103 protein-coding genes, 4 tRNA genes, 2 pseudogenes and 1 riboswitch (1 of these 110 running past the window's edge) are annotated in these 115,343 nt (G+C 63.9%); of the genes and pseudogenes, 56 read left to right on the top strand and 53 right to left on the bottom strand.

The features are described from left to right. The 12 genes from proB to AB0O58_RS16490 form a co-directional block, all read right to left on the bottom strand. Positions 1-855, bottom strand: partial view of a glutamate 5-kinase gene (proB, locus tag AB0O58_RS16545; RefSeq protein ID WP_045841369.1) — the 5' portion only. Its footprint begins 276 nt before the window's first position; the window shows 855 of its 1,131 coding nt (coding positions 1-855); its start codon is at positions 853-855; the stop codon falls past the left edge of the window. A gap of 11 nt (positions 856-866) precedes the next feature. Continuing rightward, entirely contained in the window at positions 867-2,318 is a 1,452-nt protein-coding gene (gene obgE / locus AB0O58_RS16540) for a GTPase ObgE (RefSeq protein ID WP_032368196.1), read from the bottom strand. A 171-nt stretch (positions 2,319-2,489) separates the two neighbouring features. Beyond that, the gene (rpmA, locus tag AB0O58_RS16535; protein WP_027497554.1) at positions 2,490-2,753 is read right to left on the bottom strand and encodes a 50S ribosomal protein L27; all 264 of its coding nucleotides are present in this window, start codon (positions 2,751-2,753) and stop codon (positions 2,490-2,492) included. A gap of 59 nt (positions 2,754-2,812) precedes the next feature. Further along, the gene (gene rplU / locus AB0O58_RS16530) at positions 2,813-3,124 is read right to left on the bottom strand and encodes a 50S ribosomal protein L21 (protein WP_027497555.1); all 312 of its coding nucleotides are present in this window, start codon (positions 3,122-3,124) and stop codon (positions 2,813-2,815) included. Between the two features lie 233 nt (positions 3,125-3,357). Next, positions 3,358-6,957 (bottom strand): translation initiation factor IF-2 N-terminal domain-containing protein, encoded by a 3,600-nt coding sequence (locus AB0O58_RS16525; protein WP_206498212.1) that lies wholly within the window; start codon positions 6,955-6,957, stop codon positions 3,358-3,360. A gap of 487 nt (positions 6,958-7,444) precedes the next feature. After that, positions 7,445-7,864, bottom strand: a complete 420-nt coding sequence (gene ndk / locus AB0O58_RS16520; protein ID WP_027497557.1) for a nucleoside-diphosphate kinase — start codon at positions 7,862-7,864, stop codon at positions 7,445-7,447. Positions 7,865-7,931: 67 nt separating this feature from the next. Further along, complete coding sequence (locus tag AB0O58_RS16515) at positions 7,932-8,321, bottom strand: DUF4233 domain-containing protein (RefSeq protein WP_027497558.1); 390 nt, start codon at positions 8,319-8,321, stop codon at positions 7,932-7,934. Further along, positions 8,318-9,748 carry a folylpolyglutamate synthase/dihydrofolate synthase family protein gene (locus AB0O58_RS16510; protein ID WP_206498213.1) on the bottom strand — a complete coding sequence of 477 codons (1,431 nt, stop codon included), beginning with the start codon at positions 9,746-9,748 and terminating at the stop codon, positions 8,318-8,320. Before AB0O58_RS16510 ends, AB0O58_RS16515 begins: the two co-directional genes overlap by 4 nt. Beyond that, positions 9,749-12,418, bottom strand: a complete 2,670-nt coding sequence (locus tag AB0O58_RS16505) for a valine--tRNA ligase (RefSeq protein ID WP_032384532.1) — start codon at positions 12,416-12,418, stop codon at positions 9,749-9,751. Positions 12,419-12,427: 9 nt separating this feature from the next. Next, positions 12,428-14,428 carry an alpha/beta fold hydrolase gene (locus AB0O58_RS16500; protein ID WP_032370219.1) on the bottom strand — a complete coding sequence of 667 codons (2,001 nt, stop codon included), beginning with the start codon at positions 14,426-14,428 and terminating at the stop codon, positions 12,428-12,430. Positions 14,429-14,477: 49 nt separating this feature from the next. After that, a complete protein-coding gene (locus AB0O58_RS16495) occupies positions 14,478-15,263 on the bottom strand; it encodes a SigB/SigF/SigG family RNA polymerase sigma factor (protein ID WP_032368200.1) in 786 nt (261 codons plus the stop codon). After that, positions 15,263-15,694 (bottom strand): anti-sigma factor, encoded by a 432-nt coding sequence (locus AB0O58_RS16490; RefSeq protein ID WP_027497563.1) that lies wholly within the window; start codon positions 15,692-15,694, stop codon positions 15,263-15,265. The genes AB0O58_RS16495 and AB0O58_RS16490 overlap by 1 nt, the downstream gene beginning before the upstream one ends. Positions 15,695-15,878: 184 nt before the next feature. Here AB0O58_RS16490 and malQ point away from each other — a divergent pair, with 184 nt between their 5' ends. Beyond that, positions 15,879-18,038, top strand: a complete 2,160-nt coding sequence (gene malQ, locus AB0O58_RS16485) for a 4-alpha-glucanotransferase (RefSeq protein WP_032374575.1) — start codon at positions 15,879-15,881, stop codon at positions 18,036-18,038. 60 nt (positions 18,039-18,098) lie between these two features. Then, entirely contained in the window at positions 18,099-18,938 is an 840-nt protein-coding gene (gene fdhD / locus AB0O58_RS16480; protein WP_032399923.1) for a formate dehydrogenase accessory sulfurtransferase FdhD, read from the top strand. On the opposite strand, the gene AB0O58_RS16475 is transcribed toward fdhD, so the two are convergent. Continuing rightward, the gene (locus tag AB0O58_RS16475) at positions 18,921-19,604 is read right to left on the bottom strand and encodes a CoA transferase subunit B (RefSeq protein WP_045841272.1); all 684 of its coding nucleotides are present in this window, start codon (positions 19,602-19,604) and stop codon (positions 18,921-18,923) included. The genes fdhD and AB0O58_RS16475 overlap by 18 nt on opposite strands. Beyond that, the gene (locus AB0O58_RS16470; protein WP_196249563.1) at positions 19,601-20,350 is read right to left on the bottom strand and encodes a CoA transferase subunit A; all 750 of its coding nucleotides are present in this window, start codon (positions 20,348-20,350) and stop codon (positions 19,601-19,603) included. The genes AB0O58_RS16475 and AB0O58_RS16470 overlap by 4 nt, the downstream gene beginning before the upstream one ends. 109 nt (positions 20,351-20,459) lie before the next feature. On the opposite strand from AB0O58_RS16470, the gene pcaH reads away from it, so the two are divergent. From pcaH to AB0O58_RS16440, 6 genes are read left to right on the top strand one after another with little or no spacing between them, the layout of a single operon-like run. Then, positions 20,460-21,176: a protocatechuate 3,4-dioxygenase subunit beta gene (gene pcaH, locus AB0O58_RS16465; protein ID WP_032374444.1), complete on the top strand. Its 717-nt coding sequence runs from the start codon at positions 20,460-20,462 to the stop codon at positions 21,174-21,176. Further along, positions 21,169-21,807 (top strand): protocatechuate 3,4-dioxygenase subunit alpha, encoded by a 639-nt coding sequence (pcaG, locus tag AB0O58_RS16460; protein ID WP_032389268.1) that lies wholly within the window; start codon positions 21,169-21,171, stop codon positions 21,805-21,807. Before pcaH ends, pcaG begins: the two co-directional genes overlap by 8 nt. 42 nt (positions 21,808-21,849) lie before the next feature. Further along, entirely contained in the window at positions 21,850-23,196 is a 1,347-nt protein-coding gene (gene pcaB / locus AB0O58_RS16455; protein ID WP_032399921.1) for a 3-carboxy-cis,cis-muconate cycloisomerase, read from the top strand. Further along, complete coding sequence (gene pcaD / locus AB0O58_RS16450; RefSeq protein WP_032399920.1) at positions 23,196-24,359, top strand: 3-oxoadipate enol-lactonase; 1,164 nt, start codon at positions 23,196-23,198, stop codon at positions 24,357-24,359. Before pcaB ends, pcaD begins: the two co-directional genes overlap by 1 nt. Next, positions 24,356-25,174 (top strand): IclR family transcriptional regulator C-terminal domain-containing protein, encoded by an 819-nt coding sequence (locus AB0O58_RS16445; RefSeq protein ID WP_027497571.1) that lies wholly within the window; start codon positions 24,356-24,358, stop codon positions 25,172-25,174. Before pcaD ends, AB0O58_RS16445 begins: the two co-directional genes overlap by 4 nt. Next, a complete protein-coding gene (locus tag AB0O58_RS16440; protein ID WP_027497572.1) occupies positions 25,167-26,378 on the top strand; it encodes an acetyl-CoA C-acetyltransferase in 1,212 nt (403 codons plus the stop codon). Before AB0O58_RS16445 ends, AB0O58_RS16440 begins: the two co-directional genes overlap by 8 nt. A 7-nt stretch (positions 26,379-26,385) precedes the next feature. Here AB0O58_RS16440 and AB0O58_RS16435 read toward each other — a convergent pair whose 3' ends face one another. Both AB0O58_RS16435 and AB0O58_RS16430 read right to left on the bottom strand, forming a co-directional pair. After that, the gene (locus tag AB0O58_RS16435) at positions 26,386-28,278 is read right to left on the bottom strand and encodes a sugar phosphate isomerase/epimerase and 4-hydroxyphenylpyruvate domain-containing protein (RefSeq protein WP_032399918.1); all 1,893 of its coding nucleotides are present in this window, start codon (positions 28,276-28,278) and stop codon (positions 26,386-26,388) included. Further along, on the bottom strand, positions 28,275-29,165 hold the full coding sequence (locus AB0O58_RS16430) for a shikimate dehydrogenase (protein ID WP_032399917.1): 891 nt from the start codon (positions 29,163-29,165) through the stop codon (positions 28,275-28,277). Before AB0O58_RS16430 ends, AB0O58_RS16435 begins: the two co-directional genes overlap by 4 nt. Before the next feature lie 109 nt (positions 29,166-29,274). Between AB0O58_RS16430 and AB0O58_RS16425 the strand changes: the two genes are divergently transcribed. The 3 genes from AB0O58_RS16425 (at position 29,275) to AB0O58_RS16415 (ending at position 32,289) form a co-directional block, all read left to right on the top strand. Beyond that, positions 29,275-29,949, top strand: coding sequence for a TetR/AcrR family transcriptional regulator (locus AB0O58_RS16425; RefSeq protein WP_032399916.1), 675 nt, complete (start codon positions 29,275-29,277; stop codon positions 29,947-29,949). A gap of 168 nt (positions 29,950-30,117) precedes the next feature. After that, positions 30,118-31,479 carry an MFS transporter gene (locus AB0O58_RS16420; protein WP_032374578.1) on the top strand — a complete coding sequence of 454 codons (1,362 nt, stop codon included), beginning with the start codon at positions 30,118-30,120 and terminating at the stop codon, positions 31,477-31,479. 6 nt (positions 31,480-31,485) lie between these two features. Next, complete coding sequence (locus AB0O58_RS16415; protein WP_052061414.1) at positions 31,486-32,289, top strand: N-acyl homoserine lactonase family protein; 804 nt, start codon at positions 31,486-31,488, stop codon at positions 32,287-32,289. 77 nt (positions 32,290-32,366) lie between these two features. Here AB0O58_RS16415 and clpX read toward each other — a convergent pair whose 3' ends face one another. From clpX to AB0O58_RS16390, 5 genes are all read right to left on the bottom strand, one after another. After that, entirely contained in the window at positions 32,367-33,647 is a 1,281-nt protein-coding gene (gene clpX, locus AB0O58_RS16410; RefSeq protein ID WP_027497577.1) for an ATP-dependent Clp protease ATP-binding subunit ClpX, read from the bottom strand. A 296-nt stretch (positions 33,648-33,943) separates the two neighbouring features. Next, entirely contained in the window at positions 33,944-34,585 is a 642-nt protein-coding gene (locus AB0O58_RS16405) for an ATP-dependent Clp protease proteolytic subunit (RefSeq protein WP_008715342.1), read from the bottom strand. 47 nt (positions 34,586-34,632) lie between these two features. Then, the gene (locus tag AB0O58_RS16400) at positions 34,633-35,283 is read right to left on the bottom strand and encodes an ATP-dependent Clp protease proteolytic subunit (protein WP_072692168.1); all 651 of its coding nucleotides are present in this window, start codon (positions 35,281-35,283) and stop codon (positions 34,633-34,635) included. An 83-nt stretch (positions 35,284-35,366) separates the two neighbouring features. Further along, positions 35,367-36,746 (bottom strand): trigger factor, encoded by a 1,380-nt coding sequence (gene tig, locus AB0O58_RS16395; protein WP_032368208.1) that lies wholly within the window; start codon positions 36,744-36,746, stop codon positions 35,367-35,369. Between the two features lie 101 nt (positions 36,747-36,847). After that, positions 36,848-36,921: transfer RNA gene (locus AB0O58_RS16390), tRNA-Pro, on the bottom strand. A 170-nt stretch (positions 36,922-37,091) separates the two neighbouring features. Between AB0O58_RS16390 and AB0O58_RS16385 the strand changes: the two genes are divergently transcribed. Both AB0O58_RS16385 and AB0O58_RS16380 read left to right on the top strand, forming a co-directional pair. Further along, a tRNA-Gly gene (locus tag AB0O58_RS16385) sits at positions 37,092-37,165 on the top strand. Positions 37,166-37,276: 111 nt separating this feature from the next. Continuing rightward, the gene (locus tag AB0O58_RS16380; protein ID WP_032400027.1) at positions 37,277-38,071 is read left to right on the top strand and encodes a hypothetical protein; all 795 of its coding nucleotides are present in this window, start codon (positions 37,277-37,279) and stop codon (positions 38,069-38,071) included. Between the two features lie 10 nt (positions 38,072-38,081). Here AB0O58_RS16380 and AB0O58_RS16375 read toward each other — a convergent pair whose 3' ends face one another. After that, positions 38,082-38,876, bottom strand: a complete 795-nt coding sequence (locus AB0O58_RS16375) for an Fpg/Nei family DNA glycosylase (RefSeq protein WP_206498214.1) — start codon at positions 38,874-38,876, stop codon at positions 38,082-38,084. Continuing rightward, a complete protein-coding gene (locus tag AB0O58_RS16370; RefSeq protein WP_032374451.1) occupies positions 38,877-39,356 on the bottom strand; it encodes a ribose-5-phosphate isomerase in 480 nt (159 codons plus the stop codon). It abuts the gene before it with no gap. A gap of 19 nt (positions 39,357-39,375) precedes the next feature. Here AB0O58_RS16370 and AB0O58_RS16365 point away from each other — a divergent pair, with 19 nt between their 5' ends. Then, positions 39,376-40,035, top strand: a complete 660-nt coding sequence (locus AB0O58_RS16365; RefSeq protein ID WP_366238510.1) for a DUF429 domain-containing protein — start codon at positions 39,376-39,378, stop codon at positions 40,033-40,035. 78 nt (positions 40,036-40,113) lie between these two features. Here the strand turns inward: AB0O58_RS16365 and AB0O58_RS16360 are convergent, their stop codons facing one another. Continuing rightward, a complete protein-coding gene (locus AB0O58_RS16360) occupies positions 40,114-40,731 on the bottom strand; it encodes a DsbA family protein (RefSeq protein ID WP_032370209.1) in 618 nt (205 codons plus the stop codon). 157 nt (positions 40,732-40,888) lie between these two features. On the opposite strand from AB0O58_RS16360, the gene pepN reads away from it, so the two are divergent. Then, positions 40,889-43,462, top strand: a complete 2,574-nt coding sequence (pepN, locus tag AB0O58_RS16355; protein WP_222058567.1) for an aminopeptidase N — start codon at positions 40,889-40,891, stop codon at positions 43,460-43,462. Between the two features lie 117 nt (positions 43,463-43,579). On the opposite strand, the gene AB0O58_RS16350 is transcribed toward pepN, so the two are convergent. The 3 genes from AB0O58_RS16350 to AB0O58_RS16340 all read right to left on the bottom strand — a co-directional run bounded on the left by AB0O58_RS16350 (position 43,580) and on the right by AB0O58_RS16340 (position 45,041). Then, positions 43,580-44,059, bottom strand: coding sequence for a DUF5130 family protein (locus tag AB0O58_RS16350; RefSeq protein WP_032368213.1), 480 nt, complete (start codon positions 44,057-44,059; stop codon positions 43,580-43,582). Beyond that, on the bottom strand, positions 44,046-44,297 hold the full coding sequence (locus tag AB0O58_RS16345) for a hypothetical protein (RefSeq protein ID WP_027497587.1): 252 nt from the start codon (positions 44,295-44,297) through the stop codon (positions 44,046-44,048). Before AB0O58_RS16345 ends, AB0O58_RS16350 begins: the two co-directional genes overlap by 14 nt. An 81-nt stretch (positions 44,298-44,378) precedes the next feature. After that, a complete protein-coding gene (locus AB0O58_RS16340; protein ID WP_174557300.1) occupies positions 44,379-45,041 on the bottom strand; it encodes an HNH endonuclease in 663 nt (220 codons plus the stop codon). Positions 45,042-45,272: 231 nt separating this feature from the next. On the opposite strand from AB0O58_RS16340, the gene AB0O58_RS16335 reads away from it, so the two are divergent. Continuing rightward, on the top strand, positions 45,273-46,232 hold the full coding sequence (locus AB0O58_RS16335) for a mechanosensitive ion channel family protein (protein WP_045841372.1): 960 nt from the start codon (positions 45,273-45,275) through the stop codon (positions 46,230-46,232). A gap of 50 nt (positions 46,233-46,282) precedes the next feature. After that, on the top strand, positions 46,283-46,678 hold the full coding sequence (locus AB0O58_RS16330; protein WP_027497590.1) for a globin: 396 nt from the start codon (positions 46,283-46,285) through the stop codon (positions 46,676-46,678). A gap of 33 nt (positions 46,679-46,711) precedes the next feature. On the opposite strand, the gene AB0O58_RS16325 is transcribed toward AB0O58_RS16330, so the two are convergent. Beyond that, entirely contained in the window at positions 46,712-47,170 is a 459-nt protein-coding gene (locus AB0O58_RS16325; protein ID WP_032399526.1) for a cupin domain-containing protein, read from the bottom strand. A gap of 213 nt (positions 47,171-47,383) precedes the next feature. On the opposite strand from AB0O58_RS16325, the gene AB0O58_RS16320 reads away from it, so the two are divergent. Continuing rightward, a complete protein-coding gene (locus tag AB0O58_RS16320) occupies positions 47,384-48,967 on the top strand; it encodes a glycoside hydrolase family 13 protein (RefSeq protein ID WP_283541621.1) in 1,584 nt (527 codons plus the stop codon). A gap of 40 nt (positions 48,968-49,007) precedes the next feature. On the opposite strand, the gene AB0O58_RS16315 is transcribed toward AB0O58_RS16320, so the two are convergent. From AB0O58_RS16315 to AB0O58_RS16280, 8 genes are all read right to left on the bottom strand, one after another. Further along, the gene (locus AB0O58_RS16315; protein ID WP_032374457.1) at positions 49,008-49,697 is read right to left on the bottom strand and encodes a hypothetical protein; all 690 of its coding nucleotides are present in this window, start codon (positions 49,695-49,697) and stop codon (positions 49,008-49,010) included. After that, positions 49,690-50,154, bottom strand: coding sequence for a thioesterase family protein (locus tag AB0O58_RS16310; protein WP_045841282.1), 465 nt, complete (start codon positions 50,152-50,154; stop codon positions 49,690-49,692). The genes AB0O58_RS16315 and AB0O58_RS16310 overlap by 8 nt, the downstream gene beginning before the upstream one ends. A 42-nt stretch (positions 50,155-50,196) precedes the next feature. Then, positions 50,197-55,032 (bottom strand): NAD-glutamate dehydrogenase, encoded by a 4,836-nt coding sequence (locus AB0O58_RS16305; protein WP_206498216.1) that lies wholly within the window; start codon positions 55,030-55,032, stop codon positions 50,197-50,199. 135 nt (positions 55,033-55,167) lie between these two features. Then, complete coding sequence (locus AB0O58_RS16300) at positions 55,168-55,584, bottom strand: thioesterase family protein (protein WP_027497596.1); 417 nt, start codon at positions 55,582-55,584, stop codon at positions 55,168-55,170. 1 nt (position 55,585) lies between these two features. Further along, entirely contained in the window at positions 55,586-57,265 is a 1,680-nt protein-coding gene (gene ettA / locus AB0O58_RS16295; RefSeq protein ID WP_027497597.1) for an energy-dependent translational throttle protein EttA, read from the bottom strand. A gap of 125 nt (positions 57,266-57,390) precedes the next feature. After that, the gene (ssb, locus tag AB0O58_RS16290; protein WP_048318588.1) at positions 57,391-57,879 is read right to left on the bottom strand and encodes a single-stranded DNA-binding protein; all 489 of its coding nucleotides are present in this window, start codon (positions 57,877-57,879) and stop codon (positions 57,391-57,393) included. Between the two features lie 165 nt (positions 57,880-58,044). Continuing rightward, entirely contained in the window at positions 58,045-58,704 is a 660-nt protein-coding gene (locus AB0O58_RS16285) for a YigZ family protein (RefSeq protein ID WP_094717959.1), read from the bottom strand. 47 nt (positions 58,705-58,751) lie between these two features. After that, positions 58,752-60,161 carry an ABC transporter ATP-binding protein gene (locus AB0O58_RS16280; protein WP_366238504.1) on the bottom strand — a complete coding sequence of 470 codons (1,410 nt, stop codon included), beginning with the start codon at positions 60,159-60,161 and terminating at the stop codon, positions 58,752-58,754. Between the two features lie 61 nt (positions 60,162-60,222). On the opposite strand from AB0O58_RS16280, the gene AB0O58_RS16275 reads away from it, so the two are divergent. From AB0O58_RS16275 to AB0O58_RS16260, 4 genes are all read left to right on the top strand, one after another. Further along, positions 60,223-61,680 (top strand): recombinase family protein, encoded by a 1,458-nt coding sequence (locus tag AB0O58_RS16275; protein ID WP_366238503.1) that lies wholly within the window; start codon positions 60,223-60,225, stop codon positions 61,678-61,680. 817 nt (positions 61,681-62,497) lie between these two features. Next, complete coding sequence (locus AB0O58_RS16270) at positions 62,498-62,680, top strand: helix-turn-helix domain-containing protein (protein ID WP_306902503.1); 183 nt, start codon at positions 62,498-62,500, stop codon at positions 62,678-62,680. Positions 62,681-62,693: 13 nt separating this feature from the next. Beyond that, entirely contained in the window at positions 62,694-62,987 is a 294-nt protein-coding gene (locus AB0O58_RS16265) for a hypothetical protein (RefSeq protein WP_306902505.1), read from the top strand. A 711-nt stretch (positions 62,988-63,698) separates the two neighbouring features. Continuing rightward, on the top strand, positions 63,699-64,310 hold the full coding sequence (locus AB0O58_RS16260) for a hypothetical protein (protein ID WP_366238502.1): 612 nt from the start codon (positions 63,699-63,701) through the stop codon (positions 64,308-64,310). A gap of 62 nt (positions 64,311-64,372) precedes the next feature. Here the strand turns inward: AB0O58_RS16260 and AB0O58_RS16255 are convergent, their stop codons facing one another. After that, positions 64,373-64,519, bottom strand: coding sequence for a hypothetical protein (locus AB0O58_RS16255; RefSeq protein ID WP_366238501.1), 147 nt, complete (start codon positions 64,517-64,519; stop codon positions 64,373-64,375). A 149-nt stretch (positions 64,520-64,668) separates the two neighbouring features. Here AB0O58_RS16255 and AB0O58_RS16250 point away from each other — a divergent pair, with 149 nt between their 5' ends. From AB0O58_RS16250 to AB0O58_RS16220, 7 genes are all read left to right on the top strand, one after another. Further along, complete coding sequence (locus AB0O58_RS16250) at positions 64,669-64,776, top strand: hypothetical protein (protein WP_366238509.1); 108 nt, start codon at positions 64,669-64,671, stop codon at positions 64,774-64,776. Further along, positions 64,773-64,991, top strand: coding sequence for a hypothetical protein (locus AB0O58_RS16245; RefSeq protein ID WP_306902513.1), 219 nt, complete (start codon positions 64,773-64,775; stop codon positions 64,989-64,991). The genes AB0O58_RS16250 and AB0O58_RS16245 overlap by 4 nt, the downstream gene beginning before the upstream one ends. Before the next feature lie 52 nt (positions 64,992-65,043). After that, positions 65,044-65,598 carry a hypothetical protein gene (locus AB0O58_RS16240; protein ID WP_366238500.1) on the top strand — a complete coding sequence of 185 codons (555 nt, stop codon included), beginning with the start codon at positions 65,044-65,046 and terminating at the stop codon, positions 65,596-65,598. A gap of 602 nt (positions 65,599-66,200) precedes the next feature. Next, positions 66,201-66,452, top strand: a complete 252-nt coding sequence (locus tag AB0O58_RS16235; protein WP_366238499.1) for an HNH endonuclease signature motif containing protein — start codon at positions 66,201-66,203, stop codon at positions 66,450-66,452. Between the two features lie 180 nt (positions 66,453-66,632). Continuing rightward, positions 66,633-67,250 (top strand): HK97 family phage prohead protease, encoded by a 618-nt coding sequence (locus AB0O58_RS16230; protein ID WP_219519411.1) that lies wholly within the window; start codon positions 66,633-66,635, stop codon positions 67,248-67,250. After that, positions 67,250-68,686: a phage major capsid protein gene (locus tag AB0O58_RS16225; protein ID WP_366238498.1), complete on the top strand. Its 1,437-nt coding sequence runs from the start codon at positions 67,250-67,252 to the stop codon at positions 68,684-68,686. The genes AB0O58_RS16230 and AB0O58_RS16225 overlap by 1 nt, the downstream gene beginning before the upstream one ends. A 374-nt stretch (positions 68,687-69,060) precedes the next feature. Further along, positions 69,061-69,543 (top strand): HNH endonuclease, encoded by a 483-nt coding sequence (locus tag AB0O58_RS16220; RefSeq protein WP_366238497.1) that lies wholly within the window; start codon positions 69,061-69,063, stop codon positions 69,541-69,543. Positions 69,544-70,017: 474 nt separating this feature from the next. Here the strand turns inward: AB0O58_RS16220 and AB0O58_RS16215 are convergent, their stop codons facing one another. After that, a complete protein-coding gene (locus AB0O58_RS16215; protein ID WP_366238496.1) occupies positions 70,018-70,431 on the bottom strand; it encodes an ABC transporter transmembrane domain-containing protein in 414 nt (137 codons plus the stop codon). Positions 70,432-70,513: 82 nt separating this feature from the next. Between AB0O58_RS16215 and AB0O58_RS16210 the strand changes: the two genes are divergently transcribed. Beyond that, positions 70,514-70,939 (top strand): MarR family transcriptional regulator, encoded by a 426-nt coding sequence (locus tag AB0O58_RS16210; RefSeq protein ID WP_239535212.1) that lies wholly within the window; start codon positions 70,514-70,516, stop codon positions 70,937-70,939. Positions 70,940-70,946: 7 nt separating this feature from the next. Here the strand turns inward: AB0O58_RS16210 and AB0O58_RS16205 are convergent, their stop codons facing one another. Continuing rightward, positions 70,947-73,025: a cytochrome c oxidase assembly protein gene (locus AB0O58_RS16205; protein WP_206498218.1), complete on the bottom strand. Its 2,079-nt coding sequence runs from the start codon at positions 73,023-73,025 to the stop codon at positions 70,947-70,949. A 44-nt stretch (positions 73,026-73,069) separates the two neighbouring features. Further along, complete coding sequence (locus AB0O58_RS16200) at positions 73,070-74,227, bottom strand: XdhC/CoxI family protein (RefSeq protein ID WP_045841288.1); 1,158 nt, start codon at positions 74,225-74,227, stop codon at positions 73,070-73,072. Positions 74,228-74,373: 146 nt separating this feature from the next. Between AB0O58_RS16200 and AB0O58_RS16195 the strand changes: the two genes are divergently transcribed. The 3 genes from AB0O58_RS16195 (at position 74,374) to AB0O58_RS16185 (ending at position 76,765) form a co-directional block, all read left to right on the top strand. Then, a tRNA-Arg gene (locus AB0O58_RS16195) sits at positions 74,374-74,446 on the top strand. A 70-nt stretch (positions 74,447-74,516) separates the two neighbouring features. Further along, a complete protein-coding gene (locus tag AB0O58_RS16190) occupies positions 74,517-75,659 on the top strand; it encodes a N(5)-(carboxyethyl)ornithine synthase (RefSeq protein WP_032406772.1) in 1,143 nt (380 codons plus the stop codon). Then, positions 75,656-76,765, top strand: coding sequence for a class I SAM-dependent methyltransferase (locus AB0O58_RS16185; protein ID WP_206498219.1), 1,110 nt, complete (start codon positions 75,656-75,658; stop codon positions 76,763-76,765). The genes AB0O58_RS16190 and AB0O58_RS16185 overlap by 4 nt, the downstream gene beginning before the upstream one ends. Before the next feature lie 69 nt (positions 76,766-76,834). Here AB0O58_RS16185 and AB0O58_RS16180 read toward each other — a convergent pair whose 3' ends face one another. Genes AB0O58_RS16180 through AB0O58_RS16170 form a run of 3 tightly spaced genes read right to left on the bottom strand, consistent with a single transcriptional unit; the run spans position 76,835 to position 79,437 of the window. After that, positions 76,835-77,071, bottom strand: a complete 237-nt coding sequence (locus tag AB0O58_RS16180; RefSeq protein WP_027497606.1) for a hypothetical protein — start codon at positions 77,069-77,071, stop codon at positions 76,835-76,837. Positions 77,072-77,094: 23 nt separating this feature from the next. Beyond that, the gene (locus tag AB0O58_RS16175; RefSeq protein ID WP_032368223.1) at positions 77,095-78,279 is read right to left on the bottom strand and encodes an acyl-CoA desaturase; all 1,185 of its coding nucleotides are present in this window, start codon (positions 78,277-78,279) and stop codon (positions 77,095-77,097) included. A gap of 45 nt (positions 78,280-78,324) precedes the next feature. Then, positions 78,325-79,437, bottom strand: a complete 1,113-nt coding sequence (locus tag AB0O58_RS16170; RefSeq protein ID WP_032368224.1) for an FAD-binding oxidoreductase — start codon at positions 79,435-79,437, stop codon at positions 78,325-78,327. A 195-nt stretch (positions 79,438-79,632) separates the two neighbouring features. On the opposite strand from AB0O58_RS16170, the gene AB0O58_RS16165 reads away from it, so the two are divergent. Both AB0O58_RS16165 and AB0O58_RS16160 read left to right on the top strand, forming a co-directional pair. Continuing rightward, positions 79,633-80,259, top strand: coding sequence for a TetR family transcriptional regulator (locus AB0O58_RS16165; protein ID WP_032368471.1), 627 nt, complete (start codon positions 79,633-79,635; stop codon positions 80,257-80,259). A gap of 35 nt (positions 80,260-80,294) precedes the next feature. Then, positions 80,295-81,116, top strand: coding sequence for an alpha/beta hydrolase (locus tag AB0O58_RS16160; protein WP_206498220.1), 822 nt, complete (start codon positions 80,295-80,297; stop codon positions 81,114-81,116). On the opposite strand, the gene AB0O58_RS16155 is transcribed toward AB0O58_RS16160, so the two are convergent. Further along, positions 81,113-82,435 (bottom strand): MFS transporter, encoded by a 1,323-nt coding sequence (locus AB0O58_RS16155; RefSeq protein ID WP_206498221.1) that lies wholly within the window; start codon positions 82,433-82,435, stop codon positions 81,113-81,115. The two genes, AB0O58_RS16160 and AB0O58_RS16155, sit on opposite strands and share 4 nt — an antisense overlap. An 83-nt stretch (positions 82,436-82,518) precedes the next feature. Between AB0O58_RS16155 and AB0O58_RS16150 the strand changes: the two genes are divergently transcribed. The 3 genes from AB0O58_RS16150 to cmrA are packed head-to-tail and all read left to right on the top strand — an operon-like array spanning position 82,519 to position 85,915. Continuing rightward, positions 82,519-83,046, top strand: coding sequence for a PadR family transcriptional regulator (locus AB0O58_RS16150; RefSeq protein WP_045194555.1), 528 nt, complete (start codon positions 82,519-82,521; stop codon positions 83,044-83,046). After that, positions 83,043-85,088 carry an NADPH-dependent 2,4-dienoyl-CoA reductase gene (locus AB0O58_RS16145; RefSeq protein WP_366238495.1) on the top strand — a complete coding sequence of 682 codons (2,046 nt, stop codon included), beginning with the start codon at positions 83,043-83,045 and terminating at the stop codon, positions 85,086-85,088. The genes AB0O58_RS16150 and AB0O58_RS16145 overlap by 4 nt, the downstream gene beginning before the upstream one ends. 23 nt (positions 85,089-85,111) lie before the next feature. Next, positions 85,112-85,915 (top strand): mycolate reductase, encoded by an 804-nt coding sequence (gene cmrA, locus AB0O58_RS16140; protein ID WP_032370197.1) that lies wholly within the window; start codon positions 85,112-85,114, stop codon positions 85,913-85,915. 48 nt (positions 85,916-85,963) lie between these two features. Here the strand turns inward: cmrA and AB0O58_RS16135 are convergent, their stop codons facing one another. Next, positions 85,964-87,688, bottom strand: a complete 1,725-nt coding sequence (locus AB0O58_RS16135) for a helicase HerA-like domain-containing protein (protein ID WP_206498223.1) — start codon at positions 87,686-87,688, stop codon at positions 85,964-85,966. Between the two features lie 94 nt (positions 87,689-87,782). Here AB0O58_RS16135 and orn point away from each other — a divergent pair, with 94 nt between their 5' ends. The 3 genes from orn (at position 87,783) to AB0O58_RS16120 (ending at position 89,619) form a co-directional block, all read left to right on the top strand. Continuing rightward, positions 87,783-88,394 carry an oligoribonuclease gene (gene orn / locus AB0O58_RS16130; RefSeq protein ID WP_204878852.1) on the top strand — a complete coding sequence of 204 codons (612 nt, stop codon included), beginning with the start codon at positions 87,783-87,785 and terminating at the stop codon, positions 88,392-88,394. Between the two features lie 78 nt (positions 88,395-88,472). Continuing rightward, positions 88,473-88,548 (top strand) — tRNA-His (locus AB0O58_RS16125). A gap of 330 nt (positions 88,549-88,878) precedes the next feature. Then, entirely contained in the window at positions 88,879-89,619 is a 741-nt protein-coding gene (locus AB0O58_RS16120; protein ID WP_241258044.1) for a M23 family metallopeptidase, read from the top strand. A 10-nt stretch (positions 89,620-89,629) separates the two neighbouring features. Here the strand turns inward: AB0O58_RS16120 and AB0O58_RS16115 are convergent, their stop codons facing one another. After that, a complete protein-coding gene (locus tag AB0O58_RS16115) occupies positions 89,630-90,823 on the bottom strand; it encodes an Ig-like domain-containing protein (RefSeq protein WP_032370364.1) in 1,194 nt (397 codons plus the stop codon). Between the two features lie 223 nt (positions 90,824-91,046). On the opposite strand from AB0O58_RS16115, the gene AB0O58_RS16110 reads away from it, so the two are divergent. Further along, complete coding sequence (locus AB0O58_RS16110; protein WP_241258046.1) at positions 91,047-95,228, top strand: bifunctional nitrate reductase/sulfite reductase flavoprotein subunit alpha; 4,182 nt, start codon at positions 91,047-91,049, stop codon at positions 95,226-95,228. Here AB0O58_RS16110 and AB0O58_RS16105 read toward each other — a convergent pair. After that, positions 95,222-96,154: an alpha/beta hydrolase gene (locus tag AB0O58_RS16105; RefSeq protein ID WP_032389275.1), complete on the bottom strand. Its 933-nt coding sequence runs from the start codon at positions 96,152-96,154 to the stop codon at positions 95,222-95,224. The two genes, AB0O58_RS16110 and AB0O58_RS16105, sit on opposite strands and share 7 nt — an antisense overlap. 202 nt (positions 96,155-96,356) lie before the next feature. Here AB0O58_RS16105 and AB0O58_RS16100 point away from each other — a divergent pair, with 202 nt between their 5' ends. From AB0O58_RS16100 to AB0O58_RS16065, 8 genes and pseudogenes are all read left to right on the top strand, one after another. Further along, on the top strand, positions 96,357-97,064 hold the full coding sequence (locus AB0O58_RS16100; protein ID WP_206498224.1) for a GAF domain-containing protein: 708 nt from the start codon (positions 96,357-96,359) through the stop codon (positions 97,062-97,064). Between the two features lie 407 nt (positions 97,065-97,471). Beyond that, positions 97,472-98,434 (top strand): annotated as a pseudogene (locus AB0O58_RS16095) (sugar transferase); the annotation flags it as partial. Positions 98,435-98,495: 61 nt separating this feature from the next. Beyond that, a complete protein-coding gene (locus tag AB0O58_RS16090; RefSeq protein WP_353806414.1) occupies positions 98,496-98,699 on the top strand; it encodes a sugar transferase in 204 nt (67 codons plus the stop codon). Positions 98,700-98,766: 67 nt separating this feature from the next. After that, positions 98,767-99,852, top strand: coding sequence for a glycosyltransferase family 4 protein (locus AB0O58_RS16085; RefSeq protein WP_366238494.1), 1,086 nt, complete (start codon positions 98,767-98,769; stop codon positions 99,850-99,852). A 94-nt stretch (positions 99,853-99,946) separates the two neighbouring features. Continuing rightward, entirely contained in the window at positions 99,947-100,531 is a 585-nt protein-coding gene (locus AB0O58_RS16080) for a hypothetical protein (protein ID WP_027497630.1), read from the top strand. Positions 100,532-100,625: 94 nt separating this feature from the next. After that, a complete protein-coding gene (locus AB0O58_RS16075) occupies positions 100,626-101,555 on the top strand; it encodes an aldo/keto reductase family oxidoreductase (RefSeq protein WP_032399503.1) in 930 nt (309 codons plus the stop codon). Between the two features lie 185 nt (positions 101,556-101,740). Beyond that, a complete protein-coding gene (locus AB0O58_RS16070; RefSeq protein ID WP_027497637.1) occupies positions 101,741-102,094 on the top strand; it encodes an STAS domain-containing protein in 354 nt (117 codons plus the stop codon). A gap of 144 nt (positions 102,095-102,238) precedes the next feature. Then, positions 102,239-103,135 carry a glucose 1-dehydrogenase gene (locus AB0O58_RS16065; protein ID WP_045841308.1) on the top strand — a complete coding sequence of 299 codons (897 nt, stop codon included), beginning with the start codon at positions 102,239-102,241 and terminating at the stop codon, positions 103,133-103,135. On the opposite strand, the pseudogene AB0O58_RS16060 reads toward AB0O58_RS16065, so the two are convergent. Further along, positions 103,128-104,748, bottom strand: a pseudogene (locus AB0O58_RS16060) (MFS transporter). The gene AB0O58_RS16065 and the pseudogene AB0O58_RS16060 sit on opposite strands and share 8 nt — an antisense overlap. Before the next feature lie 78 nt (positions 104,749-104,826). Further along, positions 104,827-105,423 carry a TetR/AcrR family transcriptional regulator gene (locus tag AB0O58_RS16055; RefSeq protein ID WP_241258050.1) on the bottom strand — a complete coding sequence of 199 codons (597 nt, stop codon included), beginning with the start codon at positions 105,421-105,423 and terminating at the stop codon, positions 104,827-104,829. A gap of 113 nt (positions 105,424-105,536) precedes the next feature. Between AB0O58_RS16055 and AB0O58_RS16050 the strand changes: the two genes are divergently transcribed. Beyond that, positions 105,537-107,225, top strand: a complete 1,689-nt coding sequence (locus tag AB0O58_RS16050; protein ID WP_206498232.1) for a nitroreductase/quinone reductase family protein — start codon at positions 105,537-105,539, stop codon at positions 107,223-107,225. Positions 107,226-107,273: 48 nt separating this feature from the next. After that, positions 107,274-107,762 carry an SRPBCC family protein gene (locus tag AB0O58_RS16045; RefSeq protein ID WP_206498233.1) on the top strand — a complete coding sequence of 163 codons (489 nt, stop codon included), beginning with the start codon at positions 107,274-107,276 and terminating at the stop codon, positions 107,760-107,762. Between the two features lie 2 nt (positions 107,763-107,764). On the opposite strand, the gene AB0O58_RS16040 is transcribed toward AB0O58_RS16045, so the two are convergent. Beyond that, entirely contained in the window at positions 107,765-108,034 is a 270-nt protein-coding gene (locus AB0O58_RS16040) for a Rho termination factor N-terminal domain-containing protein (RefSeq protein WP_027497643.1), read from the bottom strand. Positions 108,035-108,150: 116 nt separating this feature from the next. On the opposite strand from AB0O58_RS16040, the gene AB0O58_RS16035 reads away from it, so the two are divergent. Next, a complete protein-coding gene (locus tag AB0O58_RS16035) occupies positions 108,151-108,858 on the top strand; it encodes an enoyl-CoA hydratase-related protein (protein WP_032368246.1) in 708 nt (235 codons plus the stop codon). Between the two features lie 17 nt (positions 108,859-108,875). On the opposite strand, the gene AB0O58_RS16030 is transcribed toward AB0O58_RS16035, so the two are convergent. Beyond that, the gene (locus tag AB0O58_RS16030) at positions 108,876-109,904 is read right to left on the bottom strand and encodes an LLM class flavin-dependent oxidoreductase (RefSeq protein ID WP_032370179.1); all 1,029 of its coding nucleotides are present in this window, start codon (positions 109,902-109,904) and stop codon (positions 108,876-108,878) included. A 175-nt stretch (positions 109,905-110,079) separates the two neighbouring features. Then, a riboswitch (cobalamin riboswitch) is annotated at positions 110,080-110,304 on the top strand. A gap of 125 nt (positions 110,305-110,429) precedes the next feature. On the opposite strand from AB0O58_RS16030, the gene AB0O58_RS16025 reads away from it, so the two are divergent. Genes AB0O58_RS16025 through AB0O58_RS16015 form a run of 3 tightly spaced genes read left to right on the top strand, consistent with a single transcriptional unit; the run spans position 110,430 to position 113,255 of the window. Further along, positions 110,430-111,467: an iron ABC transporter permease gene (locus AB0O58_RS16025; protein ID WP_032399536.1), complete on the top strand. Its 1,038-nt coding sequence runs from the start codon at positions 110,430-110,432 to the stop codon at positions 111,465-111,467. Continuing rightward, positions 111,467-112,240: an ABC transporter ATP-binding protein gene (locus tag AB0O58_RS16020; RefSeq protein WP_032399496.1), complete on the top strand. Its 774-nt coding sequence runs from the start codon at positions 111,467-111,469 to the stop codon at positions 112,238-112,240. The genes AB0O58_RS16025 and AB0O58_RS16020 overlap by 1 nt, the downstream gene beginning before the upstream one ends. Before the next feature lie 10 nt (positions 112,241-112,250). After that, positions 112,251-113,255, top strand: coding sequence for an ABC transporter substrate-binding protein (locus tag AB0O58_RS16015; RefSeq protein WP_241258052.1), 1,005 nt, complete (start codon positions 112,251-112,253; stop codon positions 113,253-113,255). 73 nt (positions 113,256-113,328) lie between these two features. Here the strand turns inward: AB0O58_RS16015 and AB0O58_RS16010 are convergent, their stop codons facing one another. Then, a complete protein-coding gene (locus AB0O58_RS16010) occupies positions 113,329-113,799 on the bottom strand; it encodes a hypothetical protein (RefSeq protein WP_032370176.1) in 471 nt (156 codons plus the stop codon). A gap of 159 nt (positions 113,800-113,958) precedes the next feature. After that, positions 113,959-114,417, bottom strand: a complete 459-nt coding sequence (locus AB0O58_RS16005; RefSeq protein ID WP_206498234.1) for an SRPBCC family protein — start codon at positions 114,415-114,417, stop codon at positions 113,959-113,961. Positions 114,418-115,343: the final 926 nt, after the last annotated feature.

The raw sequence follows: 115,343 nt of genomic DNA, 5'->3' as shown, positions 1-115,343 counted from the left end.
GGCCGCATGCCGCACCCAGAACTTTCGTGCCGACAACCGCGTCGGGCGCGCCGCGAAGGCGGTGCCCACTACGGATGTCGTCAGAGCGTGAGCAGCATCGGATGCCGCGGCCAGCAGCACCGGAACCCCGGCGTCGGCCGCCAGGCGCGCAGCAGAGAGTTTGGAGGCCATACCGCCGGTACCGAGCGCTCCCCCGGACCCGGCGACGACGCCGTCCAGATCCTCCGGGCTGGTCACCTCGGGGATCAACGTGGCCGAGCCCTTACGCGGGTCACCGTCGTACAGCCCGTCCACATCCGAGAGCAGGAACAGCGCGTCGGCACCGACGAGGTGTGCCACGAGTGCCGCCAACCGATCGTTGTCACCGAACCGAATCTCGGCGGTGGCCACGGTGTCGTTCTCGTTGACGATCGCTACTGCGCCGAGCGACCGTAGCCGATCCAAGGTGCGCTGCGCATTACGGTGATTGGTTCGCCGCGCGATGTCCTCGGCGGTCAGCAACACCTGCCCGACCGTGCGGCCGTACCGGTGGAACGACGAACTCCAGGCGTGGACCAGAGCAAGCTGCCCTACGCTCGCCGCAGCCTGCTTCGTTGCGAGGTCACGCGGGCGTCTGGTGAGGCCGAGTGGTGCCATGCCTGCACCGATCGCGCCCGACGAGACGACGACCACGTCGGTGCCGCTACGCATCCGCGACTCGATGGCGTCGGCCAACAGGTCCAGTCGAGCCAGATCGAGACCGGCATCGAGGCTGGTGAGCGCCGAGGATCCGATCTTGACCACGATGCGCTTGGCGTCGGCGATCGTACGACGGGTATCGGTGAGAGCCTCTGCGGGCGAATCGGATTCACGCACCGACACCTCGTCTACTCCTGTTCGGTATCGAGCCCGCGGCGAACCTGACGGGCGTGCTTGCGCTCGGAGGCACCGATGCGCTCGACCTGATCGAGTCGAGCATCGGTGCCGCGACCGGTCATCGTGATCTCGACACCGGCCGGGGTCTGCGGTTCCCAATCGAAGGACACGTCGCCGATGGTGACCGACGCGCCCGGCTGAGCGCCCGCCTTGATCAGTGCATCCTCGACGCCGAGCCGCGCGAGGCGGTCCGCGAGGTAGCCGACAGCCTCGTCATTGGTGAACTGCGTCTGGCGCACCCACCGTTCCGGACGGGTACCGCGCACGATGAAGCCGTCCGGGATGTCCGGATCCTTGACGACCTTGAAGCTGTCGTCGTTTCGTGCGACGGGACGCAGCACCTGACGCCGCGGCTCCGGTGCCGGGTGCGCTGTGCGGTAATCCTCGACGAGCTTCGCCAACGCGAACGTCAGAGGCTTGAGACCGGCGCGCGTCACTGCGGAGATGGTGAACACCGGCCAGCCGCGAGACTCGAATTCCGCGGTGACCATTTCGGCGAGCTCGGCACCCTCGGGAATGTCTGCCTTGTTCAGTACGACGATGCGGGGCCGGTCGGCGAGATCACCGAGGCTGGCATCACCGGACAGGGCCGGCTTGTAGGCCGCCAGCTCCGCTTCGAGAGCGTCGACGTCGGAGATCGGGTCACGGCCCGGATCCAGTGTCGCGCAATCGACTACGTGTGCGAGCACAGCGCATCGCTCGAGGTGACGCAGAAAGTCCAGTCCGAGACCGCGGCCCTGACTCGCGCCGGGGATCAGTCCGGGGACGTCGGCGACGGTGAACGTGGTGTCTCCACTGGAGACGACACCGAGGTTGGGCACCAGTGTGGTGAACGGGTAGTCGGCGATCTTCGGCTTCGCTGCGGAAAGAACCGAAACCAACGAGGACTTACCGGCCGACGGGAATCCGACGAGGCCGACGTCGGCGACGGACTTGAGTTCGAGGACGAGTTCGCGTTCGATGCCCTCTTCGCCGAGCAGAGCGAAACCGGGCGCTCGACGAGCCTTGGACGCCAGTGCTGCGTTGCCGAGCCCGCCGCGCCCGCCGGGAGCGGCGTCGAAACGCGTTCCCTCACCGATCATGTCGGCGAGGACGTTGCCCTTCTTGTCGAGCACGACGGTGCCGTCGGGGACCTTGAGAATCAGGTCCTCTCCGTTGGCCCCTTCTCGGTTTCCGCCCATGCCCTGAGTTCCGTTGCCGGCCTTCGCATGACTGGAGAAGTGGAAGTCGAGCAATGTGTGGACGTTGCTGTCGACGACGAAGATGACTCCGCCACCCTGACCGCCGTTGCCGCCGTCCGGGCCGCCGAGAGGCTTGAACTTCTCGCGGTGAACCGAAGAGCAGCCGTTGCCACCTTTGCCGGCGCTGACGTGCAGCACCACGCGGTCGATGAATCGTGACATAGCTGTCTTCGATCCTTTCTGGAAGAAAAACGGGGTGAAAAAAGCGATAGGGGCGGACCGGTCTCGTGACCCTGGTCCGCCCCTATCGGGAGCTGTGAACGTGCGCGGTGGACGTCCGACCCGGGCAGTTGCCTGCCGTGCCGGTCATCGTGAGCGCGAGCTGCAGAAGGACTAGGCCTCTACAGTGACCGGAACGATGTTCACGGTCTTGCGTCCGCGCTTGGCACCGAATTCGACTGCGCCGGGAGCGAGTGCGAACAAGGTGTCGTCGCCGCCACGGCCGACGTTGACGCCGGGGTGGAAGTGCGTGCCGCGCTGGCGGACCAGGATCTCGCCTGCGCCGACGGTCTGGCCGCCGAAGCGCTTGACGCCGAGGCGCTGTGCGTTCGAGTCGCGACCGTTACGGGAGCTTGATGCACCCTTCTTATGTGCCATGTTGCATACCCTCCTCGGGGTGAATCAGCTGAAAAGAACTCGGGTCCGGTAAGACCTGGTTACTTGATGCCGGTGACCTTGAGGACAGTCAGCTTCTGCCTGTGTCCCTGACGCTTGTGGTATCCGGTCTTGTTCTTGAACTTGTGGATGCGGATCTTCGGGCCCTTGGTGTGCTCGACGATCTCACTGGCGACCGAGATCTTTGCCAGCTTGTCTGCATCTGTGGTCAGGTCGGATCCGTCTACGACGAGGACCGGAGCAAGCGAGACAGCAGTGCCGGGCGCTCCCTCGATCTTCTCGACCTTGACGAGGTCACCAACAGCGACCTTGTACTGCTTTCCGCCGGTCTTGACGATCGCGTACGTTGCCATCGGAGGGCTACCCCTTGCTTCTTCGAACTTGCTCGCGTTGCGCATGGCACCGCGACTGGTCTGGTAAAACGTGTTTGCTTGCTCCCATTCGGCCGATTCGGACCGAACTGCATCCGAACCACTCGAGAACTGTTTCCACTCGCAGGACCGCTAGGCACAACAAGACAGTGTCACCGGGAGCGACTTATCAAGGTTACGGCAGAGAGACGGCCAGGGTCAAACCGCCTCGACCCCTACACATCGATGTCCACCGGCGGGCCTGCCGGACGTGCCGCTGCCCGTCTCCTGCGCGGACGTGCGGTCGGCACGTCCACCTGCTCGACAGGCTGCTCCGCCGCCGCTGTCAGCGGTGCTGAATCGGCCACCGTGTCACCGCCGACCGAACCTGCGTCGGCACCATCGTCGGCGTCTGCCGTGGCCGAAACCACCATCAGCACACCGGCATCCGGCGCAGCACTGGTCGGCGCGGCGGCCTTCCGCGCCACCCGTCGACCCCGGCGTGGAGTGGCCACCACCGGCTCCGGCTGAGCGGGGGTGGCGTCGGAGGACTGCGTCGCCCCGGTATCTGCGGAACCGCCGTCGCCGGCGGATTCTGCAGCCGGCACCGGCTCGTGAGACTGCGCGCTGTCCACGGTTGCCTGCGCGACGTCCGCGTCCTCGTTCGCCGCTGCCGCGACAGCCACGTCCTCCGCCGAGACCACGGTGACCGACTCGTCCTTGTCACCGGCGGAGCCGGACGATGCCTGCGAGACCTCCGCGGGGCTGACATCGGCCACCACGTCGTCGTGATGCGCTGCCATCGCCAGAGCCACGGGGTGTGCCCGCTTGATCGACGGGTCGACCACCGGGTGGTCGGTCCCGTCCGTCGTGCCCGACTGTCCGTTGGGCGTCGACCGCTCGGTGTTGTCGGACCGATCGTTTCCGTCGGACTTGGCGTCCTTGCCGCGTCGACGCCTGCTGCCGTTGCCCGAACCGTTCGAGTCCGAACGTGACGAGCTCGGGCGTCCACCGTCGGAGTCCGGCTTGGCGTCAATGGGGAACGGATGCACGATGATTCCGCGACCCTGGCAGTGCTCGCACGTGGTGGAGAAGGCCTCGACCAATCCCGTGCCGAGCTTCTTGCGCGTCATCTGCACCAGACCGAGGGAGGTCACCTCCGACACCTGATGACGGGTCCGGTCACGGCCCAACGCCTCGGTCAGGCGGCGGAGCACCAGATCACGGTTCGATTCCAGCACCATGTCGATGAAGTCGACGACGATCATGCCGCCGATGTCGCGCAGACGCATCTGGCGGACGACTTCTTCGGCCGCCTCGATGTTGTTGCGGGTGACGGTCTCTTCCAGGTTGCCGCCGGAGCCGGTGAACTTTCCGGTGTTGACGTCGACGACCGTCATCGCCTCGGTGCGATCGATCACCAGCGTGCCGCCCGAGGGCAACCACACCTTGCGATCGAGGGCCTTGGCCAGCTGTTCGTCGATGCGGTGAGCTGCGAACACGTCCACGGAGCTGCCGTTGGCCTCGTAGCGCTGCAGGCGCTCCATCATGTCCGGAGCCACGGTCTCCACGTAGTTCGACGTGGTCGTCCACGCCTTGTCGCCCTCGATGACGAGCTTCGAGAAGTCCTCGTTGAAGAGGTCGCGGATGACCTTCACCAGCATGTCGGGCTCTTCGTACAGCGTCTGGGGCTGCACGCCCTTGCCTGTTTCGGCGTTCGCGGACCGCTCTTCGATGCTGGCCCACTGGGCCTGCAGCCGCGTCACGTCGCGCGCGAGTTCTTCCTCGCTGACGCCCTCGGCCGCGGTCCTGATGATGACGCCGGCCTCGGGGGGAACGATGTCGCGCAGAATTTCCTTGAGTCGCTTGCGCTCGGTGTCGGGCAGCTTGCGGCTGATGCCGGTGGAACTGCCACCGGGAACGTAGACGAGGAAGCGTCCGGCCAACGACAGCTGAGTCGTCAAGCGAGCGCCCTTGTGGCCCACCGGGTCCTTGCTGACCTGCACCAGAACCTGATCGCCCGGCTTGAGGGCCTGCTCGATCTTGCGCGCGCTTCCGCCGAGACCGGCGGCGTCCCAGTTGACCTCGCCTGCGTACAGCACACCGTTACGACCACGGCCGATGTCGATGAACGCTGCTTCCATACTGGGCAGGACGTTCTGCACGCGGCCCAGGTAGACGTTGCCGACCATCGAGGCGGTGGCGCTACTGGTCACGAAGTGCTCCACCAGAACGCCGTCTTCGAGCACGGCGACCTGCGTGGTCAACGGATGGTCCGGGGTGGCCTTCTCGCGAACGACCATAACGCGGTCCACGGACTCACGACGAGCGAGGAATTCCGATTCGGTCAGAATCGGCGGACGGCGTCGCCCGGCATCGCGGCCGTCACGGCGACGCTGCCGCTTCGCCTCGAGCCGAGTCGAACCGGAGATGCCCTGCACCTCGTCGCGCGCTGCGCGGCTCTTGTTGCGCGGCTCGCGTTCGTGCACGACGGTGTTGGGCGGGTCGTCCTCGGACGACGCAGCTGCTTCTGCCGCGGCCTCGGCTCCGGTCTTACGACGGCGGCGGCGCCGACGACGACGGCTCGAGCCGTCTCCGTCCGAATCGCCGTTGTCGGAATCACCGTTGTCGGAGTCGCCGAAGTTGTCCTGAGCGCCGGACTCGGACTCGTCGTCACTGTCCTCGCCCTGCTTGTCCGACCCGTCGGTGGTGGCGTCGGTCGTGGCGTTCTGCCGATCGGACCCGCGGCCGCGTGACCGCGAGCGACGCGAACGCCGTCCCGAACTCGAGGGCTGGTCGTCGCCGGAGGTCTCGTCGGCATCGGAATCGTCGGACTCGTCCGCTCCGGTGGACTCGCCGTCTGCCGAAGAGGCGGACGTGCTGCTGTCCGTCTCGGAGTCGGTGTCGTCCGAATCCTCGTCGGTCGAGTTGTCGTCGGTCGAGTTGTCGTCGGACGACTGCTCTCCGCGTCCACGCCCACGACCGCGGCGACCGCGCCGACGGCGACGGGGCTGAGACTGGTCGTCGTCGTCTCCCGAGCCGTCCGCTGCCGAGGAAGCCCCGGACTCGTCGGAGGACGCATCCGAAGCACCGGACTCGGACACGGGAGCACCGGACACAGCGGTGTCCTGCGTGGCGGTGTCGGAGGCGACCGTAGAGACGTTCTCGGCGACGGGTGACTCGCCGGTGGCGGGCTCGTCCGTGGCCTTGTCGGACGTAGCGTTGTTATCGGACGGTGCCTCGTCCTTGGGTGCGGCCTTGCGGCTACGTCGACGCCGCGCGGGGGCCTCGGACGGCGCATCCGCCGATTCTGCTGCGGGCTCTGCCGCTGCCGGCTGCAGGAACACCGGCGTCGCAAAGGTCGTGGCCGTGGGTTGGGCGGCCTCGGGCTCGGCCGTGGGCGCGCTGGTGAACAGCGTTGCCTCGGCAGCGGGGACCTCTACCGAGGGAGCCGTCTCGGCCGGCACCTCTACCGATGCGGGCTCGGGCTGCTGGTCTGTCGACGCATCCGGTGCCGGCGACTCCGCTGCGGAGGCATCGGGGGCGGGTGCGGTCGGCCCGTTCACCGAATCGCGCACCGACTCGGCAACGTCTCGGCTCAGACTCGACTGCGCGCTGCGGGCTTCGATGCCGAGCTCACCGAGAGTGACGAGCAACTGCTTGCTGGTCACACCCAGAATCTTCGCCAGTGCATGCACGCGCAGCCTGGTCGGCAATTCGATGGTGTCGGGTTGCACGGAAACCGCGTCGGATTTCGCGGACGACACCGCGTCGGTGTCCTCCGGATTTCCTGCGTTCGTGCTCTGTACATCTTCGGGCGGGCTTTGATCGGCCACGTAGTCTCCTCGGGCCCCCGGGCGCGTTCATCCGAAATCGGGTGTGACGCGGCCACGCGAGGGCAATCCTTGTGTACTCACGTCGGGTTGGACGTCAGCTGTTCGGTCTCGCTCTCCACAAATCGTGTGAGCCACCTCGTGAATCTCGGTGGCCGACGACGGCGTGTGCAGTGCCTGGCTGGATGGTGGTGTCTCGGCGATCCGAGCGCCTGATCATCAAGCATGAACGCGAACGAGCCTGTCTCTCGTTCGCGACTCTGCGATGACGGGCAGCGGGTCGACGACAGTCATCCGATCGATCCCACGAGCACTTTTTCTCTAGCGAACTTCGGTGGAGCTGAACAGAGGTGGAGCGTGTGAACGTACAAGTGCTGTGGGGTCGATCTCCGTCGAGTATCCCACACGCGATGATCCGTACGAGCCACGCCGCACCGATCGGACGTCGAGCGGGTGCGGCGTGACTGCGGAAAGGCTCTGCGACGGGCTTCTAGGAGGCGGTCAAGTCGGGGAACCACAGGGCGATCTCGCGCTCTGCGGATTCCACCGAATCGGATCCGTGTACCAGGTTCTGCTGACCGTCGAGGGCCAGGTCACCTCGGATGGTGCCGGGAACTGCTTTGGCAACCGGATCCGTGCCGCCGGCGATCTGACGGAAGGCTTCGATGGCACGGGGGCCTTCGAGAACCGCGGCCACCACGGGCCCGGAGGTGATGAACTCGAGAAGGTCGGGGAAGAACGGCTTGCTCTCGTGCTCCGCGTAGTGAGCCGAGGCCACGTCGCGAGAGACGGTCTTGAGCTCGAGGGCGACGATGCTCAGACCCTTCTTCTCCACGCGGCCGAGGATCTCTCCTACGTAACGCCGGGCAACTCCGTCTGGCTTGATCAGTACTAGGGTGCGATCGGTCACGTCGACGACAGTAATGGACACCGGCACCCGGTCGCGCGGCGCATGGCCCCAACCGACCGGTCCGGTGTCAGTCGCGTTGCCCGGGCAGCATGCCGCGTCGAATGCGTTCGGTGATGTCCCGGCGCAGATAGAGCAGATACAGCCACACGGCAAGGAAGATCAGACCCACGGCGCCGATGGACAGATGGAACACCGCCCCGGCCATCACGAAGAACTGCAACGCGAGGTTGAGCTTCATCGCCCAGGGTTCGCCCTGTTTCCCCGCGGCCAGAATCATCACCACGGCGAGCGCCACGATATAGGTGGTCGAGAACCACGTTGCGCCGCCGCCGAGAGTCGCCACGACCGGAAGAGCGAGCAGAGTCACGATCGCTTCCAGTACCAGTGTGCCCGCCGACACACCGCGAAATCCCTTCCACGGGTCGGTTGTCGGTGGTCGAAACTCTGCTTCGCTCACGCGGGATCCTTTCCGAACAACGTGCGCGCTGCGCCCACGGTCACCACCGAGCCGGTGACGACGACCCCGGCACCGGACACGGCTTCGCCGGGCTCGGCCACTTCTTCGGCCAACCCGATTGCCGTTTCGAGCGCATCGGGCAGCGTCGACGCCACCACGACCCGCTCGTCGCCGAACTTGGCCACGGCTATGTCGGCCAACGCGTCGACATCCATCGCTCGACCGGACCCGTTGTGGGTGACGACGATGTCGTCGAACACCGGTTCCAATGCTTCGAGGATCGCGCCGACGTCCTTGTCCGCCATGACACTGACGACCCCGACGAGTTTGCGGAAGTCGAATTCGTCGGTCAGGGCGGCCGCCAGTGCAGCGGCCCCGTGCGGGTTGTGCGCGGCATCGAGAAACACCGTGGGCGCGTTACGCACTCGCTCGAGACGACCGGGATTGACCACGGTCGCAAAGGCTTCGCGCACGGTGTCCTGGTCGAGTTGACGGTCCGGGCCCGCCCCGAAGAATGCCTCGACTGCTGCGAGAGCGAGAGAGGCGTTGTGCGCCTGGTGCTCTCCGTGCAACGGCAGGAAGATGTCGGTGTAGACACCGCCCAGCCCCTGCAACTCCAGCTGTTGTCCGCCCACGGCTATCTGCCGACCGAGAACGGTGAACTCCGATCCGGCACGTGCCACGGCAGCGTCTGCCTGCACCGCCGCACGAAGCAGGACCTCGGACACCTCGGGTTCCTGCTTGGCGAGGATGGCCACCGTGTCCCGTGGCACGAGTAGTTCCGGTGCCTTCTTGATGATGCCGCCCTTCTCCCCCGCGATCGTGGACAGATCGTCCCCGAGGAATTCGACGTGGTCGAGACCGATCGGGGTGATGACGGCGATCTCACCGTCGACCACGTTGGTGGCATCCCAGCGGCCGCCCAGCCCGGTTTCGATGACGGCGACCTCGACCGGTGCCTCGGCGAAGGCCGCGAACGCCATGGCGGTGACGACCTCGAACTTGCTCATCCGCGGTCCACCGGCGGCCTCGGACTGTGCATCGATCATCTCGACGAACGGTGCGATCTCGTTGTAGGTGTCCACGTAGGTGCGCGGGGACACCGGACGGCCGTCGATACTGATCCGCTCGGTGGCCATCTGCAGATGCGGGCTGGTTGTCCGGCCGGTACGCCGATGGAAAGCTGTCAGCAACGCATCGATCATGCGGGTGACGGACGTCTTGCCGTTGGTTCCGGCCACGTGGATCGACGGATACGCCTTCTGCGGGGAACCGAGCAGGTCCATCAGGGCCGAGATTCGGGCGGTAGACGGCTCGATCTTCGTTTCTGGCCAACGCTTGTCGAGCTCGGCCTCGACGAGTGCGAGCTCGGCCAGGTCGACCGGGGTCGGTGGTGGTGACGGCAGGGCGTCGTCCGGCTCGGTCACTTAGCTTCCCATCGATTCGAGGCGCGCGCCGATGCGCGCGATCTCTTCGCGAGCGATCGTCTGACGAGTTCTGATCTTGTCCACCACCGCATCCGGGGCTTTGGCCAGAAATGCCTCGTTGCCCAGTTTGCCGGTCGTCTGGGCCAACTCCTTCTCCGCAGCAGCGAGATCCTTCACCAGTCGCGCGCGTTCGGCGACCAGATCGACTGTGCCCGAGGTGTCGAGCTCGACGACGACGGTGGCCTTGCTCGTGCGCACCTCCACCGATGCCGTCGCCGCGAAGTCCGCACCCGGCTCGGTCAACCGGGCCAGCGAGGTCACTGCCGAGATCTGGCCCTCCAGGTCGGCGTCGCCCACTCCCACGATGCGAGCGGCGACCTTCTGCGAGGGCTTGAGCCCCTGATCGCTGCGGAACCGACGAATTTCGGTGATGAGGCGCTGCATGTCCTCGATGCGTTGCGCAGCAACAGGATCGACCGGATCGGCGGCAGGGGTCGGCCACGTGGCGACCACCAGGGACTCGCCCCCGGTCAGCACCTTCCACAGGGTCTCGGTCACGAACGGGACGACCGGGTGCAGCAGGCGCAGCACCGCGTCGAGAACGTTGCCCAGGACTCCACGGGTGGATTCGGCGATGCTCTCGTCGGCGAACTGCACCTTCGCAATTTCGAGGTACCAGTCGCAGACCTCGTCCCACGTGAAGTGGTAGAGCGCCTCGCACGCCTTGCTGAACTCGTAGCGATCGAACGCCGAATCCACCTCTGCTCGAACCTGATCGAGCCGGTCGAGGATCCAACGGTCGGCGTCGGTGAGTGCGGCGCGCGACGGCAGCTCGGCCGGCGCTGCGCCGTTCATCAGGGCGAACTTGGTGGCGTTGAACAGTTTGTTGGCGAAGTTGCGCGAGGATTGCGCATGATCCTCGCCGACGGACATGTCGGCACCCGGGTTGGCACCGCGGGCCAGCGTGAACCGCAGTGCATCCGCGCCGAAGCGGTCGACCCAGTCGAGCGGATCGATGCCGTTGCCCCGAGACTTGGACATCTTCTTACCGAACTGATCGCGAATCAGTCCGTGCAGGAAGACATCTCGGAACGGAACCTGTGGGCCCTGCTTTCCTGCGGTGATGGCGTCGTCGGCTCCGACGTAGGTGCCGAACATCATCATCCGGGCGACCCAGAAGAACAGAATGTCGTAGCCGGTGACGAGTACGCCGGTCGGATAGAACTTCTCCAGTTCGGGAGTGGCCTCCGGCCAGCCCATCGTCGAGAAGGGCCACAGGCCGGAAGAGAACCAGGTGTCGAGGACGTCGGGGTCCTGCTCCCACCCCTCGGGTGGGGTCTCCCCCGGTCCCAGGCACACCGTCTCGCCGTCGGGGCCGTACCAGATCGGAATTCGGTGGCCCCACCACAGCTGACGCGAGATGCACCAATCGTGCATGTTGTCGACCCAGGCGAACCAGCGTGGCTCTTGACTCTTGGGATGAATGACGGTGTCGCCGTTGCGAACTGCGTCACCGGCCGCCTTGGCCAGGGTGTCGACCTTGACCCACCACTGCAGCGACAGACGCGGCTCGATCGGCTCACCGCTGCGCTCGGAGTGTCCGACGCTGTGCAGGTACGGGCGCTTCTCGGCGACCACTCGGCCTTGCTCGGCCAGGGCCTCACGGACCTTGACACGCGCCTCGAATCGGTCCATACCGTCGAACTGCGTTCCGGTATCGGCGATGCGGCCGGCCTTGTCCATGATCGACGGCATCGGCAGTGAGTGCCGAACGCCCATCTCGAAGTCGTTGGGGTCGTGCGCCGGAGTGATTTTCACTGCGCCGGTACCGAATTCGGGATCGACGTAGTCGTCGGCGATGATCGGTATTCGTCGTCCGGTGAACGGATGTTCGAGGGTGGTGCCCACCAGAGCCCGGTAGCGCTCGTCGTCGGGGTGCACCGCCACAGCAGTGTCGCCGAGCATCGTCTCCACGCGAGTGGTGGCCACGATGACGTGCGGTTCGGAGTCGTCCAGCGACCCGTATCGCAGCGAGACGAGTTCACCCTCGACGTCCTCGAACTTCACCTCGATGTCGGAGATTGCCGTCTGCAACACCGGCGACCAGTTGACCAGCCGCTCGGCGCGGTAGATCAGACCGTCGTCGAACATGCGCTTGAACATGGTCTGCACGGCCTCGGACAGGCCGTCGTCCATGGTGAATCGCTCACGGCTCCAGTCGACACCGTCGCCGATACGACGCATCTGGCCGCCGATCGTGCCGCCCGACTCGCGCTTCCAGTCCCACACCTTGTCGATGAACAGTTCGCGACCGAACTCTTCCTTGGTCTTTCCGTCGGCGGCGAGCTGCTTCTCCACCACCGACTGCGTGGCGATGCCCGCGTGGTCCATTCCCGGGAGCCACAGCACCTCGTACCCGAGCATGCGCTTGCGCCGACTCAGCGCGTCCATCAACGTGTGGTCGAGGGCGTGGCCCATGTGCAGGCTGCCCGTGACGTTGGGCGGCGGCAGCACGATGGAGTACGGCGGCTTGTCGCTGGTGGCATCGGCCTCGAAATAACCGGCATCCACCCAACCCCGGTACAGCTCGGCCTCTACCTCGCTGGGGTCCCAGCTCTTGGGCAAACGGTCGGCTGGGTTGTCTGGGGTCTCTGGCGCTGAACTGGTCACCGGTCGATTCTAGTGGCCCAGTATTCGCGGCATCGACGCGCTCTCGCCCAGGACATGCCCCGCCAGAAATGCCAGTACCACCTCGTACCAGACCTTGGCGTGTTGAGGCGTCAGAATCCAGTGGTTCTCGCCGGGGAAGTACAGGAATCGGTGCTCGGTCTGACCGTCGTCGTCGGCGGGCAGTCCCGATTCGCTGAGCAGTTCGTACCACAACCGTAGGCCCTCGCCGATCGGCACGCGATAGTCCTTGTCACCGTGGATGACCAGCATCGGCGTCGAGATGTCCGCGACGAACAGGTGCGGAGAGTTCTCCACCGCCATCTCGGGGGACATCTCCCGCGCCCAGTACCACGGTGCGTCGGTCGTCGGTCCGAACTGATCGAGTGCCCACAGACTGGCGTGGGTGACGATGGCGTCGAATCGGTCGGTGTGCCCGGCGATCCAGTTGGCCATGTACCCGCCGAACGAGCCACCCATTGCGGCGGTGCGCGTGTCGTCGATATCGGTTCGGGCAACCGCCACATCGGTCAACGCCATCAGATCGGTGAACGGGGCACTGCCCCACGCGCCCCAACCACGCTGCACGAAATTCTGGCCGTAGCCCGTGGACAACGCCGGATCCGGGAGCAGCACCGCGTACCCTCGCGCCACCATCAGCCATGGATTCCACCGCCAGGACCACGTGTTCCACGAACCCAGTGGGCCGCCGTGCACCCACAGCAGCAGCGGCGCGGGCGAATCGTCCGACACACCGTGCGGCAACGCCAGCCATCCTCGGACTCGACTGCCGTCCTCGACGGCGGTCTCGATCTCGGTCAACGTGCCGGGCAGCGGGCCGTTGTCGATTCCGGCGTCGAGGTCGACCACGGTGCCGTCGGACAGGTCGATCGAGACCGGGTGCGGGGCGGCCAGATACGAGGCGGCCACAGCGACTACGCGCTTTCCGTCCGACGACACATGGATGTGGGTGTACGCGTCGTCGGTATGCGTCAGACGACGCGGCTCCGCACCCGCCTCGATCACGAAGATCGGCGACCGGCCGTCGTCGTCCGCGGTGACCAACACGCCGGACCCGTCCGGCAGCCAGACCGGACCGATCGGCCATCGATCCCAGCCCGGAGCGAGATCGGTGACGGAGTCCGTACCGAACTCGTACTGCTGCAACGTCATTCGTGGCGCTTGTTCGGGAGTCGAGATCGATTCACGGACGAACGCGACGGCACGGCCGTCGGGCGAGATGGCCGGTGCACCCAGATCGGCATCCGCGTCGTCGACGATCGTGGTCCGTTCTCCGGTCCCGGTGTCGATGCGCACCAGTATCGTGCGGACGGTTGCCAGCGGGCCGGGCACCGACCACGTGGAGACGACGAAAGTGCCGTCGGCGCTGATGTCGAAGGCCGCTTCCTGCAGAGCGCCTGCCGCGTCACGCGTCAGATCACGCAGTGGTGCCGACTCGAGGTCGGTTTCCGTCTCGCCTGCGAACAGATGCGGGGTTGCGGGACCGAGATCGTGATCCCAGAAACGCACCGGCACACCGGTGTGCAGAATTGCATCCACCTTGTTCGTCTTGCGCTCGGTACGCAGGCCGTCGTCGTCCTCGTCTGTCGTGGACGAGCCGAACACCGGCGAGAAGCCGGCGAACCGATCGACGGACCGAGCCGCTCGCACGTCACCGATTCCCGCCGACCGGGTCTCGACCACGTGGGCCTCCCCGCCGGCGGCGGGCAGTATCCACAACTGTGCCGGATCATCCTCGCTGGAGCGGCGCGAGAACATCAGATTCCCGGACGCGGTGAACACCGGCGCGCTCTCTCCCAGCTCGCCGTGGGTGATTCGCCGCGCCGGAGACCGTCCGTCCACGTCGATCTCCCACAGCGACGTTCGGTACTCGGTGCGCGAATCACTCAGAGCAGCAACGACAACGACCGCACGAGAACCACTGCGATCCACCGCCAACCCCGTGACACGTCGGGCCGCGATGTACTCGTCGATGTTGTCGTAGACACTCATGCGAACGACAGTAGTGGCAACAGATCGTTCCGCGTCGGCTGTGTCCGGTTCAGTCCTCGCCGAGATCCTCACGCAACTGAGCGAGCGTGCGCGCCAGAATGCGCGACACGTGCATCTGCGAAATTCCGACCTTTTCGGCGATCTGCGTCTGAGTCATCGACCCGAAGAACCGGAGCACCACGATGCGACGCTCGCGCTCGGGCAGCTTCTCCAGTGCGGGCCGCACAGCGAGGTAGCTTTCCATCTTCTCGAGTTCCGGGTCGTCGGCACCGAGCGTGTCCATCAGCGGGAGGCGATCCTCGCTCACCACCGAATCGACCGACACGGTCTGATACGCGCTGCGGGCAAGCAGTGCCTGCGATGCTTCCTTGACGTCGATCCCGAGTTCGGCGGCGATTTCGCTCGCGGTCGGGGCGCGACCGAGCTTCTGCGACAACGATCCCACCGCCTGCGAGATCATCGAGTTCAGCTCTTTCATGCGTCGCGGTACCCGTACCGACCAGCCGGCGTCGCGGAAGTAGCGACGTGCTTCGCCCATGATGGTGGGGACGGCGAACGAGACGAAATCCGACCCACGCTCGATGTCGAACCGGTCGACTGCATTGACCAGACCCAGCCTGGACACCTGCAAGAGGTCCTCGTGCGCTTCACCGCGCCCACCGAATCGGCGCGCGATGTGTTCGGCAAGGGGAAGGCAGCGCGTGATGATGCGGTCACGCAGCACGGAACGCTGCGGTGAATTCTCGTCCAGCGCCTGCATCTGCTGGATCAGCGCGACCACGTCGCTGTAATCGTCGGACTCTCGCCGTGTGCTTCGTTCCTGCGGCACCGGCACTAGACCTTGCTCCTCCGCTTGACCACGTCGATCGCGACGGTGCGGCCGGCAACGTCGTCGATCGCGTCGTCGGCGCGGAGTTCGATGGAGTCTGCGAGAGTTTGCAATACGTGCCAACCGAAGCTGTCCTGCTTCGGGACCGACGTCGGAGTCAGCGTGGACGTCACGACGATTCGGATCCCGGCATCGTTGACGGAGAACCTGCACGAGAGTTCCGCGTCGGCGACCGAACCTTTGATGAGCTGGGAGCACACCTCGTCTACGACGAGTTTCACGTCGGCGATGTCGTCGAGAGTGAAGTCACTGAGCACCACGAGAGTCTCCGCGACGGCCCGCACCACCGGCAATTGGTCGGCTTCGGCGCGCACCCTCAGCTCGACCGGTGCACCGGAATCTCGCTCCAGTTCTTCGATCTTGCTGACCCCAGCCATCCGCACTTCCCATCGTCGCCAAGCAGTTCGTTTCTCGTGTGCCGAGCAAGACTACCCAGCGGGGAAGCTTTCAACCCTCGCAGTACACGGGTGTCGCCCCCCGAACACACCGCGGAACGAACCTGCGGTGAACGGCCGACCGGTGCGGGTGACGTGCGCCCGTCGAACTGGCACGATCGACACCGTGGCACATTCGGATGAGGATTACTCGCAGGCCCTACGAACTCTCGCCCAGCGGCTCGGTACGTCGACGTCGTACCGAGGCTGGGACGACACCGAGCACGACGTGAGCGACGCGACCCTGCGGCAGGTATTGGCTGCACGCGGTTACGCGACCGAGACCACCGAGGATGTCGATCGGGCACTGGAGGACATCGAGAACGCACCGTGGCGTCGCCTGCTTCCTCCTGTGGTCGTCACGACCCAGGGCACCGAGGCGACGGTGTGGGTGCATGTGCCACACGGCAATCCGGTGGAAGTGTCGATGGTGTCCGAGGACGGCGACGCCATCGAGGTACCGCAGGCCGACGTCTGGGTCGATCCGCGCGAGGTGGACGGACGGCTGATCGGACGTGCCACGTTCGTGGTGCCCGGCGATGCCCCGCTGGGATGGCACAGCCTCACAGCGACGACGATCGGTGAGGACAACACCGTCCGAACCTCGGACACGGTCGTCGTGGTCACACCGAAGTCGTTGTCGCCCAATGCCGAACTTGCCGACAGGCAACGTACCGGTCTGCTGGCACAGCTGTACTCGGTGCGCTCGACGCGTTCGTGGGGCATCGGTGATCTCGCCGACCTGGAGGACATGGTCGACATCGCCGGCCGCGTGCATGGATTCGACTATCTGCTGGTCAATCCGCTGCACGCCGACCGGCCGACGACGCCCGTGGAGGCCTCTCCGTATCTACCGACCACGCGACGCTTCTTCAATCCGCTGTACATCCGTGTCGAGAACATTCGGGAGACGGCGCTGCTCTCGCCCAAGCAGTTCGGCAAGATCCAGGATGCCGCGGCTCGATTCGACAAGGCGAACGTTCGCACCAAGAAGCTGAACCGGGACGCGACGTTCAAGGCCAAGCTCCGCGCCCTCGAACGCGTCCACAAGGTCGAGCGCAGTCCGGCCCGCGAGTCCGCGTTCCGGGCGTTCGTCGAACGCGAGGGCACCGGGCTCCGGGATTTTGCGGTGTGGAGCGCGCTGGCGGAGAAGTTCGGCCCGAACGATCCCGCATGGACCGATCGCGCAGCGCACCCCCGCACCGACTTCGTCCTCGAACAACGCGCAAAGCTGGCCGGGCGCATCGACTTTCACATGTGGCTGCAGTGGATCTGCGACGAGCAACTGGCCGCTGCCCAGCGGGCCGCGCTCGACGCCGGGATGGAGATCGGCGTCATGCACGACCTCGCGGTGGGAGTCGCCCGCGGCGGGGCCGATGCGTGGACGCTCGGCGACGTGCTGGTGTCCGGAGTCACCGTGGGAGCGCCGCCGGACAACTTCAACCAACAGGGCCAGAACTGGAATCAGCCGCCATGGGATCCGGATCGACTGCGCGAGATGGCCTACGTCCCGTACCGAGACATGCTGCGCACGATTCTGCGTCACGCCGGGGGCATCCGCGTCGACCACATCCTGGGCCTGTTCCGGTTGTGGTGGATTCCGCAGGAGGCCGAGAACGCCGGCGGCGGAACGTATGTCGAATACGACCACGAGGCGCTGATCGGCATCCTCGCCCTCGAAGCCGAGCGCGCGGGTGCGGTAGTGGTCGGCGAGGACCTCGGGGTGTTCGAGCCGATGGTGCAGGAATACCTCACCGAGCGCGGAATCTTCGGCACCTCCATCCTCTGGTTCGAGGCCGATGATTCCGGACCCATCCCGCCCGAGGACTACCGGACTCTGTGCCTGACGTCGGTGACGACGCACGACCTGCCTCCCACCGCTGGATACCTCGAAGGCGAGCACATCGAACTGCGGTCCCGACTCGGCCTGCTCGAGCGCGACATCGATGCGGAAAAGGAAGTGGATTCCCGTGCGCGAGAGGCGGTCCTGGACCTGGCCCGCACCCGTGGTTTACTCGCTGCCGATGCCGACAACCACGAGACCGTCGAGGCCCTGCACCGGCTGGTCCAGCGCAGCCCGTCGCTGCTGATCGGCGTCGCTCTCGTCGACGCGGTCGGTGAACATCGCATTCAGAACCAACCGGGTACGGACGAGACCCAGTACGGCAACTGGAAGGTCCCGCTCGCCGACTCCGACGGCTCGGCAGTGCTGGTCGACGACCTCGCCGAACACCCGCGATTGGTGTCGCTCGTGCGGGCAATGGCAACCGAGTCGTCGGACCGATGACACGAGGGTCCACAATCGAGGTATGAGCTTTCGACGTCGCCGCGTATCGAGTCGGCACTGATGGGCCGGATCACCGCTCGCAGACCCGTCGTCCGAATACGCGGCGAACACCGAGTCGACCGTCCCGACACCTTGGTGGTGGAGGAACCGATGGAACTGCGCGTCGACGGCAGAGCCCTTGCCGTCACGATGCGTACGCCGGGCCACGACGTCGAACTGGCCCACGGTTTCCTGCTGACCGAGGGCGTCATTGCATCGCGTGCCGATATCGCTGCGGCGCGGTACTGCGACGGCGTCGACGACGAGGGCGCGAACACCTACAACGTCCTGGACGTCACGCTGGCACCGGGCGTAGCAGCCCCCGAGACCGGGGTGGAACGCAATTTCTACACGACCTCGTCGTGCGGGGTCTGCGGCAAGGGATCACTCGACGCAATCCGGTTGCGCACCAAGCATTCTCCTGCTGACGACGACGTCGTGGTGACGTCCGATACCCTCGCCGGGCTACCGGACACCCTGCGCGCAGCGCAGAAGGTCTTCGACACCACCGGCGGCTTGCACGCTGCGGCACTGTTCACTGCGGACGGCGACATGCTCGTCCTCCGCGAGGACGTCGGACGCCACAACGCGGTGGACAAGGTCGTCGGCTGGGCCACCGAGCACGATCGAGTTCCGCTGCGCGGCACGATATTGATGGTCAGTGGCCGCGCCTCGTTCGAGCTGGCACAGAAGGCGGTGATGGCCGGGATCCCCATACTTGCAGCGGTGTCCGCACCGTCGTCTCTCGCGGTCGATCTCGCGACCGAATCAGGACTGACGGTGATCGGCTTTCTCCGCGGCCGGTCGATGAACATCTATTCCCGCGCCGACCGCGTCCTTGTGTCAGACGGTATCTTCTGAGTCGTTCCGCAGGCTCCACTCCCCAGCGACATCGACGAGTAGCTCGGCTGCGGTGGCGTTCCTGACGTCGTCCACCGAGATTCCCGGCGCGGTCTCGACGAGGCGCAGTCCGTTGTCGGTGACGTCCAGAACCGCCATGTCCGAGATGATCCTGTGCACGCAGGCCTTTCCGGTCAGCGGCAGAGTGCAGGACTGCAGAATCTTCGGTTCGCCCTTCCGGGAGACGTGCTCCATCATGACGATCACGCGGCGGGCACCGTGCACCAGATCCATGGCACCACCCATCCCCTTGACCATGTGCCCGGGGATCATCCAGTTCGCGAGGTCGCCGGTGGCGCTGACCTGCATCGCACCCAGCACGGCGACGTCGACCTGACCGCCGCGGATCATTCCGAACGACTGCGACGAGTCGAAGTAGGACGAGCCGGGAAGCACCGTGATGGTTTCCTTGCCCGCGTTGATGATCTCGGGATCGAGTTCGTCCTCGGTGGGATAGGGGCCGACGCCGAGCACGCCGTTCTCGGAATGCAGAATCACCGAGACGTCGGTCGGAATGTAGTTGGGCACCAGGGTCGGCATGCCGATTCCGAGGTTGACGTACTGCCCGTCGCCGAGCTCCTGCGCCACCCGAGCGGCCATCTGTTCGCGGGTCATCTTTTCGCTCATGCTCGTACCGTCCTCTGCTCGATGCCGACCTCGACCGGGCCGACGTGCACGACCCGCTGCACATGGATGCCCGGGGTGTGCACCTCGTCCGGACCGATCTCCCCCGGCTCGACCAGGTGCTCGACCTGCGCCACGGTGATCCGACCCGATGCGGCGGCGGGTGGATTGAAGTTTCGTGCGCTGGCGTGGAACACCAGGTTGCCGTGCCTGTCGCCCTTCCAGGCGTGGACCAGGGCGTAGTCGGCGACGATGCCGCGCTCCATCACGTAGGTGATCCCGTCGAAGTTCCGGGTCTCCTTGGGCGGACTCGCCACGGCGATGCCGCCGCTGCCGTCGTAGCGCAGCGGCAAACCGCCGTCGGCCACCTGCGTCCCCACGCCCGCGGGGGTGAAGAACGCCGGAATGCCGGCACCGCCGGCTCGCAGCCGCTCGGCGAGGGTGCCCTGCGGGGTCAGCTCCACCTCCAGTTCACCACCGAGGTACTGCCGGGCGAATTCCTTGTTCGATCCGACGTACGAACTGATCGTGCGCCGAATACGGTGGTGCGCCAGTAGCACTCCCAGACCGAAGCCGTCGGTCCCACAGTTGTTGCTGATGGTCTCGAGGTCCGTTGCTCCTTGCTCGAGCACAGCGGCGATCAGGATCTCCGGCACTCCCACCAGCCCGAACCCGCCCACTGCGATCGACGACCCGTCGGGGATGTCCGCTACCGCTTCTGTGGCACTGGCCACGACTTTGTCCAACATGCCAGCGACGGTACCCGACAATGTGCGTGATGTGAACAGGTTGCCACCATGCGAACACCTGTATACGGTGATGAGTGCGCTTGATCACCACGATTGTCAGGAGCTGTCGATGCTTCATCTCCCGCCCGAGTACCGGGACCAGACGGGTGTCCATGCACCACGCGACTTCGCCGAGTACCGGACCACTGCCCTGCGGCATCCGGCGCAGCCGTTGACGCTCCTCCCCCAACGATTGACCGAAATCACCGGTCCGGTTCTGGGCGAGGGACGGGTCACGGCTTCCGACGCCGACCTGACACTTGCGCGAGGTGGTGAAGCTCAGGGTCAACGCATCATCGTTCACGGACGAGTGCTCGACAGCGACGGCAAAGCGATCCCGAACACACTCGTCGAGGTGTGGCAGGCAAACGCAGGCGGACGGTACCGACACTCGGGTGATCGCTGGCCTGCACCTCTAGACCCACATTTCGACGGCGTGGGCCGAGTACTCACCGATGCCGACGGCCGATACCGGTTCACCACGATCAAGCCGGGCGCGTACCCCTGGGGTAATCACCACAACGCATGGCGGCCTGCCCACATTCACTTCTCGCTGTTCGGTCACGCCTTCACCCAGCGGTTGGTGACGCAGATGTACTTCCCCGACGACCCCATGTTCTTCCAGGATCCCATCTACAACGCAGCTCCCGAAGACGCGCGCGCTCGCATGATCAGTACCTTCGATTACGAAGCCACACAGCAAAACTGGGCTCTCGGATTCAGGTTCGACATCGTTCTGCGCGGACGCAACGCCACCCCGTTCGAGGAGGACGACCACGATGACTGACCCCGAGTTCGCTCCCCGGTACCCGGTGGTGACCGGTGCCGATTTCACCACCGCACCGTTCGGTCAGACGCCTTCTCAGACGGTCGGGCCGTACGTCCACATCGGTCTGCTGTGGCCGGACGGACAGGACGTGGTACCTCCCGGCACCGCCGAGGCGATCATCCTGACGTTCACCCTCGTGGACGGGGCTCGTCAACCGGTGTCCGACGCGATGATCGAGACCTGGCAGGCCGACTCCGACGGACGCTTCGACCATCCGGACGATCCACGGGGTGCCGTGGCACCACGTGTCGCAGGTTTCCGCGGCTTCGGTCGAGCATTTGCCGATGCACGGGGAACGATGACGATCACGACCATCAAGCCGGGGCCGTTGCCCGCCGAGAACGACCTCGTCGAAGCACCCCACATCGACGTCGGAATCTTCGCCCGCGGAATGCTCGAGCGGGTCGTCACGCGGATGTACTTCCCGGACGAGGCCGAGGCCAACGAAATCGATCCGGTGCTGTCCGCCTTGCCCGCCGACAAGCGAGCCCGACTCGTCGCCACCACAGTGGACGGCGGCTACCACCTCGATATCGTGTTACAGAACACCGATCCGGACGGAGACGAGACCCCGTTCTTCGCGCTGTGATGCACGCTCCCGAACTGATCGACGATGCGGTGAAAGAGGACCATGGCTTCCGATAGAGGGGCACTGTTCGATCCGACATTCGGCAGCGAGATCATCGCACCGATCGTCGGCGACCGAGGCTGGGTTCGGGCGATGTTCGATGTCGAGGCAGCCCTCTCCCGGGCCGCTGCCTCTGTCGGCGTGGTCGACGCGAAGCATGCGGACATCATCACCGCGGTCGCGGCAGAGCTGGGTGAATCTCTGGACATCACAGCACTCGGAGCGGCTGCAGCGGCCGGTGGGAATCCGGTGATACCACTGGTGAAAGTACTGCGAAACGCGGTGTCCGAGCGCGGAGTTCCTGCTGCTGCAGTGCACCCCGGGGCGACCAGCCAGGACATCATGGACACCGCGTCCATGCTCGTCGCACGTGACGCACTCACGGTCGTCGAGGCGTCGCTCGGTGATGCACATACCGCGGCGCGAGGCCTGGCGCTGGCGCACCGGACCACTCCTATGGTCGCGCGCACTCTCGGCCAGCAGGCGTTACCCACTACTTTCGGGCTGGTGGCCGCAAATTGGGCTGGGGCGCTGCATCGTTCGAGTCACCGTCTCGCTGCGGTTCGGCGGTCGTGCTGTGTGCAATACGGAGGTGCCGCCGGAACGATGGCCGCCGTACATCCGCACGGTCCGGCCATTGCCGCCGCGCTCGCGGAAGCACTGGATCTGGCACCACAGACTGCGCCCTGGCACACCGACCGCGTCACCGTCGCAGATCTGGCGTGCGCGTTGGGTATTGCCGCGGGCTCCATTGCGAAGATCGCCGGGGACATCGTGTCGATGTCCGCCACCGAACTGGCCGAGGTGTCCGAGAACGCACCGGGAGGTTCGTCGGCAATGCCACACAAGCGCAACCCGATCGCCGCCGTCACCGCGCGAGCTGCGGCCCGCCGGGTGCCGGGAGCCGTTGCGACAGTGCTGGCGAACATGGACCACGAGCAGCAGCGCGCCGCTGGACCGTGGCACGCCGAATGGGAGACCGTCACCGATCTGCTACGCCTCACCGGCGGCGGTGCGCATCGTATAGCGACGAGCCTGACCGGTCTGCATGTGCATCCAGATGCCATGGTGCGCAACCTCGAAGCGACGGGTGGTGCACTTCTCGCCGAACGGGTCACGGCGGCGCTGGCACCGCACACCGAGCGCGCCCGCGACATCGTCACCGACCGATGCGCAGCAGGTGCGCCACTGGACACGGATCCCGCCATCACCGCCTTCTTGACGCCGGCGGCGGTGCGCGAGATGTTGGATCCAGCAGGCTATGTGGGTCACGCACCCGACTTGGTCGACGACATCCTCGCTGCGTGTGCACCGGACACCGAACGCCCCACGGACTCGAAGGACATCTGATGACAGTCACTCTGGCTCACCACCGCACCGAGGGGCCGCACCCCGATGCGGATACCGTCGTGCTGATCGGCTCGCTCGGCTCGGACCGATCGATGTGGGACCCGCAGGTGGGCGCACTGTCGGCTTCCGTCCACGTGTTGACGGTCGATCTACGGGGACACGGTCGATCACCGGTACCCCCCGGCCCCTATTCCGTGGCCGATCTCGCCGGTGACGTTCTTGCACTGCTGGATTCACTCGCTCTGGAACGCGTCCACGTGGTCGGACTCTCCCTCGGCGGTGCCGTCGCTCAATGGATTGCGATTCATCGCCCCGAGCGGGTGCGCACTCTGACCCTGCTGTGCACGTCCGCCAAGTTCGGTGAAGCCGTGCAGTGGATCGACCGTGCCGCGACCGTCCGCGCCTCGGGGACAGCAGCACTCGCGGACGCTGTACTCGCACGGTGGTTCACGCCCGAACTCGCCGCCCGCGACACCGATCTCGTCGCACGGTGTCGACGCATGATTGCCGAGACCTGCGACGAGGGCTACGCGGCATGCTGTGAGGCGTTGTGCGAGTGGGATTCTCGCGCGGACCTTGCCAGGATCGCCGCTCCCACCCTCGTGATCGCGGGCCGACAGGATCCGTCGACCACTCCGGACGATCTGCGCATCATCGCCGATGGCATTGCAGGATCGACGTTCCTGACACTCGACCCGGCCGCACATCTGGCCAATGTCGAACAGGCAGGCCGCGTCACGGCGGCCATTGCCGCTCACGTCGGAGCGAATGCGTACTCCGCCGGACGGTCCGCGGCGCACGACACCGGAATGGCCGTACGGCGCAGTGTGCTCGGTGACGCCCACGTCGACCGCAGCATCGCATCGAGAACCGAATTCACGTCCCCGTTCCAGGATTTCATCACCCGAACCGCATGGGGCGACGTCTGGGCTCGTCCCGGACTCGACCACCACACCCGCCGACTGCTGACTCTGGCCGTTCTGACGGCCCTGGGTAACCACCACGAACTCGACATGCACATCCGAGCGGCGTTGCGTGCCGGTATCGCACCCGACGAACTCGCCGAGGTGTTCTTGCACACCGCCGTCTACGCGGGAGTACCGAACAGCAACAACGCTTTCGCATTGGCTCAGGCCGCCATCACCGAGAGCGAAACCTCGTGAGTGCCGCGGACACACCGCCGTCCTCGGATTACGTCCAGTCTCTCGGACGCGGCTTGGCAGTGATCAGAGCCTTCGACGGCGAGCATCCGCGTCGAACGCTGGCGGACGTGGCCCGAGCGACCGACCTGACTCGCGCGACCGCCCGGCGGTTTCTGCTCACACTCGTCGAACTCGGATACGTGCGTACCGACGGCTCGATGTTCTGGCTCACCCCGCGAGTACTCGAATTGGGGTACAGCTACTTGTCGAGTCTTTCGCTCCCCGAGGTCTCGGGTCCCCATCTCGAGGCGCTCGCCGAACGAGTGCGTGAATCGTCCTCGGTGTCGATACTCGACGGTGACGATGTGGTGTACGTCGCCCGGGTTCCGGTGAGCCGCATCATGACCGTCGGCATCAACATCGGCACCAGATTTCCGGCGTTCGCGACCTCGATGGGCCGGGTGCTGTTGGCCGGTCTTCCCGAGGACGAGCTGGATGCGTACCTGGAGCGAGTGCGGTTGACGCCGTTGACGGGCAAGACGATCACCACCGCGGCCTCGCTCGCGCGGGAACTCGAACGAGTGCGGGTCGACGGCTTCTGCCTGGTGGACCAAGAACTCGAAGAGGGACTGCGTTCGATCGCCGCACCCATCCGCGACAGCGCCGGCGTGGTTGTCGCCGCAGCCAACGTCTCGACCCAAGCTGCACGTCATTCTGCGGACGCCGTGCGCGCCGAACTACTCCCGGCCTTGCTCGACGCCACCCGCGCCATCGAGACCGATCTGCTCCGGGTGAGTACCGGAGCCAACGACAAGCGAGGAAACACCCATGCCTGAAGCCGTGATCTGCGAGCCCCTGCGTACCCCCGTCGGCCGTTTCGGTGGCCAGTTCCGCGACATTTCCGCCCAGGCCCTCGCGGCCACGGTCATCACCGAACTCGTTGCGCGAACGGGCATCTCCGGAGCGGACATCGACGACGTGATCCTGGGTCAGGCGTCACCGAACGGTGATGCACCGGCCATCGGTCGAATCGCCGCCCTCGACGCCGATCTCGGCATCGACGTGCCCGGCATGCAGATCGACCGACGCTGCGGCTCCGGCCTACAAGCAGTACTGCAGGCGTGCATGCAGGTGCAGTCCGGCGGCAACGACCTGGTTCTGGCAGGCGGCGTCGAAAGTATGAGCCAGACCGAGTTCTACGCCACCGGCATGCGGTGGGGCGTCAAGGCCGAGGCGGTCGCCCTCTCCGACCGACTTGCGCGGGCCCGAGTGACGGCGGGTGGCAAGAACTTTCCGGTGCCCGGCGGCATGATCGAGACCGCCGAGAATCTTCGCCAGGAGTTCTCCATCAGCCGCGCCGATCAGGACGCGCTGGCCGTGCAGTCGCATCGGCGGGCGGTCGCCGCGCAGAACAGCGGCGTGTTCGCCGAGGAGATCGTGGGTGTGGCTGTCCCCCAGCGTAAGTCGGAACCTGTTCTGGTCTCGACCGACGAGCATCCACGGGCCGACACCACCGTGGAGTCGTTGGCGAAGCTGAAGGCAATCCGTGCATCGATCGATCCCGAATCGACGGTCACCGCGGGCAATGCCAGCGGGCAGAACGACGGTGCCGCGATCGCCATCGTCACCACCCCCGAAAAGGCTGCGGCGCTGGGACTCCGACCACTGGCGCGACTCGCGAGCTGGGGCGTTGCCGGAGTCGCTCCGCGCACCATGGGAATCGGCCCGGTGCCCGCAAGCGAGAAAGCGCTCGGACGCCTCGGGCTCACTCTCGACGACATGGGCGTCATCGAACTCAACGAGGCCTTCGCCGCCCAGGCGCTGGCCGTGACTCGGTCCTGGGGTATCGAGTCGGACGACCCGCGGTTGAATCCTCACGGTTCCGGCATCTCGCTCGGCCACCCGGTCGGGGCCACCGGTGCCCGAATCCTTGCCACCCTGCTTCGTGAAATGGACCGCCGAGAAGTCCGCTACGGACTCGAGACGATGTGCATCGGCGGCGGACAGGGCTTGGCCGCGGTGTTCGAGCGACTGTCCTGATCGCTACTCACTGCTGTAGTTGCGCAGCCAGGCGCACAGCCGAGTTGGTCTCCCCGTAGCCTTCGTACCCGCCTGCCCGCTGCACCACCTCGAAGAAGAGGTCGTCGCCCACGGTGCCGGTGAAGAAGTGGAAGAACTCGCCGCCTGCGGAGTCGGCGTCGTACAGGATGCCGAGCCGCTGCATCGCGTCGAGGGTGTCCGGACCGAGACCGAACCGTGCGTTCAGGTCGCGATAGTAGTTGGGCGAGATACGCAACGGCGTGAGACCGCGTTCGGTCATCGCCTCGGCCGCGGCGTAGATGTCCTCGCATCCGAACGCCACATGTCCGACGCCTCCGCGGCGGGCGGCGGGCAGGGGGTCGGCATCGGACGGGCGACCGGGAACCATGTTGAGCGACAGGCGAATGGTGCCGTTCGTGGTCGTCAGGGTGAGGGCCTGGCTTCGCACCAGTCCGATCGCGTCCACGACGTCCTGACCGTCCCGGGGCACCATGCCGAACACCGAGCGGAGCAACAGCATCACGCCGTCCCAGCTTTCCGCCGGGACCGCGAGGGCGATGTGGTCCACGTGCGAGACCAAGGGCTTCACCTGCGGCACAGGCACTCTGGGAGCGAGGTCGAATGCGGACTGCCAGGCACCGGCGCTGTCTCGGGTGCGTAGGTCGAGCGAGGTTGCACCGGTGACGGCAAGCCGCACCACCGCGTCGTTCGCGTCGGCCACGCCCGGCATGGTGACCGTCGCGGCGGGGACACCCAGAGCGCGGGCTCTGGTCAACCACAGATCGGGCCGTTCGCTGCGGACCCCGATCTGGGCCAGAGCGGGCAGGTGGGCGGGGACGCCCGGTGCGGTCCACAGGGTATCGACGGTCGTGTCGACCGCGACGGCGAGTGGGCCCTGGGTGAACAGCGACAGTCCGTGTTCGCTGTGCGCGGCGGTGAGGTCGAAGCCGAGGTGACGCAAGGTGGTGCCCAACTGGGCGGCCTTGGCAGGGCCCGCGGCGATACGTAGGGACACGATGTTCTCGATCGGGCCGGGCGGAGGCGGGGAGAACAGATCGGGATTCGGCACGACGGTGTCGACGCTGCGGACCTGCTCCTGCAGGTGGAGCAGCGAACGGTGCGCGTCCGACGCCGTTCGGCCGGTGTCGGAATGTCGGAAGACGTCGTTGAAGATTTCGAGCGACCACGGGCCCGTGTAGCCCGAGGCCACGACGTCGGCTCCGAAGGTTGCCAGATCGAAGTTCCCCTGACCGGGGAAGCATCGGTGATGGCGACTCCACTGCAGGACGTCCATCACCAGGTGCGGGGCGTCGGCCAGTTGCAAGAAAAAGATCTTCTCGCCGGGTATCTCGCGGATGCCGGATGGGTCGTCGCCGCGGGAGAGGATGTGAAAGCTGTCGAGACAGGTCCCGAGCGCTGGGTGGTCGACCTGCCGGACGATGTTCCAGGCATGACGGTAGGTGTCGACGTGGCTACCCCAGGCGAGCGCTTCGTAGGCCAGCCGCAGTCCGCGGCGATGTGCACGCTCGGCGAGAGTTGCCATCTGTTCGATCAACATGTCGTCCTCGCGCACTGCGCCGGCCAACGGTGACGAGCAGACCAGCAGCAGGTCGCATCCCAGCTGTTCCATCACGTCGAATTTGCGTTCGGCGCGAACGAGGTTGCGCGCGAACTGGTCCGGGTCGTCGGAGTCGGCGTCACGGAAGGGTTGGTAGAGATCGACGGTCAGTCCCAGGTCTGCAGCCTTCTTCGCAATGTCTGCAGGCAGGTCCGGTGAGCTGATCAGATCCGGCTCGAACACCTCGAACCCGTCGAACCCGGCTTCGGCGATGGCGCGCATCTTCTCGTCGAGAGACCCACTGAGCGAGACAGTGGACACCGACGTGGCAATGGCCGTCATGCGGAGGCCCCGGCAGCAGCGACGCGATCTTCGCTGTCGATGAGGGTGCCCATGTGCGCGATCATCCGATCTGCGTTCGCAATTCGGCCGGTGAATATCTCGAAGGCGTCCGCTGCCTGGAATACGGCCATGCCGGTGCCGCTCAGGGTTCGGCACCCCGCTCGCGCTGCCTGCATGAGCAATTCGGTCTCGGCCGGCCTGTACACGACCTCCGAAACCCACATCTGCGGACGCAGAAATTCCTGCGGCACAGCAGATCCCGGGTGCTCGAGCATTCCGACCGGCGTTGCGTGCACCAACCCCGACGCTGTGCTCAGCACGTCGCCGAGCCGATCGAGGCCGGTCGAGCAGATCTCGGACTCGGGGAACAGCGAGGCCAGCGAGTCTCGAAGTTGCTGCGCCCGAGAACGATCGGCATCGACGAGTGTCAGCTTGACGGCTCCCCGGCGTGCCATTGCGTACGCGACGGCCGCACCTGCTCCCCCGGCTCCGAGTTGCACCACATCACTCAGATCGGCTCCCGGTAAGCCACGTCCGAAATTTCGGTCGAACCCGGACCAGTCGGTGTTGTGACCGATCGCGCGCCCGTCGGAGAACACAACGGTGTTGACGGCACCCAGACGCGCGGCATCCTCCGAGAGATCGTCGAGGCAGTGAAGAACCCGTTGCTTGCACGGGTGGGTGATGTTGAGGCCGCGAAATCCGAGGTCGGCTGCCGTGGCCACCAGCCGCGGTAGGTCGTCCACGGTCAGCCCGCGCCGATCGAGATCGATGATCCGATAGAGGTAGGTCAGACCGTGCTCGGCACCCTCTCGCTCGTGCATCGCGGGCGTGAGCGATTTGCCGATACCCGTCCCGATCAGCCCGCAGAGCAGGGATTCCGGCATGTCGATCTCCTCGAGCTTTAATGTACTAATTGGTGAGTTAGCTCGACGGTACTACGGTGACGGCACGCACACACCCTTTCTCCGCAATTCGCGGCGATAGAGTCGACCCATGGCTCCGCGTACAACCGACACCTCCGACGACAGCGGACCGGCCGTCAAACGTCGGCGCAACAGCGATCTGACCCGACACAACATCCTCGAGGTAGCCACGGAGGAGTTTGCGGACAAGGGCTTCGCCGGCGCGCGCATCGACGAGATCGCCGAGCGAACACACACGACCAAGCGGATGCTGTACTACTACTTCACCGACAAGGAAGGCCTGTACAAGGCCGTTCTGGAGCGGTCCTACCTCCGCATCCGCGAGCGCGAACGAGCCGTGGACGTCGAAGGACTCGGTCCGGTCGAGGCGATCCGCGCCATCGCATCGCTCACGTTCGACCATCACGAGCAGAACCCGGACTTCATCCGGCTGGTATCGACCGAGAACATTCTGCGCGGCGAACATATCGGCACTTCCGAGGCACTGAACAATCTCGGCAATCCGGCCGCCGAGCTGTTGGCCGACATTCTTGCGCGCGGGCAGGCCGACGGGCTCTTTCGAACCGATGTCGACGCGTTGGACATCCATATGGCGATCAGCAGCTTCTGCGTGTTCCGGCTGTCCAACCGATACACGTTCGAGGCACTGTTCGGGCGCGACCTCACCGACCCGGCGCACCGCACACGACTGCGGGCCATGCTCGGCGACATGATCATCGCGTTCCTCACCTCCACCGACGCCTGACACCGAGATCGAGCGACCCGCATCGCATCGGGGGTTGACACGTGGCATGGATCACGTTCAATATCTAAGAGCGCCCGGAGTTAACTATTTCGTACATTAGCGGCCGATCGGGTCGTGGATGTCGAACTGTGCGCCCGGCTTCCCGTCACACGAAAAGAGACGACACCGATGGATCCCCTCACGTCCGGTCACCCGCCCCTGCGCCCCGGAGCCAACCCGCGTAAAGCCGCAACCGCGGCCTGGGTGGGCAGCGCCCTCGAGTACTACGACTTCTTCATCTACGGCACCGCCGCTGCGCTGGTCTTCGGCCGCGTGTTCTTTCCCGGCTCCAACCCCGCCACCGGAACGTTGTTGGCCCTGGCGACTTTCGGGGTCGGCTACCTGGCCCGCCCACTGGGCGCATTGGTGCTCGGTCACATCGGTGACCGTTACGGCCGCAAGAAGGTCATGGTTGCCACCGTCCTGCTGATGGGAGTCGCCACTCTCGGAGTCGGCGTCCTTCCCTCGTACGAATCCATCGGCCTCGCGGCCCCGATAATCCTGGTCGTGCTGCGCCTGGCCCAGGGCTTCTCTGCGGGCGGTGAGCAGGCGGGCGCCAACTCCATGACCCTCGAGCACGCACCCGACCACCGACGGGCGTTCTTCACCAGCTTCACCCTCAGCGGCACCCAGGGCGGTCAGATCCTTGCCACCGCAGTCTTTCTCCCGGTCGCCATGCTCCCCGAGGACCAGTTGCTCAGCTGGGGCTGGCGAATCCCGTTCTTCCTCAGCGCATTCGTCGTTGTCGCCGCATTCCTGATCCGACGCTCGCTCGACGAGACCCCCGTCTTCGAGGAAGAGGTGGCGTCCGCCGAGCCGCAGCGTCTCCCGCTGACCGAACTGCTGTCCGAGCACTGGCCCGCCGTTCTTCGAGTCATGTTTGCCGCCGTGATCGCCTCGGTCAGTACGATATTCACCGTCTATGCGCTGTCGTACGCAGTCAACACAGTCGGCTTGGAACGAACTCCGATGCTGTGGGTCGGCGTACTCGCCAACGTCGTCGCGCTGTTCGCACTCCCGTTCTTCGGGTCGCTGTCCGATCGCATCGGTCGCAAGCCGGTGTTCCTGTTCGGATCGATCGGTTGCGCAATCCTCATGTTCGGATACCTCTGGTCCATCTCGGTCGGAAACTACGCGCTCATCTTCGTCTTCGGCATCGTCATGTTCGGTTTCGTCCACAGCGCGACGGGCGGTGTCTGGCCCTCGTTCTACGGCGAGATGTTCCCGGCTCGGGTACGTCTGACCGGAACTGCGCTGGGTACCCAGATCGGTTTCGCCATAGCAGGATTCGCGCCCACCATTGCCGGTGCCATCGCCGGGGCCGAGATCGGTGCGTGGTTGCCGGTCGCCATCGTCACCGCCGTGTTCTGCGCCGTCAACGTTGCGATCGTGTCCACGTCCAAGGAGACCTATCGCACGCCCACCGACGAGCTCGGACGATCCACTCGAACGACTCGGCGCGAGTCGGTCGCTCGTACGACGTCGAACTGACCCGCGATGATCGACGGACTGCGACCGGATCGCAGCGGTGAATGGCGTGTGTACGCCGTGCGCTATGCGAGCCGAACTTCCCTGCGCAGCAAGCACTTCCACTATGCGGACGAGCGCGGTCACGAGCCGCACCCCACCGCGTACTACGTGTGGCTCGCGCTGTCGGACACCGAGACCGTCCTCGTCGACGCCGGTCTCGCACCGGCGACGGCGTCACGGATGAAGGGACTGGACTACGTCGGCTCCCCCGTGGACCTCATCGGAGAGCTGGGAATCTCCCCCGGTGACATCGACGTATGTGTGCTGACCCATCTGCACTACGACCACACCGGAGTCGTCGCAGATCTGCCGTCGGCCCGCTACATCGTCCAGCAGAAAGAGCTCGACTACTGGAACGGTCCGTGGGCGACCCGCGTCGGGCAGGAACGCTGGTTGCACTCGCGGTCCGACATCGACCACGTCACGGGAAGTCCGCGTCTCGACATCGTCGACGGCGACCGCGAACTGGCACCGGGACTCTCGGTGCATGCGGTGGGCGGACATACCGCGGGCATGCAGGTAGTCAGCGTGCACACCGAGCGCGGGACCCTGGTGCTGGCGTCGGATGCGAGTCACTTCTACGAGAACATCGAATCCGACAGTCCCTTCGCGATTCTGCACTGCCTGCCGGACATGTTCGGCGCGTTCGACCGGATCAAGGAACTCGCCGACAGCCCCGAGCATGTCGTGCCGGGCCACGACCCGTTGGTGGCGCAGCGGTGTGTTGCGGTCGACCCGGACCTGCACCCGCACATCTCGGTCCTCGGCTGACAACCTCCCTGAAACAGAACGAGCCCCGATCATCGCGTTCGATGATCGGGGCTCGTTCTGTGTCGTGCCGGAGCTGGTCAGGCCGACTTGTCGCGTCGCTCCGGGCGTTCGGGCTTGCGCGGAACGATGGTCGGCAGGACGTTGTCGTTGACCGTCTCTGCCGTGACCACGACCTTCTCCACGTCGTCCCGGCTCGGGATGTCGTACATCACCGGAAGCAGCACTTCTTCCATGATCGCGCGCAACCCACGAGCACCGGTGCCACGCAGGATCGCCTGATCGGCAATTGCCTCGAGTGCCTCGGACGTGAACTCGAGCTCGACGCCGTCCATGTCGAAGAGTCGACGGTACTGCTTGACCAACGCGTTCTTCGGTTCGGACAGGATGGTGACCAGTGATTCCTTGTCCAGGTTGGTCACCGACGCGATCATCGGGAGACGACCGATGAACTCGGGGATCAAACCGAACTTGATCAGATCCTCGGGCATCACCTCGGCGAAGTGATCCTGCGTGTCGATCTCGGCCTTGGAACGCACCTCGGCTCCGAAGCCGAGACCACGCTTGCCGACGCGATCGGACACGATCTTCTCCAGACCGGCGAAAGCACCGGCGACGATGAAGAGCACGTTGGTGGTGTCGATCTGGATGAACTCCTGGTGCGGATGCTTACGTCCGCCCTGCGGCGGGACGCTGGCCTGGGTACCTTCCAGGATCTTCAGCAGTGCCTGCTGCACGCCCTCACCGGAGACATCGCGCGTGATCGACGGGTTCTCGCTCTTGCGAGCGATCTTGTCGACCTCGTCGATGTAGATGATGCCGGTCTCGGCCCGCTTCACGTCGTAGTCCGCGGCCTGGATGAGCTTGAGCAGGATGTTCTCGACATCCTCACCCACGTACCCGGCTTCGGTCAGTGCGGTGGCGTCGGCGATCGCGAACGGCACGTTGAGCATCTTGGCGAGGGTCTGGGCCAGATACGTCTTGCCGCACCCGGTGGGACCGAGCATCAAGATGTTCGATTTGGCCAGCTCGACGGATTCGCCGCGCACATCGCGCGCCTTGTCGCCGGCCTGAATGCGCTTGTAGTGGTTGTAGACAGCGACGGCCAACGTGCGCTTCGCAGCGTCCTGGCCGATCACGTAGTTCTCGAGAAAGTCCTTGATCTCGGAAGGCTTGGGCAGGTCGTCGAGCTTGACTTCGCTCGATTCGGCCAACTCCTCCTCGATGATCTCGTTGCACAGGTCGATGCACTCGTCGCAGATGTACACCCCTGGTCCTGCAATGAGCTTCTTGACCTGCTTTTGGCTCTTGCCGCAGAACGAGCACTTCAGCAGATCGCCACCGTCACCGATGCGTGCCATTCGGAGGTTCCTACTTCCTTGTCCGCGTACGACCCGGCCGACCGCATACGCGGAAGGACGGGCTACTTCTCGATCGATGGCATGCCGAGTTCGAGATGCTTCGACCGAGTTCTTGGATGCGACGCTACCCGTGTTCGCCGAACATGGGCGGGTTGTTTCCGGTGATTCGCCGCCCGTTTTCACCAATCACGGCATTCGGGGCGTGAATCGAGACAGCCGGGCCGAGTTGTCCACTCGTGCCCGGCGTCCGATCGTCTGCCGGACCGCGAGGCGATCCGACCGGTGGTACTTGCGTGCTACTTCTGAGCCGAGAGCTTGCGGTACTCGAACACGGTGTCGATGATGCCGTAGTCCTTGGCCTGCTCGGCGGTGAGAATCTTGTCGCGATCGGTGTCCTTGCGGATCACGTCGGGATCCTTGCCGGTGTGGCGGCCGAGGGTGGTCTCCATGAGTCGACGCATACGTTCGATCTCGGCGGCCTGGATCTCGAGGTCCGAGACCTGGCCCTGGATGCCGCCGCTCGAGGGCTGGTGGATCAGCACTCGTGCGTTCGGCAGAGCCGCGCGCTTGCCGGGGGTGCCGGCTGCGAGCAGTACCGCGGCAGCCGAAGCCGCCTGGCCGAGGCACACTGTCGCCACGTCGGCGCGGACGTACTGCATCGTGTCGTAGATGGCCATCAACGAGGTGAACGAGCCACCGGGCGAGTTGATGTACATCGTGATGTCACGGTCGGGGTCGAGGCCCTCGAGCACCAGCAGCTGTGCCATGACGTCGTTGGCAGACGCATCGTCGACCTGGACGCCGAGGAAGATGATGCGCTCCTCGAACAGCTTGTTGTACGGGTTCGACTCCTTGACGCCGTAGCTCGAGTGCTCGACGAAGGACGGAAGGATGTACCGCGAGGACGGCAACTGGTTGGGATCGAACAGGTTTGTCATCGTTTCTCCAAGATGTGAGTGATCGAGGGTCGCCGGTAGCGGCCGAATTACTCGCCGACTCCGCCGGCCTGCCGCGCGCGGCTGACGACGTGATCCACGAACCCGTATTCCTTGGCCGCCTGTGCCGTGAACCACCGGTCACGGTCGGAATCCTCGGTGATCTGCTCGACGGTCTGGCCGGTGTGCTGAGCGATGAGCTCGGCCATCTCACGCTTGGTGTGCGCGAACTGCTCGGCCATGATCGCGATGTCCGAAGCACTGCCGCCGATACCGGCCGAAGGCTGATGCATCATGATGCGCGCGTGCGGCAGGGCGTACCGCTTGCCCTTCGCACCGGCCGAGAGCAGGAACTGGCCCATCGAGGCAGCCAAGCCCATCCCGTAGGTGGCGATATCGCACTCGGCGAATTCCATGGTGTCGAAGATCGCCATACCTGCGGTGACCGAGCCACCGGGCGAGTTGATGTACAGCGAGATGTCGCGGGTGGGGTCCTCGGCCGACAGGAGCAAGATCTGCGCGCACAACTTGTTGGCGATGTCGTCGTCGACCTGGGTACCGAGGAAAATGATGCGGTTTTGAAGCAGACGCTCGTACACGGAGTCGCTGAGATTCAGCCCTGCTGCGGCCGAAGTCATGACGGGACTCTGCTCGTGCGAAGCCGCCGGATTCTGAACAGTCACGGTACCTGCCTTTTCCATAACAAATCGTTGGTTCCTGACACAGACACTAACGAAAGACGGCGGCTCCGGAGTCCCGGAACCGCCGTCGTTCGCTGTGAGCGTTACTTCTCTTGTTCGCCCTCGGAAGAATCAGCTGCTTCGACCTCGTCGGGAGCATCGGCGGGGCTGCCGAACAGCTCGGCGGTGTCGACGCTGGCTCCGTTGGTGTCGGTCACGGTGACGCGCTCGACGACCGAGGCAAGCGCCTTGCCGCGCTTGACGTCGGCGAACACGGCACCGAGCTGGTTGGCCTGCTGCACCTGCTGGATGAACTGCTCGGGCGGCATGCCGTAGCGCTGGGCCTGGAAGATGATCCGCTCGGTCAGCTCGTCCTGGCCGACCTGAGTGTTCTCGGCCTCGGCGATGGCGTCGAGCAGGAGCTGGGTGCGCACCGACTTCTCAGCACCCTCCTTGACGTCCTTGTCGAACTCCTCACGGCTCGAACCCTGCGACTCGAGCAACTCGGCGAGCGCTTCCTCGTTGTGATCGAGGCCGTGGATGGCCTCGTGCACCTGGGAATCGACCTCGGCCTTGACGACGGCCTCGGGAGCCGGAATCTCGAGGGTCTCGAGCAGCGTCTCGAGCACCTTGTCGCGGATCTGACCGGCCTGCTCCACCTTCGCGACTCGCTCGACGCGCGTCTTCAGATCGGCGAGCAGCTCGTCGAACGTGTCGAACTCGCTGGCGAGCTGGGCGAACTCGTCGTCGGCCTCGGGCAGCTCGCGCTCCTTGACGGAGACGACCTTGACCGTGACGACGGCTTCCTTGCCCGCATACTCACCGGCAACGAGCGTGGAGGTGAACTCCTTCGACTCGCCGGCCGAGACGCCGATGATCGCGTCGTCGAGGCCCTCGATGAGCTGACCGGAGCCGACCTCGTGGGACAGTCCGCTGGCGGTGGCCTCTTCGACGTTCTCGCCGTCGACCGTGGCCGAGAGATCGATGGACACGAAGTCGCCGGACTGAACCGGGCGATCGACACCGGTGAGGGTTCCGAAACGCTGACGGAGCGACTGCAGCTGCTCGTCGACGGCTTCGTCCTTGATCTCGAGCGGATCGACGACGACGCTGATGGTCGAGTAATCCGGCAGCTCGATCTCGGGACGCACGTCGACCTCGGCGGTGAACGTGAGCTCGGTGCCGTCTTCGATCTTGGTGATCTCGATCTCGGGCTGGCCGATGACCTTGACCTTCTCGTTGGTCACGGCCTCGGAGTAGCGAGAGGGAAGAGCGTCGTTGACGACCTGCTCGAGTACTGCACCACGGCCGACTCGCGCCTCGAGCAACTTGGCCGGAGCCTTGCCGGGACGGAATCCGGGGAGACGGATCTGCTGAGCCAAAGCCTTGTACGCGCGGTCGAAATCAGGCTTGAGCTCCTCGAAGGGCACCTCAACGTTGATACGGACTCGCGTCGGGCTCAGCTGCTCGACGGTGCTCTTCACGGGACATGCTCCTTTGTGGTGATTCTTGCTTGCTGGCAGTTCTGGCTTGCTGTCTTCCGCTCGCCACGAGCACGGTGAGCCGTGCCCGCGGCTCTCATTTGTCGGGGTGACAGGAATTGAACCTGCGACCCTCCGCTCCCAAAGCGGATGCGCTACCAAGCTGCGCCACACCCCGTCGTACGGACACCATTGAACAGCAACCGATAGTAGCCCCTCATGGGCGCCCCACCCATGACGTTCCGTGAGACCGGGCTCGACGGGCCGGTTTGGAATCCGGCAACCACTTTGGGTACAGTCTTGAAACGCAGGCGACGGAACTGGCGATCCCACGACTGTTGTTTGCACGCCGATGTAGCTCAATGGTAGAGCCCCTGTCTTCCAAACAGGCTACGCGAGTTCGATTCTCGTCATCGGCTCCATCGAAAGCCCCGCACTTCACGAGTGCGGGGCTTTTTCGTGTCCGCGTATCGTCGACAGTGTTCGAGTGAATCGGACGAACTGGACATGTATCGCCGATGGAAGGCTCAGAAGTGGAAATCGTCCTGATCGTCATCGTCGTGGCCGTAGTGGCACTGCTGGTGCTTCGCAGCAAGAAGAAGTCCGCCGCAGCCGCGGCCACCGCACTGGCCGATGCCAAGGCCGACGCCCGCCAGTCGATCGAACGGCTCGGCGGCCAGGTCTACAACCTCGTCGGCTCCGACACCGCATCCAAGCAGGCCCTCGCCGACGCATCCGAGCGCAATATCGCAGCAGGCTCGCAGATCGACCAGGCGACAACCGTCGAGCAGGCGAGGCTGGCCAAGCAGACCGCGTTGGAAGGGCTCTATTACATTCGCGCAGCGCGCCTGGCGATGGGCATGGACCCGGGCCCCGAGGTGCAGGGCATCGACGGCCAACAGCAGGCAGGCCGTGTCACCGAGGAACGCAAGGTCGACTTCGAGGGACGAGAGATCGCGGCCTCACCGGACCCGTCGGACCGGACCCCGAACTACTACCCCGGCGGACGAGTAGCGGGCCGACCCGTCCCCGCAGGCTGGTACTCCGAACCGTGGTGGCGTCCGGCCTTGGTCGCCGGCGCATGGGGAATGGGCTCGATGTTCCTGTTCTCGGCGATGTTCTCCGGCATGGCCGGGGTTCCGGACGAGACCGCAGCGGGTGGCGACCTGGGTGCGGACGGTTCCGACGGGGGTGCTGGCGACAATTACGACGGTGGCGACGCCGGAGCAGGTAACGACGGCGGTGACGGCGGCGGCTTCTTCGACAGCGGAGACGGCGGTGGCTTCTTCGACGGCGGCGGAGGCGGAGGGGATTTCGGCGGGTTCTAGCTCGCCGGCCCTACGTCGCCTGACAGACGGGGCACCAGAACAGGTTTCGCGCCTGCATCGTCGAGTGCAGGATCTCGGCTCCGCACACGCGGCACGGGAGGCCTTCCCTGCGGTAGACGTACGAACGCGGTCGGCGGGCACCGTAGGTGTCGCCGTGATCGTCCTCGGGCCGGATGGTGATGATGCGACCGCGTCGGACACCGATGGCCATGAGGTCCACGAGATCGAGCCAGATGGCGTCCCACTCGGCTCGGTCGAGGTCCTTTCCGGGCCGCATCGGGTTGATCTCGTGCCGGAAGAGGATCTCGGCGCGGTAGACGTTGCCGACGCCGGCGAGCACCTTCTGATCCATCAGCAACGTGCCGATGGCCGTGCGTGACTTGGATATTCGTGCCCAGGCCGCATCCGGGTCGGCGTCCTTGCGGAGCGGGTCCGGCCCCAGACGCGCCAGGAGGGCGTCGACCTGCTGCTCGGTGTACATCTCGCAGGCCGTGGGGCCGCGGAGGTCGGCACCGTACTTCTCCCCCACGATGCGCAGACGCACCGCACCCACCGGATCGTCCAAAGGCACAGCGTGTTCGGTGAACTTTCCGTACAGGCCGAGGTGAATGTGCACGATCAGGTCGGATTCGTAGCGGTGCAGCAGATGCTTGCCCCACGCCTCGGCCTTCTCGAGGACGAGGCCGTCGATCAGCGCGGCACCGGAAACGAACCGTCCCTGGGGACTGCTCGCCTCCACCGGTGCCCCGCCGAACCGACGTTGATGCAACCGAGCGAGTCGGTGCAGGGTATGCCCTTCGGGCACTTACTCGGGCTTTCCCGGAACCTCGGGTGCTTCGCCGCTGCGCTCGTACTCGGACAGGATGTCGATGCGACGCTGGTGGCGCTCCTCGCCCGAGAACGGGGTGCCGAGGAACGCGTCGACGATGGCCAGTGCTTCGGGCAACGTGTGCATGCGGCCGCCGATGCCGATGAGCTGCGCATCGTTGTGTTCGCGAGCCAACTTTGCCGTCTCGACGCTCCACGCGAGGGCACAGCGTGCGCCCGGCACCTTGTTCGCGGCGATCTGCTCGCCGTTTCCGGATCCGCCGAGCACGAGGCCGCGGCTGCCCGGATCGGCGACGACGCGACGTGCTGCGTCGATGCAGAAGGCCGGGTAGTCGTCGACAGGGTCGTAGTCGAAGGCACCGCAGTCGACGGGCTCGTGCCCGGTTGCCGTCAGGTGTTCGATGATCTGATTCTTGAACTCGAGGCCGGCGTGGTCGGCACCCAGGTATACGCGCATGCCTAGAGTCTGACAGGTGATGTCACGAGCCGAGAAATTCGCCGGTGTCGACGGCGCGAAGGGTGCGTGGGTGGTCGCATTGTTCGACGGCACGAGAGTGACGTGGACGGCCTGCTCCTCCGTCTCCGACGTGTTGGAGCACACCCGAGACTGCGCGCGAGTGGGCGTCGACATGCCGCTGTCGCTACCCGTGGACGGTTATCGCGTCAGCGAACTGGAGGCGAAGAAGTTCCTGGGGACGGCGCGCAGTTCGATCTTTCACACCCCGGTCGCGGATGTTCTGGGCGCGGTGTCGTACGAACAGGCGTGCTCGATCTCGCGGTCGAAGACCGGCAAGGCGATCAGTAAACAAACGTGGCACATCTTGCCCGCGGTCCGGGCGTGGCGAGATTCGGACTTCGATCCGGAACGGTACGTCGAAGTGCATCCCGAATGCTCGTTCAGGGCGATGTCACCGACCACGGTCTACGCATCGAAGAAGACCGGCCGCGGCGTCGGGCAACGGTTGGCCGCACTGACACGATGGACCGGGGATCTCGATCTGGACGACCTGCCGAACGGGCCGCTCGTCGACGACGTCCTCGATGCCGCCGCAGCGGCGTGGTCGGCCAGGCGCTTCCATCTGGGCGAGCATCTGACGTTCGGCACCGACAACGGCTCGGATCGAATCGTCGCCTGATCCCCCGTGCGTGAACCAGCCCCTCGTGCGTGAAAGTTCGGATCCTGCTACGAGTTTCCACGCACGAGGGTCTCGCGATCAGTCGAACTGCGGGTCCTCGTTGCGGGTGCGCTTGAGCTCGAAGAAGTGCGGGTACGCCGCGAAGATCACCGACGCGTCCCACAACTTGCCTGCCTCTTCACCGCGTGGAATCCGCGAGAGCACAGGGCCGAAGAACGCCACGCCGTTGACGTGAATGGTGGGAGTGCCCACATCGGGGCCGACCTTGTCCATTCCTGCGTGGTGGCTGGTGCGTAGGTCCTCGTCGTAATCGGTGCTCTCGGCTGCCGAGGCGAGATCGGCGGGCAAGTCGAGTTCGGCCAAGGACTCTCGGATGACGACGTCGAAATCCTTGTTGCCCTCGTTGTGAATTCGCGTGCCCATGGCCGCGTACAGCGGCGCGAGGATCTCGTCGCCGTTGCTCTTCGCCGCGGCGATCGCCACCCGCACCGGACCCCACGCCTTCTTCATCATCGCGGCGTACTCCTCGGGCAGGTCGCGGCCCTCGTTAAGGACGGCCAAGCTCATGACGTGGAAGTTGACGTCGATGTCGCGCACCTGCTGGACCTCGAGAATCCAACGTGAGGTGATCCAGCACCATGGGCACAGCGGGTCGAACCAAAAATCAGCGGTGTCTTTCTGTCCTGAACCGGCCACTGTCTGCTCCTCGAAAGTCGATGTCGCTGTCTCTTCATGTCGTAACACCCGGCCACCGCGCGGACATTCCACGCGACCCGTCAGCCAGCGCGCGACACGGCGGACGTGATGGGATGGACGGCACTACCCATAACTACACGAAGAGGTGTCGACTGAAGTGGTTGCTCCCAACCTGACGCGTGACCAAGCCTCCGAGCGCTCGGCGATCATCGGGGAAACGAAGTACGCGATCGTTCTCGATCTCACCGACGGCGAGGGCAATCCCGGCGAGAAGACGTTCCGCTCGCTCACCACCATCACGTTCGCCGCGACCGCCGGAGCGTCGACTTTCGTGGACATCGTCGCAGGCACCATCCGGTCGGCGACGCTCAACGGCACAGCGCTCGACACGACGAACTACGACGAGTCGACGGGGCTGGCTCTGGTCGATCTCGCCGAACACAACGAACTCGTGGTCGATGCCGACTGCGTCTACTCGCACACCGGCGAAGGCCTGCACCGTTTCGTCGATCCGTCGGACGGTTCGGTGTACCTGTACTCGCAGTTCGAGACTGCGGACGCCAAGCGCATGTTCGCGTGCTTCGATCAACCCGATCTCAAGGCCACGTTCGACCTGAAGGTCACCGCTCCCGAGAGCTGGACCGTCATCTCCAACGCAGCGCACGGTGCCGAACCGGCCGCAGGTGAGCACGTGTTCGATACGACGCCGCTGATGAGCACGTACCTGGTTGCTCTGATCGCCGGTCCCTACGCCGAGTGGACCGATTCGTACACCGACGATCACGGCACCATCCCTCTCGGAATCTACTGCCGCGCATCGCTTGCCGAACACATGGATGCCGAGCGACTGTTCACCGAGACGAAGCAGGGTTTCGGTTTCTACCACGAGAACTTCGGCACCCCGTATGCGTTCGGCAAGTACGACCAGCTGTTCGTGCCAGAATTCAACGCCGGTGCCATGGAGAACGCCGGGGCCGTCACGTTCCTCGAGGACTACGTCTTCCGGTCCAAGGTGACGCGGTACTCCTACGAGCGACGCGCCGAGACCGTGCTGCACGAGATGGCGCACATGTGGTTCGGCGATCTGGTGACGATGACGTGGTGGGACGACCTGTGGCTCAACGAGTCGTTCGCGACGTTCGCCTCCGTGTTGTGCCAGTCCGAGGCGACCGAGTACACCAACGCGTGGACGACGTTCGCCAACGTCGAGAAGGCCTGGGCATACCGACAGGACCAGCTGCCCTCGACGCACCCCATCGCCGCGGACATCCCCGATCTGGCCGCCGTGGAGGTCAACTTCGACGGCATCACGTACGCCAAGGGTGCCAGCGTGCTCAAGCAACTGGTTGCGTACGTCGGTAAGGAAGACTTCCTGGCCGGGTTGCGGGCCTACTTCGTCGATCACGCGTTCGCCAACGCAACGTTCTCGGATCTGCTTGCGGCACTGGAGAAGTCATCGGGTCGCGATCTCTCCGATTGGGGTGCGCAGTGGCTGCGGACCACCGGCCTGAATACTCTGAGCCCCGATTTCGACGTCGACTCGGAGGGCAAGTTCACCCGGTTCGCAGTGTCGCAGACCGGCGCAGCACCGGGCGCGGGCGAGCATCGCGTACACCGCATCGCGATCGGCATCTACGACGACGTCGACGGCAAGTTGGTGCGTACCGACCGCGTCGAGCTGGACCTCGATGCTGCCGAATCGACGAATGTCGAAGCGCTCGTAGGTGTCTCGCGCGGCAAGCTCGTGCTGGTCAACGACGACGACCTGACGTACTGCGCAGTGCGGCTCGATCCGGATTCGCTCGGTGTTCTCGTCGATCGGATCGGCGACATCGCCGAGTCGCTCCCCCGCACTCTCGCCTGGTCGGCCGCATGGGAGATGACTCGGTCCGCCGAGATGAAGGCACGCGACTTCGTGGCTCTGGTCCAGCGCGGAATCGGTAGCGAGACCGAAGTGGGTGTGGTGCAACGCCTTCTGCTCCAGGCGCAGACGGCTGTCACCAGCTACGCCGATCCGGCGTGGGCGGCCGAACACGGAGTCCCCGAGTTCGCCGACGCAGTTCTCGAGCTGGCCCGCGGTGCCGAGTCGGGCTCGGATCACCAGTTGGCGTTCGTCAATGCTCTGACCGGTACCGAACTCAGCGAGCGCCATGTCGAGGTATTGCGCGCTCTCCTGGACGGTGACGCCCAGGGGCAGTCCTTGGCCGGACTCGACATCGATACGGATCTGCGGTGGCGCATCGTCACCGCTCTTGCAGCGGCTGGAGCCATCGATGCCGACGGGCTCGACTCGCCGGTCATCGATGCCGAAGCCGAGAAGGACAACACCGCCGCCGGGGCGCGGTCGGCTGCCGCTGCACGAGCTGCGCGTCCCAGTGCCGAAGTGAAGGAGCGGGCATGGACGACCGTCGTCGACGACGACGCGGTTCCGAACATCACGGCGCGATCGATCATCGGTGGTTTCGCGGGCCCCGGCCAGGGCGAACTACTCGAGCCGTACGTCGACCGCTACTTCGAGGCGATCGACGGCGTGTGGGCTCGTCGATCGAGTGAAGTCGCACAGACCGTCGTGGTTGGTCTCTACCCCTCGTGGTCGATCAGCGAGCAGTCGTTGGCCGCAGCCGACAGGTTCCTCGATGGCGACCTTCCACCTGCTCTGCGCCGACTGGTGATCGAAGGCCGGGCCGGAGTCGTTCGGGCACTCGCCGCCCGGGCATACGACGCCGCCTGATCACAGGTACACACACGACGAGGGCCGGTTGCGTCTCACCCGCGAAGGTGGGATGCAACCGGCCCTCGTCGTCGCCGGGACCGCCGGCCGAGAACTACGGGGATGGAGCGCGACGAGCTACGGCGCGAGGATGGATGCTGCCATCACGCGGACCGAGGTCACGAGACCGTCGATGAGGTTGCCGTCGCGGAACGGGCCGAGCGCAGCGGTGACGCCGAGCTGAGCAACCCGATCGGTAGCGCGGTTCGAGACTCGCTTTCCGGTGCGGATCTCGAGCGCGTGCCGGTTGGGGTCGACAGCGATCAGAACCGAACGAATCGCATCGGGGGTGCCGGGGAAGACCGAATCCGCTCCCGCAGCCGGATCGACCCCCAGGTCACCGACGTAGATGTTGAACCGAATCTTCGTCTTCCGGGTCGCCTCGCTCAGTGCGTCGTCGAGCGCGACCAGATCCTGCGTCGCGAAAGGCAGGTGCTCCGGGCTCGGCGTGCCGAACTCGTGTGCCACCGATACGCGACCACTCGCCGTCAGCGCAGCCCCGAACGGCAGGTCCTCTTCTCGGATGTCACCGCCACGTACCAGTTCACCACTTGCCACTTGCAGCACCTCCGATCGAATCGGCTGTGTCCGCGTCGTGCGATCCGTGGCCCCCGAACGGAGTCACCTCGTCCGTAGCGCTCCACAGCAATGGCTCGCGCGTCCACTCGTCCGTCAGCCGGTACGGAGCGACGTCCATCCCCGGCTGCTTGTCGGTCAAGTAGGACAGCGCGCCGACGATTCCGATCACCGCAACCGGAATCACCCCGAATATCAGCGTGGTCTCCAAAATGCTCACGGGGTGTGACGTTAGTCGACAATTGCCCGTCGGACCACGTCGGGGCCGGTGTTGTGACCGAAAAGAGCCAACGGCCGACAGTCAGGCAGCACCTTCGCCGAGGTACGCCAACCAGCTCGGGTCCAACTCCTTGGTGGTCGCCAGCAGACGCCAGTGCGGGCCCTTCGGCGGCACGAGCTGGGCTCGCAACGTCCACCCGATCTCACTGAGCAGCTTGTCCGCCTTGCGGTGATTGCAGGAGGCGCAGCACGCCACGCAGTTCTCCCACGAGTGGCCGCCGCCGCGGCTGCGAGGCACGACGTGATCGACGGTCTCGGCCTTGCTGCCGCAATAGGCGCAGCGGAATCTGTCGCGATGCATCAGTGCCGCGCGCGTCATCGGCACCCGCGCTCGATAGGGAACTCGGACGAACGTCCGCAATCGAATCACCGACGGCACCTGGACGGAGTAATCGGCCGACCGGATGAACGGCCCCTCCGGATCGTCGTGGATCACGTCGGCCTTGCCGCAAACGAGAAGAACCACCGCCCGGCGCATCGGAAGCGCGGTCAGTGGTTCGAAAGTTGCGTTGAGCAGCAGCACACGGCGCTTGACCCACGCCGGGACGGCGTCGTCGCCCGTGGCGTTGTGGGCCGTCGGCACCACGCGCAGCGGAGAAGCCCCCGAGGCCGTCTCACGCTGGTCGTGCGTGGTGCGGCCCTCAGTGGGCGGGAGTTGTCGGTGGCGGTGTTGAGAGTTCTTCATGCATTACTCCAGGGAGTGTCGGCGCCCGCGCATGGCTTGCGTGGAACACGGTTCACAGTGGAACACGAATACACCGCCCGCGCACAGCCTTTTTCTGCGCATTTTCTGTTGCCGATCGGTGAACATTCCGGTTTCCGATCAGCGAGTTCGAGGATCGATACCGCTATGCGCTGCGTGACTGGCAAGATTTCTGTGTCTCCGTAGACTTTTCGGGTGGCTGTATCAACCCTTCTGTCCGTATCGCCGTTACCCGAACCTTCGCTGCTGCGTGAGCTCGACACCCGAGCATTCGAACTGACCGACACCGGACGCGACTGGCTGGTCGACCGTCCGTTGCAGATCCTCGGCTATCTGGTTCTGGCGATCGTGCTCAGGCTCGTGTTGCACCGAATGATCGACCGCTTCACTCGACACGACGCCGGCCGATCACCTGCACTTCTCCGGCCGTTACGCGACCGGTCCTCGGGAACGGTGAAGGGCGAGATACTCAACGAACGGCGCAGACAGCGGGCCAACACGATCGGTTCGGTACTCCGATCTGCGGTGTCGGTCATGATCCTGACCTGGTTCGTGCTGTCGGTGCTCGACGTCGTGGGTGTGAACGTCGCCCCGTTCATCGCGTCGGCGGGGATCGTCGGTGTCGCCCTCGGTTTCGGTGCGCAGAACCTCGTCCGCGACTTCCTGTCCGGAATCTTCATGCTTCTCGAGGATCAGTACGGGGTCGGCGACGTCGTCGATCTCGGTGAGGCGATCGGCACGGTCGAAAGCGTGGGATTGCGCGTCACCACGATCAGAGATGTCAACGGCACCGTGTGGTACTGCCGAAACGGTGAAGTTCTGCGGGTGGGCAACATGAGCCAAGGGTTCGCGGTAGCTGTCCTCGACCTCCCCGTCTCCCACACGGCCAACATCGACGAGGCCTGCGCGGTGGCCGAGAGAACCACCAACGAGGTCGTGGACTCCGGCGACTTCGACAGTGACATCCTCGAACCCCCGGAGATGCTCGGCGTCAATGCCGTCAGCGCCGATACCGTGACCATCCGGATCACGATCAAGACCCGACCCGGCCGCCAATGGGCAGTGCAGCGTCGCCTCCACCGCGACATCCTGCAGTCGTTCGACGATGCCGGTATCAAAGCCCCGTATGCGCTGGGCCGTCCGGGTGGGGTTGCAGTCGAGAGCAGCAGCTGAGGGACAATGAGCGTGACCGACGCCGACGAGGAACGAACAGAGAGAGTGTGATGACCGAACCGCAGCAGACGTTCTACGACGCGGTCGGCGGTGCGGAGACGTTCCGGTTGCTCACGGCGAAGTTCTACGAGGAAGTGGCCAAGGACGAGATCGTGCGGCCCCTGTATCCCGAGGAGGACCTGGCTCCGGCCGAACGGCGGATGCGAATGTTCCTCGAGCAGTACTGGGGCGGGCCTCGTACGTACTCCGACGAACGTGGTCATCCACGATTGCGGATGCGGCACAACCCGTTTCGGATCGGGCCGCTCGAACGTGACGCCTGGCTTCGATGCATGCACATCGCGATCGCCTCGATCGACCCGGCGGTCCTGGATTCTGCGCACCGAACGCAACTCGTCGACTACATGGAGATGGCCGCCAATTCGATGATGAACTCGGCAATCTGAGAGCTACGGCGTCACGTTCTACGGCGTCACGAACTACAGCGATGCGCCTCGCCGCAGGCCCGCTGCGCCACCTCGGAGGCGGCCGAGCCGGCGGCGGAGCGAGCCGGCTACCCCGAGCACGAAGCTCAGCGGCGCGGGCAGGTGCTGCCGCAAGATGGCGTGCTTGCGCACGTAGTTCTCGACGTGCCACTCCGACCAGGTGCCGGCCCGGAACAACGCTGCGTCGCCGGCGACCAGAGTCCGGGGCGCGTGGTCTTCGCTGGACACCACGACCGACCCGTCCATGATGTGGACGATCTCGTCGACTGCGAAGTACCACCGAAAGCGACCGGCCGTGCAATCCCACACATTGGTGGTCGTGGTGCCGTCGGTGCTTCTGGACCACTCCGCGACGCGCGCCCGCGGGTTTCCCTCGAGGATCCACGTGGGTTCGATGGGACTGTCGGAGAGCGAAACATCTTCCAGCCGCACAGCAATGGTCGAGGTTCTCATGGTGTCGTCGCGTCCTCACCGTCGGGCGCGGCACCGGCCGCTGCACATTTTACGTTGCAGAACATACAACACTTTCCAAACGTGGGGATACGTGTCGGTCATGTGAATGAGCACAATCCTTTACCTTCCGATCGACCGCCAGTGCAGGGTGCCGGGTGCACCCCAGCGCCCTCGAATCGTTCGCAGCCCATTCGTTTGGCACTATTGCCAGTTGTGACCGATCCGATCGAAAGCACCGAGTTGTCGTGGTGGCAGGACGCCGTCTTCTACCAGATCTATCCCCGGTCGTTCGCAGATGCGAACGGTGACGGAATCGGTGATCTCGACGGCATCAGAGACAAGCTCGGCTACCTCGAATTGCTCGGTATCGACGCCATCTGGATCGGACCGATCACGCGGTCGCCCATGGCCGATCACGGCTACGACGTTTCCGACCCCCGAGACATCGACCCCATGTTCGGCAGTCTCGAGATCTTCGACGCGTTGCTCGACGAGGCGCACGCCCGCGACATCAAGGTCACGATGGATCTGGTGCCCAATCACACCAGTAACGAACACCGGTGGTTCCAGGCGGCTCTGAACGCCCCTCGTGGCAGCGCCGAGCGAGCGCGCTACATCTTTCGAGACGGGCTCGGCGACGACGGTTCGCGGCCGCCGAACAACTGGCCGAGCATCTTCGGGGGTCCCGCCTGGACGCGAGTCGACGAGAAGGACGGCTCCCCCGGTCAGTGGTACCTGCACATCTTCGCGCCCGAACAACCGGATCTGAACTGGGACAACCCCGAGGTCTTCGACGACTTCGCGCGCACACTTCGGTTCTGGCTGGACCGAGGCGTCGACGGATTTCGACTCGACGTCGCCCACGGCATGGCAAAACCTGCCGAGCTGGCCGACATGAGCCTCGAGTTCAACGCACTGATGAAGAACGACGACGACGATCCCCGGTTCAACAACCCCCGAGTCCACGAACTGCACCGCCGCATCAGAGCCGTCATGAACGAATACCCCCACGCGGTGACGGTCGGCGAGATCTGGGTCCAGGACAACGTCCGGTTCTCCGAATACATCCGCCCCGACGAGCTGCACCTGGGCTTCAACTTCCGCTTGGCCAGTGTCGATTTCGACGCCGAGACCATCCGCGATGCGATCTCCAACTCGCTCGCGGCCGTCGAACTGGTCGGGGGCACCCCGACGTGGACACTGTCGAACCACGACGTCGAACGCGAGGTCACCCGATACGGCGACGGAGACCTGGGCTATCACCGGGCCCGGGCCATGATTCTCGTCGAATTGGCCGTTCCTGGAACAATCTTCGTCTACAACGGTGCCGAGCTCGGGCTACCGAACGTGCAGCTGCCCGACAGCGCCCTGCAGGACCCGGTGTGGGAGCGGTCCGGGCACACCGAGCGCGGACGCGACGGCTGCCGAGTCCCCATGCCGTGGGAGGGTGATGCCCCTCCGTTCGGGTTCTCCACCACCGATCGCACCTGGTTGCCGATGCCGCCGGAGTGGAAGGGGCTGACCGCCGAGGCGCAGCTCGAAGAGGTCGATTCGATGCTCAGCCTGTACCGCACGGCGTTCGAATTGCGCACCCTGCGGCCGGAGTTCACCGGCGGCGGAATCGATTGGTACGGTGCCCCTCCCGGGTGCCTGGCCTTCCGGCGCCGCGGGGGCTTGATCTGCGCCCTCAACGCCTCCGACGAGTCGATCCCACTCCCACCCGGCGAAGTGTTGCTGACCAGCACTCCGCTGGTCGACGGGATGCTTCCCGCGAACGCGGCCGCCTGGCTCGTCTGAGCCGGCCGGCCGGCCGGCCGAACCGGCCGACCGGCCACGCTCAGCGTTCGACGGTGAGCGACAACTGTCGGCCCGGGCGGCGAACGAACACCGACCCGAACCTGGCGTCGAGGCGCAACCACACCTTGGTGGCGCGTACTCGTACCACCTCTGCGGCGGCGATCCTCTCCGGGTCGACGTCGATCGTCAACGGATCGTTGCCGTCGTGCGGCACGAAACCCATTGCGGTCAAAGCAAATACGGTGCGCATGGTGACCGAGACGTCGTCGCCGTCACCGGTCACGTGCAACACCTGCTGTTCGAGCAACGAGCTCGGCGGCCCGTGACTGCTGCCGTGTTCCTTCGCCAGTGCCGCACCGCGCTGTGCGAGTCCGATGAGCACCCGCGCGGGGACGTCGTCGAGATGCTCGAATCCGCTGTCGGGAGGAAGGGTGCCACGCCACGCGGAGTCCATCGAGAAGCCCGGGTCGATCACGCCGTCGTCCGCGTTCTGCAGTGCGGACACCAACACATCGGCACCCGCACTGGTGTCGTCGGGCACGATGGTTCCCGCAATCACACGCGCGGCGAGCGCATCGAAACCGGTTGCCGCCCAACACGACACGCCCCCGCCGGCCCGAGTGCGCAACCGAACGACAGCAGCCTCGTCCAAGCGCAATGCCCTGCTGCAGAACGTCTGGAGGTTCTCCCGCTCGACCGCATCGGGAACGGTCAGAACGCGCTCATACACGCTGCCAACTCACCAGGAACTCGCGCTCGGCGGGAGTGAGCCGACGCAGTCGCTGCGCGTCGATGTCGAACGCCGCGATCTGCGTCGACGCCACCACCGCTGCCGGAGTATCCAGCGACGCCCCGCGTGCCCGCACCTCGTACCCCACGACGAAGTCCACCGCGCGGACCGCATCGATCCACATGAAGACGTCGAGGGGTCCGTCCTCGTGTCGCAGCTGGCCGCGATACTTCACGTGCAGATCGGCAATGACGGCACCGTGACGCAGATTCGCAGTCGGCCTGCCGTCCACCAGCAGCCACGGGATCCGCGCCTCTTCGAGCAACGTCACCATTCGCGCGTGGTTGATGTGTTGATACACATCCATATCCGACCACCGCACATCCACAGCGGCGTGAAAGCCCACCCGCTCGGTGGCGGGTCGCTTGTCGGACAGATGGTCGTCGGGCACACTCACGCGCTTACTACCTCTTCTCGATCGAACGGAAGTTCCATGGTGTCAGGGAACCATGTTTCTCACCTGTCGGGCGGCAACCGAGAGTGTGGCCAGGTCCAGCGTCCCCGTCTCGGCGATCTCGGTGAGCGCTGCACGCGAGCGGGCCAACCGCGACGAATTGGTCGATTCCCATTCGGCGATCTTCTCCGTGACCGACTCGTCCGGTTCGCCCGCGGCCAACACGGCCTTGGTGATTCCGCGAAGGGAGGCGTACAGATCGTCACGAAGAGCCAAGCGCGCCAACGAATGCCATCGATCGCCGCGGGCAAGCTTCGAGACCGCGGTGAGCAACCAGTCGATGCCGATGTGCGCGTCGAGCGCGAAGTAGAGCTCGGCCACCTCCGCCCCGTCCCGGTCGACGATGTCGGCGATATCGATGATGTCGAGCAAGCAGTACACGTCGAGCAAGCCGTAGATCCGACGTGCCAGCTCGGCCGGAGCACCTCGTTCCATCGCGGCCCCCGAACGCCGGTCCAAATCGACCGCCTGGTGACCGGAGATCCACGACGCGACCCGCGGCTGCAGAGCGCGAACCTGCCCGGCATAGCGACTGATCTCGGCCCCGACCGCCAACGGCTGCGGCCGATTGGCCAACAGCCACCGGGATACTCGATCGAGCATGCGACGCGATTCGAGCAGCAGCTCGGCGGACACTGCGGTGGGTACGTCGGCCGCACGAATCGAATCCCACACCTCGTCGAGGCCGAAGATTTCGGTGGCCGCGGCGAACGCGCGAATGGCGTCGGTGCCTGCGGCACCGGAGTCCTCGGTCAACCGATACGGGTAGGTGATTCCACCACAGTCGATGGCCTCGTTGGCGAGCGTCGTCGCCACCAGTTGACGCCGTAGCGGATGCGCCTTGATGGCATCTGCGTACGGATCCCGCAGTGGCTCGGGGAAATACTTGGGTAGCCGGGGGGCGAAGACGTCGCTGTCGGGAAGCTCGCTGTCGAGCAGTTCAGCTTCCAGTGCCAATTTCACGTGCGCCATCAACGTCGCGAGTTCCGGCGACGTCAGTCCACGCCCGTCTTGCTTGCGACGACGGAGATCGGCCTCGGTGGGCAGAGCCTCGAGCTCCCGGTCGAGCCCTCGACGCGTCTCCAGATCCTCGATGACCCGGCTGTGCACCGTCACCAGATGTGGTGCGTCGAATCTGGACGTACCGAGCAACTCGTTCTGCATGATGTTGTCCCACAACACCAATCGCCCGACCTCGTCGGTCATGGACGCAAGCAGCTCATCGCGGTCTTCGCGCGCCAGGTTTCCGTTGGTGATGGCAGTCTCGAGCAGGATCTTGATGTTGACTTCGTGATCGGAACAGTCGACGCCCGCCGAGTTGTCGACGGCGTCGGTGTTGATCTTGCCGCCGGCTGCGGCGTACTCGATCCTGCCCAGTGCGGTGGCACCGAGGTTTCCGCCCTCCCCCACCACGGCCGCCCGCACATCCACGCCGTCGACCCGCACTGCATCGTTGGCCTTGTCGCCGACTTCGGCGTTGCTCTCACTGGAAGCCTTGATGTAGGTGCCGATTCCGCCGTTCCACAGCAGATCGGCGGGAGCCTTCAGGATCGCGTTCACCAACTCTGGTGGTGACAGTGCAGCAACCGATTCGTCCAACCCGAGGGCCGAACGTGCTGCGGCGCTGATGGGTACGGATTTGCGGGTCCGCTCCCACACCCCTCCGCCGGCACTGATGAGCGAGGTGTCGTAGTCCGCCCACGACGACCGCGGCAGGGCGAACAAGCGCTCCCGCTCGGCGAACGACGACTCCCGATCGGGGTCGGGGTCGAGAAAGATGTGCCGGTGGTCGAACGCCGCGAGCAAGCGAATGTGTCGGCTCAGCAGCATGCCGTTACCGAATACGTCTCCGCTCATGTCGCCGACGCCGACGACCGTGAAATCCTGACTCTGCGTGTCGATTCCGAGCTCACGGAAGTGCCGCTTGACGCTCTCCCACGCACCCTTCGCGGTGATTCCCATGGCTTTGTGGTCGTATCCGGCGGATCCACCGGACGCGAACGCGTCACCGAGCCAGAATCCGTACTCGGCAGCGATGCCGTTGGCCATGTCGGAGAAGGTCGCGGTGCCCTTGTCCGCCGCGACGACGAGGTAGGTGTCGTCTCCGTCGCGGCGCACCACCCCGGTAGGGACCGATACCGACCCGGTGGCGCGGTCGAGATTGTCGGTGATGTCGAGCAACCCGGCAATGAACAGTCGGTAGCAGGCTTTGCCTTCCTCGGCGTATGCCTGTCGATCTCGGTCGGCTTCACCGGTGGTCACCGGAGGACGCTTGACGACGAATCCACCCTTGGCCCCGACGGGCACGATGACTGCGTTCTTGACCATCTGAGCCTTGGCGAGCCCGAGAATCTCCGTCCGGAAGTCCTCCCGTCGATCGGACCAGCGCAACCCGCCTCGGGCCACCGCACCGAACCTCAGATGCACCCCCTCGACGCGCGGGGAATACACGAAGATCTCGAACGTGGGCTTCGGTTTGGGCAGCTCTGCGATGGATTGCGGGTCGAACTTGAGCGAGAGGTACGGGCGATGTGCACCGTCGGATCCCACCACGAAGTGGTTGGTGCGCAACGTCGCTCGAATGAGCTCGAACATGCTGCGCAGAATGCGGTCGGCATCGAGGCTGACGACCTCGTCGATCAGCTCGCCGAGCTGGGTTCCGATGGCCTGCGCGTCCGCCTCGGCACTGGTCTCGGGGTCGAACTGCGCCTCGAACAGTCCGACGAGCAGCCGCGCGGTACGCGGATGCGCCAGGAGGACGCCCTCGATGTTGAACTGACTGTAGGGAAAACCCGCCTGCCGCAGGTACTTGGCGTATGCACGCAACACCACGGCCTGCCGCCAGTGCAGACCTGCACGCATCACCAGTTCGTTGAAACGATCCGCTTCTGCCGCGCCGCTCCACACGGCCGCGAATGCGTCGGTGAATCGATGCTGGACCCGGCTCTCGCGATCGGCCGTGCCTGCCTCGGACAGCTCGGCGTCGAGGTCCCCGTCGATGGCCGAGCGCAACATCTCACGCGAGGCGGAGAGACCGAAATCGTATATCCAGCAAGACATTCCGTCCGGACGCACCACCGGGTACGGCCGCTCGTCGTCGACCTCCACACCGAGACTCTGCAGAATGGGCAACACCTGGGACAGTGATACGCCCGCACCGCCGATGTACAGCGAGAAGCGCCAACTCCCCACGGCCGAACGCTCGTTTCGGTAGAGCTGCATGTCGATCGCTTCGTCGCCGAGTGCTTCGAGGCGGGCAATGTCCGTGACGGCCCTGGCCGGACTGAAGTCCTGCTTGTACGCCTCGGGAAAAGCCTCGGTGTAGCGCTGAATGCGCGCCGGGTCGACGGCTCGGTCGAGGGACACGGCGTCACCCAACGAGTCCTCCCACGTTCGGGTGGTCTCGGTCAGCGCCGCTTCGATCCGGGTGATGTCGTCGGCGGACAGGTGGGGAGAGACAGTGCCCGGTGCGCGGCGCACCGTCACGTGCAGCAGCGCGAGATCCGATTCGGTGACGCGTGCGGTGTAGTCGAGCGAGGTACCACCGAGCTCTCGGAGCAGTCGGTCCTGGATCGCGAGTCGGACGCGAGTGGTGTAGCGATCTCGCGGCAGGTACACCAGAGCACTGACGAAGGACCCACACGCATCGGGTCGCACGAACAGCTTGACCTTGCGCCGGCGACCCAGCGCCAGAACAGCACTCGCCGTTTCGAACAGCCACGAAGCAGAGGTCGCGAACAGTTCCGACCGCGGCATCGACTGCAGCACCTCGAGCATGGCCTGGCCGGAGAAGGACCCGAGATCATGGCCGGCCTTGGCGATCACCGACCGCACTCGACGCTCGATCACCGGAATGTCGAGGACGTTCTCGTGCAGCGCGGTGACGGTGAAGACTCCGACGAATCGATGCTCGGCGGAGTCGTCGGCGTCGATCACACTGACGAAATAGGGGTAGACAGCACGATGAACCGTGGCGGGGTTCGGACCCTGCGTCAGAGCAACCAGGTCGCGCTCACCGACCGGTTCGGGTCCGTCTCCATGTTGACCGGCATCGCGCAGCACACCCAGGCTGCTCGATTCCACACCGGTTGCGGTTCGGTCACCGTCGCTACCGTCGATCGTGTATCTCCGGTAACCCAGCAAGGTGTAATGGCCGTCGCCCAGCCAACGCAGCAAGGCAGCCGCATCCCGGTGTGCGACGGCTGCTTCGGAATCGAGGTCGCCGGACGCCGCGGCGACACCGTCCAACCGATCGGCCACGGCAGCCTGCACGCGACGCATCTCGTCGGTGTCGCCGACGACCTGACGCACATCGGCGAGTACTCGACTCGTCTCCTCTTCCAACTGCGCGACGGCATCGTCGGAGGTGGACGGGTGCAGCTGGACGTGTATCCAGGATTCGGCGATGCCGGCCGAGCTCAGCCCGACGAGCACTCCTTCTGCGTTCCGATCGACGGAGAGAATGGGATGGACCACGTCGGTGTATTCGATGCCGAGACGCGAGAGCAGCGACATGATCGATTCGACCAGCAACGGCATGTCGTCGGTGACGATTTGTAGGTAGCTTCCCGCAGCCTGCTGTGCTGCAGACTCGTTCGGTCGATGGACCGCCACTTTCGCCGTCCCCGGCAGCCGCCGCTCTGCGGCGAGCCGAACGTGCCGTCGGAAAGAGGTGATGTCGGGGGTATGCGCGGACACTGCGACCGCAGTGGCGTCGGTGTGCTCGAAATACTCCGTACGCAATGTCGCCAACTCGGCCACAAGCCTGTCGTCGAGCCGGTCGGCCCAGTCGTCGTCGGTCAGGTCAAGCGAGCGTGACATTGTTTTCGAGTACTCCCTCGTGAGGATTTCCCGACGCCCGCCGATCGCCGGTCGTCGATGACCCCTCGACCCTAGTGCGGGTGACCCCGCAACCGCAGAGATCTCGGGAACCAGCGCGTCAGGCCGATCCGGCAGTCAGGACGAATCGCTGTGTAGATACTCGCTCAGTGCAGTTCGTTCGTGTTCGCGCAGCGGCCTGGACGAGGAGGTGTCGAGATCGAAGGCCACCATCAGTGCCTCCGCGTCTGCACACACCGTTCCGTTTCGATCGGTGACGACGTGCCGAACGCCGTACGAGGTGGTCCCGATACGAGTGATCCACAGCTCGATCACCAGCGGGCCGGAGTCGTCCAGGATCGGGTGCAAGAAGTTGGTGGTCAACGTACGAACCACCACCGCGCCGCGACCTTTCGAGCCCCCCAGGACCGCGTTCAGAAACTGAACGCGGCCTTCCTGAAGGTACTCGACGAACCGGGTGTTGTTGACGTGCCCGAGGCGGTCGGAATCACCCCACCGCACCTGAAGTGTGCAGGTGAAGGTCTGTGCCGACATGTCAGTCTCGGGTCAGCTTCCGGTGCGTGACGCGGTGGGGACGCGCCGCGTCGGGGCCGAGCCGCTCGACCTTGTTGGCCTCGTAGCCCTCGAAGTTGCCCTCGTACCAGTACCAGGCAGCCTCGTTGTCTCCGAAGCCACCTTCCCACGCCAGGATGTGGGTGCAGGTGCGGTCCAGGAACCACCGGTCGTGCGAGATGACCACGGCGCAACCGGGGAATTCCTCGAGCGCGTTCTCGAGCGATCCGAGTGTCTCGACGTCGAGGTCGTTGGTCGGCTCGTCGAGCAGGATCAGGTTGCCACCCTGCTTGAGCGTCATTGCCAGATTCAGACGGTTGCGCTCACCGCCGGAGAGAACTCCAGCGGGCTTCTGCTGATCGTGGCCCTTGAATCCGAACGAGCTGATGTACGCGCGCGACGGGAATTCCGAGTTGCCCACGGTGATGAAGTCCAGGCCGTCGGAGACCGTTTCCCAGACCGTCTTCTTCGAGTCGATGCCGGAGCGGTTCTGGTCGACGTAGCTGAGCTTGACGGTCTGCCCGATCTTCACCTCGCCGCCGTCCGGCTCCTCGAGCCCGACGATGGTCTTGAACAGTGTCGTCTTACCGACACCGTTGGGTCCGATAACGCCGACGATTCCGTTGCGCGGCAACGTGAAGGACAGATCCTTGATCAGCACGCGGCCGTCGAAGCCCTTATCGAGGCTCTTGACCTCGACCACGACGTCGCCGAGGCGCGGCGGGTTGGGGATCTGGATCTCGTCGAAGTCGAGCTTCCTGGTCTTCTCGGCCTCGGCCACCATCTCGTCGTAGCGAGCCAGACGAGACTTGCTCTTGGCCTGGCGAGCCTTGGCACCGGAGCGAACCCAGGCGAGTTCGTCCTTGAGTCGCTTCTGCAGCTTCTGGTCCTTCTTGCCCGAGACCTCGAGGCGCTCGGCCTTCTTCTCCAGGTAGGTCGAGTAGTTGCCCTCGTACGGGTACAGATGTCCGCGGTCGACCTCGGCGATCCACTGCGCGACGTGGTCGAGGAAGTACCGGTCGTGAGTCACGGCGAGAATGGCACCGGCGTAGGCGGCCAAGTGCTGCTCGAGCCACAGCACACTCTCGGCGTCGAGGTGGTTGGTCGGCTCGTCGAGCAGCAACAGGTCGGGCTTGCTGAGCAGCAACTTGCACAGGGCGACGCGACGCTTCTCACCACCGGAGAGGTTGGTGACCGGGGACTCGGGCGGCGGGCAGCGCAGCGCGTCCATCGCCTGTTCGAGCTGCGAGTCGATCTCCCAGGCGTCGGCGTGGTCGAGCTTCTCCTGCAGCTCGCCCATCTCTTCCATGAGCTCGTCGGAGTAGTCGGTTGCCATCAGCTCGGCGATCTCGTTGTAGCGCTTGAGCTGGACCATCGTCTCGCCGAGGCCGTCCTCGACGTTCTCGCGAACGGTCTTGGTGTCGTCGAGAATCGGCTCCTGCATGAGAATGCCGACCGAGGCACCGGGAGCGAGGAACGCCTCACCGTTTCCGGGCTGATCGATTCCCGCCATGATCTTGAGGATGCTCGACTTACCGGCGCCGTTCGGGCCGACGACGCCGATCTTCGCTCCCGGGTAGAAGCTCATCGTCACGTCGTCGAGGATCACTTTGTCGCCGTGCGCCTTGCGCACCTTCTTCATGGTGTAAATGAATTCAGCCATGCCGCCCAGCTTATCGGTGCGGCCGCGTCGGAACACCATCGACCGAGTCCGCGCCGAGCCCACATCCGTCGTCCGCGGTCGTGCGCGGGTTGCATCCACCGGGGACGACGGATGTCGGCGGGCCGTCAGGCGGGTACCGCCTCGCGGACGTCGTCACCGATTCGATCGTGATCCGGCTCGTCCTCCGGTGGTTCGGCGGCACCCCGATCGTCGTCGGTGAGTGCCTCGTCTGCAGGTACTTCGGGCGCCACCGTCCTGGTCCGATGGATTGCCACGTTGCAGCGCGCAAGGTCCGGCCCGACGGCGCTGGCCCGCATCTCGAGGTCGGATCGTTCGACGCCGTCGCGATTGGTGTATTCGTTGGTGCGCAGCTGTCCGTAGGCGATGATCGGATCGCCCTTCATCAACGATGCGCCGACGCCGCGCACGAGTCGACGCCAGCACGTGACCGTGAGATAGAGGGTGCCGCCGTCGGTCCATTCACCGGTGTTGCGGTCCTGCCGTCGGGCATTGCTCGCCATCCGAAAGCTGAGGACCTCGTCGCCGGTGGGCGTGGAGCGCTTGACGGGATTGGTGATGACGGTGCCCACAACAGCGCACTGAGCTTCGTACATGGTGTCTTCCTCTCGATGAATATCGCGTGATTGCGATCGAGATCGACACTGCTACGCCGGAGCCGCCCGTGACGGACGTGTTCGCGAAATGTGGACAACCGCTGAGCCTGTGGATGAACGTCCAGGATCGGCTGGTCATGACGCCACTCGTGTCGGACCGGTGTGCTACTCGGTTGTTTCTACGTAAACGTGCCCACCGAGAGCCGGCACCACCCGTCCGGCGGTGAGCGACGCCACCAGCGCTGCAGTCGAATCGGCGTCTGCGACGGCGACGGTGAGCACGGCTCGAGTGTCGTAGGCGGTATCGAGCACCAAGGCCCCGTGTCCGCGTAACTCCGATTCGACGCGTCCCACCTCGGCGTGGTCGAGTTCGAGGGTCAGCACGTCGCGTCGCTCTCGGGTGAGAAACCGAGCCTGGGCAAGTGCCTCGGTGACCGCACCGCCGTACGCGCGGGCCAATCCGCCGGTACCGAGCTTGGTGCCGCCGAAATATCTACCGACCACCGCGACCACGTTGGTCAGCCGATGACCGCGCAACACCTCGAGCATGGGCGTTCCTGCCGTGCCGCTGGGTTCGCCGTCGTCGTTGGATCGCTCGATGCGGTGGGTCAAGTCTTCGTGGACGACAACGATGCCTGCAGCCGAGGATTCGACGATGAATGCCGAACAGTGATGTCCGGCAGTCGGATCCGCTTTCCGCGCCGCTGCGATGACCGCGCGAGCGTCGGCCTCGGTGCTCGCCCTGTCCACCACGGTGACGAACCGCGATCTCTTGACCTCGGTCTCGCACACAACCCGGCCGGCGATCGTTCGAAGCTCGCTCACGCGGCAGCCCAGCTCATGCAACAACCCTGATCATGCAATAGCCCTGATCATGCAGCAACGCTGTCCACGACATCGTCTGCGGCACGGACCAATTGGGCGTACATGCCGTCTTCGGCGAGCAGCGCCTCGTGGCTTCCGACCTCGCGCACGATGCCGTGATCGAGTACCGCGATGGCGTCTGCTGCTCGCACGGTGGACAGGCGATGGGCGATCAGAATGGTGGTACGGCCGTGCATCAAACCGTCGAGCGCTGTCTGCACTGCGCGTTCGGTGCGATTGTCCAGGGCGCTCGTCGCTTCGTCGAGCACCAGAATCGGCGGGTTGCGCAGGACAGTTCGGGCGATTGCGATGCGCTGCTTCTCACCGCCGGAGAATCGGTAGCCGCGCTCGCCGACCATCGTGTCGTAACCGTCGTCGAGGCCGTCGATGAAGTCGTGTATCTGGGCCGTCCGAGCGGCAGCCACGATCTCGTCGTCGGTGGCGTCGGGTTTGGCGAACCGCAGGTTCTCCCTGATGGTGGCGTGGAACAAGTAGGTCTCCTGAGAGACGACGCCCACCAGGTCGGCAATGTTCTCCGACGCCATGTGCCGCAAGTCGACACCGTCGATGGTCACCGAGCCGGCTGTCGGATCATGCAGGCGGGCAACGAGGTATCCCAGCGTGGTCTTGCCCGATCCGGTTGCGCCGACGAGCGCGAGCGTGCTCCCGGCCGGTACGTCGAGATCGATGTTGCACAGTGTCGGGACAGTCGCGGCGGCATAGGTGAAGTCGACGCCGCGGAAAGCGACATCGCCGCGCACGCTCTCTCGCGAGAGTGTGACCGGGTGCTCGGGTTCGGCGACATCGATGGGCAGGTCGAGATACTCGAAGACTCTGCCGAACAACGCCAAGGATGCCTGTACTTCGACGCCGGTGTTGAGCAATTGCATGGTGGGCCGGAACAATTGGGTCTGCAATGCGGTGAACGCGACCAGGGTGCCGATCGTCAATGCACTCCCCTGACCGATGGTGATGCCGGCGAACCAGTACACCAGAGCGGGCATCACGGCGAAGCTGATCTGAATTGTCGCCATCCGCCACTTGCCCGCCATCATTGCGGCCAGTTCGACACCGGCCACCTCGTGCGATCGGTCGGCGAATTTGTCGGTCAACGCCTGGGCGGAACCGGTGGTCTTGCCCAGAAGAATTCCACTGACGGACAGTGATTCCTCGATCTGGACGGACAGATCGCTGAGCAATTTCTGCCGCTTGGTCGAGATCTTGCGACGCTCGTCGCCGATACGTCGAGCGACTCGCACGAAGATCGGCAGGATGATCAGCGAGAACGTGGCGAGCTTCCAATCGAGCAGGAAGAGCGCGACCACGGTCGCTGCGACCGTCGTGGCGTTCTGCGCGATGGACGTCGCGGTGTTGGTGACGACGGATTGCATGCCGCCGATGTCGTTCGCGATGCGCAACTGTGATTAGTGACGGGATACACTTGGGGCTCGGAGAAAGAGCGCGACCAGGAGGCCCTAAATGCTACGAGTCATCGTTTACGCGAGGATCAGTAATGCCCAAGGTGGTAAGTCGCGCTCTGTAGAGCAACAAGAAGACGTTTTACGCGAAGAAATAGAGTCACGGCCCGATTGGGAGATCGTCGGAGTCGTGAAAGACAGTATGAGCGCGTCTCGATTCGAGAAAAGGCAGCGACCGGGATTCCAAGAACTACAGACCCAGATCAGCGACGGAAAAGCCGATATTGTCGCTGTCTACGAGTTCTCCCGCATCACCCGAAAAGGCCCCGGCACCGAATGGGAAGCGCTGGCCGAATTACTCCGAACGAACAACGTCCTGGTGTACGACTACGGCATCAACCGACTACTCGATATGGGCAACGCCGACGATCAATACGCCGCTGAAACCGCAGCATCACTGGCGAAGCTCGAATCGGCTCGAATCTCGAAAAGAGTCCGTCGAGACAGCATCAGTCGCGCCACAAAAGGCGAAGTCCACTCCACACTTGGGTTCGGATGGACGAAAGACGAACACGCTGAATGGGTTGTCGATACGGTCGCGGCCGACGCCATTCGCGAAGCGGTCAACGACGTTGTGAACGGCACGGCGAACCTCACTCAGGTTGCGAGACGCTGGAATGCCGCTGGACTGACAACCAGCCGAGGCAATAACTGGACCAACGGCAAGGTTCGCCTGGCGCTGACACGGCCGACGCTCGCAGGAATACGCGTAGCGCGAGGAGAACGGCTGTCTGTCGCCGGTAAGTGGCCGACCATCCTGACCGTCGCAGAACACGCGCAGATCGTAAGCGTCCTGAGCGACCCGTCACGGCTCAAGCATCGAGGAGTGGCACCGACGCACCTACTCACCGGAATAGCTCGCTGTGGCGCAACTCAGGCCGACGGAACGACGTGTAACCGCCGACTGTCGTGGGCCGGAGCTGGCCGGTACAACGCGGCGTATCGCTGCCCGCTCGGACACGTCAACCGGAGTGAGCCGGATCTGGACAAACACGTCGAGGAGAAGCTGTTCGAGGCGATCGAGAACTACCGCGCCGATCTGTACGAACGCGAGGTCGGGTTCCTGTTCCCGAAGGACGACAGCGGCACCGAACCAGACGACAGAGACGTTACGGCCGGTCACCTTGCCGAGGTTGCGAGGCTCGAAGAACGACTGACCGAGGTCGGAAAGCTTTATGCGACTGGCGTTGTGCCGCTCGAAGAGTACGTCTCGATGCAACAGCTCATCAGACCTCAGATTGCCGACGCCCGCGCGAAAGCCGAGCAAGCCGCGCCGAACCGAGACCTCTACAACTTCGCGATGAACGCCGAAGAGCTGTGGGCGAGTGCCGATCTCGATTGGAAACGTCGGTTTGTCCGTGCCGCTGTCGAGGTCGTGGTGTACCCCATACCCGACAAGGTTGGTCGGAATGCGCGGGTGTTCGATCCCGAGTTCGTGTCGGTGCGCTTCCTGGGATAGCCGAACCGTCTCAAATGAGACAGCCCCTGTCGTCTAGTTGGCAGGGGCTTTTTCGTGCCTGGACTGTCACACCACCGCAGTCGGGTTCGTGCGTCTCCGTCGATCTGAGAGGGCCGGAAATCAGGCAGTAGTCGGTCGCGTTCGCGGTCGGAGAAGGGTTGTCGCAGCAGGAGATTGCGGACACGCTCGGGGTGACAGACAGGACGGTCAGGAATGACAGCGAGGATAACCGGAAAGATTTCCGTTTACCGTCCGACACACCGACGCCGACCCGGAAGATAAACGGAGCGACCTCCCTTTACCGTCCTGCAAGGGTCACACGTACTCTGGCGCGCGTCCTAGGCCGAATTCGGCTGAGTACGTGTCTGATTCCCGTTTGCGTACCTGGCGCGACGGCTCCTTCGAGCGCTCCAACATCAGCTCTAGCGCATGATCCCGGCAGAAGCTGCCCATCTCCCAATCGAGCGCGAACGGACCAGATCTGGTGCACCGCAATCCCTCTATCGACTGGTACGAACACTTTGCGCCCCCGTACGCTTGATCTTTTTTCGGAGCGAGACGGCCACTTTTCGGATGCCCCTTAGGCATGAGCAATTCCTCTCGTGAAATAGAGAAAGCCACCGCAACAGATCAGGAGCGCGCCATGCCGAGCGCGTATTCACCTGTTGCGGTGGCTTTTTCGTTGTCGACGGCCACGACGACATCTCTAATACTAGCTGGTCGGAGGGGGACACGTCTGCTCCTCCGCAGTGGGGGGACACCACGTGCATACTCAGTCATGTTGGTAAACAACAAAAGGACTAAGGAAGGACTCGAAATGACAATCGACCCAAAGCAACTCCTGAGCATCAAAGATCTCAGCGCACTGATGGGAGTCTCGGAGCAAACCGTTCGTAACTGGATCAAAGAAGGAAAGATCGAGCATTACCGCATCGGAGGACGTATCAAGATCCACCCCGATCAGGTGGACGCCCTCGTTCAGAAGCAACCGCGCAACTAGAGAGCTGGCCACGATGACAAACCGAAACGAACTGCCCCCGTACGTCGATGATGTGCTCGAAATACTTCAGACACACATGAGCTTTTATGTTGACAGCTCTGGTATGGCGTGCGAACTGTCCGACCGGATGCCCGACTACCCTGCCGAAGAAGAACCGTCCTGGGTTGCGCTGGTGTCCAACGCATTCATAGCGCTCGACTGGTTAGCGAAGACCTTTCCGAATGACGTTCGGGTGATTGACGATTGGTCTCCGTACGTCGAACGTGATGCCGCCCTGTTCCGTTGGGTCGGTGAGCCGAGTGAGTAGCTATCTCGGACCCGGCTGGTGGAAATGCAAGAGTGGAATCATCAACGTGTCACAGCGTTTTCAGCTCACCGCAGCTGATTTAGGGTTCTATCTCGGACTCATGTCTGTTTCTAAACGGGATCTACTCGACGGTCGGGTGACTGTAGTCGAGGCCAAGATGATTGCGTCTAATCTCCAATATCGAGGCTGGCGAAAAAGTCTGGTGCGCCTCGAATCTGCCGGTCTACTGAGCGTCGATGGCGACATGGTTCACCTAGTTTGGGACGGACAAGAGACGGCAGAACAGGTCGAGAGCTACCGCGCTAAAGCACGTTCTACCAGCGCGGATAAGCGAAACGACGTGGCACAGATGCACAGTGACGGCGATCACCACCTATGCCGTAAACGCAACCGCCCAGACGATTGTCCGTTCGCTACCGAGTATGCGCGAGGCTACGAACCAAAGGATGACACGGGAAAAAGTTCTCCCCCAACGCAACCCCCAACTTCGGAGAAAGTTTCTCGCTCAGACTCAGTACCAGTACCAGACTTGGAAAGGATGGGGACTGGGGATGAGTCTAAGAGCGGCGCTAGCGCTTCGGGCACGGCTTCGCCTGCCTCCGCTACCGCGCCTCAAAAGGACGACAGCGCACCGAAGAAGACTAAGCCGAAAGTTGAAATAGACGGCACTTGTGGTGGCCTCTGGCAGCCAGATGAGAACGGGGTCATGGAATGGTGACGCGCTCGATCGAAGAGCTTGTCGGAATTCGTCTGCTCGGTACCGACGCCGAACGACAGCCGTTCTACGACAGAAGTGTTGACGATGAACCGCTGTACTACACCCGAGAGTGGACTCTGACATTTTGGTGGCGCGAACCGTTGCCCGAGGACCACTTTCAGCCGACGATCGGAGAGAACGAGTACAACCTTCAGCTGTACCGAGTCATCGAAGCGATGGCCGAACAGGTGGCCGGTGATTTGAACTGCATTCGAGTGCAACCGGTCTGGCACCACTACGACTACCAACCCGAAAGCGGGCACGCGTACGAACGGCAAGTCGGTGTCTCGTTCTGGATGCCCGAAACGTTCAACGCAGACGGTGAACTCATTCCACAACCGGACGAACTCGCTGCCGTGATGCTGTCCGCGACCGAGGCGAGATCCGATGTCTCCGAGCGCATCGAGAAGTTGAGGCGAACGGTTCAGGCCGATCGAGAATGGTGGGAACAGCGCACCTCCGAGGTGCAAGCCGGTAAATCAGCACCGGAACCGACTGAGGCAGAACGAGAGGCCGCAAGAATGGCCCTCAGTAGGCTCATGGCGGACTTTCGCACCGAGGCATAGGGATTCATGCCCGAGGCATGAAAAAAGCCCTCAGAATCGAAATGAGGGCTTTTCGGTACTACCTACGCTTCGCACACCACCGGACGGCGAACCCCGTCGATGACGACGAACTTTTCGCCTGGTGCATACCAGGTTTCGCCGGAACGACGGCTGGACGGGATGGTCCAAGTAGCCGATGTGCGGGGGCGGTCGATTACGGGAGCGCTCATAGCAATCCTCCAATGGCCGAGCGGGATAACAACTCTCGCCAGAGTACACCTAGAACTAAGGACAAGGCATGATGACCGATCACGAGCTAGCGCAGATCCGAACCACTCTCGACGCGCTTCGAGAACACGGGCCGATGACGGCCGAACAGATCCACCAGCGCACTGGAAAACCACCCGACACGATCGAGGGTCATCTCGCAATCCTGTTGCGGTGTCAACTCGTAGGGCGGTCGGGCGCTGTCTACACGCCGCGATGATCGAACACCCGCGCCTACAGGAGACCATCCTGAGGATCATCAACCAGGGTGAAATCGACTTGACCGACTTGCTATTCGAGATTCGGCGCGAACACCCCGAGATGCCGACCACCGCTGTCGTCAGGGCGCTTGCCGCGCTCATAGCCGATCTGGCGCTCATACCAACGCACGTCGTTCACGTGACAGTCGTTAGGCCACAACAGGAGACACCATGAAAGCTTTTCTCATCGCTAGTTCGATACTTGTCGGATTGTTGATCTTCACAGCGTGCGCGCTTTCGATGGTGGGCAGCAGCTTCGCGCCAACTCGCAACGTGAATGGAACGCCCTATCTGCCACCACCGACCACTACGACAACGACACCACCACCGACGACTACAACGACAACAACCGAGTTACCCCTGCCACCAACCGAATCGGAGCCGTTCCCCGATGTAGTTCCGAACATCGACACGAAGGATCACATTTCCTGCCGTGGGTTCAAGTGTGGGTTCAATTGGTAGCCGGGGGTGAAAGCCGTAAACAGCGCAGGGAACGCAAGATTCGCGAAGCACAGGAGAAGCACGTGGACATTCTGACGATCAAACTAGGCCAAGTTCTAGCCGACGCATACGACCGACTGGACCCGACGATTCAGGCTCGGTTCGCGGCGAATCCTGGTGTGTCCGTTCGCCGTGAGGGTCGCTACGTCATCGCAAGTTGCAACGGCGAGGACTTCGCGTGGATCGAACACGCATGGTTAGTCGATGACACTCAAACCGAAGTCGACGCAATGACTTTCGACACGACGATGCCGGAGACGGTGCCAGAGGAGTGGCAGTGACGCGGAACTATCGCGAGAAGGTCTGTCTTGGATGCAAAGTGGAGTTCAAGCCGAACAGCGCACGCCAGCTCTACTGCGGTAGTCGAGAGTGTAAGAGTGTCCGGGACAGTTCCTATCACACGTCAGTTCGCTATAGTCCGAAGAATTGTCCGTGGTGCGGTGTCACGTTCTTCCCGTATCAGTCGTCGCAAAAGTGTTGCAGCGAGTCATGCAAAGCGAAACGTCGATACTCGACAAAGTCGGAAACGATTCTCGCGCAGAGCAAAGCGTACCGAGATCGCAACCGGGACAGGCTATACACAGGGTATCGCCCGAAGTCGTGCGAAGTGTGCGGAGCACGGTTTCAACCTGTATCTGGTGCTACGAAGTTCTGTAGCGACAAGTGCTTCAAGCAAAACGCCTTCGATACCAGAGACTTCGCTAAAGAGCTGGCAGCTCAAAAGAATAGGTACGCAACAGATCCTGAGTATCGCAGAAAGATCCGGCAGATCAACGCCGAGCGCAAGTCGTACAAGTTGGAATGGCAACGCGACGATCGACAAGCAAATCCAGAGCGGTATCAGGCAATATCAGCGAGACGCCGACAACGGTTGTACAGCAACATGACCAATGTAGATCCCGAACTCTCAGCGTGGGCACGTAGAGACATGAAAGGTGAGCCCTGCCATTACTGCGGCACACCGTGGCGCAAGGGATTCCACGTCGACCATGCAATTCCGTTAGCGCGTGGAGGAACTGACGACTGGACCAATCTTGTCAGCGCGTGCCCCCGCGACAACCTCAGAAAGGGAACCAAGACGGAGCAAGAGTTCTTTGCGTTACTAGAATCCGAAAGCACCAACAGCACAACCTAATTCGATGCAGTACTGTGTATCCCGTAGGCCGAGCCACTAGCTCACCTGCCATTCACGCCGGGATTGAGCCGGAACATGCACCCGCGCATGGTATCCACTCGAATCGCCACGGGATTGTTAAAGGGCCGCATTGTGCGCTCTTCTCCCTGATGCACCCCGAGTAAGTGAAGGTGAATGACTATGCCACGCAACACGAAACCGATGATCGAACGCAATCTCGAATTTCGAGCCACTGACACCGCCGACGATGGGTTGACCCTCGAAGGACTGGCCGCAGTATTCGACGTTCCGACAGAGATTCGCGACTACCTCGGTCACTACTCCGAGCGAATTGCGTTCGGCGCGTTCAAGAAGTCTTTGACCGAACGCCGTCCGGTGATGCAGTTCGAACACGGTCGCGATAGCCGAACAGGGTCGGTGCCTATCGGGGTGTTCGAGGAATTGCGCGAGACTCGCGAAGGTCTGTACGTACGTGCTCGGTTGCACGACAACGACCTAGTTCTGCCAATCCGGCAAGCTATTGCGAGTCAGGCCATTTCGGGCATGTCAATCAAATTCAGAGTCATTCAGGAAGAGTGGCGCGACGCCAAGGGCAATCGTGTTTCGCCCGAACGTGTTCCGATGCTTCTCGACTCGGATATTCAACTTACGAGGACGATCAAAGAGATTGCGCTAGCCGAAGCTGGCCCTGTTGTGTTCCCCGCGTACGCAAGTACCAAAGTCGGAGTCCGCAACGAAAACAAAACCCTCACACTGAATCTCGCTGAGAAGCGAATGAGAATGGCAGGACTACTCTAATGAAGAAGACACTTCAGGAATTGCGCGCCGAACAGACCGCGCTCGAAGGTGAAATGCGGCAGCTGTTCCAGGCCGCGAAGGAAGAAGCTCGTGACCTCGATGAGGCCGAGACCGTTCGTTTCGATGACGCCGCAGAGCGACTCGATGTCGTCAAGGCCGAGATTGCCACGGGCGAACGTCGTATCGAAGCAATGCGCAACCTGGCTGATTCCGGTGCAATCGAGCACGGCACACCGGGCGCTGACCCGAACGCTTACGAGGGCCGCAACCTCGCTACGAATCGCGGTAATACCGAGCGCGACAACGCTATGCGGACGATCGAACGTGGAGTGAAGGCGAAGGAGTTGCCCGAGCACGCGGCCGAGAAGGTCGAAACGATGCTGCGCGATTCCGGCGATACGTCGCTAACCGCTCGGTGGGCAATCGCGGCCGGATCGGCAGACTACCGCCGAGCATTCGCGAAGATCGCCCGTGATCCCGAGCGTGGACACCTCGAATTCACTGCGGCAGAGGCACAGTCGTATCGTGACGTTGCGCAGGTTAGCCGGGCCATGCAGATCGGCGTTGACGCCTCAGGCGGGTATATGGTTCCGCTGTCGCTCGATCCCGCAATCCTGCTGACCTCCAACGGTTCTACGAATCCGCTGCGGCAGATTGCGCGGGTTGTGCAGATCACCACGAGTGCGTGGCAGGGTGTTTCGAGCGCTGGGGTAACTGCCGAATGGAAGGCCGAGCTTGCTCAGGCATCCGAGGTCACACCGGTACTCGATGACCCTCGAATCCCTGTCTATCTCGGAGACGCGTACACCACGTATTCGTTCGAGATGGAAGACGCCGGTTCTCAGTTCCTCCCCGAGCTGTCGAAGCTTCTCGTGGACGGTGCCGATCAGTTGATGAACACCGCGTACACCACGGGTACCGGTATCGGACAGCCGACCGGCATTGTGACCGCTCTCGTGGCCGCTGGCGGCTCTGTGATCGTGCCGGGTAGTGGAACAGAGGCCCTGTCCGCTGCGGACGCCTACGCGCTTCAGGGGGCACTCGGAGCACGGTTCTCCGGTAATGCACAGTTCGCTGGCGCGCTCTCGACTCAGAACACGTTCCGTCAGTTCGAGACCGGTAACGGCGCGCTGAAGTTCCCCGAGCTGTCCGGTAATCCCGCGTACCTGTTGGGCCGTCGATTCCATGAGGTTTCCAACATGGATGGCACGATCAACGCCGCTGCGACGGAATCGAATTACCCGCTCATTTACGGCGACTTCAGCAATTTCGTCATCGTGGATCGGGTCGGTACTCGAATCGAGTTCATTCCCAACGTGATGGGCGCAAACAACCGACCGGTAGGCGCACGCGGTGCTCTTCTCTGGTTCCGGACCGGCTCGGATGTGGTGAACCCGAACGCATTCCGGCTGTTGCGAGTCAACACCACCGCATAGTCTGACGATGAACCCGCGCATCGTCTGAAAATGCAGTACAGTTCATAACGTCTGGCTTCGTAACCCAGACAACCGATCTCGGATATTCGGAGCGTAGCCGCTCACACTATCGACGCCGAGTTTCGTCCGATCGAACTAGCTACTCGATCACAGATGCCCGACCATCACGGTTTACAGGTGATTCGCCTCGCCTCTTCGCCCGTGATGGTCGGGCATTTTCTGTATGTACCCCTAAACACGCTCTCATTGCCACGCTGAGACACGACTGCACCCCTGCCTAGCCAACCATGCCAGACGACAGCCTGAGCCCGCGAGAAGCGCAGTGAGACAACAGCAATGCGAATAGCCAACTACATGCAAAAGGAATAATCGACATGACGCTACGACCTGGACGCGATACCGCTGCCTACCGACGTAACCGCAAGAAGCTACTCGCCTCGACAGACCACCATGTCTGCCACATATGCCAACTGCCAATCGACCTGTCACTGAAGTATCCAAACAAGTACTCGTTCAGTTGTGATCACATCATTCCTATCCAACAACGTCCTGATCTAGCCGATGAATACACCAACCTTGCTAGTGCACATCTCCACTGCAATGCGTCTCGATCGAGTTCGATGCCTAACCACATCTCGAAACCGAATTCACCACATACTCATTCATCGAAATCACCTAAAGCAATTCCTGTTGCAGTGACTAAGCCTGTTGGTGACCCTAAGCCGTTATTGGTCAGTCGAGACTGGAATTGCGGTCACGTCACTGCACCGTGCGCGCATTGCACCGAATATCATCGTGAACGACGCGACGAATACAACGCATGGAAAGCGCGCCATCCAGAAATGGAATTCATTTAACAATTCCTGTCGTCCGCATTCTTTTGAATTAATTGCAAGGTCCGAATGCGTTTATGGTGTGCACGCTGCCCGAAAGGGCCCGGGGGGGCATAAACCCGTTATTAACGAGGGCAGCGTGACCCCGGAGTGATCTTGCGTTTTTTCCCTCTAAGTATCCAGAATTCCGGCAAAGCGAAGTGCAAAACGCCTGGTCAGAGGCTTATGAGGGTCACGAAAACCTCTACCTCGAACGACTCGCCACCAGACGCTCCGAAACAATTCCCCGGATAAACCCTCGATAAACTCTATTCTGCCCTCCGATAAACCCTCCGATAAAGCCCAGGAAATCATTTCCCTTAGTAATTAATTCTTTGGCCGTCGACAAAAGAGAGCACCGCTCTCGATGTAAGCTGTCGCGAGGATCACTCGTAGAGAAACTAGTCTGACCACGAAAGACGTTATGCGACAACGCTTATCGGAGATTAGCCTATGCCGTCATAGATCACGGTCGGCCATACGCGATTGCACCTCACCGGTGCGCGTTCGCGCGAAGAATCCGAGGGACTGTCTCTGCAGGTGCGAATAGACCTGCACGCGCAGATCGTGCATGAGTTGCTGACCGACGCCGTTGGACATCCAGGTCTGGACCACGCCGAGAGTGTTGGTGGCGACTGCAACAGCGATCATGCCGACCGCGATGAGGCTGACGAGCGTGACGTCGCGGTCGGGAATTGCATGATCGAGGAGTTCGCGAAGAAGTAGAGGAGAGGCGAGCGCAATGATGGCGCTGGCCACGATGATCGCGCTGACGACAGCGATCTTGCGCCGGTAGGGCGTGAACAGAGCCAGGACTCGTCGGACTGGCGCTGGATCGGAAGCGAGTGGTACGCGTTCGGGACGGCTTTCCAAGTAGACCTCCGTGGTAGCTGAAGTAATATGCAGAGGTTACCTCACTATGAGGTTGTGAGCAAGCCTCGCTATGATCCGTCGTATGGACACCGGACACTCGCCCAACCTGAGCGATTCGTTCATGGCCGTTGCCCGAAGAATTCGGCGAAGCCACATGACCGCGCTGGAACCGTTCGGACTCAACCCGTCGCAGAGCAGGGCCATGCACGTCTTGGCGCGCGAACGAGAATCGGTCCGATTGCGTGATCTGGCCGAGCACCTCCGTATCGTCGCTCGATCGGCCACCGACATCGTCGACTCACTCGAAGCGGCAAAACTGGTGACGCGAGCGCCGGACCCGAGTGATCGACGCGCTGTCCTGGTCGAGCTGACCGACGCCGGCCGCGCCCTGCTCGACCGCGTCGACGAGGCACGACGTCAGGTGTCCGCGGACCTGTTCGACGGCCTCGAGCCGGCCGAACGCACCGAACTCGACCGGCTTCTGCACAAGATCGCCGGCAGCGACTGAAACGACGCTACTGCCTGCCGTCCCGATCGCGACGGGCCAGCTCGGCGAACATCGCGTTGTGCGCGGCCAGGTCGGCGTCGTGGTCACGTTCGGCGGCTCTATCACCGCGCCTGGCGTCGCGATCGTCGCTGCGGGACCACTGGATCAGCAGTGCGAGCATGACCAGCACCAGAGGCACCTCGCCGGTTGCCCACGCGATGCCGCCACCGAGCTTCTGGTCCCCCAGTAGGTCGGAGTTCCAGTCGAGGCCGAGCGTGCGGTAGAACCAGGCACCCATGACTGTGTTCATGCTCATCAGCGCCACACCGAAGAACGCATGGAACGGCAGTGAGCCGAACACCACGGCGAGTTTGGTGACCGGAGCAATCTTGCGCGGAGACGGATCGACGCCGATGACCGTCCAGTAGAACAGGTATCCGCTGAGCACGAAGTGCAGGTTCATCAACAGATGAGCTCCGTGACTGTCCAGCACGGCCCCGAAGATTCCGCCGAGATAGAGCACGTAGAAGCCGCCCACGAAGATCAGCGCCGCGACGAGCGGGTGGGTGACGAACTGCGACAGTCGACTGTGCAGGCCCATCAGCAACCACTCGCGCATCCCCGGGACGCCGTCCTTGCCTGCCGCGGGCAGGACACGCAACGACAACGTCAGTGCACCACCGAGCGCGAGCAGAACCGGCGCGAGCATCGACAGCATCATGTGTCCGGTCATGTGCACGCTGAACACTGCCGTGGAATACCGTCCTATGCCCGACGACGTACTGATCAGCAGTGTGAGGCAGCCCAGGACCCAGGCGACGGTGCGACCGACGGGCCACGCGTCGCCGCGCAGTCGCAGCCGACGGACCCCGATCAGATACACCACGGCCAGGACGATCGCGGCGGTGCCGAAGATCAGGTCGAAGCGCCAGTCGAAAGCCATACGAGCGAACGTCGGCGGTCCGCTGAGGTCGTATCCGAGCGCGGCCTCGGTCGGCGTCAGGTTCGGGTCGATCTCGGCGGGCGGTGGTGTTCGCCCGAGGCCGACGGCCAGACCAACGGTCGCGGCGAGAACGAGCACCTCGGCCCCGGCGAACCGGAGCAGCGGTCCACGGGCGGTGGGATCGGCGATCAGTGCGGGCAGAGCGCGGCGCCGCTGCATCCAGCCGAATCCGCCGAGCACGATCAACGCGAGAATCTTGCCCACGATCAGCAGGCCGTACGTCGTGGTGAACAGGTCGGCGAGGGACACCCGAACCAGGGCGTTGATGACTCCGCTGATGCCCATGACGACGAAGCAGACGCCGGCGATCGTGGAGAACCGCCGAGCAGCGACGTCGGTGTGCGCGCCGCGTCTGCGGACATGTGCAAGCAGTGCGAACAGCCCGCCCGCCCACAACGACGCGGCGCCGAGGTGCAGGATCAGCGAGTTGGTCGCGATGTCGTGCGATCCGCCCGCCGAGGAGTGACCACTGAGCGCAATGGGCAGCAGAGTGGCCAGCGAGAATCCGAGCAGCGCAGGCGTCCAGGACCACCGCAGTACCGTCCGCGATGCGATGGCGACGACGACGGCCATGATGGCCGTCCACCGCCATGCACTGGCGATCTCCACCTGATCCAGCGCGATCCACAGATTCGCCGGCTTCACGGCCTCGGCGAACCGCTGGCCGGAGGTGTCGGACAGCGTCAACGGCACGAGGAGAAGCGCACATACGGCCCAGACGATGGATGCGACCGAGCCGGTGCGAACCGCCCGGTAGCCGTCCACGTCGAGCACGCCGTTCTTCTGTGGCGGAACCAGGAACGCCGCCAGCAGGAACGAGCCGACCGCGATGACCGCTGCGATCTCACCGATCGCACGCAGGGCGGGCAGTCCGTAGGTGGTGGCCGGGCCGGGATCAGGGATACCGAGCAGGACCAACGCGTCCGACGCGGACAGCATGACGATCAGGGCAGCGACGACACCGGCGATGACGCCGGCAGTGACGAACACCGACGTGGTTGTCGAGCGGGGATCTGCACTGCCCGCACCCTCGTCCGACCGCACATCGCCGGTGGAGTCCCCGGCGTGCGACGGGTCGGTCTTGTCGAGATCCGGTGTGGCCATACCACCAGAGTAAGAGGTGTTCGGCAGTACTCGAAACGCGAGTCCTACACAGCGTCGTACTTTGCCCCGTCCTCGGCGTCCAGCGAGTCGTGGTGGATGCGTCCGTGCTGCTGCCGGAGAGGCGTGCCGCTCCCGCCCCATCTCTGGGCGATGATCTCCGCCGCAATGGACACCGCGGTCTCCTGCGGCGTGCGTGCACCCAGGTCGAGTCCGATCGGGCTCGACAATTGCGCGAGTTCGGTCTCGGTCACTCCTGCCGCCCGTAACCGGGCGATGCGGTCGTCATGGGTTCGCCGCGAGCCCATCGCTCCGACGAACGCCAGGGCCGGAATCCGCAACGCCACTTCGAGCAGTGGCACATCGAACTTCGGGTCGTGAGTCAACACACAGACCACGGTCCTCTCGTCCAACTCCCCCGCCGCCCACTGTTGGTTCAGGTAGTCGTGCGGCCACGCGACCACCACCTGCTCGGCAGCGGGAAAGCGCTGCGGGGTCGCAAACACGGATCGGGCGTCGCAGACGGTGACGCGGTAGCCCAGAAAGGCACCCTGCTGCGCAACCGCCGCAGCGAAGTCGATGGCACCGAACACGAGCATTCTCGGCGACGGCGCATGACTGGACACGAACACCTGCATTCCCCGACCGCGGCGCTGGCCGTCGGTTCCGTACGTCAGAACAGTCGAACGTCCCGCTGCAAGTAGCCCTTTCGCGTCGTCGGCAATGGCGGCGTCCGCCCGCGAGCTGCCGAGGGAACCGCGAATACCCGACTCCGTCAGAACTGCTCTCCGACCGACCCGTGTTGCGTCGGCATGAGCGATCACGGTGGCCACTGCAACCGGGACGTTGCGGCGCACGTTCGCCACGACGTCACCGAACTCGGGAAAGGTGTGCTTCGACACCGCCTGCACGAACACATCCAGCGTTCCCCCACACGTGAGCCCGACTGCGAATGCGTCGTCGTCCGACACCCCGTATCGAGTGAGTATCGGGGTACCGGACTGCATCACGTCGTGCGCCGACTCGTACACGGCACCCTCGACGCAGCCGCCGGACACCGAACCGGCGACCGCACCGTCCTGGCCGACCATCATCGACGCACCCACAGGACGCGGCGCGGAGTCGAATGTCTGCACAACCGTTGCCACCGCGGCCGCGTCGCCGGTCCGCCAGGCGTGCAGTAGCTCGTCCAGAATGTCGTGCATCGAACCTCCTTCGGGTGCCGGCCGGAACGTCTACGACATCACAGGCTTCCCCCTGCACTGCTCCCTCAACCCATGCCGGTGTGATCGCCGTAGGCGGAAAGGTACACTCGTCAACCGTGCTCGAGCGGGCCTGTCCGCGCGTGCCAGCCTCCGTAGCTCAGGGGATAGAGCAAGGGCCTTCTAATCCCTTGGTCGCAGGTTCGAATCCTGCCGGGGGCACCCTCTGACCAGCGCGAACGCTGGCCGACTCGCGTTACTGTGGTTGACTTCGCGTAACGAAGGGTTACACGTGCATCAGCTCACTCTCGGAGTCCTCTCACGTTCGCGCAAGCCCGATGAGCGTCGACTACCGATTCATCCTCTTCATTTCGATCGCATCGACGCCGACATTCGAAGCCGAATGTTCCTCGAATCCGGCTACGGCGAACCGTTCGGAATCTCCGACGAGCACCTGGCCACGCAGGTCGCGGGTATCGGCACCCGCGCCGAACTCATTGCTCGGTGCGACGTGATTCTGCTGCCGAAGCCTCAGGCCGAAGATCTCGAGTCTCTTCGACCCGGCCAGACGCTCTGGGGTTGGCCGCACTGTGTGCAGGACGAAAGGCTCACCCAGATCGCCGTCGATCGCAAGCTCACGCTGATCGCCTTCGAGGCCATGAACCACTGGACGCAGGACGGCTGGTTCAATCTTCATGTGTTCCACAAGAACAACGAATTGGCCGGGTACTGCTCGGTGCTGCACGCATTGCAGCTGATCGGTTCCACCGGGGACTACGGCCGCAGGTTGCGGGCCGCTGTCATCGGTTTCGGAGCCACGGCGCGCGGCGCGGTCACCGCGCTCAGTGCACACGGGATCCACGACGTCGATGTCCTCACTCAGCGTGGGGTCACGGCGGTGGGTTCGCCGATCCACTCGGCCAACATCGTCAATTTCGATCTCGACGACGCCGATCCCCGCCAGAGCCGAGCTCTGACTCCCGACGGTCGAATCCCACTCTCGCAGTTTCTGTCCGACCACGATGTGATCGTCAATTGCGTACTGCAGGATACGAACTCACCACTGACGTTCTTGGCGAACGAGGACCTGCCCACATTGACTCCGGGCACCCTGGTCGTGGACGTCTCGTGTGACGAGGGAATGGGATTCGAATGGGCTCGGCCCACGTCGTTCGCCGACCCGATGTTCACCGTCGGTGACAATGTGCACTACTACGCCGTCGACCACAGTCCGTCCTATCTGTGGAATTCGGCGACGTGGGAGATCAGCGAATCGTTGCTGCCCTACCTTCGCGTGGTTCTCGACGGGCCCGCGGCGTGGAGTGAGGACGCCACCATCGAGCGTTCCATCGAAATCAGGGAGGGTGTCATCGTGAACCCCAATATCCTTGCCTTCCAACATCGCAGTGCGGAGTACCCGCACACTGCAGCATGAGCGTCACGTGGGTCGAGGACGGCATCGAACGATCCGCGCGTTGGCAGTCGGAGAACGGTGCGCCGCCACCGCGGGTGATACGGATCGTCGACGACGCGACGACGGCGGACGTGGCCTACAAGCTGGCGACGATCGGCGAGTCTCTGCTGTGGCGTGGCGATTACAACAACGCTCGCCAGCTCCTGTCGGCCATGACGCGGCGGGTACCACCGGCCACACAGCCCGAGAACGCGTCGCCCGCCGAGCGGTTCCACCTGCATCGTCAGTATCAGGCGCGGCGCGCACGGGTATTGGGAATGCTTCTGGTGCAACTCGATTCGGATCTACGGCTCGATCTCGGCCGAGCGCCGGAGGTGCGATCGGCCGTAGCGGAAGCACTGGGTCCCGATGCCTCGGCCTGCGTGCTGTCACTCCGTGAACTCCTCGGGATCATCGGCGCACACGAGTGGCGCCGCAAGGGAGTGTTCGTGCCGGCGCTGGACGCGTCCGTTCATCCCCACTACGGAGTGTTCTCGCCTGTCCGCGGTGAGTACATCCAGCTCGTCGCCGACGCACCGCTACCTGCCACGGACCGGGCTTTCGACATCGGGACGGGCTCGGGTGTGCTGGCTGCGGTACTCGCGCGCCGGGGCGTACCTGCGGTGGTGGCGACCGACAAGGACCCCCGATCGGTCGCGTGCGCCCGCGCCAATCTCGACGCACTCGGGTACAGCGATCGGGTCGAGGTGGTGCAGACCGACATCTTCCCGAGCGGCCGCGCGGGATTGATCGTCTGCAACCCGCCGTGGATACCCACCAAGCCGACGTCGGGGATCGAGCATGCCGTCTACGATCCCGGTTCTCGCATGCTGAAATCGTTCCTCAGCCGCCTCGGCGGGCATCTGACGCCCGACGGCGAGGCCTGGTTGGTGTTGTCCGACCTCGCCGAGTTGCTCGGATTAGTCACGCGCACAGACCTCCTCGCGTCGATCGACAAGGCCGGCCTGACCGTCGTCGACCGGATGGACACCGTGCCATCGCATTCTCGAGCGACCGACGCCTCCGATGTTCTGCACGAAGCCCGGTCGCGCGAAACCACGTCACTGTGGAGACTGCGCCGCCGCTAGCCATCCGCGCCGAGACACGAGAAAGCCGCCCGAGCAATGCTCGGGCGGCTTCGTCGATCGTGCGGTGAGTCAGTGCCGGTCGCGGGTCTCGAACTCCCCGTTGATCACGGTGCCCAGCGGCGCGTCACGCTCGGCCTTCTTCGCGGCCTCGCGCATTTCGATTCCATCGGTGATCAGATCACCGATCTCGCGAGTGACGTCACGGACCGCTCCGGCGATGATCACCACGATTCTGCCGACGTGTGTCGCCGCAGACTCGGTGAAATCCTGCACGGTGTCCTTGTTGCGCTCGAACCTTCCCACCACCAGGACCGCCCCCTTCGAAGTCGTCACGCTGCGTCGGTCTTCTTACGCTCGACGATAACACTGGCCGGGGCCGCCGATCCGGTGAGCGAGTTGGGCAGAGCGAGCTTGAAGATCTTGCCCCACACGGTGCCGATCTGGTGGAAGAAGCCTCCGGTGTTGTACGGCAGGTCGTACTTCTGGCACAGAGCCTTGACCTCGGGTGCGATCTGCGGGTAGCGGTGCGCGGGCAGATCCGGGAAGAGGTGGTGCTCGATCTGGTGCGAGAGGTTGCCGGACATGATGTGGAACAGTGGCGAACCCTCGATGTTGGCCGATCCGAGCATCTGACGGACGTACCATTCGCCCCGGCTCTCGTCGGCGGTCTCCTCCTGACTGAAGGTCTGCACCCCCGTCGGGAAGTGGCCGCAGAAGATGATCGAGTACGTCCACACGTTCCGGATCAGGTTCGCAGCAACGTTGCCGACCACGGTCGAGGCGAAGAACGGCCCGGTCAGAGCGGGGAAGATGACGTAATCCTTGAGAGCCTGCTTGCCCGCCTTGCGCCACATTCCCTGCAGCAGCGGCTTGACGTCGTGCCACTTCCTCTTACCGGCGACGATGTTCTCGGTCTCGAGGTCGTGCAGCATGACGCCCCACTCGAAGAACGTCATGAGCAGGAATGCGTAGACGGGGTTGCCGAGGTAGTACGGGTTCCACTTCTGGTCCTGATCCATGCGCAGGATGCCGTACCCGATGTCGCGGTCCATGCCGACGATGTTGGTGAACGTATGGTGCATGTAGTTGTGCGAGTGCTTCCACTGGTCTGCCGGGCAGACTGTGTCCCACTCGAACACCTCGGAGTTCAGACCCGGCTCACGCATCCAGTCGTACTGGCCGTGCATGACGTTGTGGCCGATCTCCATGTTGTCGAGGATCTTCGCGACGCCGAGTGCGCCGACACCGGCGAGCCACGCCGGCGGGACGAAAGGCAGGTACATCAGTGCGCGTCCGGTGATCTCGAGCCCGCGCTGCGCCTTGATGATCTTGTAGATGTATTCGCGGTCCTCGTCGCCCAGTTTGGCGACGGTGCGGGCCCGCAGGTCGTCGAGTTCGCGGCCGAGCTCTTCGACCTGTTCGTACGTCAGTACGGTCGGCTCGTCGGGCAGCGTTTCGTTGCGTCGGAAGGGAATGACGGCGGTGGGCAGGATCGAGAGAATCGTTCCGAGCATCTGCTGATCTCCAATTCGATCGGGTGGTGGGCGGGAGCTCCGGGACTAGATGTCGATGTCGACGTCGCCGACGGCAACGGACACACAGAGCTGGATCTTCTTGTCGGATTCGGTGTCGGTCTCACCGGTCTTGATGTTCTTGGTGCAGCCGGACTTCTTCACCGAGGTGCAGGTGAAGCAGATGCCCATTCGGCACCCGTTGGCCGGCGACAGACCGGCTCCCTCGGCTTGTTCGAGCAACGTTGCACCGTCGTTCTCGGCGGCGACGTCACTTCCGGAGAACGTGGTGGTTCCCGTGACGTCGTCGCTCACGGTGGCGAAGGACGGTGTGAATTCCTCGAGGTGCAGTCGGTCGCCGAGCCCTGCGTCGTCGAAGAACGACGTCACGCCCTTCATCAGCCCGGGCGGACCGCACAGGAAGGTATCCGCGTCTGCGAACCACGGTGCCACGGCGTCGAGATGCTCTTTGCCGAAGAACCCGTGCAGGTCCCCGCCGGTCGTCTGCTCGGTGTATGCGAAGACGAGGTTCACGTTGTCGTGCTCGGCGGCGATCTTCTCGAGCTCCTGCTTGTACGCGACGTCGTTCTCGGTGTACGCGTAGTGCAGGAAGGTCAGGTCGCTGCTGTACCCCTCGTCCAGCAGCGACCTGAGCATGGACAGCACGGGCGTGATGCCGCTGCCGCCGCTGATCAGCAGCGTGCGCGCCGGGCGTGGCTGGGGAAGCTTGAAGGTGCCGTCCGCCTGCGACAGGCTGACGACGAGGCCGACGTGGGCGTTCTTGTGCAGATACTGCGAGACCAGCCCCTCGGGGTGCGCCTTGATCGTCAGCTCGATTCGGCCGTCCTTGCGGTACTGCGAACAGGCCGGCGAGTAACAGCGAGTCTGACGTACGCCGTCGATGACCACCCCGACCTGAACGAACTGGCCGGCCTGAAAGCCTTTCCACTGTCGGGTGGGGCGGATGGTCAGCGTCAGCGAATCTTCGGTGGACCGGTGTATCTCGGTCACTTCACCGCGCAGATCACGAACGGTCGTCATGGGGTCGACCAGCTCCAGGTACCGATCGAGCGCGTGGGGCGTGGCCATGGCCTCGAACAGGGAAAGAAGCGAGAACTTGCGCGAACCCGTGGGTCGCGTCGGACGTTCTTGAAGCGTCATTCCATCCTCCCTAACCGGATCGAACCCTACGACCCATTCAGTGAACGATTGTACACTAACATGAGTGTGACAGAGCGACACCGGTACCTGTCAACGTTTATGTGACCGCCATTACAGACCTCATGTGAAGTTCACGGGGACCGCGGAAGCAACCGGAGGGGAGATCACAGAGTGCCCGCCCATAAACTGGACGCCGTGACAGAACCGGGTACCCGCGCGGAGCGCAAGGAGCGCACGCGGCAGGCCTTGATCGACGGCACACTCGATCTGCTTCGCGAACGGTCGTTCGCGAGCGTGAGCCTGCGTGAGGTTGCGCGGTCCGCCGGCATCGTCCCCACCGCGTTCTATCGACACTTCGCGTCCATGGAAGACCTCGGGGTCGCGTTGGTCGAGGACAGCATGCGCATGCTGCGCCAGATGCTGCGCGACGCCAGACGCAACCCGAGTACCAAGACGGCCACCGAATCCTTCGGCATCCTGGTTCGTCAGGTCCGCAGCCACGAGGATCAGTTCCGCTTCCTCAGTCGCGAGCGCTACGGCGGAGTCACCGAGGTACGTCGCGCGTTCGCCACCGAGCTCCGGCTGTTCGTCAGCGAGCTGACCATCGACCTCTCTCGCATGCCCGGTCTCGAACGATGGGACGTCGCCGATCTCGAGATGACGGCCGACCTCCTGGTCTCGACGATGCTGACGGCGGTGGTCGGTCTGTTGGAAATCGACCGACCGGGTAGTCAGAACGAGAAAGACCTCATCGAACGCACCGAGAAGCAGATCCGGATGATCATGCTGGGGATGAGCAAATGGGAACCGCGACGGGCTTGACCGTCGGGCACGAGCGCGAGCCGCGAAGGAGCATCATGACCACCGAGGTACACATCGGCGAGTACACGTTCGAGCTGGCGCAGGCAGGTCCCGTCGACGGCGTACCCGTCGTTGCGCTGCACGGCTTTCCACAGACCAACGCGTCGTGGTCGCGGGTGACCCCCGAATTGACGGCCGCGGGCTGCCGCGTCCTGGCCCCCAACCAGCGGGGCTACTCCCCCGGTGCCCGCCCGATCGGCGTCGAGCACTACCGCATCGAGCGTCTCACCGAGGACGTCCTCGGTCTGCTCGACGCCTTCGACCTGAACTCGGCGCACCTGGTGGGTCACGACTGGGGCGCTGTGGTCGCCTGGCATGTCGCCGCCGAGCATCCCGACCGCGTCCGAAGCCTCACTGCCGCATCCGTTCCGCACTCTGCGGCGTTCAACTGGGCCATTCGCGAGGACCCGGACCAGCAACAGCGGTCCCAGTACTTCGGCTTGCTTCGCGAACCTGAGAAGGCCGAACGAGTACTGACCGAGAACGACGCCCAACGGCTCCGCGCGATGTTCGGGGCCGAAAGCCTCGACGACGAATACGTTCGCCATCTGACGGTGCCGGGAGCACTGACGGCTGCGTCGAGTTGGTATGCCGCGATGACGCGGGAGTTCGCGAACCTACCTGCGGTGACGGTGCCGACCACCTACGTGTGGAGCAACGGCGATACCGCCATCGGTCGAGCCGGCGCGGAGCGCTGCGCCGAGTTCGTCGATGCGCCGTACCGATTCGTCGAACTCGACGGCATCTCCCACTGGATCCCCGAGGAAGCCCCCGACAGACTCGCAGCCGAGATCTTGGATCGTATCGGGTCGGTCTAAACCTGTTCCGGGGCGCGAACTTTCAGCAATGCCAGCAGCCCGGCGGCGAGGACGATGATCAGCCCGGCGATACCTGCGCGGTCGGCGTCGAACATCCACACGAACAGCCCGAACAGCGAGGGCGCGAGAAACGACGCGGCCCGACCCGTCGTCGCGAACAGTCCGAAGAACTGACCCTCGCGCCCGGGCGGTGCCAGTCGGGCCAGGAAGGTACGCGCAGACGATTGCGCGGGCCCCACGAACAGGCACAGGATCAGCCCGAAGATCCAGAACATCGTCGGTCCCGACACGAACAGCAGAATGGTTCCGGCACCGATCATGGACGTGAGCGAGAAGACGATGACCTTCTTGGGTCCGATTCTGTCGTCGAACCGCCCGGCGACGATGGCACCGAGGCCTGCGATGACATTGGCGGCGACGCCGAACAGCAGTACGTCCGCCGCGCCGATGCCGTAGACGCTGACCGCGAGAACGGCTCCGAAAGTGAACACGCCCGCCAGTCCGTCTCGGAACAGTGCGCTGGCGATCAGGTAGTAGACGGCACGCCGGTCTGCGCTCCACAACTCGCGCACATCACGAAAGAGAACGCGATAGGACTCCGCGAAGCCGGCCTGTGCCGCCTCGGGATCGGCGATGGCCCTGGGTACTTCGGGAACTGCGAACATCACCGGGATGGCCGAGACCGCGAACCAGACGGCCGCCAGCACGGCGACGAGCCTGATGTTGAGCCCTCCATCGGTGCTCAGCCCCAGCAGGCCCCGAGTGTCGCCGTCCCCGACGATGAAACCGAGGTAGCCCAGAAGGAGTAGGACAATTCCACCGAAATAGCCCATCGCCCAACCGAATCCGGACACACGTCCGATATTGGCCGGGGTGGAGACCTGCCGCAGCATCGAGTTGTACGGAATACTGGCCAGCTCGAACATGATGGATCCGAGACCGAGCAGCAGCAGCCCGAGCCACAGATAGTGGTAGTCGTCCTGTACGAAGAACAAGCCGGCCATGGCCACGACCGTCAACGCGGTCAATAGCCCCAGCAGCCATTTTCTCTTGCCGCGGGCGTCGAAGTACTGCCCGCACACCGGTGCCAGCAGTGCGATTACGACGCTCGACAGCGCGATGGACCAGCTGAACCACGTGGTCGCCGAGATGGATCCGGGTAGGTCGTCACCGACGGCATCGGTGAGATACACCGAGAACACGAACGTGAGAATGACGGCATTGAACGCGGCCGATCCCCAGTCCCAGAACCCCCAGGCGGTGACCTGCTTACGCGTTGTGGCGACTCCGACGACAGCGGCCTCCGGCTGGGTTCCCATGGTTGCCAACACTAGCCCGCGACGGGCCCACGTTTGGGTGCACCTAGTTGCATAGTCACCACGTTGCATACATACTCTCGGGTGTGGCTTTGGAACACGCGATTCTGGTCTCCCTCACCGAGCTGAGCGGCTCGGGGTACGAGCTCGCCCGACGGTTCGACAAGTCCATCGGCTTCTTCTGGAGTGCAACTCATCAGCAGATCTACCGCACTCTGACGCGGATGGATGGAGCGGGCTGGATCACCGGCGAGGCAGTCGCACAGGACGGCCGTCCCGACAAGAAGGTCTATTCGGTCAGCACCGCGGGCCGCGCCGAGCTCGATCGCTGGATCGCCGCGCCGACCGATCCCTCGCAGCTTCGCGAGGAGCTCGCCGTGAAGATTCGCGGTGCGGCCAACGGTGACATCGAAGCGTTGAAAGTCGAAGTCGCCCGCCACCGCGACGTACATGCCACCCGTCTCGACGTGTATCGACTGATCGAGAAGCAGGACTTTCCGGCCCCCGCTGCCCTGACCGGTACCGCGCTGCATCAATACCTGGTGCTCCGCGGCGGGATTCGTGTCGAAGAAGGATTCACCGAATGGTGCACCGAGGTATTGGAGAAACTGTGAAGACCGAGCAGACCACTGGTCCGTACCCGAATCTGTTGTCGCCGTTGAACGTCGGCGCAACCACGCTGAAGAACCGCGTGATCATGGGATCGATTCACACCGGCCTCGAAGATCGCGCCCGCGACACCGGCCGCCTGGCTGCCTACTTCGCCGAGCGTGCCCGCGGCGGAGTCGCACTCATCATCACCGGGGGTTACGCCCCCAATCGCACCGGGTGGCTGTTGCCGTTCGGGGCCAAGCTGACCAACCGCATCGAGGCCCGTCGGCACCGCAGGATCACCACTGCCGTGCACCGCGAAGGCGGCAAGATCGCGCTCCAGATCCTCCATGCCGGACGCTATTCCTACCAGCCGCTGAGTGTGTCGGCATCGTCGATCAAGGCTCCCATCAATCCTTTTCGGCCCAGGCGATTGACCTCGAGGGGCGTTCGCTGGCAGATCAGAAACTTCGTGCGGTGCGCCCAACTCGCACAGAGCGCCGGCTACGACGGCGTCGAAATCATGGGCGGCGAAGGCTACTTCATCAACCAGTTCCTCTCCGAGCGCACCAACAAGCGACGCGACGAATGGGGTGGTTCCGCGGAGAACCGTCGCAGAATGGCAGTCGAGATCGTGCGGCAGATCCGTGCCGCCGTCGGATCCGACTTTCTCATCGTGTTCCGGCTGTCGATGGCCGACCTCGTCGAGGAGGGCCAGAGCTGGAACGACATCGTCGCCCTCGCCGAGGACGTGGAGGCCGCAGGCGCGAACATCATCAACACCGACATCGGCTGGCACGAATCGCGGGTGCCGACCATCGTCACCTCGGTTCCGCGAGCAGCATTCGCCGACATCACCGGCAAGCTCGAAAAATACGTGAGCATCCCCGTCGCCGCGTCCAACCGCATCAACATGCCCGAGATCGCCGAGAACATCCTCGCCCGCGGCGACGCGCAGCTGATCGCCATGGCCAGGCCGATGCTCGCCGATCCGTTCTGGGTCGAGAAGGCTGCTTCCGATTCCGCGGATCGAATCAACACCTGCATCGCCTGCAATCAGGCCTGCCTCGACCACGCCTTCGTACACAAGAAGGTCTCGTGCCTGGTCAACCCTCGCGCCGGTCGCGAGATCGACCTGCAGTTGTTGCCGACGAAGAAGACCAAGAAGGTGGCGGTCGTCGGGGCCGGGCCCGCCGGACTGTCTGCGGCGCTCACCCTTGCGCAACGCGGACACGCCGTCAGCCTGTTCGAGGCCAGGGGCGAGATCGGCGGCCAATTCGGTATCGCCCGTCTGATTCCCGGCAAGGAAGAGTTCGCCGAGACCATTCGCTACTTCTCCACCGCTCTGCGCGACGCGGATGTTGCGGTACACCTCGATACTCGGGTTACCGCCGCAGAACTCGCCGCGGGCGAATTCGACGAGGTGGTCCTGGCCACCGGTGTCACTCCCCGGATGCCGCAGATCCCAGGTATCGATCACCCGTCCGTGCTCTCGTACGCGGAACTGGTGCGCGACGGTAGGGCCGTCGGCGACCGGGTCGCGGTCATCGGTGCCGGCGGTATCGGCATCGACATCTCCGAGTTCCTCACCACCGACGCCTCCCCCACGCTGGACCTGAAGGAATGGAAGCAGGAGTGGGGAGTCACCGAGCCCGAGGCCGCGCCGGGCGCGTTGACCACCCCGGTGCCTGCCGCATCTCCTCGGGAGGTCTACCTCCTGCAACGCAAGCCGGGACGTATCGGGGCCGGTCTCGCGAAGACCACCGGGTGGGTTCACCGCGCAGCATTGAAAGCCAAGGGCGTGCACCAGCTTTCGGGCGTCAACTACGAGAAGATCGACGATGCGGGCCTGCACATCTCGTTCGGCGAGAAGCACGAACGACCACGCTTGCTCGAGGTGGACACCATCGTGATCTGCGCGGGCCAGGAGTCGGTCCGGGATCTGGTCGGCGAGCTGAAGGCCGCGGGCACCACCACACACATCATCGGCGGTGCGGACGTGGCGGCAGAGTTGGACGCCAAACGGGCGATAGAGCAGGGCACCCGGCTCGCGGCCACGATCTGATCTGTCCGCTAGCCTGTCTCACCGTGAGCCTGCCCAAGCCCAGCCCCGATGCCCGCGCCGTCGTCACCGGAGCCTCCTCCGGTATCGGTGAAGCCCTGGCCACCGAACTCGCCACCCGTGGTCACTCGTTGATCGTCGTGGCCCGACGTGGTGAACTGCTCGAGGCGCTGGCCGCGAAGCTCACCGCCGAGCACGGCGTCACCGTCGAGGTGCGGGCGTCGGATCTGTCCAACCGCGAGCAGCGCCAGGAGCTGGTCACCGAGCTCTCCGAGCGTGAGATCTCGATCCTGTGCAACAACGCAGGCATCGCGACGTTCGGACCGGTGGCCGGGCTCGATCCCGCGTACGAGCGCGATCAGGTGGAGCTCAATGCCGTTGCCGTACACGACCTCACGCTGGCAGTCATGCCCGGCATGATCGGTCGCGGAGCAGGCGGCATCCTCATCACCGGTTCTGCGGCGGGCAACATGGCCATCCCCAACAACGCGACCTACGCCGCGACGAAGGCCTTCGTCAACACGTTCTCGGAGTCACTGCGCGGTGAGCTCGCGGGCACCGGCGTCAACGTCACCCTGCTCGCTCCAGGCCCGGTCCGCACCGAGACACCCGACCCGGCCGATGCGTCGATCGTCGACAAGATGGTTCCCGACTTCCTGTGGATCGACAGCGCCTACACCGCGAAGCTGTCACTGGACGGCCTGGCGAAGAACAAGATGCGCGTCGTTCCCGGACTGCTCAGCAAGGGCATGTCGGTCGCCGGGCAGTACAGCCCGCGCAGCATCTCCGCGCCGATCATCGGCAGCTTCTACAAGAAGCTCGGCAGCTAGTACCCGAATCCTGGTCGTTCCGCGGGCTCCACTCCCGACTGAACAAGCTCAGCGCCGCCGACGCCGACCGGTTCCGAAGATGCTGCGCGAGATTTCCCGCCCGGCGGCCGAGGCAGCCGATCGAAGGAAGCTCTTCACCGCCGGGTTGCTCATGATGCGCTCCGCGGCCGACGGCCCGTCCGGCTCGCTCGGAGGCAGATCCGGCAGATCGGCGGGCAGCGGTGGGATATCGAACTTCTCGGCCGGCACGGCCACGTCCGTGACGCGTGCGTTCATCCGCTCGTAGGCGGACTCGCGATCGATCGTCTCGCGGTACTTGGCGGACAGGGTGCTCGACGACGCGGCAGCCGCGATGGCGTCGTTGCCGATGGTGTCCATCAGGGAGCGGGGCGGGCGAATCTTCGTCCATGCCACCGGTGTCGGCGCGCCTTTCTCCGAGAGCACCGTCACGATCGCTTCTCCGGTCCCCAACGACGTCAGTGCCTTCTCGAGGTCGTAGGCGTCGGTCTTGGGGTACGTGCGCACCGTCTTGTTCAACGCCTTCTGGTCATCGGGCGTGAACGCGCGAAGGGCATGCTGAATTCTCGCGCCCAATTGGGAGAGAACGTCGTTGGGGACGTCGGTGGGCAGCTGTGTGCAGAAGAAGACGCCGACGCCCTTCGAGCGAATGAGCTTGACGGTCTGTTCCACCTGCTGCAAAAAGGCTTTCGACGCGTCGGCGAAGAGCAGATGCGCCTCGTCGAAGATGAACACGAGCTTGGGCTTGTCGACGTCACCGACCTCGGGCAACGTCTGGAAAAAATCGGCCAGTACCCACATCAGGAAGGTGGAGAACATCACCGGGCGTGACGCCTGAGCACCGAGCTCGAACAGGGTGATGACGCCTCGTCCGTCGGGTCCGACGCGGAGTAGGTCCTCGGTCTCGAGTTCCGGTTCGCCGAAGAAGGTGTCGCCGCCGTCGGCCTCGAGATTGGCCAAGGCACGCAGGATGACTCCAGCGGTCGCCGACGAGACACCGCCGATGCCTTTCAGGTCGGCCTTGCCTTCGTCACTCGTCAGATGCATGATCACCGACCGCAGGTCCTTGAGATCGAGCAAGGCAAGTCCCTGGGAATCGGCCCAGTGAAAGATCAGCCCCAGGGTCGACTCTTGAGTGTTGTTGAGCCCCAACACTTTGCTGAGCAAAATCGGTCCGAACGCGGTGATCGTGGCCCGCACCGGCACCCCGATTCCCTCGGTGCCGAGCGAGAGAAATTCCACCGGGTGTCCGGCGGGAGCCCAGTCCGTCAGGCCGGTGTCCGCAGCGCGGCTGCGGATCTTGTCGTTGCCTTCGCCCGGCGCGGACAAGCCCGAGAGATCTCCTTTGACGTCGGCCATGACAACGGGAACCCCTGCGGCAGAAAGCTGTTCGGCTATCCCCTGGAGCGTCTTGGTCTTGCCGGTTCCGGTGGCCCCGGCAACGAGACCGTGCCTGTTCAACGTGGCCAACGGAATACGAATGCGGGCAGCGGGGTCGGTGACACCGTCCAGAACGACGGTTCCCAGTTCCAATGCCGCACCTGCCGATGTGTATCCGGCGGCGATCTCGCTTGCTTTACCGTGCACCGCCGGTGCCGACCCTTGCTCTGCGGCACGCGCCTCGGCCTCGGCGGCGTCGGCCGCAGCCAGAGCGTCGGCAGCCACCCGTGCGGCTTCCACGGCCGCCGCTTTGGCCGCCTTCGCCTTCTCGGCAGGGCTGAGCGTGGGTGCCGGCTGCGTCGGGTCGCCTGTCATGTCCGCATCCTTTCGTGAACGTGCGCTGAAGTGAACGGGGTCGATCGCCACCGCAAACCCTAGTGGCTGTGGTGCGCGCACTACTGTGGAGCGAGTGCAGGACAAACTCGTGTGGATCGACTGTGAAATGACCGGCTTGGACCTGAGCAAGGACAAGCTGATCGAAATCGCGGCGTTGGTGACCGACAGTGAGCTCAACATCCTCGGGGAGGGTGTCGACATCGTCATCCACGCCGACGACGATGCGTTGGCGAACATGCCGGCCGTCGTCACCGACATGCATGCCAAGTCGGGCTTGACCGACGAGGTGCGCGCGTCGACGGTGAGCCTGGAGGAAGCCGAGCAGCGCGTGCTCGCGTACATCAAGGAGCACGTCCCGGTGGCCGGAACGGTTCCGCTCGCGGGAAACTCGATCGGGACCGATCGTGGATTCATCTCTCGCGACATGACCGCGCTCGACACCTACCTCCACTACCGAATGATCGACGTCAGCTCGATCAAAGAACTTTCCCGACGGTGGTACCCGCGGATCTACTACGGGCAGCCGGCCAAGGGCCTTGCGCACCGCGCCCTGGCCGACATCAAGGAGTCAATCAAGGAGTTGCAGTACTACCGTCGTACCGCCTTCGTCGCGCCCCCGGGGCCGTCGACCAGCGATATCGCGGCAGTCGTTCAGGATCTCGACACGCAGCAGGGGGCGGATTAGCAACCTCGGATTCAACCCGCTAGTATTGTCGACGCTGCTGATGGAGAGCCCGAAAAGGTTCTGCGGACGCATGCAATGGTGGGCGTAGTTCAGCTGGTAGAGCACCAGGTTGTGATCCTGGATGTCGCGGGTTCGAGTCCCGTCGCTCACCCCAAACGAAGAAGGCCGGTCTCCTCGCGAGACCGGCCTTTTTTGTGTATCCTCTCCACCCTTCGCCAGGGTGTTCGAGCGGACGGTGCGTACCCACCCTGACCTCGAATTACGTTGTTGTAATTCACTTTTCGAGTTTCTTATGGGGTTTCTGTGACGTACGGTTACCAATGGCACTTTTGGGGAAGAAAAGTACCAACGTGATTCATGTGTTTTCTGCTACGTGAGTTCAGCGTGCCCCGAAGCGTCACCGAACATGCTCGACGCCCAGCTCGCACCCATCCGACGGGTGCACGGCGGGCAGAGACGAGGAGGCTTTTTCGTGGGTCGCAGAATGCACAGAGTCATAGCGGGTTCGATCTTGTCGGCAGCACTGTGCATCGGCACAACCGGCTTGCTCAGCCCAGCGGTGGCCACCGCTCAACCCACGATCGAATTACCTCAGATCCCAATCCCCCAGCCCGATGCGCAGCAGCGGGCCGCAATACTCGCCGCGGTGCTCGACGCCACCGGTGTGCTCATCAACCAGGTCGCGGCGATCGTTCTCGACGGCGACGTGCTGTCGGTGCCGGATACCGCAAATCCCGCGGATGTACCCGAGATCGAACTTCCGAGTGCGCCGCCCACGGTGGGGCTCGGAGGTGCCGTGCTCCCGATCGACGCAGGCAAATATCGCATCACTTCGGGTTACGGCGGACGCAACAACCCGACCGGCAACGGCGCGCAGTACCACCAGGGTGTGGACCTGGCTGCCGACAGCGGAACCCCGATCCATGCGGTGACCGGCGGAACCGTCGTTCAGGCCGGAGACGCGGGCGACGGCTACGGCAAGCTCGTTCGGGTCAAGAGCGGAAACACCGAGACCTACTACGGCCATCAGTCCAGCCTCGCTGTGTCCGTCGGTGACGAGGTGGCACCGGGAGATGTCCTCGGGGCGGTCGGCAGCACCGGCAATTCGACGGGACCGCATCTGCACTTCGAGGTCCGCAACAACGGCTCGAGCATCGAACCGGTCGCGTACCTGAAGACACTCGGGATCGATCCTTCGCTCTACCAGACCCGCGATCGAAGCTGATCGACACCGATCAGACAGTGGTGGCGTTGCCCGCTTTCCACTCGTCCCAGGGGATGTTCCAGTCGCCGAGACCATCGGTCCCCGACAACGTTCCACCGACGGTGTTCTTGACGACGACGATGTCGCCCCGCTTGGTGTTGTCGTAGACCCACTTGGCATTGGTGGGGCTCAGATTCAGGCAACCGTGCGAGGCGTTCGAGTACCCCTGCTGTCCCACCGACCACGGTGCGGAGTGGAAGAAGATGCCGCTGTACGACATCCGCGTCGCCCAGTCGACCGGAGTGCGGTACCCGGTGGACGAGTTGACCGGCACACCGTAGGTCGACGAATCCATGACGAGATGCTCGAATCGATCACCGATGATGTAGACGCCGTTGTCCGTCGGGGTGGAGTCCTTGCCCATCGACGTCGGCATCGTGATGACATCCTGGCCGTTGACGTTGAACGTCACCTGCTTGGTGTTGTCGTCCGCAGTGGCAATGACCGCGTCGCCGATCGTGAACGACGTCGTCGCATTCTCCTGGCCGTAGATGTCGTCACCGAGATCACGCCCGTACACGTTGACGGCCACGTCGACCTTGGTGCCCGGTGCCCAGTAGTTCTGCGGTCGCCAGCGAACCTCTTTGTTGTTTACCCAGTAGAACGCACCTTCCACGGCCGGCGTCGTGGTGACCGTGATCGCATTCTGGGCAGCAAGCTTGTCGGTGATCGCCTCGTCGAACTGGACCGCGACAGGCTGCCCGATACCCACCACGTCGCCCGGGTTCGGCAGAACGTAGGGCTTGGTGAAATTGCCCGGCTGGCTGGTGGTGAAGCTCGACACCGTGCTCGACGATCCTCCGAGTCCGTACGCATCGGCCTGCACTCGATACTCGCGGTTGTAGCCGAGGGGTTCGGTGTTGGTCCACGACAGCCCGTCCGGAGCAATGGCTCCCGATACCGGCTCGCCGTCGGGGTTGAGCATGGTGACCGAGGACAACTTGCCGTCGGCAACCGAGACGGTCACCGGGTCTGCCGGTGAGAATCCGACTGCTCCGTCGAGCACGCTCGCGGTCAGCTTCGGTTTCATCAGTTCGGTCATCGGGTTGGAATCGATCGGAACGGAGGGTTCGGAGATGTCCGTCTGCGAGCTGCACCCGGACAGCACCGCCACCGAAGCGACAACTCCCACCGCGGCGAGAACGAATCCTCGAGACACCCTCATGAACACACCACTTCCCACTTCGAGCCCGACCCGGACGATTCTGCCAGCGCAGAATCCACACATTCCACTCGACAGCCCGTTCGACAAATAACGTTCGAGTACCAATCGTGCTGCAGAAAGTTGGTGTTACCTCCCTGCCACACAGGGCGGTGCCGCGAACGCACATCACCGCCTCGTTCGACGCCCGGTGAGGACAACGTCATATCCGGCTAACCGATGTGTAATGGCCGCGCACACTGCACCGGGCACTGTGGAAGCCATGGTCACCACGGTGAAGACACTCTGCGCATACTGCGGCGTGGGATGCGGCATGGTGCTCGAGGTCGGTGGGCCGTCGGCGGCGAAGTCCCAGTCGAGCTCCCGGTCGACGCTGCCGATCGGGCCCACGGTCACCAAGTCGGTCGGCGACAAGACCCACCCGGCGAACTTCGGCCGACTGTGCACCAAGGGAAGCACCACCGCAGACATGCTTGCCGCGCCGGGCCGCCTCGACAAGGCTCGAATTCGCCACCGGCGCGGTGACCGGCCGGAGAGTACGGACACCTCGGTGGCCATCACCGATACTGCCCGCAGGCTCCGCACGATCCTCGGCGAACACGGACCCGATTCCGTTGCGCTGTACGTATCGGGGCAGATGTCGATCGAGGCTCAGTACCTGTCGAACAAACTGGCCAAAGGGTTCATCGGTACCAATCAGATCGAATCCAACTCACGACTGTGCATGGCCAGCGCGGGGACCGGCTACAAGCAGTCACTCGGAGCCGACGGTCCGCCGGGGTCGTACGAAGACTTCGACAACGCCGACGTGTTCCTCGTCATCGGCTCCAACATGGCCGACTGCCACCCCATCCTGTTTCTGCGAATGATGGACCGGGTCAAGGCCGGTGCGAAACTGATCGTGGTCGATCCGCGGCGCACCGCCACCGCCGACAAGGCGCACCTGCACCTCATGCTCGAACCGGGATCCGATCTGGCGCTGCTCAACGGCCTGCTGGCTCTGATCGTCGACAGCGGAAACACGGACCCTGACTTCATCGCCCAGTTCACCGACGGCTGGGACGCGATGCCGGAGTTTCTTCGCGACTACACCCCCGAGAAGGTCTGCGCTGCAACCGGTCTCGCCGAGGAAGATCTGCGTGCCGCAGCGGAGATGATCGGGACTGCAGAGAACTGGATGAGCTGTTGGACGATGGGACTCAATCAGTCCACCCACGGCACCTGGAACACCAACGCACTGTGCAATCTCCACCTGGCAACGGGTGCTATCTGCCGGACCGGAAGCGGCCCCTTCTCGTTGACCGGTCAGCCGAACGCGATGGGTGGCCGGGAAATGGGGTACATGGGCCCCGGACTGCCGGGCCAACGGGCGGTCACCAACGACACCGACCGCGCGTTCGTCGAGCAGGCCTGGAAAATCCCGCCCGGAACACTCCGCACCGACGTCGGTGGTGGAACCATCGAGATGTTCTCGAAGTTGGCTGCGGGCGACATCAAAGCTTGCTGGATCATCTGCACCAATCCTGTTGCGTCCGTGGCCAATCGAACAACCGTGATCGACGGTCTCGAGCGTGCCGAACTGGTGATCACCCAAGACGCCTTCGCCGACACCGAGACCAACCGATACGCCGATGTGATGCTGCCCGCTGCGCTGTGGACCGAGGCCCACGGTGTCATGGTCAACTCCGAGCGGAACCTCACGCTGTTCCAGCCGGCTGTCGATGCACCCGGCGGAGCACTCCCCGACTGGAAGATCATCGCCGACATGGCCTGCGCTCTCGGCTATTCCGAGTCGTTCACGTACTCCAGTGCCGAAGAGATCTTCGAGGAGATCAAGCAGTTCTCGAACCCCGCCACCGGTTACGACATTCGCGGCATCACCTACGACGGGCTCCGCGAGGGTTCGATTCAGTGGCCGTGCCCGCCCGAGTCGACTACCACCAGACACCCCATCCGGTACCTCAACGACGGAGTCAGCCAAACCCTGCGGGTGTCGGAGGACGGCTCGATTCCTGCCCTGTCGTTCCCCACCGCGAGCGGTCGAGCGCAGTTTCTCGCCCGACCCGCCATGGCACCGGCCGAGATGCCGGACGACGACTATCCGTTCCTGCTCAACACGGGGCGACTCCCCCATCAGTGGCACACCATGACCAAGACCGGCAAAGTCGCGAAGCTGAACAAACTGAACCCCGGCCCGTTCGTGGAAATACACCCGACCGATGCGGGCCGGCTCGATCTGTCCGACGGCGATACCGTCGAACTGTCGTCGCGTCGAGGCCGTGCGGTACTGCCCGCCGTGGTCACCGACCGAGTGTTACCCGGCGGCTGCTTCGCACCGTTCCACTGGAGCGACGAGTTCGGTGAATCCCTGGCGATCAACGCGGTGACCAATGACGCCGTCGATCCCTACTCGCAGCAACCCGAATTCAAGGCCTGCGCCGTGTCGCTGACGAAAGTATCTGCTGCTCAATCGGATTCGCCCGATACGTCCGAGGACGTGCACGATCCGGTCGACGCTCTCGCCGTGTTGGTCGGCCGCCCGAGCCGACCCGCAGAACCTTTCACCGTCATCGAGCAAAGTTACATGGCCGGCCTGCTGGAGGGACTTCGGACCGACGCAGGTCGCTCCGCGCCGGGAATCCCCACGTTGCCCGAACGGACCCCGCTGACTCCCGAGACGCACGCGTGGCTCGACGGTGCTCTCGCAGGCCTGTTCTCGCGCACTCCCTCGCCGGGCACCGAAGGAACCGCCGGGGACACCTCGTCGGCAGCGGGCAGACCACTGCTCCTGCTGTGGGCCTCGCAGACGGGAACTGCCGAGGAGTTCGCCCAGTCCAGTGTTTCTCATCTGCGAGCTGCTGGGTCTGCCGTCACCGAACACTCCATGGACTCGTTCACCGCAGACCGACTACCGGCCGAGGCCGACGTGTTGATCGTCAGCAGTACCACCGGGGACGGCGAAGCACCCGACAACGGCGCAACCTTCTGGGAGAGCCTGACAACCGATTCGGTACCCGCACTGGACGGAATCCGTTACGCCGTGCTGGCGTTCGGCGACTCGAGTTACGCAGACTTCTGCGGGCACGGCCGCAAGATCGACGAACGTCTCGAGCAACTCGGTGCGCGGCGACTACTCGGCAGGGTCGACCTCGAGCCCGACTACGAGAACGAGGCCGCCGAGTGGCTCGACTCGGTGAGCGCGCTGCTGGCAGGTGACTCGCCAACGTCCGACCCCGCGACCGCGCCTGCGGCACCCGCACGTCGGCCTGCGGCCGCTGACGTAGAACCGCGGTACAGCAAGAAGTCGCCCCTCGTGACTACTCTCGTTCGGAATCGAGTGCTCACCGCACGCGGATCGCTCAAGGACGTCCGTCAACTCGGATTCCACCTTCCTGCGGGCACCCTCGAATACGAGGTGGGTGACGCACTCGGGGTCTGGCCTCGCAACAGTGACCAGTACGTGCAGGAGTGGCTCGGTGCCACCGGACTCGACGGTGACGCCGTCGTCGACTTGGCCGAGCACGGTGAAATGCCGCTCCGTACGGCGTTGGGTCGGCACCTCGAGATCGCCCGTGCCACACCGGATCTATTGAAGTTCGTGCACCGGCGTACCGCGGACGACGACCTCGAGGCCATGTTGCATCCGGACAACAGACACACGCTCACCGACTGGATGTGGGGACGGCAATCGATCGATGTACTTGCCGCACATCCGGTTCGCGCGTCGGTGGACGATTGGCTCGGCGTTCTCAAGCCGTTGCAGCCGCGTCTGTATTCCATCTCCTCGAGCCCGAAGGAGAATCCCGAGGAGGTGCAGGTGACCGTCTCGGCTGTGCGATACAACGTGCACGGTGTCGCTCGACGCGGGGTGTGCTCGACGTATCTGGCCGACCATGCCGCCAACCATGACATCGGGATATTCGTACAGAAATCGACCCATTTCAAACCGCCCGAGGATCCCGCCACGCCGATGATCATGGTCGGTCCCGGCACCGGCATTGCACCGTTCCGGGCGTTCCTGCACGAGCGGCGCGCGCTCGGGCACACCGGCCCGAACTGGCTCTTCTTCGGCGAACAGCACGCGGACACCGACTTCTACTACCGCGACGAACTCACCGCGATGCTGAGCGACGGGTCGCTCGACCGTCTCGACGTCGCCTTTTCCCGGGATCAGAAGGACAAGGTCTACGTGCAGGATCGCATGCGCGAACACGGCAGCGAGCTCTGGAACTGGATTCACCGAGGTGCCCACTTCTATGTCTGTGGCGACGCGTCGAGAATGGCCAAAGACGTGGATGCGGCCCTGAAAGGCGTAGTCGCACAGCACGGGAAACTGGCCCCGAGCAGTGCCGAGGCGTACGTCAAGGCTCTCGCTGCGGAGAAGCGGTACGTGCGCGACGTCTACTGATCCGCAGCCACCAGCGGCGGGACAGTGCGCAGGAGGAAGGCGATTTGGTCTGCGACCACCTGCTCGAAGTCAGCACCGAGATAGATGTCGAAATGGCCTGCGTCGTAGGTTTCGATCTCGCCGAGCGGGGCTGTCCGGGCGTATCGCAGGGTGGCCTTCGCCGGTGCCACAGAATCCGTGTTGCAGACGACGAAGAGTATCGGGCAGCGGACGTCCTTCGCTCGACGTCCGGGCCGATGGCGCACGATCTGCAGCGCGAAGCGGGCGGCAACCCGATTGTGGAACGACTCGTCGGAGTCCGGAGCGAGCGCGAGGTACCCGTCGTAACTGTCGGGTGACGTCATCAATGCGGTAGTCCCCGGTCGTCCGGCGGTCGCCACCATCACCGGCGGCCGCCCGATCACCGATCCCAGCAGGTCGCGCACGGCCCGCACGGACAGTTTGACCGAGGTCCATGTGTTCGATGCGAGCCCGGAGGCGATGCCGTCGGTGAACGGACACTGCGCGACCACCGCGGCGACACGCTGATCCCGTGCTGCCGCGACGATGACGTGGCCACCGCCGAACGACGAGCCCCACAACACGATTCGCGAACCGTCCACGTCCTGCCGACCCCGGGCGCACGCGATCGCTGCCGCCCAGTCCTGCAACTGGGATTCGATATCGAGCAATTGTCGCGGTCGCCCGCCACTGTCTCCGAAGTACCGATAGTCGAACACCAGGCACGCGTAGCCCTCGGCGCGAAATCGTTCTGCGTAGGCGTCGAGTCGCATTCCCCGGGTTCCGCCGAGACCGTGCGCCATGACGATCACCGGGGCCGGCTCGGTGCTGTCGGGCAGGTACAGCCACGCCGCACAGTCGACGCCGTTCGAGTCGAACGTGATGTCCTTACGATCAGGGACCGCGCCCCCCGGCTGCGAATTCATGGGCGAACCATAGCCCAAAAGGATCGTCGGCGAAACGAAAGTGTGGGCAGTGAGGATAAGCGCCGCGCCCGCCGCCCGCAGGCGTGGGGCAGAGACCGACCGGGGCTTTTCTGCGGCTCCGACAGAGTATTGTTCCGACAAATTCGAGCGCTTACACGGCTTGGGTGAGTAATATAACATGGCCTGAACTACCATGTGGACAATGACGACTGGGTACCCGGGTTTCGACGACCGACTGAACGAGCTTCTCGCACGGCAGGCGGAGAAGTCCTGTGTATCCCCCGAGGCGTATATTCGGCGAGCGGTGATCGATCGACTGGTCGACGAACTGTCCGATGATCAGGACTCCGACGTCGGCTCATTACTTCGTGCTCTTCGGGACAGAACTGGGGATCGGCCTGTCACGGCCGCGGCGACCCGATTGTTCGGCACTGCGATCGACGAGCCCGAGCGTCTCGCTGCAGTTGCTCGCACCGGCCTGATGGATACCGACTCGGAGGCGGACTACGACAGGGTTGTGGCGATTGTTGCCGATGCTTTGAACGCCCCGTCTGCCGCCTTCTCTCTGCTGGACGACAAGCGTCAGTACTTCAAGAGCGCACTGGGGTTACCACCCGAAATCGGCAGCGCGCGTGAGGTTCCCATCGAAGGTTCGATTTGCCGATATGCGATCGACCTCGGTCAGCCCCTCGTGGTAGAGGACGCACGATTGATCGAGACTCTCAAGGATCACCCATCGGTTCAGGCCAAGATGCTGGTTTCCTACTTGGGCGTTCCGATCGTCGACGACGATGGCTTTTCCGTCGGCACCGTCTGCGTTTGGGATCAACGACCCCGCCAGTGGACGACAGGTCACGTTCAGATACTTCAGGATCTGGCCTGGATTATTCGCGAGCAAGTTTTCCAATAAACACGCTTTTTCCCACCACGCATTGACAATTTCCGCCCGCAACAGACCTGGGGTTTTTTTCAGCAACTCGGCTAAAAGCTTTCGGTCGCACGGGTATAGATTAAATAGGATACTGGGGATCATCCGAAACGAACTAGCCACCGGAAGTAGCTGTGTCCAAAACTCTGGAATCGCTGCACTCTCGCCCGCGGGCTGCCGGGACAGTGCAGAACTTCGCACCGCACTCTTTCGCAGATCGCCTTCGAGTCGATCCTTGGCACACCGCGATCAATGTCGCCGTCGACGCGTCCGCTGCTGCCGTCGCATTGATCGGTGCCCTGCTGTGGTACTCCGGCGATCTCGGCGAAACAGGCCGGTTGCCCTGGCTCTACTTGCCGCTCCTCATCGGAATCCTTACGGGAAAGTCGATGTACCGCCGCGGGCTTCGACGTAACTTCCTCGACGAGATCGGGCCAGCCGAGACATCAGTAGCATTCGCGTCGCTTGCTCTGCTCGTAGTGATGTTTCTGTCCGACACCGAATATCGGCCCAGTGCGTTCGTACTGAGGTTGTGGGTGCTGAGCGCCTTGACCATTGCGGTCGCTCGTTTGATCCGCGTGATTGTTCAGCGCGTCACTAGGACCCGGTTCGGCTCTGCCGCCCCGACGATAGTCCTCGGCAACGATCCCATTGCGCATCAACTGGTCTCGCGGATGCGCCAGTTTCCGGAGTACGGACTCGCGCCTGTTGGTTACGTCGGCGATGCACCAGTAGCCACTCTGGACTCCGGCGAGGCAGTTGCGGGGGAACTTCCCCATCTCGGCGTCCCCGCCGATCTCGAGACTGTGGCGCGCCGAACCAACGCCGAGGAATTGATCATCGCATTCGCGACCTCCGATGAACGAGACCTGGTGACAACGATCAGGATCGCGCACCGACTGGGAATGCGGGTGTGGGTGGTTCCACGGCTCTATGACGCAGTCAGCCTGAATACCCGCGTGGAACACATCGGCGGTCTGCCCCTGATGGTTTTGCCGCACGTCGATCCGAAAGGCTGGCAGTTCGCCGTCAAGGGAGTGTTCGACAGAGTACTAACCGCTGTTGGGCTCCTGCTCCTGTCACCCGTGTTCTTGACCTTGATGCTTCTCGTTCGTTTGAGTTCTCCCGGTCCGATCTTCTTCAAACAGGAACGGATCGGTCGGGACGGACTTCCCTTCGACTGCTTGAAGTTCCGCTCGATGCGTCCTCCGCGAGCTTCGGATGCCGAGTTCGAGAGAAAAGTTGGCGATGCCCCCGGCGGAGTCGAGGGGGTAGATCGCCGGACGCGTATCGGAAAAATCATGCGCCAAACATCCTTGGACGAGTTGCCTCAATTAATCAATGTTATCCGCGGCGACATGAGTTTGGTAGGACCTCGTCCGGAACGCCCTGAGTACGTGCACCCTCTTCGAGATGCAAATTCGTCGTTACGGCGAGCGACACCGAGTCAAAGCGGGCGTTACAGGCTGGGCACAGGTTCATGGCTTGCGTGGACAGACATCCATCGCCGACCGTGCCGAATGGGATAACTACTACATCGAGAACTGGTCGATCTGGCTGGATGTGAAAATTCTGTTCTTGACGGTCCTTGCCGTCCTCAAGCGCGCCGAAGATTGATTGTGCTCGCTGTGTTGTTCACGCCCCAAGCGTGCGCCACAAATCCGCTGCCCGGACGGGCGACCACATGACCGACGAATCGACAGTTCTCTTCCTCGCGCACACCGGCCAGGTGTCCGGTGCCGAGAAGGTGCTGCTGGATTTGATCGACGAGGCCACGCGCCGCGGCCATGCCACCGTGATCGCCTGCCCCGCAGGCCCATTGGCAGATCGCCTGCCCGACACGACGCGACACGTCCGCATCGACGAGCTCGGACTGGGTGGGCAACGTGGTGCCGCGCGCGGTATCGCGGCGATCAAGATGGTCGCACGATGGGTCGGGGCGGCGCGCGCCGTGCGCACGATCGCCCGCGCACCGGGCACCGCCACGGTCGTCAACTCGCTGTTCGCGCTTCCGGTGGCGCGGTTTGCGCGGCCCGCTCGCGGGGCGTCGTGGCTCGTACACGACACGATGACCTCTCTCAAGCAGCGTGTGGTGGTCCGGTTCGCCCGGCCGGCCGTTCGCGTTGCGGTATCGGTGTCCGAGGCCACCGCAGAACCGCTCCGAAAGGCCGGCCTCCCCGTGGTGGTGTCACACAACGGCGTGCCGTGGCCGGTTCCGCGGTTCGGCGGTGCGCTGCACTCTCCGCCGGTCGTCGGGATGCTTGCGTTGTTGACGCCATGGAAGGGGCACCGCGTGCTGCTCGACGCCGTCGCCATGCTCCCTGACGTCCGAGTCGAATTGGCCGGGGGAAGCTTCCCCGGTGATCGCGAATACGTCGACGAACTCCGCGCGCGCGCCGCGGAACCGGATCTTGCCGGACGTGTCGAGTTCCTCGGACACACCGATGCCGAGTCCGCTCTTCGCAGGTGGGATGTCGTCGTGCCGGCCAGTACTTCTCCCGAGGCAGGTCCGTTGTCGGTCTTGGAAGCGATGTCGCACGGATTGCCGGTGATCGGAAGCGATCACGGTGGCACGCACGAATTCCTCGCCGACGGTGCTGGAATTCTGGTCGAGCCCGGCAACTCGGATGCTCTCGCTGCCGCCGTCTCGGCGGTGGTCGACGACGCCGATCGACGGCGGCTGCTCGGTGAGGCCGCCCGCTATCGGGTGGCCAGCCGGCACGACATCAGCGAGACACTGCCGGAGCTGTTGCACCAATTGACCAGCTGATCGTGCCGCACCGTCGGCCAGAACACGGTGAAAGCCGAACGTCGAGCGGTGCGACTGTGTTTCAATCGACTCCCGATTGGAACGAGGGGGCACTGTGACTCGCGCACTGACGAGGTCCAACGAGCATTACCAATGGGGCATGGGCGTGATGACGTCGCTCGCTGTCACGACGCTCGTCAAGCGGATCGTGTCCGCCGCCGCCCTGGCCATGGCCGTCGTGGTCACCCTCGAGCTGGCGTTCGGGTACGGCGCGACCACCCCCATCCCCGCGATCGTGCAATGGACGTGCATGATCGCCGCGTACGTCATGGGCGCGTTCTGGTGGTTCGGACCGTGGCCGACGCTCGGGCAAGCCTTCGCCTTCGTCGTCATCGCCGATCTGTCGATCTTCGGAGCCACCATCACCGCGAATTTCGCGCCGGAAGTCACCCTCGGCAAATGCACCTTCCTCATCCCGATGGGAATGTTGGCCGGGTTCTTCTTCGACAAATGGCGCCTCGCTGCTCACATCGCCCTGTGCTTGTTGGGAACGTCGATCGTCGCGGTGTACATAGTGCTGGAACGGGATGTGGACACCTTCGTGGCGGTGGTGCTGTGGGCCCCGATCGTGGTGACGCTGACCGGCTTCGTGCTGATGCTGCAGCTCACGACACAGTCGATACGAACCGAATTCGAGTAGTAGCCCGGCGTCGCCCCTTTCAGCCCTTCCTCGATACTTGTATCGGTCCGCCGACGTAGTGGACTTTTTCCGACACCAGAGCCGAGGAGCCCACGTGCGCACCTTTACGCACCCCCAGACCGGCACAACCGTGTCGAGCATCGTCCTCGGGTTCATGCGCATTCTCGATCTGGACGACGATCGGATCCGCAGGTTGGTCGACACCGCCCTGGACGTGGGAGTCACCGTCTTCGATCACGCCGACATCTACGGCGGCAGACCCCACGGGTGCGAGGAGCGCTTCGGACAAGCGGTGACACTCACTCCGTCGCAGCGTGAGCGCGTCAGCATTCAGAGCAAGGTCGGCATTCGCGACGGCTATTTCGACTTCTCCGAAGACCACATCGTGTCGACCGTCGAGGGATCGCTCTCGGCTCTCGGCGTCGACCATCTCGACACCCTGCTGCTGCATCGACCGGACAGCCTGGTCGAGCCCGACGAGGTCGCGGCGGCGTTCGACACACTGCACACGTCGGGCAAGGTGCTCGGTTTCGGCGTCTCCAATCACACTCCCGGTCAGATCGAATTGCTCGAAACGGCAGTCACACAACCACTTCTGTTCGATCAAGTGCAGTTGAGCGTCGTCCATTCGCCGCTGATCGCTGCGGGCCTGGCCGCCAACATCGGCGCGCTGGACCAGTCGGTGAATCGTGACAACGGGTTGCTCGACTACGCGAGGGCACGCGGCATCACCGTGCAAGCGTGGTCGCCACTGCAGAGCGGGACCTCGTCGGGTGTGTTCGTCGGAGATCGCGAGAATCACCCTGCCCTCAACGATGCGCTCGACGACATTGCCGGCCGATACGACACGACACCGTCCGCGATAGCGGTCGCGTGGATAACACGCCACCCGGCCGACATTCAGGTGGTCCTGGGGACCACCACGCCGGATCGGATAGTAGAGGCCGCTACGGGGTCGGACATCCGCCTGACCAGGGCGGAATGGTACGGTCTGTTCCGCGCAGCGGGTCACACACTGCCCTGATGCCGGGCATCGAACTGCGTTACCTTGCCGTTACCAAGTAGCGACGAATCCGTGATGTTGCAGGCTCGGTTCGGTGATGTTGCGCTGTCAGGATTACGGGACAGCGTGCACCGGAACCTGCAGCCCTCGGGTTCCACACCGAGCACGCCGGTTCGATAGGCCACCCGAACTGAGAGGTTCGCACCGTGACTGTTTCCGATTTCACCGATGTTCGCTCCACCGCCCCCGCTCGACGCCACTCGATCGGTATCGAGTCCTACTCCCCCGATCTGACCGTTGTTCGCGCCGTCGGCGAGCTGGACATGAGTGCACGAGCAGATTTGGTGAACGCCCTCGACGGTGCCCTACGGGGCAATGCAGTTGTGCTGCTGGACTTGTCGGCGGTGGACTTCATGTACTCGGGTGCCGCGAGCGTGATCGTCGATGCTGTCGAACGTTCCGACGGACGCGTCGAGGTCTTCGCTCCTACCCGGCCGGCGCGCCGGGTGCTCGATGCGGTGGGTGCGAGCTTCATCGGGGAAGATCCCTCCGCGCGCTGATTCGCAAGGTTTGCGTGCCGGTACAACCGGCAAACCTCGTGTGGACAGCGGCTCCAGTCGGTAACGACCGTGAATCGTCTCGAGAACTGGGGCGGCTTTCGTTTTGCCGCAATGGGTCCTCTTCACACGAGGCAAGGATCGACAATGTCCGACCAGTTCACCAAGAGCGACCCCACCACTGCTTTCTCCATGCCCGATCGGGACGACCAGCCCGAGCTCGAGCATCCGGGATTGACTCGCGACATGGTCACCGCACCGGATCACGGCGAGAAGTCGTACCGGGGTTCGGATCGGTTGCACGGCCGAAAAGCGTTGATCACCGGTGGTGATTCCGGGATCGGACGAGCGGTGGCGCTGGCATTCGCACGAGAAGGTGCCGATGTCGTCATTGCTCATCTCGAATCCGAGGGCCCCGATGCCCAAGCGACCGTCGACCTGATCGAAGCCGCTGGACGGTCGGGCCGAGCGATCGCCTGCGACCTCACCGACGAAACGCAGTGCACCAAGTTGGTCGACACTGCCGTGGAGGTTCTCGGAGGCCTCGACATCGTCGTCAACAACGCCGCGTTCCAGATGGCCCAGATGGGCGGCATCGCCGATATCACCACCGACCAGTTCGACCGTGTGCTCAAGACCAACTTGTATGCCTTGTTCTGGATTTCGAAGCACGCCGCCGCCGTCATGGGTGCGGGCGCCACCATCATCAACACCACCTCGATTCAGGCATCGAATCCGTCGCCGGAGTTGCTGGACTACGCCACCACCAAGGCGGGCATCGTCGCATTCACCAAGGGCCTGGCCGGCGACCTCGCCGGCCGCGGCATTCGAGTCAATGCCGTTGCGCCCGGACCTATTTGGACTCCCCTGATTCCTGCGACCATGCCTGCCGAGAAGTACGGCGAGTTCGGCGAGACGGTTCCGTTGGGCCGCCCGGGCCAGCCCGCGGAGTTGGCTCCGGCCTACGTCTTCTTGGCCTCGAACGAGTCCAGCTACATCACAGGCGAGACCATTGCGGTCACCGGGGGCACCCCGTTCAACTGATCTCGGGGTCTTCGGACTTCGACGCCCGCCACGCCAACAGCACCCCGTCTCCTTCGGGTCGCCGCCATGGCAAGAAGAGCGCCACAGCGATCGCGCATGCCATGGCGGCCCCGACGGTGACGAACGACGCGAGCTGAAATCCCTCCAGAGACGCGGCTTTCATCGCATACACGAGCTCCGCCTTCTGCGTCGCGAAGATCGGGTTGGTCGGCGCTTCGACGATTTCGATGACGCTGACGACGGTCTCACGGGCAAAGGCCTTCTGGTAGGGCTCCATGATTGCATCGGGAATGGCGTCGATTCGGGGGCCACTTTCGTGGTGTAGATCGACGCGACGATCGAGCCCAGCACCGCGACGCCGAGTGTTCCACCCACCTCACGGGTGGTGTCGTTCACCGCCGAGCCCGCACCTGCTTCGTCGAGCGTCACCGACGACATGATGGATTCGGTGGCCGGGCCTTGCACGATCGCCAACCCGAGGCCCATCAAGATCATCGAGACGACGACCGGTCCCAGGTACGGCGTTTCGACCTCGACCTGGCCCGCAATGAACATGCCGATGCTCATCACGACGAGTCCGAAGACGATGACGGCTGTCGTTCCTATTCGCTGCGCGATCAGTGTGGCCAGTGGTGCTCCGACCGCGATGGATACTGCGAACGGCAGTGAATGAACGCCGAACTGCAACGGCGTCAGTTCCATGACACCCTGAAAATACTGGGTGATCATGAACAGGAAGCCGAACATACTGAAGTACCCCACAGCAATGGCCAAGGCGGGCAGCGAGAATCGTCTGATTCGGAACAGATTCAGGTCCAGTACCGGAGACGGTGTTCGCAACTCCCACCACACGAACGCAGCAAGCGCGACGCATCCGGCGATGTAGCCTCCGACGCTCGCCGGTGACAACCAACCGTTGTGCGGCGCTTCGATGATCGCCCACACCACGACCGTGATGCCCGTCAACGACAGCACGATTCCGACAGGGTCGTACTTGCCCACATGTTCGGCTCTCGACTCCGGAACGCAGGCCAGTGCGGCCAACAGAACGAGCAGGGCAACCGGAACATTGATCCAGAACACCGAATGCCACGAGAAGTGCTCGAGCAGAAAGCCGCCCGCTGTCGGACCGATGGCGATGGCGAAACCTGCCATCGCCGTCCACGCTGCGATGGCCAGCGCTCGCTCTTTGGCGTCGGTGAAGATATTGATGATGAGAGCCAAAGTGGCCGGAAAGACCGCCGCCGCACAGACTCCCATCGCGGCGCGGGCGGCAACGACCTGCCCGAGGTCGGCGGCGACCGCGCCGCCCACCGACATCAGCGCAATGCCCGCCAGGCCGATGATCATCACCTTCTTGCGCCCGTATCGGTCTCCGAGGTGGCCGAAAGCGAGCAGCAATCCCGCGAACGTCAGCGTGTAGGCGTCGACCACCCACTGCAAGCCGCTGATGTCGGCGCGTAGCTGTAGCCCATCGACGGCAGGGCGACGTTGACGACGGTGTTGTCCAGTACGACGAGCAGCTCCGCTGCGCAGATCACGAGTAGAGCCAGATATCGGCCGCGAAGCTTCGTACCCTCTACGCGGTGTCGAGAAGTGGTGAGTGACGGCATGAGATCCCCTCCGGCTATGACGGTCGACATAGTTCCTGAAGGGAAAGTAACTGTAACTCGGCGTTATCGCAATACTCGCTATCGGGAACTCTGCCCACCCACTGCGTCCAGGACCGCGTCGAGCAGAGCCAACAACTCCCCCTCGGTCCGATCCAGCGCGGTGGTCGATCGCTGCGCTTTCGCCACGATCAGCGCACCCTCGATCGCCGATATGGAGAACGTCGCGAGCGCCTGGGCCCGCTCTCTCGTCAACCCGTGCTGCCAGAGCGATGCGGCGATCGTGTCTTCCCACGACGAGAACGACTCCCCGGCCGCGGTGACGGCACCGGGGGCGTTCGCCCCCTCGAGTGCGGCAGGAGCAATGGGGCAACCGGACACGAAATCGGTGCTCGACAGTTCACTGCGAAAGCCCTCGATGATCGCGCGCACCGTCGCCGCCGGCCCGACCTGAGCCAACCCCTCGGAGATCATTGCCCCCATCGCCGCGCCGGCCGTTCGCGTGGCCTCCTCGACCAGTTGAGGCTTGCCCCGTGGAAAGTGGTGATAGATCGAGCCTCTCGGCGCACCTGCGTGCTCGATGACGTCGGCCAACGAAGTCGCTTCGACTCCGCGCTGCCGAAACAACTGCGCAGCACTGCGCAGCATGTCCTCACGAGCACTGCTTCGATTCGCCATCCATCACCTTTCCGAACACGATCATTGACGTGACACCGAGTTACATCTACAGTCGCGTGTGACTATGACGGCAATCATATCCCGTCACGCTATCGCTGAACCGGAGTCACGCCATGCCCACCGAGACCGACGTCGTCGAACTGAGCACCCCGCTCCCACTTCCCTGCGGGCAGACCCTTCCGAACCGCGTGATGAAAGCGGCCTTGAGCGAGGGCCTTGGGACTGCCGAGCACGCGCCCGATACCCGGCTCGAAACGCTGTACCGCCGTTGGGGCGCGGGTGGCTACGGATTGGTGGTGACCGGCAACGTGATGGTCGACCGATCTCACCTGGGCGAACCCGGCAACGTCGTCATCGAAGACGACCGCGACCACGATGCGCTGGCGCGCTGGGCGAAATCGACCTCCGACGGTGGCGTCCCCATCTGGGTGCAGCTCAATCACCCTGGAAGACAGGCCAATCCGATCGTCACCCGTGCCACGCCCGTCGCCCCGTCTGCCATCGCGTCCGGCGTACCCGGGCTACCGACACCGCGTGCGTTGAGCGAGAACGAGATTCGAGACATCATCGACAGGTTCGCCCTGGCCGCGTCGGTAGCGGAGGCGGCCGGCTTCGATGGTGTGCAGCTCCACGGTGCCCACGGATACCTGGTGTCCCAGTTTCTCTCACCACTGTCGAACCGACGCGAGGACGCGTGGGGCGGAGACCTCGACGGCAGGATGCGATTCGTTCTTCACGTCGTGCGCGCCATCAGAGCGGCCGTGTCCCCCGGCTTTGCAGTGGGAATCAAACTGAACTCCGCAGACTTCCAGCGCGGCGGATTCAGCGAAGAGGAATCTCGCATCACCGTCGAACATCTCGTCGAGGAAGCGATCGATCTGATCGAAATCAGTGGCGGCAGTTACGAATCACCCGCGATGATGGGCACCTCCAGCACTCGCGATCGCGAAGCCTACTTCCTGGAATACGCCCACACGGTGCGCGACGCAGCCGAGAGCGTTCCACTTGCAGTGACCGGTGGTTTCCGCACCCGCTCGGTGATGAGTGCGGCCGTACGATCGGGAGAGTGCGACGTCGTCGGTCTCGGTCGCCCGACTGCTCTCGCCCCGGCAGTAGCCCGTTCACTGGTCGACGGCTCACTGGATCGGGTCGAGACTCCGCTCGTCGCGTTGCGAGTTCCGTCGAAAGCTGGTGCTTTCAAACAGATCAACGGCGCTCTGGACTTGCAGTGGCACACCGACCAACTGCAGCTCATCGGCGATGGAAAGCAACCCGATTCGGGACGCCCCGCCTGGCGAACAGCGATAGCAATGGTGCAGCGCAACGGCTGGGACGCGTTTCGCAGTCGGCGCGCCGGGGGCACCACGACGGCGTCCGCCGCAGCTGCGAAGTTCCGCCGGGAGCGGTGGATCGGAAAGCACATCGCCAACCCGCTCGTGAACGGGCTGGCGTCCGTCGGAGTCAGGACATCGCTGGTCACCGATATCGAGACCGTGGGCCGTCGATCCGGTCTGCGCCGGCAGGTGCCGGTCTCTGCATCGTTCGACCGGGCGGGAGCGTGGGTGATCTCCCAGCACGGAACCAGGTCCGGTTGGGGAGCCAACATCGGCGACGAGCCGCATATCAGGATTCGCGTCGGCGATCGCTGGCGAGCGGGCACAGCTACGTTCGTGCCCGAGGACGACGTCAGTGCGCGAGCGCGCTCTTTTTCCGCGAACCCACTGTTCGGGCGGCTCATCGGCGCAGGTTTTCGCGCCCTCCAGACAGACCCGATATCTGTGCGGATCGATTTCACCGATTGACAGGATGAGTGCTCGACGGTGGATCGTCGCACGACGCATAATGACCCGATGGCACCGATACCCACGGGCACGCTGCGCGAGACCGAGACCGGCTACGCCCTCGAGCTGAGCCGAACCGTCGCCGCGTCACGAGAGGATGTGTGGGCCAGCCTCACCGAATCCTCTCGGACCGCGTTGTGGTTCGGGCCCTGGGAACGAGTGACGGACGACAGCATCCGCGTCACCATGATCTTCGAGGACGGCGAACCCGTCGCCGACATGGCAATCGACGCCTGCGAGCCGCCCCAACGACTGGCCGTCCGTATGTCAGACGAGGGCGGCTGGCCGCTCGAGGTCAGGCTCACCGAGAAGGGCTGCGACACACTCGTCGTGCTGACCCACGGCCTCGACAGCACGGACGGCATCGGCGACATAGGTCCGGGCTGGGAGTACTACCTGGACATGCTGATCGCATCCAGGGACGCCGCACCGCTGCCGAGCTTCGACGACTACTACCCCGCACAGCAGGAGTACTACTCGTCTCTGCGGCCGGAATGACGTCAGTGATTGCGTAACGCCTCGATCAGCTCTTTCTTGTTCAGCTTGGAGTAGCCCTCCAGGCCGATCTCCTTCGCTCGATCGGTCAGTTCGTCGACGGTCCAGTCCTCGTACGATCCGGACTCGCCGCCCTTCTTGCCTACGTTCTTCCTGCCCTCGTTGGCCGCGGCATTCGAGATGCGCGCCGACTTCTCCTTCGAGTTTCCTTCGTCACGGAGCTTCTCGTACAGATCCTGGTCCTTGAGCTGGGGCTGGTCATCGTTGGTGGGCATGCTGGTCCTCCGTTCGATCGTTTGTACTGATACAACTACCCGGTGCTCCCGCCGGCAAACACACTTGCCTTCTGTCGCTGTGGGGTAGAACAACGAAAGCTGGGTACCTTCGGGACATGCCATACCTGGATCGTGTCGCGGACGTGTTCGTATTGAATCTCGGCACTCGCGACGTCGAGGACACCGAGAACCGGATGGGGCCGGATTGGGTGGCCGAGGTCAACGCTCTGCTCGACGAGGTGGAAGCCAGTAGTGGCCCGACTGCACTGGTCACGACGGCCACCGGCAAGTACTTCTCCACCGGAGTCGACTTGTCCTGGGGTGCCGAGAACCTGGACCAGATCAACCGGTTCATCGGAACGGTGCAGGAACTGCTGGTGCGGTTCTTGACCCTCCCGATGCAGACGGTGGCGGCCATGCAGGGGCACACCTACGGGGGTGCCGCATTTTTCGTCATGGCACACGACTACCGCGTCATGCGCTCCGATCGCGGCTTCCTGTGCTTTCCTGGCGTCAACATCGGTGCCACCTACAGCCCGGGAACAGTCGACATGGTCCGAGCCAAGCTCGCCCCGCACACGTTCCACGAAGCACTGACCACGGGCCGACGCTACGGCGGAGTGGACGCAGCCGCCCTCGGCTTGGTGGACGCAGTGTCCACCGAGGATCGGCTGCGTGACGACGCACTCTCGCGGGCAACGGATTTGATCGGAACCCGCGGCCCCGTCCTCGGCGAAATCAAGCGCACGATGTATGCGAGCGAGATACGTTCGCTGTCCACTCCGGTCGCCGGTGTGGACGAAATGGAATGGGCCGCAAACTGATTCTCGCTCGCTGCCGCTTACGCGTCGGCGACCAGCGGAGCGACCTCGGTACCGAGTAGCTCGATGCCGCGCAACAGATCACCGTGGGCGAGACGCGGATTGGTCATCTGCAGCGACAGTCGATCCACACCGCCGAGTTGCTCGCTCACCCGAACGATCTTGTCGGCCACGGTTTTCGGGTCTCCCATGAAGAACGCACCGTTGGGTCCCGACGTGGCGTCGAACTGCTGTCGGCTCGGTCGAGCGAACCCGCGCTCGCGAGAGATCTTGGTGAACATCTCGTTCCAGCCCGGGTAGATGGTGTCGGCTGCCGCCTCGGTGGTGTCGGCGACGAATCCGAACACGTGCAATCCGACTTTCAGCTTCTCCGGCGAGTGACCCGCTTGCGCGCCCGCGCGCCGATACAGGTCGACGAGCGGCGCGAACTGGCGCGGCTCTCCGCCGATGATGGCAATCATCAGGGGTAGGCCCAAAAGCCCTGCACGAGCGAATGATTCGGGGGTGCCGCCGACACCGACCCAGATGGGTAGCGGATCTTGCAGCGGACGAGGATAGATCCCCTGACGGTTCAGCGCCGGCCGGTGCCGGCCGGACCACGTGATCTCCTCGTTGTCGCGAATCTGCAGCAGGAGATCCAGCTTCTCGGCGAACAAGGAATCGTAATCGGCCAAGTCGAGTCCGAACAGTGGGAAAGACTCGGTGAACGAGCCTCGGCCGACCACCAAATCGATCCGGCCCTTCGAGATCAGGTCGAGAGTGGCGAACTCCTGGAACACTCGCACCGGATCGTCGGCACTGAGTACCTTGACCGCGCTGCCGAGCCGGATGTTCTCGGTGCGCGCGGCTGCTGCGGCCAGAATGATCGACGGAGCGGAGTCGTAGTACTCGCTGCGATGGTGCTCACCGATGCCGAACGAGTAAAGACCGACCTGATCCGCGAGGGCGATCTCCTCGAGTAGGTGCCCCATCCTCTCCTCCGGCGCGATGACGCGGCCGTCGGTCGGATCGGTCACGGAAGAGACGAAGCTGTCTACGCCCAGGTGCATTGGGTACCTCTCGATTCGGGATGACGAACCCATCAGCGTCGATGAAGGTTCAATTATTCCAGTGGACGGTGGGCAGAAAACTACTACTCTCCCCAACGCTTCGCCTCATCCGCAGCGAAGTACATCCGATTACTTGCACCGAAGCCGACCGACGCAACGCGTCACGCATGAGCTGTTATCGTGCGTGGGCGTTGGTTTTCGATGGCCGTGCTGGTCATCGGATCGTAAGAGGGAATCCGGTGAAAATCCGGAACTGCCCCGCAGCGGTGAGTGGAAACGACCGCGGTCATCGAGCACTGGGATTCGTCCCGGGAAGCGACCGCCAGTAGGAATCGTCCGAGCACGTGGTCGGACGGCGCGTCCGCGAGTCCGAAGACCTGCCACCGCGGCTGCGCCGCCGGCGTGGTCGCCTGTCGATCCCGAGGGACACGGTCGACGAGGTCGTCGTTCGCGCTGCGCGGATTCGCCTCGGATACCGTGCTTTTCGCAGGTCGCCAGGTCAGGGATCAGCGGAGAAAGTTGCGCATGCAGTCCAGATCGGTCCTGCCCCTCACTGTGCTCGCCGCCGCGATCTGGGCAGTGTCAGCCCTGTCGGCACTGATGTTCGGGGCCGCGCACATCCCGGCAACCGACGCGATGGGCTATCTGTGGGCCCAGCTGTCCGGCGGCACGATCACCGTCGGTGACGTTCCCGACTACCGCATCGTCGTCGATTCTCGGCTGCCGCGGGTGTTGCTGGCGACGCTCATCGGAGCAGGTCTCGCAGTGGTCGGACTGGTGGTGCAGGCGATGGTGCGCAACGCGCTCGCAGACCCCTACGTTCTCGGAATCTCGTCGGGTGCATCGGTAGGCGCGACGTCGGTGGTCCTGTTCGGCACGTTCGGCGCCCTCGGCATCTACGCCCTCTCGAGTGCAGCGTTCCTCGGCGCACTCGCCGCAACCGCCCTGGTGTATCTGATGGCACGCTCCCCGGTAGGGCTGGTGCCACTGCGCCTGGTCCTGACAGGTACCGCGTTGGGATACGGGTTCTCTGCAATGACGACCGTGCTGATCTTCCTGGCACCTCAGGGCGACGGCGCTCGCAGCGTGATGTTCTGGTTGCTCGGCAGCCTCGCCGGTGCTACCTGGGCCAGCGTCCCGCTGGCCGCCACAGTCACCGTGGCCGGAGTAGCCGCGACCGCTCTGACGGCCCGCAGACTCAACGCGCTGTCGATGGGAGACGAAGTCAGCGCGGCACTGGGCTTGAACGCAGCACGGCTACGGCTGACTCTCTTCGTGACATCCGCGGCGATGACAGGGTGCTACGTATCCATCTGTGGCGCAGTGGGATTCGTCGGTCTGGTCGTCCCTCACTTAGCACGGTTACTGGTCGGGGCCGACCACAGCAGGCTTGTCGTGATCACCCCGGTCCTGGGTGCGGCTTTCCTCGTCACCGCGGATCTGGTGTCCCGAACGGTTCTACCGCCGCAAGAGCTCCCCCTGGGGGCGATCACCGCGGCAGTCGGAGTTCCGGCGTTCGTACTGCTGATGCGTCGCCGCGGCGCGATGATCGGCGACCGTTGATGCGCGTCGACTACGACGACGTCGCAGTCGATATCGACGGCACCCGCATCATCGACGACATCACCATGAGCCTGGACGCCGGCAGCATCGTCGGCATCGTCGGCGCGAACGGGAGCGGCAAGTCGACACTGCTGCGGTGTCTGTATCGAGCGACCGAGCCCTCGACCGGACGTATCGAGGTAGGTGGCCGCGACATCACCGCAATCACCATGCGAGAGAACGCACGTCAGGTCGCAGCACTCACCCAGGACTCCTCGATGCACTTCGACTTCACCGCGCGCGAGGTCGTCGCCACCGGACGTCTTCCACACAACTCCACGTTCGGACGCAACCGCACCCAAGACGACGACGCGTGCGCTCGTGCCTCGACCGTCGCCGACGTGGAACATCTGTTGGACCGATCGTTCCTGTCATTGTCCGGAGGCGAACGCCAACGTGTTCTGATCGCACGGGCTTTCGCCCAGCAACCGAACGTGCTCGTGCTCGACGAACCCACCAATCACCTCGATATACGACACCAATACGCAGTGCTGAGCGCCGCTGCGAGCCTGCAGATCACCGTGATCGCCGCGCTTCACGATCTGAACATCGCCGCCCAATTCTGCGACCGCTTGGTCGTACTTCACGCCGGCCGCATCGTCTGTGCGGGTTCACCCGACGAAGTCGTGACCGAGAAGGTGCTCTCGACCTGGTTCGGGATCGGCGGACACATCGTCACCCACCCACGCCTGGGAGTTCCCCAGGTTCTCTTCGACGACAAGGACACTCGATGACCCACCTCTTTTGCCGGCCCGCACGATCGCCATTGCCGCGACCGCCGTTGCAGCACTGGTCAGTTCGTGCGGAGCCCAGGTCGACACAGCCACCGAGCAGGGTGGCGATCAGGTGACGGTCACCAACTGCGGCGAGCCGCTGACCGTGACCGGTACCCCACAGCGGGTACTGACCAACGACACCGGCATCACCGAGATGATGTTCGCCCTCGGCCTCGCCGACCGCCTCGTCGGATACACCAGCTACCCGGGCAAGGAGCGAGACATCGACTCCTCGCCGTGGAGGAGCGACTTCGACGCGGCACCTGAACTGGCCGACGCCTTCACCCGTGAGGTGATTCAGTCCGCGAACCCGGACTTCGTTTTCGCCGGCTGGAATTATGGCTACAAGGAGTCGACCGGTGTGACTCCCGATTGGATTCGCAGCATAGGCGCAGTTCCCTACCAACTCACCGAAGCATGCCGGCAACCCGGCAGTACTGCACGCGGAGTCATGGAGCCCCTCGACGCGCTCTACACCGACCTACGAAACCTCGGCGACCTCTTCGGAGTTCGTGACCGGGCCGACCGACTCGTCACCGACTACGAGAACCAGATCGGTGCCGCGAACGCCGGGGCTCCGGACGGCCGAGACCCGGCGCGGGTGTTCCTGTTCGACAGCGCCGATCCCGAGCCCTTCACCTCCGGCCGCACCGCAGCTCCGTCGCAGATCATCCGAGAAGCCGGTGGCAGCAACATCTTCGACGACCTCGACGATTCCTGGACCACCGCGTCCTGGGAAGCCGCAGCCCAACGCGACCCCGAATTCATCGTCATCGTCGATTACGGTGCCGGACCGTCGAATTCGGTGGACGCCAAGATCGCGCAACTCCGCGCACAACCCCTGATGTCCGGCACCACCGCCGTACGCGAGAACAACATCATTGCCCTCCCCTACGCAGCGCTCGTCGAAGGACCACGCAACCCCGCCGCCGTCACCACCGTGGCGGACTTCCTCCGATCCAAGGGCCGCTGACCGCCCACAGAAACCGACGGCAGCGATGCCTCGGCAAGTTGCGGCTACCGAGGCCCAAATCCAGTGCAGGCGCTCAGTCTTCGATCGTCACAATCGGAGAAGCCTGCTGCACCGTATAAGAGTTCCACGGCAGGGTCGCGAGGACGTCGGGCAGCCCGGGGTAATCGGAGACCCACGCTGTCGTCGGATCGACGCCTTCGGTTACGCACGATGCGAGCGCGACATAGGTGCCGGCCGGGATATCGGTGACGTGTTGGGTGCTGATTCCGATCTGGCCCCCGTCGTCGGTCGAATACAGCGACTGGCCGTTACCGACGACCTCCCACACCGGCGGCAGCACTCCGCCCGGTGCGGGAGCCAACGATGTGCCGCAGGCCAAGTCGCTACCGGAGTTGTTGGTGATCGTGTTGGTCACCGTCGATCCGTCGACCTCGAACGCATACGTCACGTCTGTCGATTGCGCCGCTGATGCCGTCGCTGGAAACGCCGCTAGTGCTGGCGCACAAAGTAGCGCTCCGATCAGAATCCGACTGGTCGATCGCATGGCAATCCTCCTGGTTCGCGTGAAGTATGTCCGAGTTGCCAGTCTGCATCAAAAAATACCGATCAGCATCTTTCGAACCGAATGCACCCGAACGGGGCGAGAAACAGGGTCGAGAACCGTTGTGTCCGTGTAATTTTGCAGATCCCTACCGGCCGTCGCTCAACGCTTCGCTTCGGCGCGCTTCTTGATGTATGCGTTCCGAACGCACAGGACGCGCCGGAGATACAGCTTGCCTGGAATATCCAGGATCGCAGCGCCGAGTCGTCCGCCACGGAATTCGACCGACATGATGTCGACCATCTGCGTATGACCCCGGCGTGCGAGAAAGAAATGCTCGTGGCGCATCGAGGCAAAGGGTCCGGTGACCTGCTCGTCCACGAAATATCTCGCGGGCTCGTACTCGGTGATGCGGCTGGTCAAGGTGAACCACACACCGAGATGCCTGGAGCGAATATGGATTTCATCGCCCAAACGAAGAGCACTCCGCTTCGAATCGACTCGCACACTCTCTCCGTACGCTCCCTGAGACTCGGCGTGAACGATTGCATCCGACTCCAGATCGAACACGTCAGCGGGGTTGGCCGCGATCGAAGTCGTGAGCCTGATGGTGAACGCCATGGGCACAGCTTTGCAGGTCGGTGGCAGGGTTGGCCGATGAGCTGATGGAACCGCTGTCGATCGGTGGCGTGGCCCTCACGTTCGCCACTCAGGTCGGCCACAGCAATGTCGCCCAGTGGGTCGACGGTGCTCGAACGGCAATGTTCGATGCGCTCCTGAAGGACGGGCCGAGTTTCGACGAACCTGACAGCCCCTGGCGAGATCGCATGCGTGAAGCTGGCGATGACCCCGACGGCGAGGGTCCGATGCCCGACGGCCTGTTTCACACTGGAGGTCTACATAGCAATGATCGTCAACCACACTGGAATCGAACTTACTCAGGAACTGTTGCGCAGCGGACAGTTTCAGGTCGGCGACTCGCTCGAATAGTGGAGGGCAGAGCCGAGTACAGCCGGTTGCGAGTTGTCGAGGGCTAGCGCGACTCGGAGGGATGTGATGGCCGGCCGAGTTGCTGACTGTTTCTCCCTGCCGCTCGACTGGATCCGAGCACTCAGCGGCGGAAACGGTCGAGATGGGTTGACGACGCGGGCTACCGAACAAAAATGCCCGTTCACCAACTTCGGTGAACGGGCATTTCGCTGTGCGCCATCAGGGATTCGAACCCCGGACCCGCTGTACAAGAGATGACAATTCAAGTGGATGCAGTCACGTCCATCATCGGCCCGTTGAGCTGGGTGTTCGGCGAATCGAGTGACCACCTGTGTCCGTCTGTGTTCATGCGAGTTCGACCCAAAGTAATGAGTAAAAGATGACCTTCAGCAACCCGCTCCCAGTCCACTGACGTCCCGCAAGATCTTGCACCGTCTAAACGGACCGCCGTGGATATTCGACTGTCCGTGGCCATGAAAAAGTACCCACTGGTGGCCAGGTCGAGGTCCCCACTGGTGGCCAACTGAAAGTCCCCACCCCGTGTTCGTCGTGTCGAT

It is taken from the genome of Rhodococcus sp. NPDC080181 (genome assembly GCF_040702225.1).
Lineage (GTDB): Bacteria > Actinomycetota > Actinomycetes > Mycobacteriales > Mycobacteriaceae > Rhodococcoides > Rhodococcoides fascians.
Note: the sequence above shows the minus strand (reverse complement) of the source record. Positions and strands in the feature narration are given on the sequence as shown.

Bases quoted from the DNA above. Each gene is read 5' to 3' on its own strand.
- AB0O58_RS16440 (WP_027497572.1), top strand. From the start codon at position 25,167: ATGCCTGAAGCCGTGATCTGCGAGCCCCTGCGTACCCCCGTCGGCCGT.
- clpX (WP_027497577.1), bottom strand. From the start codon at position 33,647: ATGGCACGCATCGGTGACGGTGGCGATCTGCTGAAGTGCTCGTTCTGC.
- rpmA (WP_027497554.1), bottom strand. From the start codon at position 2,753: ATGGCACATAAGAAGGGTGCATCAAGCTCCCGTAACGGTCGCGACTCG.
- AB0O58_RS16185 (WP_206498219.1), top strand. From the start codon at position 75,656: ATGAGCGTCACGTGGGTCGAGGACGGCATCGAACGATCCGCGCGTTGG.
- AB0O58_RS16030 (WP_032370179.1), bottom strand. From the start codon at position 109,904: ATGCACCTGGGCGTAGACAGCTTCGTCTCTTCCGTGACCGATCCGACC.
- pcaH (WP_032374444.1), top strand. From the start codon at position 20,460: ATGCTTCATCTCCCGCCCGAGTACCGGGACCAGACGGGTGTCCATGCA.
- fdhD (WP_032399923.1), top strand. From the start codon at position 18,099: ATGGGCCGGATCACCGCTCGCAGACCCGTCGTCCGAATACGCGGCGAA.
- AB0O58_RS16110 (WP_241258046.1), top strand. From the start codon at position 91,047: ATGGCCGCGCACACTGCACCGGGCACTGTGGAAGCCATGGTCACCACG.
- AB0O58_RS16265 (WP_306902505.1), top strand. From the start codon at position 62,694: ATGACAAACCGAAACGAACTGCCCCCGTACGTCGATGATGTGCTCGAA.
- AB0O58_RS16010 (WP_032370176.1), bottom strand. From the start codon at position 113,799: ATGCGATCGACCAGTCGGATTCTGATCGGAGCGCTACTTTGTGCGCCA.
- AB0O58_RS16260 (WP_366238502.1), top strand. From the start codon at position 63,699: ATGGTGACGCGCTCGATCGAAGAGCTTGTCGGAATTCGTCTGCTCGGT.
- AB0O58_RS16325 (WP_032399526.1), bottom strand. From the start codon at position 47,170: ATGAGAACCTCGACCATTGCTGTGCGGCTGGAAGATGTTTCGCTCTCC.
- AB0O58_RS16200 (WP_045841288.1), bottom strand. From the start codon at position 74,227: ATGCACGACATTCTGGACGAGCTACTGCACGCCTGGCGGACCGGCGAC.
- AB0O58_RS16055 (WP_241258050.1), bottom strand. From the start codon at position 105,423: ATGGCGAATCGAAGCAGTGCTCGTGAGGACATGCTGCGCAGTGCTGCG.
- AB0O58_RS16065 (WP_045841308.1), top strand. From the start codon at position 102,239: ATGTCCGACCAGTTCACCAAGAGCGACCCCACCACTGCTTTCTCCATG.
- AB0O58_RS16135 (WP_206498223.1), bottom strand. From the start codon at position 87,688: ATGACAGGCGACCCGACGCAGCCGGCACCCACGCTCAGCCCTGCCGAG.
- AB0O58_RS16405 (WP_008715342.1), bottom strand. From the start codon at position 34,585: ATGACAAACCTGTTCGATCCCAACCAGTTGCCGTCCTCGCGGTACATC.
- AB0O58_RS16220 (WP_366238497.1), top strand. From the start codon at position 69,061: ATGACGCTACGACCTGGACGCGATACCGCTGCCTACCGACGTAACCGC.
- AB0O58_RS16430 (WP_032399917.1), bottom strand. From the start codon at position 29,165: ATGCCGGAATCCCTGCTCTGCGGGCTGATCGGGACGGGTATCGGCAAA.
- AB0O58_RS16040 (WP_027497643.1), bottom strand. From the start codon at position 108,034: ATGCCCACCAACGATGACCAGCCCCAGCTCAAGGACCAGGATCTGTAC.
- AB0O58_RS16270 (WP_306902503.1), top strand. From the start codon at position 62,498: ATGACAATCGACCCAAAGCAACTCCTGAGCATCAAAGATCTCAGCGCA.
- AB0O58_RS16020 (WP_032399496.1), top strand. From the start codon at position 111,467: ATGCGCGTCGACTACGACGACGTCGCAGTCGATATCGACGGCACCCGC.
- AB0O58_RS16300 (WP_027497596.1), bottom strand. From the start codon at position 55,584: ATGTCGGCACAGACCTTCACCTGCACACTTCAGGTGCGGTGGGGTGAT.
- AB0O58_RS16400 (WP_072692168.1), bottom strand. From the start codon at position 35,283: ATGGAAAAGGCAGGTACCGTGACTGTTCAGAATCCGGCGGCTTCGCAC.
- AB0O58_RS16370 (WP_032374451.1), bottom strand. From the start codon at position 39,356: ATGCGCGTATACCTGGGTGCCGACCACGCCGGCCTCGAGTTCAAGAAT.
- AB0O58_RS16415 (WP_052061414.1), top strand. From the start codon at position 31,486: ATGATCGACGGACTGCGACCGGATCGCAGCGGTGAATGGCGTGTGTAC.
- AB0O58_RS16230 (WP_219519411.1), top strand. From the start codon at position 66,633: ATGCCACGCAACACGAAACCGATGATCGAACGCAATCTCGAATTTCGA.
- AB0O58_RS16035 (WP_032368246.1), top strand. From the start codon at position 108,151: ATGCCATACCTGGATCGTGTCGCGGACGTGTTCGTATTGAATCTCGGC.
- AB0O58_RS16005 (WP_206498234.1), bottom strand. From the start codon at position 114,417: ATGGCGTTCACCATCAGGCTCACGACTTCGATCGCGGCCAACCCCGCT.
- AB0O58_RS16365 (WP_366238510.1), top strand. From the start codon at position 39,376: ATGTCACGAGCCGAGAAATTCGCCGGTGTCGACGGCGCGAAGGGTGCG.
- obgE (WP_032368196.1), bottom strand. From the start codon at position 2,318: ATGTCACGATTCATCGACCGCGTGGTGCTGCACGTCAGCGCCGGCAAA.
- AB0O58_RS16475 (WP_045841272.1), bottom strand. From the start codon at position 19,604: ATGAGCGAAAAGATGACCCGCGAACAGATGGCCGCTCGGGTGGCGCAG.
- AB0O58_RS16225 (WP_366238498.1), top strand. From the start codon at position 67,250: ATGAAGAAGACACTTCAGGAATTGCGCGCCGAACAGACCGCGCTCGAA.
- AB0O58_RS16115 (WP_032370364.1), bottom strand. From the start codon at position 90,823: ATGAGGGTGTCTCGAGGATTCGTTCTCGCCGCGGTGGGAGTTGTCGCT.
- AB0O58_RS16105 (WP_032389275.1), bottom strand. From the start codon at position 96,154: ATGAATTCGCAGCCGGGGGGCGCGGTCCCTGATCGTAAGGACATCACG.
- AB0O58_RS16090 (WP_353806414.1), top strand. From the start codon at position 98,496: ATGCAAATTCGTCGTTACGGCGAGCGACACCGAGTCAAAGCGGGCGTT.
- AB0O58_RS16255 (WP_366238501.1), bottom strand. From the start codon at position 64,519: ATGAGCGCTCCCGTAATCGACCGCCCCCGCACATCGGCTACTTGGACC.
- AB0O58_RS16245 (WP_306902513.1), top strand. From the start codon at position 64,773: ATGATCGAACACCCGCGCCTACAGGAGACCATCCTGAGGATCATCAAC.
- AB0O58_RS16205 (WP_206498218.1), bottom strand. From the start codon at position 73,025: ATGGCCACACCGGATCTCGACAAGACCGACCCGTCGCACGCCGGGGAC.
- AB0O58_RS16160 (WP_206498220.1), top strand. From the start codon at position 80,295: ATGACCACCGAGGTACACATCGGCGAGTACACGTTCGAGCTGGCGCAG.
- AB0O58_RS16330 (WP_027497590.1), top strand. From the start codon at position 46,283: ATGACCGAACCGCAGCAGACGTTCTACGACGCGGTCGGCGGTGCGGAG.
- AB0O58_RS16085 (WP_366238494.1), top strand. From the start codon at position 98,767: ATGACCGACGAATCGACAGTTCTCTTCCTCGCGCACACCGGCCAGGTG.
- rplU (WP_027497555.1), bottom strand. From the start codon at position 3,124: ATGGCAACGTACGCGATCGTCAAGACCGGCGGAAAGCAGTACAAGGTC.
- AB0O58_RS16340 (WP_174557300.1), bottom strand. From the start codon at position 45,041: ATGAAGAACTCTCAACACCGCCACCGACAACTCCCGCCCACTGAGGGC.
- AB0O58_RS16470 (WP_196249563.1), bottom strand. From the start codon at position 20,350: ATGTTGGACAAAGTCGTGGCCAGTGCCACAGAAGCGGTAGCGGACATC.
- pcaG (WP_032389268.1), top strand. From the start codon at position 21,169: ATGACTGACCCCGAGTTCGCTCCCCGGTACCCGGTGGTGACCGGTGCC.
- AB0O58_RS16435 (WP_032399918.1), bottom strand. From the start codon at position 28,278: ATGACGGCCATTGCCACGTCGGTGTCCACTGTCTCGCTCAGTGGGTCT.
- AB0O58_RS16175 (WP_032368223.1), bottom strand. From the start codon at position 78,279: ATGCTCGGAACGATTCTCTCGATCCTGCCCACCGCCGTCATTCCCTTC.
- AB0O58_RS16100 (WP_206498224.1), top strand. From the start codon at position 96,357: ATGACGACTGGGTACCCGGGTTTCGACGACCGACTGAACGAGCTTCTC.
- AB0O58_RS16050 (WP_206498232.1), top strand. From the start codon at position 105,537: ATGCCCACCGAGACCGACGTCGTCGAACTGAGCACCCCGCTCCCACTT.
- AB0O58_RS16170 (WP_032368224.1), bottom strand. From the start codon at position 79,437: ATGACGCTTCAAGAACGTCCGACGCGACCCACGGGTTCGCGCAAGTTC.
- pcaB (WP_032399921.1), top strand. From the start codon at position 21,850: ATGGCTTCCGATAGAGGGGCACTGTTCGATCCGACATTCGGCAGCGAG.
- pcaD (WP_032399920.1), top strand. From the start codon at position 23,196: ATGACAGTCACTCTGGCTCACCACCGCACCGAGGGGCCGCACCCCGAT.
- AB0O58_RS16045 (WP_206498233.1), top strand. From the start codon at position 107,274: ATGGCACCGATACCCACGGGCACGCTGCGCGAGACCGAGACCGGCTAC.
- AB0O58_RS16210 (WP_239535212.1), top strand. From the start codon at position 70,514: ATGGACACCGGACACTCGCCCAACCTGAGCGATTCGTTCATGGCCGTT.
- AB0O58_RS16425 (WP_032399916.1), top strand. From the start codon at position 29,275: ATGGCTCCGCGTACAACCGACACCTCCGACGACAGCGGACCGGCCGTC.
- AB0O58_RS16235 (WP_366238499.1), top strand. From the start codon at position 66,201: ATGACCAATGTAGATCCCGAACTCTCAGCGTGGGCACGTAGAGACATG.
- ssb (WP_048318588.1), bottom strand. From the start codon at position 57,879: ATGTACGAAGCTCAGTGCGCTGTTGTGGGCACCGTCATCACCAATCCC.
- AB0O58_RS16500 (WP_032370219.1), bottom strand. From the start codon at position 14,428: ATGAGTGTCTACGACAACATCGACGAGTACATCGCGGCCCGACGTGTC.
- AB0O58_RS16155 (WP_206498221.1), bottom strand. From the start codon at position 82,435: ATGGGAACCCAGCCGGAGGCCGCTGTCGTCGGAGTCGCCACAACGCGT.
- ettA (WP_027497597.1), bottom strand. From the start codon at position 57,265: ATGGCTGAATTCATTTACACCATGAAGAAGGTGCGCAAGGCGCACGGC.
- AB0O58_RS16275 (WP_366238503.1), top strand. From the start codon at position 60,223: ATGCTACGAGTCATCGTTTACGCGAGGATCAGTAATGCCCAAGGTGGT.
- AB0O58_RS16490 (WP_027497563.1), bottom strand. From the start codon at position 15,694: ATGGCTGGGGTCAGCAAGATCGAAGAACTGGAGCGAGATTCCGGTGCA.
- AB0O58_RS16420 (WP_032374578.1), top strand. From the start codon at position 30,118: ATGGATCCCCTCACGTCCGGTCACCCGCCCCTGCGCCCCGGAGCCAAC.
- AB0O58_RS16025 (WP_032399536.1), top strand. From the start codon at position 110,430: ATGCAGTCCAGATCGGTCCTGCCCCTCACTGTGCTCGCCGCCGCGATC.
- AB0O58_RS16120 (WP_241258044.1), top strand. From the start codon at position 88,879: ATGCACAGAGTCATAGCGGGTTCGATCTTGTCGGCAGCACTGTGCATC.
- AB0O58_RS16305 (WP_206498216.1), bottom strand. From the start codon at position 55,032: ATGTCACGCTCGCTTGACCTGACCGACGACGACTGGGCCGACCGGCTC.